We start from the raw sequence: 111,880 nt of genomic DNA, 5'->3' as shown, positions 1-111,880 counted from the left end.
CCTCTTCGTTGCCGCATGGATCCTGGCCACGACCGCGAACACGCTGTGGCTGCGTGTGCAGGGGCAGCCGCTGGCGCTGTGGGGCCAGCGGCTCGCCACGCAGACCGGGAGCTGGTACGGAATGCTGCTCGCTCATGCCGGCGTGGCGGTGTTCGTGATCGGCGTGACCATCGTCGGCGGCTTCCAGACCGAGCAGGATTTGCGCATGGAGGTGGGCAGCACGGCGCGCGTCGGCGGCTACGACTTCAAGCTCGTCGGCTTGCGCGAGTTGCCCGGCCCGAACTACCAGGCGGTACAGGCGACCTTCGAAGTGTCGAAGGACGGCCGGCTGGTCGACAAGCTGTACCCCGACAAGCGCCTCTACAGCGTGAGTCGCAGTCCGACGACCGAAGTGGCGATCGACCGCGGCGTCACGCGCGACCTCTATGTCTCGATGGGGGAGCCGCTCGACGACGGCCGTGCCTGGGTCGTGCGGCTGTACGTCAAGCCCTTCGTCAACTGGATCTGGGGCGGTTGCGTGCTGATGGCCTTGGGCGGGTTGCTCGCGGTGGCGGACCGTCGCTATCGCGTGACGAGCAGGCAGCATCAGAACGAAGGTGCGTCCGCCGGCGGCGCTCGCTCAGCCAGCGCATGACCATTGGATTTTTCGTCACCGGACTCTTGGCCGGCTCGACGCGCTCGCTGGCTGGCTCATTCGTCAGCTTGGTCGCGGTGTTCGCGGCGGCATCGATACACGCCCAGGAAGCCCGCCCCTTGGCCGCCGACCCGGCGCTCGAGGCGCGCGTGCAGGCCGTCGCCGCCAACCTGCGCTGCTTGGTCTGCCAAAACGAAACCATCGCCGCGTCCAACGCCGGCCTGGCCAAAGACCTGCGCAACCAGGTGCGCGAGCAGTTGCGCGCCGGCCGCAGCGAGCGCGAGATCCTCGACTTCATGGTGCAGCGCTACGGCGACTTTGTGCTCTACACCCCGCCGGTCAAGCCGACGACCTGGCTGCTGTGGGCCGGGCCGTTCGTGATGCTGGCGGTGATGGCGTTCGTGCTGGCACGCGTGCTGCGGCAACGCCGCGCGCTGACCCTGCCCGCGCCGCTGACCGAGGCCGAGCACGAGCGCGCACGCAAGCTTCTGGGCGAGGATGGGGAGCCGCCGCGATGACCGGTCAACTCGCGGCGTTTGTCGTCGTTGCGGCGCTGCTCGTCGTCATGGCACTCGGGGTGCTGCTACGGTCGCTGTTGCGCGGCGGCAGTGCTGCGCCACTGGCCGACGACTCTGTGCAGAGCAATCTGCACATCCTTCGCGCGCAGTTGCGCGAGCTCGACGACGAACTGGCCGCCGGCAGCCTCGACACACCGCAGCATGCCGCGGCGCGCACCGAGCTCGAGCGGCGCGTGCTCGACGAGACCGCCGTGCCTTCGACTGCGCCGCGCGCCACGCGTGGCCGCAAGAGCGCGATTGCGCTGGCGCTCGCGTTGCCGCTCGCGGCCACGGTGCTGTATGCGCATCTGGGCAGCCGCGACGCACTGAACCCCGCCGTTGTTGCCGGCAGCGCCGCGCCGACGCCAGCGATGCCAGCCTTGCCGGTCGACATGGAGGCCGCGCTGCAAACCCTGGCTGAGCGCTTGAAGGCCGAGCCGGACAACGTCGAGGGCTGGGCGCTGCTTGGTAGATCGCTGCTGCAGCTCGATCGGGCCGAGCCCGCGCGCGACGCATTCGCGCAAGCGCTGCGGCACCGCGACAACGATGCCGGTCTGCTCGTCGACTATGCCGACGCGCTCGCGCGCGTGCAGGGCCGCAACCTCGCCGGTGAGCCGGAGACGCTGCTGCAGCGCGCGCTCGCGATCGATCCCGACCACGGCAAGGCATTGGCCTTGGCTGGTGCGGCGGCGATGGCGCGGAAGGACCATGACGCCGCGCTCGCGCACTGGACGCGACTGCGTGCGCGCCTGCCGCCGGACACGCCGATGGTTCAAGACCTCGATACAGCGATCGACCGTGCTCGTGCGGCCAAGGGCTTGCCACCGCTGGCAGAACAGTCCGCGTCAAGAGCGCCGGCGGCACCGGCCGCGGCCGCCGCCGACCGCGGCGCGCTGCGCGTCACCGTCACCGTCGCGCCTGAACTCGCCGCCAAAGTGCATAGCGGCGACACGCTGTTCGTTTTCGCGCGTGCCGCAGAAGGCCCACGGGTGCCGCTGGCCGTGTCGCGTCAGACGCTGTCGTCAGCGCCGAAAGCGCCGATCCAGGTGCAGCTCGACGATTCACTGGCGATGACGCCGCAGGCGAAGCTGTCGACGGCGAGCCGCGTCGTCGTCGCCGCGCGCATTTCACGTTCGGGCACTGCCGCACCCGATTCCGGTGACCTTGAAGCGCGAGACGTGCCGGCGCCGCCGCACGGCGAGCTCGCTGTCGTGATCGATCGCGTGCGCCCTTGAGGTCGAGGCGGCGGCGCTGCTACGGCGGCGCAGCGAGAGCGATGGGCCCGTCAGACAGGGTCCGTCCATGTTGGGGCACTTGACTCTGTAGTTGGTGCAGGCTCAAGAATGTCGGTTCACCGAACTTCTGTTGTTCATCATGGATCGCCGCCATTTCGTCAAGATCGCCGCCGCTTCGCTTGCCACCTCGCCGTTGCTCGCCGCTGCGCAGGAGAGATTCACGGAGGGCAAGCACTTCGTGACGATCTCGCCGCGTCAGCCTACCCGCGATCCTAAGCAGGTCGAGGTGCTTGAGTTCTTCGCCTACGGTTGCTCGCACTGCAACGCATTCGAACCGGCGATCGACGCCTGGCAGAAGAAGCTGCCCTCCGACGTGCTGTTCCGTCGCATACCGGTTGCCTTCCGCGAAGTCCCGTTCGTGATGCACCAGAAGGTGTATTTCGCGATCGAAACGCTCGGTCTGGTCGAGCAGCTGCACCGCAAGGTTTTCGCGGCCCTTCACGCTGAGCGCCAGCGCCTGGAGAAAGCCGAGGAGATCGCCGACTTCGCGGCAAGGAACGGCGTTGACCGGACCCGCTTCCTGGACGCGCTCAACTCCTTCGCGGTTGCCACCAAAGCGAAGCAAGCCACCGCGCTGGCCACTGGGTACAAGATCGAAGGCACACCTTCGATCGGTGTCGACGGCAGCTGGCTGACCACTGGCTCGATGGCGGGGACGAACGAACGCTCGTTGGTGGTGACGGAGTACCTGGTGGGTTTAGCTCGAAGGGGCGCCTGAGCGACCCGCAACCGCCGCGCGGCGTTGGCAACCAGCAGCCGCTGTGCTGGCCATCGGCTAGCCTAGACACATGACGCGGACGGCATCCACACGACGATGGCCCGCAGCCTTGGCCGCTGCTTGCCAGCTGTTCGCGCAGATGGCTCGCGCGGCCTATGCCTGTCCGGTAGAAGCGGCCGCCCTCGCCAGCGCTCCCATGCCGTGCGAGGAAGGAGTGATGACGCCGGGCGCCGGCATGGATCCCGACCAGCCAGCGCTCTGTGCCGAGTACTGCCAACGCGAAGCGGCGCAGCCGGCACCGGACCTGACGCCGTCTTCTGCCGCTGTCGCTCCGGCCTTGGCACTGTTGTTCGTGCTGGTGCCCGTCGGCCGTGTACCTTCTGTTGCGCCGTGACCGCCTATAGGCCAACCTCGATCGGTAAGATGAGAAGCACCGCCCGAGCCCCGGGGCGCCACGAAAGGGACGACAAATGGATCGGATGAGCGTCAATCGAAACGTGTTTTTGACGAGACGTTCGGTTCTGTCGCTGGCCCTGGCCTCGCCGCTAGTCACACAGGCGCAGGATTCGCCTATCGGAATGCAAGTGTGGAAGGGTGCCCGATGCGATTGCTGCCAGGATTGGTTGGACCACATGGAGAAGAACGGCTTCGTCGTCGTGCGGGTACATAACGAAGGCAACAAAGAGGCACGTCGGCGGCTGAAGATGCCGGAATCGGTGGGCGCATGCCACACGGCGGTCGTGCGTGGCTTCGTGATCGAAGGCCACGTTCCGGCCGCTGACGTGCACCGGGTCATCAAGCTGCGCACCGACGCCGTGGGGCTGGCGGTGCCCGGCATGCCGGTGGGTTCGCCTGGCATGGACGGCCCGAAGTACGGCAAACAGAGGGAGGCCTACGACGTGCTCCTGGTTGGCGCAGATGGCACGACCACGGTCTTCTCGCGCTACGCTTCGAGCGAATCGGATCGGAAGTAGAGGGCGCGCGGCATGAGATAGCGCTGCGCCCATGGCGCCTATCTCGCGGAACGAGTGGCTCGGGGCCATGGCATCGCGGACGGCGGCGCCTACCGAGGTCTCGATCCGGACGGACCCTTGTTCCTGAGTGCAACGGGCGAGGGCTTCCGCATCACGCAGTACGGCGCCGAGGGTCGGCGGCGCTGCCTCTGCCGCCCGATCCTCGAGACCTACCGCAAGCTGTTCCGCTACGCGGAGCTGGAGTGGGCGACGCCACTGTCGATCCGCCGCACGGTGGTGGCGCGCCTGTACGACCGCGGCGCCGACGAGGAGCAGGTCGGCCTGGTGCTGGGCATCAGCGAACGCAGCGCGGTGCGCGAGCAGTTTCCGCGTGCCCGACCCACCATGGCGAGCCTGGTGCAGGAACTGGTCTGAGCGTTGCGTAGCGCTGCTTATCGGCGATTCGACGGGTTGCGGCCGACGTACACGACGAAGGGCGTGCCAGCGAAGCCTGCCGGTGCGATCTGGTTCACATCGACGGACCTGCGGTCGAGCCCGTCGAAGGTCCACGAAAACTGCTTGGCGCCGCTGCGGAAGGTCACGCTCTCGCCATAGGCGACGTTGAGCCGGTCGGTGGACGCCAGGTCGACGAAACGCACCGGCACACCCTGCGCCGCCGGCTGCCCGTAGATCGACTGGCCGTTCATGAACGTGTTGCCGTTGGCGGCGAAGCCCGCGAGGGGAAGCACGCTCAAGGCAACGAGGGCAGCGGCGCGGAGTCGGAGGGTCGATTGCATGTTCAGTCCTTTCGATGTGGGAGGGGTGCCGCCGGCGCGCGATCGCGCGCTGGGCTGGCATCGAAAGGGACTGTAGAAACCGCTTTCCAACAGCCGCTGAACGGGAACATGACAGCTTCGTCATGTTCGCCGCGGCAGGGGCTCAGTGCGTACCGCGGATGTGGCGATGTGGTGACGCGGAGGTCGACTGGGCGGCCGCGGTGTCGAGCTCGTTGAGGATGCCGCACTGCTCGATCGCATGCGGCGTGCCGCACCTTGCGCGCAGAGCCTTTAGCTCCTTTTGCAGCGTCCGCAGTTCGTGGATGCGGTGGGTGACGTGCCCGATGTGCTCGTCGAGCAGTGCGTTGACCTCGCCGCAATCCTGCGAGGGCGCATCGCGCAGCCGCAGCAGCGTCCGGATCTCGTCCAGCGTCATGTCCAGGTTGCGGTAATGGCGGATGAACGCCAGCCGCTCGGCATGGGCAGCCGTGTACACGCGGTAGTTGTTGTCGGCGCGCTGCGCCGCGGGGATCAGGCCCTCGCGCTCGTAGAAGCGGATGGTCTCGACCGCCGTGCCGGTCGATTCGGCCAGGTCGCCGATGCGCATCGTCTTTTCCGTGGTGGATCGAGGATCTTGACTCTACACCGACTTCAGGGTTTTCAATGGCGGCCATGAGTCAAGGAACGCACCCGTGAGCACCACACATACCCACGCCAAATCCGCTGCCGCCAGCGAGCCCGCCGACGCCTGCGGCGCCTGCCACGGGCCCGCCTGCGCCGCGCCAGTGCCGCCGGGCGCCGCCGCACCCGCCGGTTGGGCCCGGTTCCGCGTGCCGACGATGGACTGTGCCAGCGAGGAGTCGGAGATCCGACGCGCGGTCGAGCACATCGCCGACATCCGCGCGATGAGCTTTCAGCTCGGTCAGCGCACGCTGGCCATCGACGCGCCGCTTGCTTCCGTCGAACAGGCCGTGGCCGCCATCCGCATGGCCGGATTCGATCCGCAGCCGGTGTCGGAGAAGGGCGCTGGCTCGACCAGCGAAGCGGGAACCGAATCGGAGGACCATGAGCACGGCGCCGGATCGGAAGGGGCGTGGCGGCTCGGTGGTGCCCTGCTGCTGGCCTTGGGCGCGGAGGTGCTCGGCTTCTTCGCCCCGGACACGCAGGTCTGGAAGGCCGCGGGGCTCGCCGTGGCGGCCGCGGCGATCTGGCTGGCCGGGTTCGACGTCTACAAGAAGGGCCTGACCGCGCTGCGCCGTGGGCGGTTGAACATCAATGCCCTGATGACCGTGGCTGTGACAGGCGCGTTCGCCATCGGCCAGTGGCCGGAGGCCGCCATGGTGATGGCGCTGTACGCCATTGCGGAGGCGATCGAGGCGCGTGCTGTCGATCGCGCCCGCAACGCGATCAAGGGCTTGCTGGCCATGGCGCCCGAGGAAGCCTCGGTGCGGCAGGCCGACGGCAGCTGGGCGACCGTGCCGGTCGCATCCGTGGCGCTGGGTGCCGTCGCGCGGGTGCGGCCCGGCGAGCGCGTGCCGATGGACGGCGTGGTATCCGCCGGCAGTTCCAGCATCAACCAGGCGCCGGTGACCGGCGAGAGCATCCCGGTGGACAAAGCGGTCGGCGATCCAGTGTTCGCCGGCACGATCAACGAGACCGGCACCTTCGAGTTCGAGGTCAACGCGCTGGCGTCGAACTCGACGCTCGCGCGCATCATCCACGCCGTGGAAGAGGCGCAGGGCACGCGCGCGCCCACGCAGGGCTTCGTCGACCGCTTCGCCGCCGTCTACACGCCGGCGGTCTTCGTCATCGCGCTGGCCGTGGCGCTGCTCGGCCCCTGGCTGCTCGGCTGGACCTGGATGCAGGCGGTCTACAAGGCGCTGGTGCTGCTGGTCATCGCCTGCCCCTGCGCGCTGGTGATCTCGACCCCCGTGACGATCGTCAGCGGCCTGGCCGCCGCTGCGCGGCGCGGCATTCTGATCAAGGGCGGGATCTATCTGGAAGAGGCGCGCAAGCTCAAGGCCATCGCGCTGGACAAGACCGGCACGATCACCGAGGGCAAGCCCAAGCTGGTGGCTTGGGAGGTGCTCGGTCCGGGGACCGATGCTGCCGCCGCCGAGCACATCGCCGCGGCGCTGGCAGGGCACTCCGACCATCCGGTGTCCCGTGCCATCGCTGCGGGCCTGCGGCCCAACAGCGTCGAAGCGAAGGACTTCAAGGCCATCGCCGGTCGCGGTGTCCAGGCCGACATCGACGGAACGGTCTACGTGCTCGGCAACCACCGGTTGATCGAGGAGCGTGGCCAATGCTCCCCGGCGCTGGAGACCACCTTGCGCACGCACGAGGAAGCGGGTCGCACCGTCAGCCTGCTGGCCTCCGACGCAGGCCCCGTCGCCTTGTTCGCTGTTGCCGACACGATCAAGCCGTCGTCGCGCGATGCGGTGGCATCGCTCAAGGCACTCGGCATCACGCCGGTGATGCTGACCGGCGACAATCAGGCCACGGCCACCGCCATTGCGCACGAGGCCGGGATCGACGTAGCGCGCGGGAACCTGCTGCCCGAGGACAAGCTCGAAGCGATCAAGGCGCTGCAGGCAGAACATGGCCTGACCGCGATGACCGGTGACGGCATCAACGACGCGCCGGCGCTGGCGCAGGCCGACATTGGCGTGGCGATGGGCGCCGCCGGCACCGACACCGCGATGGAAGCGGCCGACGTGGTGGTGATGAACGACGATCTGCGCCGCATCGCCGAGACCGTGCGGCTGTCGCGGTCGACGCATGCCGTGCTGTGGCAGAACATCACGCTGGCGCTGGGCATCAAGGCGGTGTTCCTGGTGCTCGCGGTATTCGGCAACGCGTCGATGTGGATGGCGGTGTTTGCCGACATGGGCGCGAGCCTGCTGGTCGTGCTGAACGGCCTGCGGCTGTTGAAGAAAGGGGAGGGCAAGTGACGACAACGACAGGATCACCGCACATCGAGGCCTTCGAGGCCGCAATGGCCGAGGCTGCCCGGCACCGGTCCGCCGGCGACGCCAAGAGCGCGTTCGCGGCCCTCGAGCGCGCGCATGTGCTCGGGCAACTCGACTTCGTGCCGCATGTGCGGGTGCACTGGCAGATGCTTCGGATCGGCTGGGCGGCAGGCGACCGGCGCGAAGTGACCGGCCAGTTGATGCGCATCGCGTTGGTGCCGGTGGGCCATCTGGTCGGCCGCCTGCCGGTCGGCAACACCGGCGGTTCGAACGTCAGTGCGTTCAAGCCGATGGCAATCCCGCCCGATCTCGAGCGGCTGATCGAGGACCGCGACCGATGACTCCCGCATCCGTCGGCCTTGTCGAACCACGCGCGGCGGCCGCCGCGTCGCGGGGCCGCTGGTGGCTGCTGATGGGCGTCGCCGCCTTGCTCCTCGTGCTGGATCAGGGCATCAAGTGGGTGGTCGCCGCGAATCTGCCTCTGGGCGAAGGCATCACCGTCACCGCCTGGTTCAATCTTGTCCATGTCCTCAACCCCGGCGCGTCGTTCTCGTTCCTCGCCGACGCGGGCGGCTGGCAGCGCCACGCGCTCACCGCGGTCGGCCTGGCCGTCAGCGTGGCGCTCGCCGTGCTGCTGTGGCGCGGCGTTCGCAGCCGACTCGAAACGGCCGCCTACGTCGGCCTGATCGGCGGCGCGCTCGGCAATGTCGTCGACCGGCTGCGCATCGGCGCGGTGGTCGACTACCTCGACCTGCATTGGCGCGGCATGCACTGGCCCGCCTTCAATCTGGCCGACATCTTCATCGTCGGCAGCGCGGTGCTGCTCGTGCTGGCCTCGTTCCGGCCAAGGGCCGATTCGCGCGAAGCCGGCCGAGGAGGTGCGACGTGAGTCCGCAAGCGCCAGCAACGGATCCCGGGGCGAGAATGTCGAGATGAGCTTTCTTCTTCCGAAGCGTGTGTTGTCCCGCTGCCTCGCCGCGCTGCTGGCTGCGGGTGCGGCGTCGGCGGTACATGCGCAGGTGACCGTCGATGGCGCGTGGGCGCGCGCCACCGTGCCGAACCAGTCGGCCACCGGCGCCTTCATGCGGCTGACATCCCAGAAGGACGTCGTGCTGACGGGCGCCAGTTCGCCGGTCGCCGACATCGTCGAAGTGCACGAGATGTGGCTGGACAAGGACATCATGCGGATGCGGCCCGCCGATCGCGTGCCCTTGAAGGCCGGCCAGACCGTCGAGCTGAAGTCGGGCGGCCTGCACGTCATGATGATGGACTTGAAGAAGCAGCTCAAGGCGGGCGAGCGCGTGCCCCTGACGCTCTCGTTCACGGCGGCCGACGGCAGCGTGTCGAAGGTCGAGGTGAACGCGACGGCTGGCTTCGCGCCACCGACACGATGAGCGAAGAACAGCCGGTTGCCCGGCATGGCAACAGCCGGAACGCCGCGTTCTGGACGCCGCTGTTCCTGGCCTGGCTGCTGGCGCTGCTGGCCACGGCCGGCGCGTTGTTCCTGGGCGAGGTGATGGGCAAGACGCCGTGCGTACTGTGCTGGTACCAGCGCATCGCGATGTTCCCGCTGGTGCTAGTGCTCGGCATGGGCCTGTTCGCGTCGGATGCGCGCTGCGTTCGCTACGCACTGCCGCTGGCCGGCGTGGGATGGGGGATCGCCGCCTACCACCTGCTGGTCTTCTGGAGCGTGGTGTCCGAAGGGCTGGTGCCGTGCGGCAAGGGATCGTCCTGCGCCGACGCCGACGTCCAGGTGGCCGGCGTGGTGCCGATTCCTTTGCTGTCGCTGGCGGCGTTCACGGGAATCCTGGTTACGTTGTGGGTGGCAAGAGCGAGGGCAAGAACATGAGCAGGAAATGGATCGTGCTGGGCACTGTCGCGGCGGTGGTTCTGGCTTTCGTGGCGGGCGTCGTGGTCTTCACGAACCGCTCGAACCAGGAAGTGAAGCAGGCGGCGCAGACCCACAGCGATGCGCTGGTCAGGCCGCACTCGCCCGTCTTCGGCAATCCGGCGGCCAAGGTGACGATCGTCGAGTTCTTCGACCCGTCCTGCGAGACCTGCCGGGCCTTCTATCCAATCGTCAAGCGCATGGTCAACGCGAGCTTCGGCCAGGTCAGGCTGGTGGTGCGTTATGCACCGCTGCACCACGGGTCGGACACGGCAGTCAAGATCCTCGAGGCGGCGCGGCAGCAGGGCAAGTACTGGGAGGCGCTCGAGCGTGCCCTGGCCGCGCAGCCGCAGTGGGCCGCGCATGATCGCCCGCAGCCGCAGATGATCTGGGACCTCATCGGTGACATCGGGCTCGACATGGCAAAGGCCAGGGCGGATGCCGACGGCCCGGCCGTGGCCCAGGTGTTGCGGCAGGACGTTGCCGACATGCAAGCGCTGAAGGTCGACCGGACCCCCGGCTTCTTCGTCAACGGCATGCCGCTGCGTGAGTTCAGCGAGGCGCAGTTGAAGGCGCTCGTCGAGCAGGAGCTCAAGAAGGCTAGTACGCCCTGAACAATGGCGTGATTCGCAGAGTCATGCTCAGCTGTTCGAACTCGGCCGTAGCGACGTGGCTGTTCGGGCCTTGATGCTTCTTGGGGGCACGTTCCCGAGCGGGCGTCAGTGGCGGTGCTGCGAGCTGCGCCAACCGATACTGGCGTCCATCGCCTCGGCCTTGCGAACCGTCGTGTCCTGCGCCATGTCGCCGAAGTCCGCGGCATCGATGCGCAGGTAGTCCGCCCCGCGAACGCCGGGTTGCGGCCACTCGGCGGGGGCCCGCGAGGCGGACTGCTTGAGGACGAGTCGCACACGGCTGCCGTCGGCCTCCCGGCGCTCGGCGAGCGCGGGCAGCTGCAGATCCGGCATCCAATGCACGCGCAGCGTGGCTGCGCCTACCTTGCCTACCAAAACCGGCGCGGCGCACAAGTCGCTCCCGCGAGTGGCCATCGGCTTGAGAAGCGCCAGTTCACGAGCATCGATGAAGGTGGCGATCGGCTGCCAATCGGTGGCCACGCCGAGCGTGGCCAGTTCCCCGGTGCTGTACTCCACGACACGCTGCTCGTCGTGGAAGGTCCGCTCGAAGCGAACGCGGTCCTGCGCGTCGCGATGCCAGGCTTCCTCGATGTCGCCCTTGATCACGGCGACACGTTGCGCATCGCGGAAGAAGTACCAGGTATGCGTTCGTGTCGCCTTCGCGGAGCCCTTCGCAGGCAGCACCTGCACCTCGTAGCGCGCGGCGATCACCGGCTGCGGGTCACGCCACAGGATCGTTCGCGGCGTGGCCGCGGCAACACCCGTCGGAGCGCGCTGTACTTCGTGGGCGGCAACAGCGAATGGCTGAAACGAACCCAGCAGCGCCATGAACGCCGCCGCAGCACAGCCCATCATCGTCGTGCTGTTCATCTTTTCAAGCGGGAAGACTGGTCGCTGAGATTGCGGCCGGTCGGGCGGTACGAGCCCGGTCGGCCGAGGTTCGCGCATCGATCAATCTCGGTCCCGACCACGGTGATGCCCACCGTTGCGTAGCGCTTCCATCATCACGTGGAAGATCCAGTTCTGTTCCATCGATCCGCCCACGAGGTGCGCCTTGGGGCCGCGGGCATAGATCGGCACGTCCTCGCCAGCATGCGTCTCGGAGCCCGTCGGCACGGCGGCTTCCTGCAAGAAGTTGAGGTCGGTCGTGTCGACGCTTGTCAGGTTCGGGCGGGCGCCGCTCCGGTAGCCGGGGCCGTTGATGTAGCCCAGCGTCGTGTACGGCAGGCCGTTCGCATCGGAGGCGTTGGCCAGCGGGGCACCATCGCGCTCAGGAACCTCGCGCACCAATCCGAGGATGTTGTTGCCCCGGCTCGGGTAGCCGGCGATCGTGAAGGTGTGGCTGTGATCGGCCGTCACGATGATGAGCGTGTCGTCGAGCTGGCCCGTCGCCTTCAGAATCTCGAGCGTGCGTCGGATCGTCTTGGAGAACTCGACGGTTTCGAGCAGCGCCCGCTTCGCGTTGCCGCCGTGGTGCGCATGGTCGATGCGGCCCGCTTCGACATGCAGGAAGAACCCGTGATGATCCTTGGTGAGCATGCGCAGCGCCTTGTCGGTCATCTCGGTCAACGACGGTTCGCCGGCCGGGTCGCGCGCGCGGTCGGCTTCGAACTGCACATGCGACGGCTCGAACAGGCCCAGCAAATAGCTGCCGTAGGCGGGCTCGAAGGCGTCGAACTGCGCCTTGTTCCATGCGTAGGCTGCTGCGCCCATCGTGCCGCGCGTGCCGACCCACTCGGCGGCGAGGTTGCGGCCATCGGCGCGACGCCCCTTCTGCGTCGGATACTCGGGGTCAGTCACCGTGTTCGGGAGAAAGTAGGTGCGGCCGCCGCCGAGGGCGACCTTGAGGCTGGAGCGGACGGTAGGCGACAGCTCGATCAGCTGGCGCGCGATGTCCTTGACCGCAGAGGCGGATCCACGGCACGTTGCGCCCGTGTTGACGTCGGTCAGCGGCAGGTTCGCGTCGGCCTCCCAATCGCGCACGGCGGTGTGCGCGTACAGCGCCGCGGGCGTGGCGTGTGTGATGCGTGCCGTCGAGACGATGCCCGTCGACTTGCCCATCGCGGCCGCGTATTCCAACACCGTCTTGACGCTGTTGGCATCGATCACCGAGGCGTTGCATTCGCCGCGCGCCGTGCTGTGGTTGACCGACAGCATGCCCTCGCGGGTCTTGTAGCCGGTCGACATCGCGGTCATCGTCGGCGCGGAGTCGGATGTCTGCTGATCCCAGGAGTAGGTCTTCGACAGCGCGAGGTACGGGAAGTCGCGGAAGTTCTCGAACGACAGGCGGTTCTCCTCGCCCGGTTTGCCGGCGAGCTGGCCCTCCAGGATGCGCGCCGCCGTGACGGTACTGACGCCCATACCGTCGCCGACGAACAGGATCACGTTCTTGGCCGGCCGGTTGAACTCACGCACCGACTTGCTGTCGTGGATGAACTGCTGGCCGGCCTTGAACCAGTCGTTGACCGACTCGGGGCCTTGCACGACCGGAGGCTGCTGGGCGGTGGCGACGCCAGCAATCAATGCCGCCGCGGTCGCGGCGGATCGACGAAGTATCTGAAGGTGCATGTCCACTCCTGGCTGTAAGTTTGACGTCTGGAAACCGCGCAACGGCAGAGATGCCGCGAGAGCGACTCCCATCCAGGATGGTTGCAACGCGGTATGTCCGCGTCATGACAGTCACAGGCCAAACCCTTTTGCCGGTCAGCTCACCCGGCCATGACGGCGCGGGCGTTCGTCTGCGGGCGCCGAGGCGCAGTCGCTCCTCCGCGAAAGCCCCGCGCAGTCATCGACCGGGAGGTTCAGAAGGCGTACCTGATGCCCGCCTGGATCAGCCGCGGCACCCCCACCTGAATGCCGCGCGTCCGGTCGACGATGTATGTCTTGTCGCCCAGGTTCTTGATGGCCATGAACAGCGCGGTCCTCTGCGGCTCGAGGTAGTAGTTCAGCGCGGCGTTCCAGACCGTGAAGCCCGCGAGCCGGCCGGTCTGGCCGTTGCCGGTGGTGGACGCGGCCTGCGTGTTGGCGAAATCGCCGAACTGCTCGCTGACGTACACCGCCTCGAACTGGGTGTCGAAGCCGCCGGCCGCATATCCGACGGCCGCGGTCAGCGTGCGCTTGGGCGCGTACGGCTGCCGGTTGCCCGCGGCGCTGCCGGCGACGACGGCGTCGTTGACGACCTGGCGGAAAGGCGTGCGCTGCTCCGCCGTCGGCAAATAGGTGAGGGCACCGCGCAGATAGACGCCGCTCGTGCGTCCGAGGCGCCCGGAAAGCTCCGCGCCCTGGAAAAGCGCCTCGCCCTGGGCGAGCGGCGTGCTGCCACCGGCGATCGAACCCACGGCGATCAGGCGCTTGAAGTCGTTGCGGAACACCGTCGCTTGGACGCTGGTCCCGGCGGCCGGCTCGGCGCGCAGCCCGACTTCCCAGTTGGTGGACAGCTCCGCACCCACCTCGGTGCTGGTGCCGGTGCCGGTGATCACGTCCTCGGTGCGCGGCGGAGCGAAGCCGCGGTGCACGCCGGCGAAGACGGTCATGGTCTTCGTTGGGTTGTAGGTCGCACCCAGGCTCGGGATCCATTGCGCGATCGAGTCGGTTCCCGTGCGGCCGGTGAGGTTCTCGATGCGCCTGTTCTTGATGCGCTCGTAACGCACGCCCGGTGTCACGGTCCAGCGCTCGAGATCGAAACGGTTCTGGGCGAAGAACGAATAGGCGTCGGTCTCGCGGCGGCTGTTCTCCACCTCGATTCCGCTGCGAGCCGTCGGCGACGCGCCGTTCACCTGCCTGCGCTTCTGCGTCTCGTAGTGCGCCTTGACCCCGGCCTGAAACTCGCTGTCGATGCCGAACGCCGCGTGCGCCAGCCGCAGCCGCGGCTCGATCCCCCAGGTGTCGTAGTTGCGAAGCCTTCCCTGGACTGAATTGCAGTTATCGACATCGACCCGTTGTCCCGCGAGCCGCGCGTTGGTGAAGCTGGCACCGCACTGCGCATCGGTCGTGGTACTCGACTGGCGCCACCAGTTGCGGTCGAAATAGGAGAAGTACAGGTTCGTCAGGACCACCGCGCTCTCGCCGATGTCGATCTCGTGCGTAGCCGAGGCGCCGTAACGCCGGACCTGGAAATCGTCGTTCTTGAACGGGTTGTAGCGCGGGCCCAGATTGGCGAATTCGGCATCGGTGAGGCCGCTGTAGGTGACGGTGGAGTCCTCCGAGTAAGCGTTCGCGCGCAGCGTGAGCGCCTGGCTGTTGCCCAGGGCGAGCACCCACTTGAAGTTGATATCGTTGATCTCCGAGTTGATGTTGTCGCGCGCGCCGTCGCCCTGCTTGCGCGTGAAATCGAGCAGCATCCCGCGTCCGCCGAGGCGGACCTTGCCGTTGAAGAAGTCTCGATTGCCGAGCGTGCCGGAGACGAAGCCGCCGAACTCCTGAGGTGGAGTGGGGGTGATGTAGTTGATGACGCCGCCGATCGTCTGCGGGCCGAACAGGATCTGTCCCGCACCCTTGAGCACCTCGATCCGCTCGAACCGATCGATCGGCGGGTGGTAATAGCTCGCGTTGTCGCCATAGGGTGCGTAGGCGAGCGGAATGCCGTCTTCCAGCAGCGTGACCTTGGTGGAGCGGGTCGGATTGAGGCCGCGTATGCCGATGTTCGGACGCAGACCGAAACCCTCTTCGTCACGCACGTTGATGCCGGGCACCTTGCGCAGAGCTTCGTTGACCGTGAACACACGGCTGCTTTCGAGCGTGCGCGAGTCGATCACCTCGGCGCTGCCGGGAACGGTGGTCAGCCTTTCGGCGTTGCCGATCACCTCGACCCTCGGCATGACCACCTCAGGAGCGCTGGGCTGCGCCTGTGTGAGCGGGGTGAGAAAAGCGAATGCCGCTGAAGTCAGCGGCCGGAGTCTTGCAGCGTACATAAGATTCCTTCTCGTGGTTGATCTGCCATGGCTGGCTGAACCCGAGAAGGTTGGCTGGCTGCATTTTGAAGGGTATCACGAAGCCATAGATGGAAGCGTTCCGCCACGGTGGGCACCACCGTGGCCGGGACCGAGACTGATCGACGCACGACGGGCAGCCGATCGCCACCTTCATCGATGCTCGTGAACTGGCGCTTCTCAAGCCGATGGCCACTCGCGGGAGCGACTTGTGCGCCGCGCCGGTTTTGGTAGGCAAGGTAGGCGCAGCCACGCTGCGCGTGCATTGGATGCCGGATCTGCAGCTGCCCGCGCTCGCCGAGCGCCGGGAGGCCGACGGCAGCCGTGTGCGACTCGTCCTCAAGCAGTCCGCCTCGCGGGCCCCCGCCGAGTGGCCGCAACCCGGCGTTCGCGGGGCGGACTACCTGCGCATCGATGCCGCGGACTTCGGCGACATGGCGCAGGACACGACGGTTCGCAAGGCCGAGGCGATGGACGCCAGTATCGGGTGGCGCAGCTCGCAACACCGCCACTAACGATACGCTATACGGGCGCGTACCGCCGCCGCTAGGATCGGCGGCGTCGGGCCATGGTCACCAAGACCAAAACCAAGACCAAGTTCGATCGCAGTTTCGCGTGCCCGTGGTGGTGCTGCTCGCGCGGGTTGTGGTCGACGAGCGGCTCGCCGCTGCCGTCCGCGGTGTGCCTGTCGCGCAGCACCAGCCGCGTGATCAAGCAGAACCTGTGGGTTAGCCTCGGCGTCGTGGCGATGCTGATCCCGGCCACGATCCTCGGGCTCGGTATCGGCACCGCGGTGCTGTTTCACGAGGGCTCGACCCTCGTCGTGATGATCAACGCGCTGCGCCTGCTGGCCTACCGCGCGCCGACAACGGCCTCAGCGGCCTCAGCCGCCTCAGCGGCGCGGGTCGGATGAGGCCATCTTGAACTCCTTCCACTCGTCATCGAGCGACGCAATCGCGAGTTGGTAGAGGATGGTGTTTTGCGCGAAAGCGGACCGCTCGCGGTCCATGTCGACGCTGTTGCCGTCCAGGTTGCTTTGCGCCGGAACGACGTAGCGGGCGAATTCGAGCGTGCTTCGGGTCAGCGGCTGCATCGTGGGTGCTGCGCTTTCGCTCGTCGGCGCCGTTGCGAGGGACCATTCCTGTGCGCGCATCTCGCGGCGCAGGCTGTCGGCAAAGCTAACGTCCATCGCCCGATAGCCGGGCGTGTCCGCGTTGGCGATGTTGGATGCGAGCAGCGCCTGCCGTCGGCCGCGGAAGATCAGCGCCTTGGCCTTGAACTCGTCGTCCTGCCCGGCGATGTCCGAGGAAAGGCGAAGGGGCTCCATCGGTGCGGCGTGAATGCTGCGGTAGTCTGTCTGGCGAGAAGCACGTGCGAGGCGCGAAACAGCGGGTGATAGGTACGCTTGTTCGACACTTCCGGGAACCGCGACGGCCGCCCGACGCTCCAAGCCGCATCGAGCCACCAACAAGAAGGATTGCCCATGCAATGCCCCGTCTGCAAGGACCAGCAACTGCTGATGAACACGCGCCAGGACATCGAGATCGACTACTGCCCCAAGTGCCGTGGCGTGTGGCTCGACCGCGGCGAACTCGACAAGATCATCGAGCGCAGCCAGCGCGAGGCCGACACGACGCCATCGGCGACGAACGCGGCGGCTGATGCGATGGGCGACGGCTGGCGCGGCGACCACGGGCGTGGCCGTGGCGGGCACCACGGTGGCTCCGGGCATGGCGGGAGCCGTCACGGCAGCTTTCTGAAGCGGCTGTTCGACTGAACGCGGCGGCTGGCGCGTGCCGCTTGGCCGGGTGGACTGCCTGCCTACCGGATGCGGATGGCCCGCGCAGTGAGCAGCCGGCCCGACACACCCGGCGTGTGAAGGGCCGCTCTACAGGAGCGCCACCACCCACACCGCTGCCGCTGCGACGATGCTCAGCATCACCGCCGCGCTGCCCATGTCCTTGGCGCGCTTGATCAGCGGGTGCGCATCGCGGCACGCCGCGTCGGCCAGCGCCTCCAGCGCCGAGTTCAGCAATTCAACGACGAAGACCGCCACGATCGACACCGTCATCGCCAACGCCGCCCAGCGTCCGGGCGCGATCCACCAGGCCAGCACGATGAGCGGAACGCCGATGGCCAACTTTTGGCGGAACGCAGCCTCGTGCCGCAACGCGGCCCGCAGGCCATCGCGCGAGTAGACCAAGGCACGCCAGAGGCGCACGAAGCCGGGCCGGCTCTTGAAGGGGGCCGGGCTGAGGTCCGCGTCGGTTTCGATGGATCGCACATAGCGGCGATGATCCTCCAAGCCGCGCCCTGCGCGGCGAGCGGCCGGCGCGCCGCGGTGGCGTCGCGCGCCGGCAGTTCCGTACACTGACCCGATGCGTGGGGTACTCGGCATCGTGCTCGTGGTCGTGTTGGCGGTCCAGTTCGTCTGGGGCGCGGCGGCCAGCGTTTGCCGGCACGAGCAGGGCACCGGCGCGGCGCACTTCGGGCACCACGAGCACCGGCACGCGGCCCAGTCCGAGACCGCCTCGCCGGTCGACCACGGCGCCGGCTCTGCGCCGACGGACGACGTCGACTGCGGCGCCTGCCATCTGAGTTGCGCGCGGCCGGTCAGCGATGCCCGGCCAGTGCCGGTCGGGCCGTTCGCGCCACCGCGCTTCGCGCAGGCACGTCCGCCCGACACGGCCGCGCCGCCCTCCGCCATCGAACGCCCGCAGTGGCGCCTTCGGGCCTGACCCGGCGAGGTGCTGCTGCCACTCACACGTCCGTCTCGACACCCCCGACTCCTCGCCGACATCTCCCATCCTGCCGTTCGAGACGGCCTGGAGAGTTCGATGGCGAAGTACGAGTCCTTTCTCCTGGTGCTGCTGATGGCCGGCCCGGCCGCAGCTCAGGTTCCACCCGACCCGGCGGTCGAACCGGCGCACGAGGCACCCGCGCCTGGCGCGCCGCGCCCCGCTGACGCGCTGCCCACGTTCGCCGAGCTCGAGGCCGCGCAGGCGCGCATCGGCGAAGTGCGCGTGGTGACGCGGGACATCTTCGACACCGACGACCTCGCCGAGAACCGCCTGCTCTTCCGCTGGGCCAACGCGTTGCATGTGAAGACCCGGCCCGAGGTCATCGAACGCGCCTTGCTGTTCAAGGGCGGCGAGCCGGTTTCCGCGCGGCTGATCGAGGAAACCGAACGCCTGCTGCGCAGCACGACCTACCTCTACGACGTGTGCATCCGTCCGCTCGCGGTGCGCGACGGCGTGGTCGACATCGAGGTCGCCACGCGCGACACCTGGACGCTCGATCCGAGCCTCAAGGCCGGCCGCTCGGGGGGCACGAACACGAGCAGCATCAGCCTGAAGGAAGACAACCTGCTCGGCACCGGCGTGGCGCTCGGGGTGAGCCGCGTCAACGGCGTCGACCGCTCGGGCACGCAGGTCGATCTCGGCGTGGACCGCGCCTTCGGCAGCTGGACCTCGGTGAGCCTGAGCCGGGCGCGCAACGGCGACGGCCGGCGCGACGCGCTGGCGGTGGCGCGGCCGTTCTACGCCCTCGACGCGCGCTGGGCGGCCGGCGCCAGCTTCTCGCGCGACGACCGCATCGACCCCGTGTACGACGCGGGCCGGCCGGTGGCCGAATACCGCCGCCGCGAGAACCGCGGCGAGGTCTTCGGCGGCTGGTCCGCCGGGCTCGTGGACGGCTGGGTGCAGCGCTGGTCGCTCGGCGCCAGCCTGCAGGACGACGGCTATGCGCCAGAGCCAGGGCGCGTGCCGCCTGCGCGCCTGCCGGCCGACGAGAAGCTCGTCGCCCCGTTCGTGCGCTACGAACTGATCGAAGACCGGTTCGAGAAGCTCGACAACCGCAACCTGATCGGGCGCCCCGAGTTCTTCGCGCTCGGGCTGGCGGCCAAGGTGCAGTTGGGCCGGGCCATGCCGGCCCTCGGCTCGAGCCGCTCTGCGTGGGTCTATACGGGAACCGTCGGCCGCGGCTTCGAGCTGGCGGCGGGGCAACTGCTGACGCTGACCGCCTCGGCGCAGGGCCACCAGGAGGACGGGCGCGCGCACCGCCAGCAGTTGGGTGTGCAGGCCCGCTACTACCTGCCGCAGTCGGCGCGCTGGCTGTTCTACGCCGGGGCTTCGGCCGATGCGCTGCGCAACGCCGAGCCCACCGAGTCGCTGCCGCTCGGCGGCGACAATGGCTTGCGCGGTTACCCGCTGCGCTGGCAGAGCGGTACGCGGCGCGCGTTGTTCACGCTGGAGGAGCGCTTCTACACCGACCTGTTCCCGCTGCGGCTGTTCCGTGTCGGCGGTGCGGCGTTCTTCGACATCGGGCGGGCCTGGGGCGGCAGCGGCGCCGGCAGTGCCGATCCGCCGTGGCAGCGCAACGTCGGCTTCGGACTGCGTTTTTTCAGCGTGCGCACCGCGTTCACCAATGTGCTGCACGTAGACCTTGCCTTTCCGCTCGATACCGATGCTGGCGTCAAGCGAGTGCAGTTGATCGTCAAGACCCGGGCCAGCTTCTGACCCGCACACGGGAGTCTTTGTCATGCAGCGTTTTCTTGCCTACCTCGCGCTCGCCGTCGCCGTCATCGTGCCGGCCGTGGTGCTGCGCCTGACCGGCTGGCGCCCGGGCCCGGTGATCGACACGGCGGTGTTCGGCGTCGCGGTGCTCGCCGCCGGCTTCATGCTGTCCTGGGGCGCGGAGGCGGCCGAGAAGCGCATCGCCCAGGGCCTCATCCTCGCCCTCGTCGCGCTGGTGACGGTGCTGCCCGAGTACGCGGTCGACATGTACTACGCTTACCAGGCCGGCAAGGCGCCGGACTCCAACTACGTCCACTACGCCGCCGCCAACATGACCGGCGCCAACCGGCTGCTGGTGGGCGTGGCCTGGCCGCTGATGGCGCTGCTTTACTGGGCGCGCACGCGCAACCGCGGCATCCAGCTCGCCGAGGCCAACCTGGTCGAGATCGGCTTCCTGCTGCTGGCCAGCCTGTACGCGTTCGTGATCGTGCTGACGAACCGGATCAGCCTGCTCGACAGCGTGGTGCTGGTGGCCGTCTTCGGCAGCTACCTCTGGGTCGCCGGGCGCATGCCCAAGGCGGACGAGAGCCTCGCCGCCGACGACGAGCCGGGCCCCGCCGCGGCGCTGGCGACGCTGCCGCCGCGCCGGCTGTGGGCCTGGGCCGGCGGGCTCGCGGCGGTGGCGGCGGTGGTGATCCTCGCCTCGGCCGAGCCGTTCGCCGAGTCGCTGGTGGCCTCGGGCCGCGTGCTCGGCATCGACGAGTTCCTGCTCATCCAGTGGCTCGCACCGCTGGCGAGCGAAGCGCCCGCGGTCGTCATCGCGGTGCTGTTCGTGCTCTCGGGCCGCTCGGAGGGCGGCCTGACGACGATGATCAGCGACAAGATCAACCAGTGGACGCTGCTGGTGGGGATGCTGCCGCTGGCGATGAGCATCGGTGCCGGCGGCATCACCGCGCTGCCGCTGGACGCGCGCCAGCACGAGGAGTTCTTCCTCACCGCGGCGCAGTCGCTGTTCGGCGTGGCGCTGCTGCTGAAGTTGCGCTTCGGCGTCGGCGGCGCGCTCGCGCTGGCGGCGCTGTTCGGGGTGCAGATCGCGCTGGCCTTCGTCTACCGCGACGACGCGCCGCGCGCCATCGCGTCGTTGACCTGGCTGGCCTGGGTCTACCTGGCGCTGGCGCTGGTGCTGTTCGCCCGCAACGGGCCGGCCGCCTGGCGCAGCGTGCAGAAGCTGCGCGGCGGCGCCGTTGCGCCGGCGCCGCATTGAGCCGACCTCCCCACACAACCTGCCGAGGTTCCACTTGCGCACACGCTGCCGTTCTTCGTCCCTGTGGCCGCTGCCGATGGTCGCGCTGGCTGCCGTCTTGCTGGCTGCTGCCGCGGCCCGGGCCCAGAGCCCGGGCGACCCGGATCAGGACATCATCAACCCGGACCGTCCCGGCACCGCCGACGGCAGCGGTGTCGTCGGCGCGGGCCGCTTCCAGATCGAGGCCGGCTTGCAGCAGGACAGGCGCAGCGACGGCAGCAGCCGTTCGCGCACCGACTACGTGCCGGCCTTGCTGCGCCTGGGCGTCGGCGGGAACCTGGAATTGCGCGTCGAGAGCAACACGTACACCTCGACCCGGGCGCGGGACAGCGCGCAGGGGCCGACGCGAAGCGAAGACATCCAGCCGGTCTCCGTCGGTTTCAAATATCGGTTCGCCGAGGCCACGGATTCGCAGCGGCCTTCGATGGCGGTGATCGTTCGACTCTTTCCGCGTTCGGGCACGGGTAACTACAAGACCCGCCGCGCGACGGGCGACTTGCGCATCGCCGCAGACTGGGATTTCGCGCCGCAATGGTCGCTCAACCCGAACCTCGGCGTGGGCGCCTACGAGGGCGACGGCGGGCGCCTCTACACCGCAGCGTTGTTCGCCGCGACGCTCAACTACAACCCGAGCAAGGTCGTGAACGTCTTCATCGACATCGGCGGCCAGTATCCCGAAACCAGAAACGGCCGCGGCTCGGCCGTCGTCGATGGCGGCATCGCCTACATCGTCGGACGTGACGTGCAACTCGACTTCAGCGTTGGGGCACGAGTCGCCGGCGTCACGCCAGCGCGGGTCTTCTGGGCCGCCGGCATCAGCAAGCGCTTCTGATCGCCCCTAACCGCACGGCGTGCACTGGCCGTGGCACGGTCGGGGCCGCCTCGGCCACGTCACCCCCGAGCCGGCGAAAGCGGCGAGTGCCGCGGGAACCTGCGCAACTCGGCGCCATCGAACCCATTGCCTGACGATCAAGGAGGTGCAGCGATGACGCGATGTTTGATCGACCTGCGCCGGCCCGCCCGCTGGTGGTTGCCTGCCTTGCTGGCTCTGTGTGGCCTCGGGGCGTCATCGATCGCCGCCGCGGGCGAGCGCGCCGTGTTCCGCTCGCAGATGCCGGACGGGCGCGTGGTCTATGCCGACGAGCCGGCCGCGGGCGCGGTGCGCTCGGCGCGGCTGCTCGTCGAGCCTCATCCCGGCGACCCGGCGCAGGCCCTCGCGGCACAGCGCGCGCTGGAGGGCACCCGTGCGCGGCTGCTGCAGCAAGGGCAGGCCCGCTCGCTGAAGCTTGCCGAACTCGACCGCGGTATCGCCGTCGCGCAGCGGGAGCTTTCGGTGGCGCAGTCCGCGCAAACCGACGGTCAGACTGTCGTCGAAGGCGACCGCCAGGGCCGGCGCTTCGCGCCGAGCTACTGGCAGCGCCAGCAGTTCCTGGCGCAGGCGGTCGCGCGCGCTCGGCTGCAGCTGGATGCCTTGCGGGCCGAACGGGCCGCGCTGCAGTAGGTCATCGCGGCTCTGCTAGGATTCTGCCCGTGCGCAAAGTCGTGTTCGTCTTCCTGCTGGTCCTGCTGCCCTTCCAGTTCGTCTGGGGTGCGGCGGCAGCCTATTGCCAGCATGAGCAAAGCGCGGCGGCCGGTCACTTCGGCCACCATTCGCACCGGCATCAAGCCAGTGGGACGGCCGAAGCCAGCGCTGCGGCGCCTGGAGATCAGGGCGGTCAAAGCGATCCGATCGCCGACGACCCCGATTGCGGCGTATGCCACCTGAGTTGCGTGCGGCCGATCTCGGCCGCCCAGGTCGTGCCTGCCGCCGCGCCGGCTCAACCCCCGGGCCTGCTGGAGCCGCCCGCTTCCACGGCGTCTCTGCCGTCCCGCATCGAACGCCCGCAGTGGCACCTCGCCGTCTGATTCGGCGAGGTTGGTTCAATCCATCCAAGGCTTTCCCCAAGCACTGACTCCTCGCCGAATTCTTCCGTCCCGTTGACGTTTTGACGTTCAGGAGAATTCGATGCGCAAGAAGACGCTGGCCATGGCCGGCGCGTTGTGGTGGCTCGCGGCCGTAGTGCCGGCAGCCGCGCAGACCGCCGTTCCAACGCCACCCCAGGCCGCGCCGCTGCCGCCCTTGACCCTGCCGGAGGCGCTGGCGCGGGCCGAGCAGGCCAACCCGGCACTTCGTGCCAAGAGCGCACAGTTGGCGGCGGCCGAAGGTCTGCGGACCGACGCCTCGGCCCTGCTGTACAACAACCCCCAGCTGGCGGTCGATCAGCGCCGCCGTTCGGTGCCGCAGGCCGGGGCGACCGAGCGCCAACGCGAGTGGGGCGCGGGCGTCTCGCAGACCTTCGAGATCGCCGGCCAGCGCGGCTACCGGCGCGAATCCGCGGAGGCAGCTCTCTCGGCCTTGAGGCTCGAGATCGCCGACACGCGGCGCCAGGTGCGCGCCGAGGTCGCCGAGCGCTTCACGCGCGTGCTGGCGCTGCAGCGGCGGGTCGAGACCGAGACGCAGGCGCTGCGCCTGTTCGAGGACACCGCCGCGGTGGTGCAGCGCCGCCGCCAGGCGGGCGAGGACACGCGGCTCGACGCCAACGTCGCGCAAGTCGAGGCCGAGCGCGCACGCAACCAGCTGGCGCTCGCGCAGGAGCAGTTGATCGACGCCCGTGCCGCGCTTGCCGCCGTGCTGCAACTGCCGCCGGACGGGCTGCCGCAGGCCATCGGCACACTGGCGCTGCAAGCGGTGCCGTACACGCTGGACGCTCTGCTCGCCGCGGTTCAGGCGCAGCCGCGCCTGGGCGCGCTGGCCGCGCGCGAGGCCAGTGCCGACGCCAGGCTGCGGCTGGAACGGGCCAGCGTCTACCCCGACGTGACGGTGGGCATGAACGTCGGCCGCGAAGGCCCGGGCGTGGCCCGCGAGCGGCTGACGGCGCTGACCGTGTCGGTGCCGCTGCCGCTGTTCCGCCGCAATGCCGCGGGCATCGGCCAGGCGAGCACCGAGCTGACGCAGGTGCAGGTCGAGCGCCAGGCGGCCACGCGCGACGCGCGTGCCAACGTGCAGGCGCTGTGGTCGCGCCTGGCCAGCCTCGAAACGCGGGTGCGGCGCCTGCAGGAGTCCGTGCTGCCCTCGCTCGAGGACAACCAGCAGCTGTCGCTCAGGTCACGGCAGGCCGGCCAGATCGGGCTGCTCGAGCTGATCGTCGTCAACCGCCAAGGCCTGGATGCCCGGCGCGACCTCATCGAGGCGCTGGCCGAGTTTCAAAGCACCCGCATCGCGCTCGAACTGGCGGCCGGCTGGCCGCAGGAAGGACAACCATGAACCATCACTCCATCGCCCCGGCCCGCGGCCGGCGGCGCCCGTCCGGGGTCGCTCTTGCGCTGACCCTGCTGGCCCTGCCGCTGGCTCTGTCCCTGGCCGCCTGCGGCGGCGCGCAATCGGGCGCCGCCCCGAGCGCCGCCGCAGCGGCGAGCGAACCCAAGGGCAAGGAAGAAGGCGGCCTGAAGCTCAGCGCCGACGAAGCCCAGCGTGCCGGCATCAAGCTCGAGACGCTGGCCGAGAAGGCCTACGCCGACACCGTGACCGTGACGGCGACGATCCGGCCCAACCAGGACCGCATCGCCCAGGTGGCGCCGCGCGTCGAAGGGCGCATCGTCTCGGTGGCCGCCACGCTCGGGCAGGAGGTGCGCGCGGGCCAGGTGCTGGCCGTGCTCGACAGCTTCGCGCTCGGCGAGGCGCACTCCGCCTTGCAGCGCGCGCAGGCCGCGCAGCGGGTCGCGCAGGCCGACTACCAGCGTGCCGAGTCGCTGAGCGCCGAGGAGATCATTCCGCAGCGCGAGTTGCAGCGCGCCCGGGCCGCGCTCGAGACGGCAGGCGCTGAGCTGCGCGCTGCCGCGGACCGGCTGCGGCTGCTCGGCGGTACGGCAGCGGCCGGCCGGCATGCCGAGTCGACCTTTCCGGTCGTGGCGCCACTGGCCGGCACGGTGGTCATGAGAAAGGCCAACATCGGCGAACTCGGCTCGCCGGCGCAGCCGCTGTTCCAGGTGGCCGACCTGTCCACGCTGTGGATCGAGGCCAACCTTACCGAGGACAAGCTGGCGCGCGTGCGCAAGGGCGCCGCGGCGACGGTGACGGTCGGCGCCTATCCGAACGAGCGCTTCGCCGGCCGCGTGACCTACGTGGCGAGCATGCTCGACAAGGACAGCCGCACGACGCCGGCGCGTATCGAGGTGCCGAACAAGGACGGCCGGCTCAAGCCCGAGATGTTCGCCAGCGCCACCATCGAGACCGGCCAGGCGCGCGCGCCCGCACTGTCGGTGCCGAGTGGCGCCGTGATGCTGCTGCAGGGCCAGCCCACGGTGTTTCTGGCCGAGAACGGCGGCTACCAGCCGCGGCCGGTGGAGACCGGCGAGAAGAGCGGCGGCCGCACTGTCGTCACCTCCGGCCTGAAGGCGGGTGACCAGGTGGTGGCCGAAGGCGCCTATGCGCTCAAGGCCCGGCTGCTGAAGTCGCAGATCGGCGAAGGCCATTGAGAGGAACACCCCATCATGCTCAATGCCATTGTCGATGCCTCGCTGCGCTACAAGGTGCTGGTCCTGGTCGCTTTCGCGATCGTGATCGGCCTGGGTGTGCAGGCCTTCCGCCAGGTGCCCGTGGACGCCTTCCCCGACGTGACGCCGATCCAGGTCAACGTCTATACCGAGTCGCCGGGCCTCGCCGCCGAGGACGTCGAGAAGCTGCTCACCGCGCCGATCGAAGGCGCGCTGGCGGGCCTGGCCGGCGTGCAGGAGGTGCGCTCGGTTTCTCTCTTCGGCCTGTCCTACGTCGGCGTGTACTTCAACGACGACGTCGACATCTACTTCGCGCGCCGGCTCGTCGGCGAGAAGCTGCAGGACGTGAAGGGCCGGCTGCCGCAGGGTTACGGCGAGCCGGTGCTCGGCCCCAACAGTTCCGGCCTCGGCCAGGTGTTCTGGTACACGGTGGAGTCGGCCGACGAGAAGCTTGGCACCATGGACCTGCGCACGCTGCATGACTGGACCGTGCGCCTGATCCTGCGCACCGCACCGGGGGTCGACGACGTCATTTCCTGGGGCGGCGACGAGAAGCAGTTCCAGGTGCAGATCGATCCCAACGCGCTGGTCAAGTACGGCCTGTCGTTCAAGCAGGTGATGGAGACGCTGGCGGCCAACAACAAGCAGGTCGGCGGCCAGTCGATCAACCTCGGCCGCGAGCAGTACCTGGTGCGCGGCCTCGGGCTGGTGGGCAGCGTCGCCGACATCGAAGGCATCGTGGTGGCCGAGCGCGGCGGCGCGCCGATCCGCATCCGCGACGTGGCGCGGGTGGTCGAGGCGCCGGCGCCGCGCTTCGGCGCGGTCACGCGCGATGGCAAGGAAGCCGTGCTCGGCATGGCGCTGTCGCGGGTGGGCGAGAACGCGCAGAACGTGGTCGATGCCGTCAAGGCCAAGATCGCGGTCGCGCAGGCGGCGCTGCCCAAGGGCGTGACGCTCAAGCCGATCTACGACCGCACCGAGATCGTCCAGAAGGCGCTCGCGACCGCGGAGCGCTCGCTGGTCGAAGGCGCGCTTCTGGTGGCGGTGATCCTGTTCCTCTTCCTCGGCGAGTTCCGCTCGGCGATCGTCGTCATCGTGACGCTGCCGCTGTCGATGCTGATCGCCTTCATCCTGATGCAGCGCTTCGGCCTGTCGGCCAACCTGATGTCGCTGGCGGGCCTGGCCATCGGCACCGGCATGATGGTCGACGGCGCGGTGGTGATGGTCGAGAACGCGTTCCGGCTGCTGGCGCACGCGCGCGAGTCGGGCAAGCCGGTCAACCGCACCCACGTCATCCTCGAAGCGGCGCGCGAGGTGGTGAACCCGATCGCCTTCGCGATCATCATCATCATCGTCGTCTTCCTGCCGCTGTTCTCGCTCACCGGCCTGGAGGGCAAGCTGTTCAAGCCGATGGCGCTGACCATCACCTTCGCGATGGCCGGCTCGCTGGTGCTGTCGCTGACGCTGGTGCCGGTGCTGGCGGCGCTGATCCTGAAGCCCAAGGAGGAGAAGGACACCTTCCTCATCCGCTGGGCCAAGCGCGCCTACGTGCCGCTGCTGGACTGGGCGCTGGAGCGCAAGAAGCTGGTGCTCGGCAGCGCGGTCGCGCTGCTGGTCGGCACGCTGGCGCTGTTTCCGCTGCTGGGCAAGGAGTTCATGCCACAACTGCAGGAGGGCGCGATCATGTTCCGCGTCACCGGCATCCCATCGACCTCGCTCGACGAGTCGCTGCAGGTGTCGCAGGTGCTCGACGCCGAGCTGCGCGGCAAGTTTCCGCAGGTGCGCTCGGTGCTCGCCACCATCGGCCGTGCCGAGAAGGGTGAGACCTCCGACGTCAACTACATGGAGGTGTTGGTCGACATGAAGCCGCAGAGCGAGTGGCCGGCCAAGATCAGCTACTCGGCGCTCGCCTCGGAGATGCAGGAGGTGCTCGAGAACAGCATCCCGACCTCGGTGTTCGGCGCCACGCAGCCGATCCAGATGCGCGTCGAGGAGTTGATCTCCGGCGTGCGCGCAACGCTGGCGGTGAAGATCTACGGCGAAGACCTGGCGACGCTGGACCGCCTGACGGCGCAGATCAAGGAAGTGCTGGAGAAGGTGCCCGGCGTGGCCGACCTGTCGGCCGAGGCGAACAAGGGCAAGCCGCAGCTGGTGGTGAAGGTCAACCGCGAGGCCGCGTCACGCTTCGGCATCAATGCCGACGAGATCCTCGAGGTGGTGCAGGCCGGTATCGGCGGTGCGGCGGTGTCGACGCTGATCGACGGCACCAAGCGCTTCGACATCGCGGTGCGACTGAAGGACGACTTCCGCACTAGCCCCGAGGCGATCGGTGCGATCCCGATCCGCACCCGCGAAGGCGCGCTGGTGCCGTTCTCGCAGGTGGCCGACATCGAACTCGACGAGGGCTACTCGTTCGTGCGCCGCGAGTCGCTGCAGCGTTATGCGGTGCTGCAGATGGACGTGAAGGGCCGCGACGTGGACAGCTTCGTGCAGGAGGCCGGCGCGCGCATCAAGGAGGCGGTGCCGCTGCCGACTGGCTACTGGTTCGAGTGGGGCGGCGCGTTCGAGAACCAGCAGCGCGCGTTGGCGCGGCTGGCGGTGATCGTGCCGCTGACGATCGGGCTCATCTTCCTGCTGCTGTACACCGCCTTCAACTCGCTGCGGCACGCCACGATCATCATCGCCAACGTGCCCTTCGCGGTGATCGGCGGCATCGTCGGGCTGTTCGTCACCGGGCAGTACGTGTCGGTGCCGTCGGCGATCGGCTTCATCGCGGTGTTCGGCGTTGCGATGCTCAACGGCATCGTGCTGGTCTCGTTCCTCAACGACCAGCGCCGGCAGGGCCTGTCGATCCGCGACGCGGTGCGCCAGGGCGCGGCGCTGCGGCTGCGGCCGGTACTGATGACGGCGTCGGTCGCGATCCTTGGCCTGATCCCGATGCTGATCTCCACCGGCGTCGGCGCCGAGACGCAGCGCCCGCTCGCCACTGTGGTGGTCGGCGGCCTGTTCACCTCGACCGCGCTGACGCTGCTGCTGCTGCCGCTGATCTACGAATGGGCCGAGGCGCGCGCCGAGCGCCGCCTGCAGGCCGCACCCGTCCTCGAAGGAGCCACGACATGAAGGAAATCAAGGCTTACGTGCATGCCAACCGCATTGCCGGCGTGATCGCGGCGCTGAAGGCGTCAGACGCCTGGAATGCGCCCGGCGGTGCCGAGCACAACCTGACCGCGTATGTGGTGAAAGGCTCGCTGCTGCCGCTCGACGACGCCGAGCGCCACTACTCGCTGGACCTGGGCGACGAAGTCGTCGAGGAATACAAGCTCGAGCTGCATTGCAGCGAAGAGCATGTCGACGAGCTGGTCGCGATCATCCGCCGCGAGGCGCGCACCGGCCGGCCCGGTGCGGGCTGGATCTACGTCAATCCCGTCGATCAGGCGGTGCAGGCGGACTGAGCAGGCGCGACGCGCAAGTTGCGCGTCGCGTCGATCGGTGTCGCCTGGACCGGAGTTGCGGATGTTTCGCCACCCGATGCACGGGCCGCTGGCCCTGCCGCTGCTGCTGATCGGGCTGGGCATCGTCGTGGCGATGCTGGGCTTCTGGTGGTGGTTGAGCCACAAGCCGCCGAAAAAGCCCGAGCGGCCGCCGCCGACGTATGCGCAGCGGCTCGAACAGCGCTACCGGGGACAGCGCCAGAAGAAGAAGGAGACCGCGGATGCCAAAGACCCGAGCGATCGAGTTCGCTGAGCGAGGTGCGCCGCCGCGATCGCGGCGGTGGGTGCTGTCCGCGACGGCGCTGGCGTGGGCCGTCGCGTTGTGGATCGTGGCCGTCGACAACCTGGCCTTCTGGCGCACGCTGTGGTCCGTGCGCGACGACTCCTCGCTGCGCGGCGCGCTCGCGCTCGGTGCCCTGGCCCTGCTGCTGTGGACGCTGTTCGCGCTGTTGATCCGGCTGCTGTGCTGGCCGCGCGTGGGCAAGCCCGTCGTCGCGCTGCTGCTGGTGCTGGCGGCGGTGACGGCGAGCTTCATCGACCGCTACGGCATCGTCGTCGACCGGGGCATGCTGCGCAATGTGCTGCAGACCGACTGGCGAGAAGCGGGCGACCTGATGACGGCATCGTTCCTGGCGGACGTGACGCTGCGCGGCCTGCTGCCGGCGGCGCTGGTTCTTGCGCTGCGCGTCGAGTTCGGCCGCTGGCGCCGCGGCGCGGCGACGCTCGGGGCCCACGTTCTGCTGCTCGTCGCCTTCGGTGCCGGCGCTATCGCCGCGTTCTACGCCGACTACGCCGCCGCCGCCCGCAACCACCGCGAGCTGCGCCATCTGCTGACGCCGACCAACGTGTTCAACGGCCTGCATGGCCTGTGGCGCGAACAGCGCGCCGCGCCGACGACGCTCGAGCGGGTCGGCATCGACGCGCGGCGCGATCCGGCCCCGGCGGCCGCCCGTCCGCTGCAGGTGGTGCTGGTGGTCGGCGAGACGGCACGCGCCGCCAACTTCTCGCTCGGCGGCTACGCGCGGCCGACCAACCAGGCGCTCGACGGCAAGCCGGTCGTGTACTTCAACAACGTCAGTGCCTGCGGCACCGACACCGCGACCTCGCTGCCCTGCATGTTCTCCGACCTCGGGCGCGAACGCTTCTCGGCCGCCGCCGCAGCGCGCCGGGAGAACGTGCTCGACGTCGTGAAGCGCGCCGGCGTCGCGGTGCGCTGGATCGACAACAACTCCGGCTGCAAGGGCGTGTGCGCGCGCATCGAAACGCTGGACCTGTCGTCGGCGGCCGACCCGGCCCTGTGCGAGGGTGGCGAATGTCTCGACGGCGTGCTGCTGCGCGGGCTGGACGACGCGCTGGAACGGCCCGCCGCGGGCGACGGCCTCGTCGTGCTGCACATGAAGGGCAGCCACGGGCCGGCGTACTACCGGCGCTATCCGCCGCAGCTGCGCCGCTGGCAACCCACCTGCGACACGCGCGAGATCCAGCGCTGCAGCAGCGAGGCGCTGCGCAACACCTACGACAACGGCATCGGCTACACGAGCGAGGTGCTGGCGGGCATGATCGACCGGCTCGAAGCCCGGTCGGAAAACCAGGACAGCGTGCTGCTGTACGTCTCGGACCATGGCGAATCGCTCGGCGAGGGCAACGTCTACCTGCACGGGCTGCCGTGGCTGCTGGCGCCGGCCGAGCAGAAGCAGGTACCGATGATCGCCTGGCTGTCCGATGGCGCGGCGCGGCGCCTGGGCGTCGGCGCTGCGGATCTGCGGCATGTGGCCGGCCGCGCGTGGTCGCACGACGACCTGGTACCGACGCTGCTTGGCCTGTTCGCGGTGCGCAGTTCACTCTACGCGCCAGCCGGCGACATCTTCGCGAATGCCCGTCCGGCCGCCGGGCCGAGCGCCGCCGCGAGATAGCGGCGGGGGAGCATGACGGCAAGGGCTTCGCTGCCTTTGCGCGCCAGCACACGGGCCCGAACGCGGCGTCAGTGGTGGCCGCGCCCGTGGCCGCGCCCATGTCCGCCGTGCCCCCCATGCCAGCCGTGGCCGCCGTGGTACCCGCCGTGCAGCAAGAACCGATAGCCAGGTTCGCCGTAGTAGTGCAGGCCTCCTGCATAGCCCAGGTACGGATACCCCAGGTACGCGACGCCGTAGTACCCCGACACCGGGTAGCGACCCCGCTGGATGCGCGCGGCGAGCGCCGCGTCGCCATCGGCGCGCCCTTGCAAGTAGCGAACCACACCGTCGCTCACGCCGGCCTCGCGCAAGGACACGGCGTCCTGCGGCGAAAGCACGAAGGCGACGCCCCGCTGCGCCAGTTGCGCGACCATCGCATCGTCGTCCGGCTGCTGCTTCGACAGCGCGACCAGCTCGTCCAGCCGCACCGGCGGCGGCGTGGGCTGAGCCGGCGGTGCCGAAGCGCAAGCGGTGGCGAGCAACAGCGCGGACATCGACGCACAAACCCGGATCATGCTCATGATTGCCCTCTCGACTTTGTCGTTGCTCCGACATGGGATTGGAGTCGATTTCCTTGGAAGAGTTCTTCATGCCGCCTCCTGGCGCCGGGTTCGACGGCACAGCGGGTCAGATGTCGGCGACAGCCCGTGGCGCCGCGCTTCAGCCGACGGCGATCACCGGTCGCAACGGCAGCGCATGTCGGAGGGATTCCGCGGCGCCGGCGCGTTGAAACCGATAGCTGCTGCCCTCGGGCCCGGCCGGTTCACCGCGACGCGGTGGTCGCCAGCACAAAACCGCCAGCGTGCAAAGGACTCGGGCGCGGCGTCGACGCCGGATGCGCGATGGCTGCTGATCCTGACGATCCATACACCGATGATCAGAGCGGCCATGGGTGCTCCCGCGAAGCGGCGGGCTTACTGGCTGCGCGCCGCCGCCTGGACGACGATGACGCCTCGCGCGGACCGTTCAGTGCTCGTCAGGGGCTTGATGGCGCTGTCGCAGCGCTTGACATTGACGCGCACCAGATCGCCGGCCGCGAGCGACATGCCGCTCGGCACCGGCACGATCCGCGACCAGCGCGAGTGATGCCGGTAGTATTCGACCAAGGCGTACGGTTGCTGCGCAGAAGCAGCCGGCTCGCTGGCGCGGCAATCCGTGGCCCAATGCTGCCGCGAGGGCAGGGCACCGGCACTTTCAACCTTCGACACGGTTCCGCTGCGCCAGCCGGCTTCGTACTCGCGCCGACCCTCGGAGACGTCCGCCAGTACGGCGCAGCCGCCGAGCATGTAGCCTGTCGTCAGCAATGCGGAACCGCCCACGACGAGGAGCAGGGCGCGGCGGCTTGGGAGTTTCATGGCGTTGTCCCTCTGGTTCAGTCGCTCTCGGTCGTCGGCTCATTGCGGCGCGGAGGCGGTCCATGGCGTGTCTGCGATCAGCCTCGTCGTGCGCGCGCGCAACTTCGCCCCAGCGGGATCGGCGTCCGACCAGTGGTAGGGGCGGTCCAGAGGTATCGACGACCCCGCGAGTTCGACGATGCGCAGCTCCCCGGCCTCGCCCCCGACCGCGAAGCCGTGGACCCGCTCGTTCCACTCGAAAGCGAGCTGGTGCGTGCCGGGCGCCAGGCGCAGCCGGATGAGCGAGCGCGGCAGCGTTCCGATCTGCGAGCCTCCATCGACGCTGACGGTGAGCGGCCGAACCGCGTCCACCCAGGCGGAGCGCACCACGTACACCGTGAGCACGCCGGGCGTCGCCTCGAAACGCTTGGCGTCGGCTTCCGCCGCCGCCGAGGGCACCGGCTCGGGTGTGCACACCGTGCGCCTCGTGCGCAGCGTCGACAGGCAGTAGCTGCGGCTGTCGGCGGGGCGCGGTTCGGGTGCGCTGGCGCAGCCGGCCAGAGCGACGGACGAGGCAGCGGCTCCGAGCAAGACTTGTCTGCGAGAGAGCATCAGGTTCTCCGTGATCGATTCAGTGGGGATGTTCTAGCACACCCGGGGGTCGGCGTGGAGGCGAGCCTCGACGAAGTTGCAGCCGTCCGCGGCGTGCCGGCATGCTGGCCGCTCGACTTGCAGGGTCGTGTGACGGACGCGGAAGCGCTCGGCCAGAACTGACTGCAAGCGGCCGATCAGTGCGGCGGTTTCAATGCCTTCGGCGTGAACCACATGCGCGGTCAGGCTGTTCTTGCCGCTGGTCAGCGGCCAGACATGCAGGTCGTGGATGTCCTCGACGCCATCGACCGAGCGCATCGTGCGGGCGACTTCGTCGATATCGATTCCTTCCGGCGTGCCTTCCAGAAGGATGTTGAGGCTCTCTTTCAGCAGCAGCCAGGTACGCGGCAGCACCCACAGCCCGATCGCCACTGCGGTCGCGGCATCGACCCAGGCCCAGCCGGTGACCTGGATCACGAGCGCCGCGACGATCACGCCCAGCGAGCCGAGCATGTCCGACCACACTTCGAGGTAGGCACCCTTCATGTTGAGGCTTTCGGTGCTGCCGGCACGCAGCAGCCGCATGCTGATCAGGTTGATCACCAGCCCCAGCGCCGCCACCACCAGCATCGGCAGCGACTGCACCTCGCTCGGCGACCTGAATCGCTGCCAGGCTTCGAAGAGGATGTAGAACGCGACGCCGAACAGCAGCAGCGCATTGAAGGCGGCGGCGAGAATCTCGAAGCGGTGATAGCCGTAGCTCCGCTTGGCGTCCGCCGGTCTGCGGCCGACCCGGATCGCAGCCAGAGCGATCGCGAGCGCGGCTGCGTCGGTGAACATGTGCGCGGCGTCGGCAATCAGTGCCAGGCTGTTGAAGACCACCCCCGCGACGATCTCGGCGACGAGGAACGTGGTGGTCAGCGCCAGCGCCGCCCACAACGCACGTTCGTTGCCCGTCGAGGGCAGAGCGTGGTTGTGGGCGGCGCTCATGCTCGGAGGTGGCCTACTTCAGCGTGAACCGCGCCGCGACGGCCGGCTTGCCGTTCAGTGCCACATCGGCGAGCACCTTGGTGCCGGCGCCGACCTTGAAGCTGCCCTTGGCTTCGAGCTTGTCGCCGGCCAGGGCCAGCGGCGCTTCGGTCTTGTCGTTGCCGTTGAACACCGTGACCTTGCCGGTGGCACTGCTCAGCTTCATCGCCTTGCCGTGGTCGCTGACGTGGATGACGATCAGCTCGGGCTTGGCGACGAGTTCCATGTCACCGGCCTTGGTTTCGACGACGACGCCGCCATGCTTGGGCTTGTGGTCTTCGGCGGCGAAGGCGGGCCCAGCAGCGGCGGCGGCGAACAGGAGGGTCGTGAAGAGGTGCTTCATGGTGCTTCCTTGGTGGGTTGAATGAGCAGTGGGCGTCAGTGAATGGGCGTCGCGCTGACCACGTCGATGACGGTGATCCAGCCCGCGACGGACTGGCCGGTCCGGGCTGCGGTCATGAGCGCGGCCGAGAGGGTTTCGACCTCGCTGTCCTCGCACAGCAGTTCCAGCTTGTATTCGTTGACGACTTCGTCGCCGAGGGCCATCGAGTAGCGTTTCTCGTCGCTGTCTTGGGGCAGCAGCGAGCCCTTGACGACATAGACGGCCAGGTTATGGCGGCGGCCACCATGCTCGCCACCCCATGCGGGGCTGCTCTTGAGTGCTGCGATCACGTCAGCGATGCGGCTGCCGTGCACATAGGCCTTGATCTCCTTCATGGCGCTTCCTCGTTCGGTTGTTGTGCGGCGACGGGTCGATCCTGCTCTGCGTTCTCGGCTGCATCACGCACGCGTTGCTTTGCGTCCGCGCGTGACTCCGACCATTCGTAGATCAGCGGCAGCAGCAGCAGCGTCAGCAGCGTCGAGGTGATCAGGCCGCCGATCACCACGGTGGCCAGCGGGCGCTGGGTCTCGGCGCCGACGCCGGAGGACAGGAGCATCGGCACGAGGCCGAGGATCGCCACCGACGCCGTCATCAGCACCGGCCGCAGGCGCAGCGCGGCGCCCTGGCGCACGGCGTCGCGGATCGACAGGCCGTGCTTGCGCTGGTCGTTGAGGAACGAGACCAGCACGATGCCGTTGAGCATGGCCACACCGAACACCGCGATGAAGCCGATCGCCGACGGCACCGACAGATACTGCCCGGTGATGAACAGCCCGACGATGCCGCCGATGATCGCGAACGGCACGTTGGCGATGATCAGCGTGGCATGGCGCACCGAGTTGAACGCGGTGTACAGCAGGATGAAGATCAGGCCGATGGTCAGCGGCACGATCACACCCAGGCGCTCCATCGCGCGCTGCTGGTTCTCGAAGGCACCACCCCATTCCACCCAGTAGCCGGTGGGCATCTTCACCTTCGCCTGGATCGCGGCATTGGCGTCCTTGACGAAGCTGTCCACGTCGCGGCCCTGCACGTCCATCTGCAGCACGGCGTAGCGCTGCAGCGCTTCGCGCCGCACGAAGGTGTAGCCCTCGGCGAGCTCGATCTTCGCGACCTGGGCAAACGGCACGATCGCGCCTTCGGAGGTGCGGATCGGGATCGCCGCGATGGCCGACGGGCTGTTGCGGAACTCCTCGGGCAGCCGCACCGCGATCTCGAAGCGGCGCGTACCTTCGATCAGCGTCGAGACCGATTCGCCGCCGATGCCGGCCTGCACGATGGCGAGGATGTCGTCGGCGTTCAGGCCGTAGCGGGCCGCCGCCTGGCGGTCCACCTTGATGACCATCTGCGGCTTGCCCTTGTTGGCCTCGGCCGACAGGTCCGCCACGCCGGGCACGGCGCCGACCACGCCCTTGAGCTGCGCGGACAGTTCCTCGAGCTTGTCCAGGTCCTCGCCGTAGACCTTCAGCGCCAGCGTCGCTCGAACGCCGGAGATCAGTTCCTCCACGCGCATCTGGATCGGCTGGGTGGCGCCGAACACCGCGGTCTGTACCTCGCCTTCGAGGAACTCCTGCATCTCCCGTCCGAGCGCGGCATACGACTGTTTCGTCGGCCACTCGTCCTTGGGCTTCATGTCGAGCAGGACTTCCATGTAGTTCACGTCGGCGGTCTCGCCTTTCTCGGCGCGGCCGATGGTGGCCAGCACCGAGTTCACCTGCGGGTACTTCTTGCGCAGGGCGGCATCCATCACGTTCGCCACGCGGATCGATTCGTCCAGCGAGGTCGAAGGGATGCCAACGACGCGGAACATGATCGCGTCCTCCTGCAGCGTCGGCATGAACTCCTTGCCGAGCAGCGGGAAGAGGGCAAGCGCGCCGACCAGCAGCGCGACCGCCGCGCCGATCACCGTTTTCTTGCGGTCGAGCGCCCAGTCCAGCATCGGCAGGTACAGCCTCTTCGCGCCGCGTACAAGCCAGGTGTCCTTCTCCTCCTTGGGCTTGAGGATCAGCGCCGCCAGCACCGGCACCAGGGTCAGCGACAGCAGCAGCGAGCCGGCCATCGCGAAGGTGATGGTCAGGGCCATCGGCTTGAACAGCTTGCCTTCCAGCCCCGTCAGCGAGAACAGCGGCAGGAACACGACGATGATGATCATGATCGCGAAGGCGATCGGGTTCGCCACCTCGCGCGCCGCTTCGAGCACCACGTGCGTGCGGTTGATCGGCCGGCCCGACTCGCGTGCGTGCGACAGCAGGCGGAAGGCGTTTTCGACCATCACCACCGCGCCGTCGACCATCATCCCGATGCCGATGGCCAGACCGGCGAGAGACATCAGGTTGGCCGACATGCCCACGCGCTGCATGCAGATGAAGGCGAACAGCATCGCCAGCGGCAGCGTGACGATCACGACGATCGCGGAGCGGAACTCGCCGAGAAAGAGGAACAGGATCACCGCGACCAGGATCGAGCCTTCGATCAGCGCGTTGGTCGAGGTCGCCAGCGCCTTGTCGACGATCTCGGTGCGGTCGTAGACCGCCTTCAGCTCGATGCCCTTGGGCAGCGCGGCCTGCGCGATGGCCAGCTTGTCCTTGACCGCCTTGACCACCGTCGCGGCGTTTTCGTTGATGCGCGCCAGCGCGATGCCAAGCACCGTCTCCTGACCGTTGCGCGTGACGGCGCCGAAGCGCACGGCCGGCGCCTCCTTCACGTCGGCGATGTCGCGCACGTAGATCGGCGCGCCGTTGCGCTCGGCCACGACGATGGTGCCGATGTCGGCCGCGTTGCTGACCAGGCCCAGACCGCGCACCAGGTACTGCTCGACGCCGATGTTGAGGAACTGGCCGCCGACCTGCTTGTTGTTGGCGGCCAGCCGCTCCATCACCTCCTTGAAGGACAGCCCGTACTTGACCAGGCGCCGAGGGTCGATCTGCACCTGGTACTGCTTCTCCAGTCCGCCCCAGGTCGTCACGTCGTCGACGCCCGCCGCCGTGCGAAGGATCAGCCGCACGGTCCAGTCCTGCAGCGTGCGCAGGTCCATCGCGCTGAGCTTCTTGTCGGCGTCCTCGATCGTGTACCAGAACACCTGGCCCAGGCCCGAGCTGTTGGGGCCGAGTTCCGGCTCGCCATAGCCCGCGGGCAAACGGCCCTTCACCTCCTGCAGCTTCTCGCCCACCAGCCGGCGCGCGAAGTAGATGTCGACGTTGTCCTTGAAGTACACGCCGACGTAGGACAGGCCGAACAGCGACACCGAGCGGACGACTTCCACGTCCGCCAGGCCTGCCATCGCGGCTTCGATCGGAACGGTGAGCAGCTTTTCGATGTCCTCGGCGGCGACGCCGGGGGACTCGGTATAGATGTTCACCTGGGCCGGCGTCACGTCGGGGAAGGCGTCCACCGGCACCTGCCGGTAGGCCATGGCCCCGAGACCGATCAGCACGGCGAAGGCCACCAGCACCAGCACTTTGTAGCGCAGGCTGGCATCAACGATTGCATTGAGCATGGTCCGTGGTCCTTCTCAATGCCCGTGGCCGAGCTGGGATTTCAGCTTGCGTGCCTTGAGCGCGTAGGCCCCGGAGGTGACGACCTGGTCGCCTGCCTTGATGCCTGACTTGAGCAACGTGCGGCCACCTACACGCTCGCCCGGCTCGACCTGGCGCGCCTCGTACGCCCCCTGCTCATAGACGAAAACGGTGGGCTGGCCCTCCAGCAGCACGATGGCCGCATCCGGCAAGCTGATGACATCGCGCTTGTCGCCACCGGCCTCGATGGTCGCGGTGGCGAACATCTCGGGCTTCAGGCGGCCATCCGCATTGGCGACCTCGATGCGAGCCGCGATCGTGCGGGTGTCCTTGTCGAGCATCGCGCCGATGTGGCCGACACGCCCGCTGAAGGTCTCGCCGGGGTAGGCCGGCACCGTCACCTTGGCGTTGGCCCCCAGCCGGACCTTGGCCAGCGCGGCCTCGGGCAGGTCGGCCTGGATCCACACGCGGCTCAGGTCGGCGATGGCGAACATCGCCTCGCTCGGGCTGCCCAGTTCGCCCAGCGTCACCTTCTTCTCGATCACGGTGCCGGCAAACGGCGCCGTGACGGCGAAGCCGGCGACGCCGCTGCCGCTGGCCGCTTGCGCGCCGCCGAGCAGACGCAGCCGGTCTGCGGCGTTGCGCACGGCGGCGGCCGCCTTGTCGCGGTCGGCCTGGGCGCGCAGGAAGTCCTTGCGCGGGATGATCTCCTCGGCATTCAGCGACTCGGCGCGCTTGAAATCGGCCTCGGCGATGCGCAGCTCGGCCTGGGACTGAACCCAGGTGGCGTGCGCCTCGGCGACATCGACGCTGTCGAGCGTGGCCAGCGTCTGCCCGGCGCGCACGCGGTCACCGAGCTTCGCTGGGGCCGAGGTGATGCGGCCTTCGATGCGCGGCGCGACGCGGGCCAGACGGTCCTGGTCGGGCCGGATCGTCGCGGTCACCTGGATGGTCTCGCCGAGCGCTTCGGCCTTGATCGCCTCGACCTTCACACCCGCGCGTTCCGCCTCCTCGGCGGTGAGGGTCAGTTCCTCGGCGCCTTCCTTGTGCTCGTCCTTCTTTTCGCCGGCATGCTCGGCATGTTTGTCGCCTTCGGCGGCATGTTCGTCCTTGGCTCCGCCCTTGCCGCAGGCGGCGAGCGAGAGAGCGACGGCCAGCGCCAGGGCGACGTTCGTCGCCAGCCCAGCCAGGCGCTTCGGACGCCCCGCGTCGTCTTGCAGCGTGATCATCGTGCACTTCCTTCCTGCGACCAGCCGGCCGCGTTTTCGAGTTCGATTCGGGTGGTGTGGAATTCGGCCAGCGCGTCGTTCAGATCGCGTTCGGCGTCGAGCGCCTGGCGATTGACGAGCAGCTGGTCGAGCAGGCCGATCTGGCCGGCCTGCCGCGACTTCGCGGCGAGCTGCTGGTTGTCAGCCGAGGCGGCGACGATCGCGCGCTGCAGGCGCGCCACACGCTCGCGCTGGCTGTCCAGGCGGCTCCAGAGGCGGCGCACCTGGGCTTGGCCGTCGCGCGTCGCGGCGGCACGCTCGATCTCTGCCTGCGTCGCATCGCTCATGGCTTGGCCGATGGCCGCGTCGTTGCGCTTGAACAGCGGCAGCGGCACGGAAAGCGTCAGCGTCGTGACGCGCTCGCGGCCGTCGGCCGGACCCTCGCGGCCGACGTTCAGCCCGACCGTCACGTCCGGGTAGCGGCTGGCCCGTTCGACGCCGACCCGGGCCCGGGCGGCGTCTTCGCGTGCCGCCAGCGCGCGCTGCCTGGGCAAGGCCTGCGCCGATGCCAGCAGTTGATCGAGGCCGTAGGGCAGGGGCGCGCCATTCGGCACGCCGAGGTCACCGATCACCTCCGGCACGGCGGACGGCGGCAACTGCAGGGCGGTGGCAAGTTCGGCCTTTGCGTCCTGCAGATGCTCCTGCGACACCGCCAGCGCGTTGCGGGCGCGTTCGGCCTCGATCAGGGCGACGTTGGCATCCAGACGCGTGTCCTCGCCGGCGCTGCGCCGCTTGGCGACCGCCTGCGCGGTGCCGTCGAACAGCTCGACCGAACGTTGTTCGAGCCGCACCCGCCGCTGCGCGGCAAGCACCGCGTGGAATCGCAGGGACGCTTCGGCGCGTGCCTGGCGCCGTGCATCCTCGATCTCAGCGCGCAAGGCCTCCAGCGATGCGGACGCGGCCTCGCGGCGGCGCGCCTGTTGGCCCCCGATCTCGATCGGCTGCGCGATGCCCAGGCCCCACTCGCGGGCATTGCCATCGGGAGTCGCGGCGCTGCGTCGCGTGCGCTCGACGCTGAGTTCGGGATTGTTGAAGAGCAGTGACGCGGCTTCGCGGCGGCTGCCTTCGGCGGCCGCCAACTGAGCCTCGCGCGCACGTACGGCAGGACTGGCGGTTTCGGCCAGCCGCAGCGCCTCGGCAAGTGTCAGCGGGCCCGAGCCCGCGGTCTGCGCACTCGCGGGAACGGTCGAGGCAGCCAGCACGAAGGCCAGCGCCAGGAGTGGGAATCGCATCGAATCATCCTTCTGGTCTCACGACAGAAGCGATTCGCCGGCGATGTGGAGGTGTCGTCAGTCAGTCCGCGAGCGAGACCATCACCACGTCGCCGCCGGATCGCGCGGCGGGGGTGGAGTGGGCTCGATCCGGGCGCAGGGGGCTGGCCGGAATGTGGGAGTCGTAACGAGGTTCCGGCTGCCTCATGGCGTCGCCGTGGGGCAGAGCGTCGACAGCGGAGGTTGCAGCAGGCATGAAGGCGGAACAGCCCAGATGGCAGGTTTCGCAGTCCGTGTGATATGCGCCCGCAGTGTCGTCAGCATCTTGGGCGGCCGATGCGATCTCGCCATCGGCCTGATGCTTGTGTTCATGGTGGCCGAAGTGCTTCTTGGTCGAGGCACCGGTTTCGTGCGCGCAATACGGTGCCGCCGCGCCCCAGACCATCTGGAACGGCACGACGAACAACAGAAATGCGAACACCCAACGACGCATGATTCAGATTCTAGACTGGCAGTGTCGGGCCCGGCCCCAGGTACTGGCCGGGCAAACCGCGACATTTTTCGATTCAGCATGAACTGCTGCTTCGAGCTTGGTTGAGCCGAGCGCTCCGAAGCCGGTCAGGCGGAGGAGCGGCCGTGGTTCACAGGCGCTTGGCGAACGCCATCGGGATGCCGGACAACGCGCGATCGGGCGCTGCTGTCGGGTCGGACCGCGTCGAAATGCCGTGACGTGTTGCCGTCGCCATCGGCACCCCCGACAGCGTCGTCGGCTGCGTCAGGGTGTTGAAAGGCGTGCGGGCGTCGAGCCGTTTGGCGACGTTCATCGAGACGCCGGTGAACGGCGCGTCCGACGCCGCAGGCGCTGCGTGCGCGTAGGTACCCAGCGTCAGGGGCAGGGCAAGGGTCAGAATGAGGGCAGTGGATTGCATGGTGATCGGTCCGGCAGGACGGGGCGCCGACACGCGACGGTGCCGAACCCGCGTCGGGTTTGGAGACCGGCCGCAATCTACGGAGCCGCAATCAACAGAAGTCTGTCGGGAACATGACAGGCCTGTCATGTTTCGTCGGAACACCGCCGAGGCTTCGTGACTGGCTATCTTGCGCGTTCTGCAGCGCCGCGTTTCGGTCGTCCGGCCGCTCATGCTTCCGGCCTGTGCAGTGGTCTCGTCGGTCGACCTGTGGATCCCGCCATGCGCTCATGCGGCGCTGGAAAACTCATCGGCGCTCGCGTGCAAGTCGGAACGATGGTCCCAGCCGTTGCGGTCAAACCACGGGGTGCGCCGGCTTAAGTGCGAGTTAAGTCCGATGCCGAAAGCATCCCGTGTGCCGCTCCCGGTCGCAAACCGCTCGCACGCCTGCGGCGTGCCGGTCCATGGACAACACTCACCTGTTCGAACTGCTCAACGCCGGGCCTGGTCTGGCGCCGACCCAACTTCTGCTCGCCGTGCTGCTGGCAAAGTGGCTGATCGTGGCCGTGCCCGTGGTCATGGCTTGGGCGTGGGTGTGCGGTTCGCTCTCGGCGCGCGCCGAACTGCTGGAGATCCTGCTCGCCGTGCTGCTCGCACTGGCTGTGGCACAGATCGTTGCCTTGGTGTGGCCGCAACCCAGGCCCTTCACGTTGCACCTCGGCACGCAGTACCTGGCGCATGCCGACGATCCGGGTCTGCCCAGCGACCATGTGACCGTCTTCTGGAGTCTGGCGCTGTCCGCGTTGTTGACGCGGCGCTTTGCACCGTGGGGATTCCCGTTGCTCGCCGTCGGTCTGACCGTTGGGTGGAGCCGGGTCTACCTGGGCGTTCACTTCCCCTACGACATTTTCGCGGCGCTGCCGGTGGCGCTGGCTGGCGCGTTGGCGGCGCACGGGTTGCGGCGCCGGGCTGCGGCCGGGTTCACGCGGCTGCTGGACTACGATGACCGGTGGCGGTCGGCCGTCGGTGGCTGGTTTCGGCGTCTGCGCCGCCCTTGAAGTGTCTGAGACATGCGCATTCTCCTGATTGAAGATGACTCGATGATCGGCAAGGCCGTCCGGCAGGGCTTGAGTTCGGCCGGATTCGCCGTCGACTGGGTGACCGACGGACGCGCCGCCGAACTGGCCCTGGGCAATGGCGTGTACGACCTGGCGATCCTCGACCTGGGACTGCCCAAGAAGGACGGCATGGCCATCCTGGCCAGCCTGCGCGCGCTGGGCAACTCGATGCCGGTGCTGATCGCTTCGGCACGCGACACGGTCAAGGACCGCATCGGCGGGCTCGACGCAGGCGCTGACGACTACCTGCTCAAGCCTTTCGATCTGGACGAACTGGTGGCCCGGGTCCGCGCGCTGCTGCGCCGCCATGCGGGCAGTGGTTCTCCGGTGCTGAGCCACGGCCCCCTGATGCTTGACCCGCTGCGCAAGACCGTGACGCGCGATGGAGCGCCGGTCGATCTGTCCGCCCGGGAGTTCGCGGTGCTGGAGGCGCTGCTCCAGCGGCCGGGCGCGGTGCTGTCGCGCGAGAAGCTCGAGGAGTCGGTGTACGGCTGGGGCCAGGAGGTGGGAAGCAACGCGATCGAGGTCCACCTTCATCACCTCCGCAAGAAGCTCGGCGGCGGCCTGATCAAGAACGTTCGCGGCGTCGGCTATCGCATTGCCGACGTCTGATCGGCAAACAGGGGCGAAACCGTTGCGATCCATCCGCCGTACGCTGCTGATCTGGATACTCGGTGCCTTGTCGCTGGGTGCTCTGCTGGTGGCGCTCGTGACCTATCTGGTCACGCTCGAGGAGATGAACGAGGTCTTCGACGGCGACCTGCGCAACGTGGCCGAGGCGGTGGCCAGCTACCACCATGCCGGTCATCACGAAGAAGGTGACGCGCCGCTCGAACTGCCGGTGCGGACCGACGAGCCCGAAGACACCGAGATCGTCACGCTGACGTGGACGGCGCGAGGCGAGCGTGTGTACTCGTCCGACCCGCGCGTGAACCTGCCCTTCACCACCACCGAGGGCCTGTCGCGCCCCGTCGTGGCTGGCGAGGAGTGGATCGTGTATTCGAGCGTGCGCCCCGCCGGCGTGGCGCAGGCCGCGCAGCGGGTGGCGTCGCGCAAGGAGATGGCCGGTGAGTCGGCGGGCAAGGTGTTTCCGCCGCTGATCGGGCTGGTTCTGCTGATCGGGGTTCTGCTCGTATTCGCACTGCGCCGGGGCCTGGAGCCACTGGATGCGGCGGCGGGCGACATCGCACGCCGCAGCGCTGGGTCGCTGGACGCCATTTCCACCGACGACGCGCCGGCCGAGATCGTGCCGCTCGTGAACTCGATCAACGGGCTGATGCAGCGACTTGGCGTCGCCTTCACCGCGCAGCGCCGGTTCTTCGCCGACGCCGCCCACGAGTTGCGAACGCCGATCACCGCCTTGCGTCTGCAGTTGCAGTTGCTCGAGCGGACAACGGACGATGGAGAGCGGCAGCGCGCGCTGACCGAACTCCACAGCGGCGTCGATCGCTCGCAGCGCCTGGTTCAGCAGTTGCTCCAGGTTGCGCGCACCGAGCCGGACGGCGAGGCGACCAAGCTGGCGCCGCTTGACCTTGCGGCCCTGGTGCGCGCGCAGGTCGCCGCGCTAAGCGTCAAGGCGGAGCAGGCTGGCCTCGACCTCGGTGCGGACACGCCGCAACCCGTACCGGCCGTGGGCGACGAACCGCAGCTGGGCGTGCTGCTCGAGAACCTGATCGAGAACGCCCTGCGGTACACGCCCGCGGGCGGTGTCGTCGACGTCTCGGCGTGCACCGAAGACGGCCGGCCGCTGATACGCGTGGTCGACGACGGCCCCGGCATCCCGGAGGCGGAGAGGGAACGGGTGTTCGAACGCTTCCATCGCGGCGAATCGGCACAGAGCCTGTCGCGCGAGGGCAGCGGCCTTGGCTTGGCGATCGTCAAGGCGATCGCGGAGCGCCATTGCGCGACGGTCGAGCTGCGCACTCCGGTCTCGGGGCGGGGCCTCGAGGTGCGCATCCGCTTCCCTCGGCCTTGAGGCGATCGTTCGTCAGAAGCTGAACTTGGTCTTGACCAGCAGCTGGGTTCGCTTGATGTCGGGTGTGGCGTTGAGCGGGAACGCGAGGTCGATGTGCAGCACGTTGCCGAAGGCGGCGCGCGAGTTCGCGATCCGCAGTCCGAATCCGACGTCGCTCAGCCAACCGGGGTTGAGTGCATTCGTGTCCGTACCGCCCCAGGCCCGGCCGACATCGACGAAAGCCGCGCCGCCCAGCCGAAACAGCCGCCAGACGAAGAGATCCGTGAAGTAGCGCTCCTCGAGCGTGAAGAGGGCGCGGCGTGTGCCGCTTTGGTACCGCAGCGGGTAGCCCCGAAGACCCTCCTCGCCGCCGAGCAGCAGGCTTTCCGTGGGCGCCGGTCGGGTCAGCAGGTCGCCCGCAGCGCTTGCGTAGAACACCCATCGCCCGTGGTGCGGCACGAACCAGCGCGCTTGCAGCCCCAGACGTTGGCGTTGCACCTGCGACTCGGCGTAGCGCCCGACGATATCGGCAGAGCCCAAGAGGATTTGCCCCGACGCGGGCTCGAAGCCACGGCTCACCGAAGCGGCATAGAGCAGGGCGTCGCGTGTGGAACCCAGACCGGTCGAAGCCCAGCCGAGGCGGACGCTGGCCTTGAGGCCGAGCGCGAAGAACTCCGGCCGCCCGATCTGGTTGCGATTGACCTCGCGGTCGAACCGGTCCTCGATCAGCTCGTAGCCGACAAACGGCGCAACCAGCTTCTCGTCGGTCGGAAGGCTCGAGGGCGCTGCGAGCCCGGGCTCGGACGCGTAGCGGTCCTGCCGGAGCTCGACGCCCGCGGTCCAGCGCCGGACCCAGCCGTCGACCAGCCCGGCCGACCAGCCGCCGAACGCCTCGGCGCGGCGGGAGTCGTGCCGGTACTGGCTCGCGAGCACCCCCGCGGCGTAGACCGAGTCAAGGCGGTCGTCGCGCGATGCGATGGCGCCGGCTGCCCAGGTCGAGTCGAGCGCATAGAACGGCCGCACGACCGACACCGCGTTGCTGCGACCGTCGCTGTTGACGGCATGGCTGAGGTTGACCGCGGTCCGGCTGCCGAAGACGCTGCCGTTCGAGAACGTGAACTGGGTCCCGGACCGATCGACGTTGCGCGATCGGCCGAGGCTCACGATGGTGCCGGTGCCCAGCAGGTTGTACTCCTTGATCCCCACCCGCGTCGAGTTGGCACCGCCAGCCCTGCCAAAGCTGCCGCCGGGGTCGAGCGTCCAGGTGTCGCGGGTCGAGACCTCGATGTCGGCGATGTTGTCTCGCACGGCGAGCACCGTGAATTTCACGTCGTAGAGGTAGCGCGTGCTGCGCAGCGCCCGCTCGGTTTCGTCGAACGCGCGCACGCTGACGCGATCGCCACTCTTGAAGAGCAAGGCATCCCGCACCACGGAGGTTCGGGTCCGGATGTGCAGCGCGTTGGCCACGCGGAACGGCAGCTTGTCCTCGGCGGGGTCGTCCGTATCGAAGATGTCGTGCGTGACGACGCGAATCTCGCCAATCACCGTGCCGGCGTCTTCCAGTTCCGCCAGCGTGGGCAGCGCGACGGCAACCGTTTGTGGATCGGCCGATGCGGCGAGGGCCGGCAGCGGCGACAGCGCCGCCGCGCAGGCGCAAGCCGCGCACACCAGTGGGTGCCGGGCGGTCCAAGGCCGGGTTTCAGGCATGCGGCTCCGCGGCCGAGGGGTGTGGTCTCGGCGCGAGACCACTGCCGAGCTCGTACTGGATCTCGACCACCGGAGCGATGGCCGACGATGAACGCCAGTTGCCGAGCGAACGACTCGCCGCGCGCGGGATGCCCAAAGCCTTCTTCAACGCCGCGCCGAACCCGCCATCGGGGACACTGGCGGATGGCTCGGCGACCAGCAGGGGCGGCGTCGGGACCGTGGCGATCTGCAGGGGGCGATCCGTTGGGCGTGTGCTCGACCCGGGAGCGCGAGCCTGCGGCAAGGCCAGGTCTTGCACGGCGCTGCGATCGATGAGCAATGCGCGATGCGCAGTACGCATCGCAGCGAGTCGGTTGCCCGAAACGCTGGAGGGGCGCAGCCACCGTCCGAATCGCGACGCGACCGATTGCGTCGGCTGCGCGTGCGGCTCCGTGGAGTGCACGACGTCGAAACCTTGCCGCCATCTGACAAGCAAGCCCGCGATGAGCTCAGATGCCCTCACGTCGTCACCTTGCAGGACAACCACCAAGTCGCCGTGCGCGAGCCGCAGCCCGGCGGCAATGGCGGCATCGCGCCCGAAGCGTCGTTTGAGACGCACGATACGTATGCCGTCCTCCCGGGCCCACGCGGCCATGGCAGTAGCGTCGGCCATCGAGCAACCGTCATCCACCAGGATCAGTTCCCAAAGCCGAACCAGGGCGCTGACGTCATCGAGCAGCGGAAGTACGTGGTGCCTCAATGCTTCCGCAGAGCCCTGCCAGGGCAGGACGCAGGAGATGGTGGGTTCGAAGTCGCGCATCGAGCCACCGGCCGACTGGTCTCGAATCCCACGTCGAGACTCTGGCATCTGGTCCATTGCGAGTACTGGCATTCAAGGTGTCAGCGAAGCTTCGGCTGGGGCGCCTTAACTGCGACTTAAGCGTCGTCCCGCCGATGGGACCGCGGGCGGCCAAGCGCTCGCTTTGCGGTCGTGCGGGTTAAGTGATGGTTAAGTCGCACGCTCACACAGTGCCGCTCACTCATGGCGGCAGATCGACGGCCCGAATCGGGCAATTCAATCCCTGCGTCTCGCTTACAACGCGGCGCTTGGCGCCCATGGGTATGGGCCACTCCAGCGTTCATCACCTTGGTGCTGGTCGGTCTGCTGGTGTCATGGCATGGCGGCGGCATCGCAGGTACTGCGAGCTGGCCTGAACAGCAGGCTGTCTTCATCGCGTGGAACGCGAACTTCGCGGCGCTGCCGCCATCGTTGTGGTCCGCCATCACCTTGTTGGGCGACTCGACGGTTCTCATGCCCATGCTGGCCTTGTTCGTGCTCGGCAGGCCCCGCATCTGGGCTGCTGTTCTGGCCTCGGTGCCGGCGGGCGCGCTGCTGTCGACTTCGGTCAAGCACTGGGCCGGCGTGCCACGACCCGCGGCCGTGCTCGATCAGACATGGTTCAACCTGATCGGTCCGGCCCTGCACCACAACAGCTTTCCGTCAGGGCACACCATCAGCGCGTTCGCCGCCGCCGCTGCCGTGCTCGCGACCTTCGTGGGGAGACCGCAGCGCGGTCGCGACTGGGTTCTGATCGCTTGCGGCGTGCTGACGGCCACGGTGATTGCGTTGTCGCGCGTGGCGGTGGGAGCGCACTGGCCGCTCGACCTCGCTGCCGGAGCGGCCATCGGCTGGCTTGCCGGACTGAGCGGCGCGGCGCTGGCGCGTCACCCTGGCTGGTGGCATTGGCTGTTCTTCGGCGCCGGGCGCCCAGCCGCGGGTGCAGGGCTGATCCTGTGGGGCGTCTTGCTCTGGCTGCGCCCGCACCAGACGCTGATCTGCGCTGCGGTTCTCGGCGTCGCCGGGCTCAGCGCCGTCGTGGCGGGATTCTCACTTCTAACGGCAGGCAGATCTCGAAGCACGTTGCCGGCGTCGGCTACCGCCGACTCGTCGGTGCGTGAAGCCTCCGTCGCGAGCGGGCGTCCTTCGGGTTCCTGAGCCTCGGTGCGCGCTCTGAGGTCAGCGTCCGTCAGCCGCGCTGGCGCCCGCGGCGTAGATGTCCAATTGCGGCCGGTAGATGCTGCTGCGCATCTCGAACGCGCCCATGACGCTGTGGAACACCTGGCCCTGGGAATGCGCGGTAGTGCGGGTCAGCGTCGACGCCTCCACGCGGTGCTTGCGCTGGAAACCTTCGGACATCCAGACGATGAACGGCACCTCCTTCTGCACGTCGGGTGCCAGCGCCATCGGCGTGCCGTGCAGGTACAGGCCATGCTCGCCGAGCGATTCTCCGTGATCGGAGATGTACAGCAGCGTCGCCGGCATGCCGTCCATGCTCTTCAGCAAGTCGATGGCACGGCCGACCACGTGGTCGGTGTAAAGGATGGTGTTGTCGTAGGCGTTGAGCAGCGACTCCGGTGTGCACCGGTCCAGTTCCACCGAATCGCACACGGGCTTGAAGTGCTCGAACGAAGGCGGGACCTTGGTGTTGTAGGCCGGCCCATGGCTGCCGCTTTGGTGCAGCACCACGAACACCTTGCGGGCCGGCGAGCTGCGGATGCGCTGCGCCAGGCCGCTGAGCAGCAGGTCGTCATGCGAACACATCGTGCCGGTGCAGGTGCGCTCCAAGTCTCGTGCGCGCTCGTACGTCCCGACTTTCAGCGGAGGTTCACCCCAGTTGTTGCTGCGCCAGATCACGTCGACGCCGTGTCGCTGCAGGTAGCTCGGCAGCAGCTCGGTGGAACCGGCCAGCCGCAGGCCGGGATCGTCGTGCGACAGGATGCACAGCAGGGCCTCGGTGGTGTAGGTCGCGCATGCCTCGGTGTTGGTCAGTGCCACGGCGCCGGAGGCCGACAGCACCGGGTTTGTCGCGCGCGCGTAGCCGTACAGTGAGAAGTTGCGCCGCCGCGCCGACTCGCCGATGACGAGGATGACGACTGTTCTTTCGTCACCGACGAAATGGGCGTCGGGCAGCGGCTCGGCTTGCCGTGATGCGGCCCACTGCGAGCTCTGGTAGCGCGCGAGGTTGACGGTGTACGACCAGGGCAGGATCAGGCCGCCGATGGACTTGGCGTGTTTGTCGATCCACAGCCAGGTGCTCGAGGCGGCATAGATCCAGCCCACGCCGAACACGAGCACGAGTCCCGCGAATCCGGCCAGCCGCGGGCGGCGCGTCGGTCGCAGCCGCACCCAGGACAACAGCAGGCACGGCCCCACGCCGAGCACGAGCACGTAGAGCAGCAGCTTCGGATGCCACAGCGTCGTCACCTCCACCACGTCGGTGTTCAGCACGTTGCCCATCATGGTCTTGTCGAGCAGCACGCCGTAGGCCTGGATGAAGTACAGCACGCCGGCATTGAGCAGGGCGCTGAGCATGCACAGCGGCTTGACGAGGCGCCGGGACACGAGGGCCACGAAGGCCAGCGCCAGCGCCGTGACGAAGGCCACCAGGACAAAGAGCGTGGCCAGCGTCAGCAGGCCGCCGTAGCTCAGCGCATCCAGCCTCGCACTGGCGAAGGTGAACAACGGTGCGTGGTACAGCGCCGCGTTCAGCAGCGCGGCCGCGCCGATCAGCACGGGGACGCCGACCTGCGGACCCGGTTGAAGTGCTGCGCGCAGCCGCACTCGCCACGGCGTGGTGGCCGCTAGCTTGTCGGGAGGCTCGTCGACGCTCATGGTGTTCGGTGCTGGTCGGTGTTGCCGCCAAATCGCTCATGTTCGCCGCTTTGCGGGGGCTTGGCCATGTGTGGCCGGGGATGCCGACCGGATCGCGAGGCACTTAAGGCTCTGCTAAGTTGGGCGGCCATAGCCTTGATGCCCCCAGTCTCCCGCGCGCCGCGAGCGCCTGTTCTGTTCATGCCTGCACCCCTTGCACGACGCCGTATCGCCGTGGTCCTGAGCATCGTCCTCTCGGGCGCGGCGACCACGGGATGGTCTTCCGCGGCGCCCACGCCCGCCGCCGCAAAGGAAATCGACGCGCTCATCAGCCACGTTTCGGGACTGGAGCATGTGAGCGTCCGCGGCGGGCCGCTGACGGTTGCAGGCCCGACGGCGGCGCGCTTCCTGCGGCACGAATTGGCGGAGAAGTCTGCGCTGATCGATTCGGCGGAGGATTTCATCCGTCTTTGTGCCACACGGTCGGAACAGACCGGTCGCACCTATGAAGTGGCATACCCGGGCGGCATGGTGCTGCCGGCCGCCACGGTGTTGCGCCAAGCCTTGAGTGCCCAGCGCGCCAGAGCGCCCGCAGCTTTGGCATCGACCCTAAGCGGGGGCTAAGTGATAGCACCGACATTGAGTCCTGTCGACAGGCAATCCCGCCTCGACGAGCTTGAAACAAAGGAATCATCATGAAGAGCAAGATCACCATCCCCGCCCTGCTGGTGGCCGCGGGCATCGCCACGGCCGGTGGCTTGGCATTCGCCAAGACGTCCGGTGGCGAGAACGACGCCGTCGCCGATCTGGCGAAGGCCAAGATCACGCTGGTGCAGGCGGTGAGCGCGGCTGAAGCGCAAGCCGGGGGCAAGGCCACCAAGGCCGAACTCGAAGGCGAACGCGGCACCGTCGTGTTCGATGTCGAGGTCGTCACGGCCGACAACAAGGTCTTCGACGTCAAGGTCGATGCCGCGGACGGAAAGGTGCTGTCCAGCAAGCTCGACCAAGCCGATCGCGGCGAGAAGGACGACGACTGACGCTGAGGACGGAGAGGCGGCGGCGGGCCGGGTGCGGCGGTCGCTGGCAGCCATCACTTACCCTCCAAGCCTCTCCAGAATCTGGCTCATGGGCCACAACGAAATGCCGCGCGCCTGCAGCATGCGCAGGAACAGCTGCCCGGTCAGGACACTGTATTCGACTGCTCGCGCGGCAGCCAGAGGATCGTGCAGCTGCGAGCCCAAGGCAGGGTGGCACATCAGAAGGTCGCCGTCACGGCCTGCGCTCAGCCAGTTGGTGAGCAACTGCGCGTACTTCGCCGCCCCGCAGCGAAAGTTGTGCACGCCCAGCAAGCGGCGGTTCCGGCCGAACCCGTTCTTGTCGGCAAGCTTGCGTGCCGACGCTCCACCCAAAGCCGAGATCAACCACGGCTTGGCCCCTGGGCCGACGCGTTGCGTACACCGCAGCCACGGGAGCCGCGCGCCGTAGCGCTGCTTCAGTTCAGTGACGAGCGCCTCGCGCACGCCCGGCAGTTGGTGAACGTGCTGGTGGCCATCCACGAAAGCGGGTCCATGCCCGAGTGCGGCCTCGAAGGCATCGAGCTGCGCGCAGATCTCCAAGCGCAGCAGGCGCCTGTCCAGTTGGCGCGTATAGGCCTCAATGACGATCTGCGACAAGGGCCGCGAGGAGCGGCGCAGCAGCGGGCGTTCAGTGAGATCTAGGTGCAAACCGACATCGAGACCCTCCGCGTCGATCCTGCGCAGGACGGCCCCGCCTGCCACGAACGCCGGTGCACCGACCAAGGCCCCGACCGCATGCACCCGGCCGAGTTCTGTGAGCCGCTGCGCAGCGTCATTGACACCGGTGTGCAGGCCGAAGTCGTCGACCACGAGGCACAGCATGGCGCCCAGCCTGGGCTCCGCGTGCATCCATTGCCCATTGGATCGATGAGCCGCTCGTTCGACATTGAGAGTCGGCGCAGGCCCGTGTGGTTCGTGCTTGTCGGCTGCTTTGCCGCTGGGGTGCACTGGCTGGTCGTCGTCCTGCTGGTGGAGCGCTTTCTTGGGTCGCCACTGATGGCCAACGTCGCGGGTTGGGGCGTCGCCGTCGTCGTTTCGTTCGTGGGGCACCACTGGCTGACCTACCGAGGTCACGGCGTACCGGTTGGCGTGTCCGCCCAACGGTTTTTTGCCGTGTCGGCCGCCGGCTTTGCTGTCAACGAACTCAGCTATGCGCTGTTGCTGCATCACAGTGGGTTGCGCTACGAGTGGCTCCTCGGCTTCGTGCTCGTGGGGGTCGCCTTGTTCACTTACTGGGCCGGTCGCCACTGGGTGTTCCTTCGCAGAGTCCGCTCTTGACGTGGGGGTCGGCGCGGTCCACGCGCCACAAGGTCGTGCCACGGACCTGCGCTACGACAGCGGCTGATGTCAGGAAGTCGAATCGAGACGTGGCGGAGGCATGCCCCACGACCCACGCCGAGCCAACGCCCGCGAGTCCGGCGCACCAGACCGCCGGCTCCACCAGGCGCGCTGCCGCAAGCGACGGTGCGAACGTCCCGGCATCCGCGAGCTCTTTGCGCCAGTTGTCTTGGTGCTGCACGTCCGACCTTGACCAGTCATCGACGACCGTTACAGGCTCGCGCAGGTGCGCGTACTGCGGGAGGTCGAACCAGTAACCTCCGATCATCACCACGGGTTCGCCGGGAGCCGCTTTCTGGCGCAGCACATTGGCGATTTCGCGTGTCGAGCGTGTCGGGTGAAGTGTAAAGGTGGCCACGGCCGCCACACTGATGGCCGCCCCCACGCAGCAGGCCCAGAGCCAGGCGCGCTGCCAGGGGGTACCGACCCGCACATCTGTCGTCTGCACGCCGTCGGCGATCAGGAGCGCCAGCGGCAGCAGCGCGGGCAGCACGTAGCCGAGCAGCTTGCTCCTGGGAAGCGAAAAGAACCCGACAACGACGACGAGCCACCACATCGCGAGGTGCCGCACATCGTCGTGCTCCGGGGCCGACTGGCGCCCGCGTCCAAGCTGCGCTCCCAGCCAGCGGAGCCAGGGCAGGCTGAACACCAGCAGCACCGCCGGGTAGTACCACCACGGCTGTACGTTGTTGAAGCCACCCGTTGCATAGCGCTTGAAGTGCTGGACGACGAAGAAGTAGTCCACAAACTGCGGGAAACGCGCCTGCATGGCCAGGAACCACGGCGCGGCGATCAAGAGCAACATGAGCGCTCCGATGCCTGAACAGAGCGCACGCGCGGTGCGCCAACGGCGACCGCCCACGAGCCACCCTGCGATCACCAGCGCGGGGAGAACGGCGCCGATCAACCCCTTTGCGAGGATCGCCAGCCCGGCGAGGGCGTAGCCAAGCCATACCGCGCGCCGATGGGACAACCCAGCCTCGAACTCCAGCGCCGCATGCGCCAGCATGGCGATTGCCGCCGTGATCAAGCCGGCCACCAGCATGTCCGTGTTGGCGAATTGGCCACCCAGGTAAAACAGCGGCATCGACAGCACTGACACCAGCGCAAGCCACGCGGCTCGCTCGCCCCACCAGCGGCGGGTGAACACGAAGCCCGCCATCGCTGCAAGCCACGACCCGATCAGCGGCGCCAAGCGAGCCGACCATTCGCCGGGGCCGAACACGCCCATTGAGACGGCTGTGATCCAGTAGAACAGCGGCGGCTTGTGGAAGTACGGCAGCCCGTTCAGGGTCGGCGTCAGCCAGTCGCCGCTGCGCAACATCTCCCACGCCACGCCCACATAGCGGCCTTCGTCGGGCAGCAGCAGAGGTCGAGTCCATGCCAATGCCGTCAGCCAGGCCCCCACGGCCAGTGTCACCGCCGCGGTTGATCGCCGCTTTGCCGATGGGAGCAGCGTCATCGTTCGCCGACGCCGACGCCGATGCTGATGCCTTGACCCATTTCGCGCCTGACCACGTAGAGCGGCCTCTGCTTGACCTCTTCGAAGATGCGACCGACGTACTCGCCGACGACGCCGAGGCTGACGAGTTGGATGCCCGAAAAAAGCATCAGCGCGACCACAATCGTCGTCCAGCCGTCGATGTGGTGCCCGTTGAGGAAGTAGCTCACCGTCAGATAGGTGCCGTAGGCAAACGAGACCACTGCCAGCATGAAGCCGACCAGACTCACGGCGCGCAGCGGCCAGGTAGTGAACGAGGTCAGGCCATCGAGCGACAAGCGCAGCAGACGTGCAAAGCTGAAGTGGCTGCGGCCATTCAAGCGGGGTGCCGGCGAGTAGGGAACCGCTACGGCGCGAAAGCCTACCCAGGCGTACAGGCCCTTGAGGAATCGGTTGCGCTCGGGCAGCGCCAGCAGCGCGTTGACCACGCTGCGGTCCATCAGGCGGAAGTCCCCGGCGCCCGCCGGCACGTCGAAGCGGTCGGAGCGGTTGAGTAGGGAGTAGAAGAGGTGCGTACCCGTGCGTTTGACCAGACTTTCGTCGTGGCGGTGCAGGCGCTGTGCATAGGCCACGTCGGCGCCTTCGCGCCACTTCTCAAGCATCGCGGCGATCAACGACGGCTCGTGCTGGCCGTCGGCGTCCATGGTCACCACCACGTCGCCAGCCGCCGCCTTCACGCCCGCAGTCAGCGCCGCCTCCTTGCCGAAGTTGCGCGACAGCTGGATCACGCGGATGCCATCGACTTGGGCCCATTCGAACAGTGCGGCCGACGTGTCGTCGTTGCTGCCGTCGTCGACGACGATCACCTCCCACTGGTGCGAGAGCTTGCTGACCTCGCCGATCAACCTCGGCATCAATAGAGCCAGATTGGGCCCTTCGTTCCGGCAAGGCAGCACGCAGGACAGAGTGGGTTCGGCGCTGGAGTCGCGAGCCTTCGATTCGAAGGGCCTTTGTGCGGTGGTCGAGGCAAAGGCTAAGCCGGTGACGATCGGCGTTGGCGCGGTCGCGATGCGCGGAACGAAGGTCTGATCCATCTGGCAGTGGTGCCCTTTCTCCAGAGTGTTGGAAAACGGGCCTTAACGGCGACTTACGGGCCTGCACGTGCTCGTGGCGACGGCACCTTCGGGTGGGACCACGAGCCACCGCCAGCCGGGCAGGGCTGAACCGACGGGTGTCGCAGCCTGCGGCGCACCTGCGTCGATCAGTTGGACCCATCCGCAAGCCCGGAGCAGCGATTCGTCGATCCAAGGGCTGCGGTCCAGCCGACCGTCGATCAGCACCAGCGGAGACTCGGGCCACTCCAATGCGAGTGCGCCAGCGATGGCCGCGGGGCCACTCACGACGCGAATCGGACCGCCCAGTTGATTCCTGGCTGCGTCACCGATTGCCAGGGCGGCACGGCGCGCGTCGAAGTGTCGCCAGTGCGAATCCCGCATCGCCTGCGGGCCCAGCGGCGAGGTGAGGTGGCTCGACACGAGCAACAGTCCCTGCACGGCGACGAATGCCGTCAGCAGTGGGGCCCTGGAGGCCGGCAACCTCCATCGCCGCGGCGCCAGTTCGAGGACTGCGGGCACGGCGAAAAGCAGGAACGGCGTGCCCCAGTGCTTCTGCAAGTCCGCGCCGGCGAACAGGCCGACGATAGGCATGAACAACAGCGGCACAGCTCCCCACGAGAGCAAGAGCGCCCGCGCCGCAGATCCTTGCGTGCCTTGGCGCATCGGGAACTCGCCTGCGGCCGGGGCGCGGCGTGCGAGCCACGCGGCCAGACCAAGCAGAAGCCAGGCCGGCAGCGCTCGGTTGAGCAATTGATCGAGCAACCAGTTCAGGGTGTCGACGATGCGCGCGAGCGGCCCGAGGTTTGCACCGAGCGACGACTCGACGGCGTAGTGCAGCGGTGCGAATCCATGTGTGCGAAGCCACGCCAAATGGGGCGCGAAGAGCAAACCCGCGACCAGCGCGGCAAGGACGATTCCGCGTCGATGGGTGCGATGCTGCCATGCACGTTGGTGTGTGGCGAAGACCAAGATGCTCGCCGCCGTCACGGCGACCTGGTACTTCGCCAGCGCACCCAGGCCGACGGCCAGCCCGAGCGCGACCCACCAGCGTAGGCGCTGCGTCGCAAATGCCTGCCAGGTCAACGCTGCGCATGCCGCATTCGCCAGCAGAAGTACCACGTTGTGGTTGTAGTAGTAGAGCCGGCCGTTGTAGTAGGAAATGCACGCGGCAGCGAGCAGGGCGACCAAGGCATAGGATTCGCCGCGCAGGCGAACCAGCAGGCGCCAGAAGATCCAGAACGCGGCCAAGGTGGTGGCAGCTCCAGCGAGGTAGACGGTCCAGGCCGACCAGCCGAAGACTCGCAGCGCCGGCCACAGGAGCCACGTTGGCAGGGGCGGATGCTTGTAGTAGCCCCACTCCAGCGAGCGCGACCAAGTGAGTTGCTCCAGGTCGTCGGTCGGAGGCACGAGGCTCGCGTAGTTGAGGTGAGCGAGCCAGACGAAGGCGAACGCGAGCATGCCCAATGCAACCGCGGTCGCACGCGACGTCCGCACGGACGGCGAAACGCTCAAGCCAAGCCGCCGATCGAGTGCCGCATCATCGGCGGCCTCGACCACCAGCTTCAGTCCACCTTCTGGCAACCCGGGCCTCCCGATGCATTCGTGCGAGAGGCTTGGTTGCCGCCGCCGGGAGGTAGCTTCGCTGCCGACGGCTTAATCGTTGCTTAATGCCGCCGCGCTCGAAGACATCAGTGCAACTCGATCCTCGTTGCCGTCACGACGCCATTGGTGAGGTCCCCCTTGACTTCCACGAACCCGCCGACTGCGAGCGCGGCCGGCGTGATGCCGATGAAGGCGGTGTTGGCGTTGTAACGCACGATCAGCGCCGCCGCCGCGGATTCGCGGTTGTCGAGGTCGAACACCGAGATGTCGAACTCGCCGCTGCGCAGCCCGGTAATGCTGCCCTCGGCGTCGATCGAGCCCGAGGTCACCGGCAGATCCTGGTGGCCGGATTGGTCGCCGCCGTCCGTGGCGGGGTACGCAGCGGCGCATGCTCCGCCGACGCTGACTTCCACCGGTTGCAGGGCGCCCACGGCACTGACAGAGCCCTTGATCTCGATGGGCAGCCCGGCCGCGAGGCAGCTGACGGCCCCGCTGTCGAAGCGCCCGCCGGCGAGGTCGATGCTCACGTTGCTTCCGGCGGCGATGCCGGTGAGGTGCTCCTGATGGATGACCCTCACCACAACGGCGGTGCCGGCGACCGAGACGATGTGCCCCTGCAGTTCGGCATAGACCTGTGCGTCTCCTCGATTGCCCTCCTTGGAGGCACCTTCAATTTCCACCACGTTCGCTGTCCATGCGGTGGCGCCCTGAGTCAGGTATGCCTCGATGCGCACGCCGACCGCGAGCGCTGCGACCTTGCCGCGAGTGAAAGTCGCGCCCGCGGTGTCGAAGCTCAGCATCCCGAGCGCGGCGCTGTCCTCGCTGTGGTCGATCGACGCGGTGACGACGGTGCCGTTGACGGCTTTGATTCTTCCTTCGACCTTGATGGTGTTCGGGGCGGCGGCGCTTCGATCCTCGATGACCTGCGCCGTGAACTGGAGGCCGTCCGCTCCCTGCCCGGCCACGGCAACCTTGACTTCCACGCTGTCTCCGAACGCTGGTCTCCAGCTGTTCGAACGACTGGATACGAAGGTGGTGTTGGCGTCGATCGCGACGGTGCGCCGTCCCATCGACTTCGTGTCGATGACGAGGCTGGTCGCGCCGGCCTGCGCCACCGTGCCTTTGACCTCGGCGTCGCGGCGGTTCCAGCCACCGTAGTCGCTGGCGTTGGCCAGACGGGTGGCCGGTACCAGCGTGTTGCCCTGGAGCGTGAAGCGGGGGAGGTCGAAGTCGAGCGCCAGCGCTCCGGAGGAGGCATTCCAGCTGTCGAGCTGGAACTCCAGCCGGCCATTCGGCGCGACGAGGCTCACGTCCATCAGCGTGCCGTCAGTCTTCTGAAGGCGGGCTTGCGGGTCGACGTAGACGCGCAAAGCCGTCGCAGTGGTGGGAATGACAGTGGTAGCGACCAGCGTGCCAGCACGGCGCAGAGTGGGCACGTTGATCAGTCTGGCGGGCGCGTACGCCACGAGTTCCGTCTCCGCACCCGGGCTGACGACGGTCACGCGGGTGATGCTGAGCCACACCGCATCGTAGGCCGCGGAGAAGTCGTCGGTGAAGTAGACGGCCGTGGTCGGTTTGGAAGCGGCGGCGGGCGTGGCGCTGCTGCCGCCGCCGCAGGCGGCAACCAGGGACGAGACGGCGAGGATGGCGATCGCGACGCGGCCGATCGAATGAATGCTTCGCATGATGTTCTCCTTCGGATGAGTCGGGTGCGCGCGGCGGCAGGCGCTGCGACGCGCTCCGGCAGGTTCGTGGTCGCCGGCTTAGGTCGGCCTTAACGTGCGCAAGGAGCCGGTAACGATCCGTATGTGCGCCGTCAGGTCGTCGACACCGAAGGCGGACCCGTTCAGGGCTGTGGCGCCGGCGCGTGCGTTGTACGCGTTATCGCCAGCGCACTCATCGCCAGCAGCGACCATATGGCGCCGGACGCGAAAGCCACCGCACTGCCGTACCGGGTCCACAGCCATCCCGCCAGTGCTGCCCCCACCAGCTGGAAGAGCCCGGTGACGAAGTGGAACAAGCCGAAGGCCGTGGCCCGCAGTTCCGGAGGCGCCTGCTCTGCGACGGCGGCCGCCAAGCCGCCCTGCGACAAGCCCATGTGCAGCCCGTACAGCACCACGCCGAGCCAGAGCCCTGCGCTGCCGGGCAACCACGCGAGTGCGGCTTGGGCGGCGGCCAGCACCAGCAGCGAAGCGGCCAACAAGGTGCGCCGGCCGAGCCGTGGCGCATAGGCGCCGGCCGGGTACGACACCAGGGAGTAGGTGACGCTCATGACGATCAGCACGAGCGGGATCCAGACCAGCGCCAACCCGTCCTGTTGAGCCCGCAAAACCAGGAAGGCCTCCGACAGACGCGCCAGCGCGAACAGGGCGGCCAGCACAAGCAGGTGGCGGAACGAGGCCGGCAGCTCGCGCACCCCCGCCCACAGGCTCGTCCAGTCTGGCCGCGACGGTCGAGCGGATGCGGGTTCGATCACCGTCGCTGCGGGCTCGTCGACACCGAAGGCCAGCAAGGCGACAGCGATCATTGCCGGCACCACCGCCACCCACAACACGGCGCGCATGTCGCCAGCCCACAGCCACAGGAACACCATGGCCAGCAGCGGGCCGAGGAAAGCGCCGACGGTGTCCAGGCCCTGGCGCAAGCCATAGGCGGCGTCGCGAAGGGCGACGGGCGTCACGTCAGCGACGATGGCGTCGCGCGGCGCGCCGCGGATGCCCTTGCCGATGCGGTCGACGAAACGCGCCGTGACCACGCCGATGGCGGACTCGGCCAGCGGGAACACCGGCTTGGTCAGCGCTGCGAGTCCGTAGCCGAGCAGGGCGAGCGGCTTGCGCCGAGCGACGCGGTCGGAGACGAAACCCGACACCACCTTGAGCATCGAGGCCGTGGCTTCGGCGATGCCCTCGATGAGCCCCACGGCCAGCACCGACAGGCCGAGCACCCCGGTAAGGTAGACCGGCAGGATGGCATGCACGAGTTCGGACGACATGTCCATGAAGAGGCTGACCCCGCCAAGGACCCACACTGCGCGCGGAATGCGCCGCCAGGCGGGCCTCAGGTCGAGCCCGAGCCGACTGTCAGCCACCGGCCGCACCATCGAGCACGCGCAGCAGTTGCGCAACGTCCACGGGTTTCGTCAGATAGGCCTCGAAGCCCAGCCGCAAGGCGGCATCGATCTGGGCCGGCAGCGCGTCCGCGGACAGGGCCACCAACCTGATGCCTCGCGTTCGCGGGTCCGCGAGCAGCGCCGTGGCCAGTTCCAGGCCGGTGGTGTCGCCGAGATGCATGTCGACCAGCATCAGATCGGGCACATCAGCACGCGCCAGGGCGAGGGCCTGCGAGCCGGAGCTGGCCACGCGGAGCGCGAAGGCCGGTCGGGCCTGCAGGGCGCCACGAACGATCTCGACGTTGACCTGGTTGTCTTCGGCATAGAGCACGCGCAAGTGGCCCAGCGACGCCGGCAAGGTCGTCGGGTGCGTATCGTCGATGCCTGCGGCGGTCGGCTCTGCCCCGTCGAGCGTCAGGGTCACGGTGGTGCCGATGTCGCTGCGGCTTTGCACGCCGAGGTCTCCGCCCATCAACTGCGCCAGATGGCGTGCGAGCACGAGGCCGATGCCGGTGCCCTCGACGCCGGAGCGCTCCGCGCCAAGGCGGTTGAAGGGCTCGAACAGATGAGCTTGCTGGGCGTCGCTCATGCCGACGCCGTTGTCGACGACGCGGATCTCGCAATGGGATTCCTGCGGCTTCCACTCGACGCTGGCCTTGCCGCCAGGGCGGTTGTACTTGATGGCATTGGACAGCAGGTTCAGAAGAACCTGGCGCAGCCGGACGCGGTCAGCCCGAACCAGCGCGCGCGGCGAACCGTCCGCGCCGTGGCCCTGCAGAACAACATCAACGCCCTTGGCGTCCGCCTGCGCGCGCAACATGGTGCTGCACTCTGCGGCGACTTCGGCAACGTCCACCACCTCGGGTGAGACCTGCAGCTGGCCGGCTTCGATGCGGGAGAGGTCGAGCACGTCGCCGATCAACGCGAGCAGATGAGCGCCGGCCTGCTCGATCATCTGGACGCGATGCGCAGCCTCGGCAGGCAGAGGATGCTGGCGGTCCAGCCGGAGCAGCTGGGCAAACCCCAGCACGGCGTTCAGCGGCGTGCGCAACTCGTGGCTCATGCGCGAGAGGAACTGTGTCTTGGCGGCATTCGCCCTCAGCGCCACGTCGGCGGCCCTGACCGCGGCCTCGGCCTGCTTGCGCGCGCTGATGTCCTTGGTGACCGCGACAAGATAGTCCGGACGATCGTCGGCGTCGCGCACCAGCGTCACGGCCTGCAGCACCCAGATCACGGATCCGTCGCCGCGCAGCATGCGTTTTTCGATCGAGTAGCGGGGTTCCTCGCCGCGCAGCAGTCGCCGGATGCGGGCGGTTTCGGGAGGGAGGTCTTCGGGGCGGGTGACCTGCTGCCAGTGCAGGGCCAGCAGCTCGTCCCGGGTCCGGCCGAGAGTCTCCGCCAGCGCTCCGTTGACCTCGGCGAAGCGGCCGTCGAGCGCGATGCGGGCCATGCCGACCGGTGCGAGCTCGAAGGTGTCGCGCAACTGCCGTGCCGTCCGGTCGCGTTCGGACCGGGCGCTGATGCGCTCGCCGATGTCGATGAAGGTGACGACGTGGCCCGACGATCGGTCGTCGTGCTCGAGGGCGTGGCAGCTGCAGTCGACGGCGAGAACGGTGCCGTCCGCGCGGCGCATCGAAAGCTCCCGGCTGCCGAGTTGCTCGGCGGTCCGAAGCCACACGAGCTCGCGGTCCGGCGACCCGGCGGCGAAGAAGCTGGTCACCCCGCGGCCCACCAGCGCAGCGGGGCTGCGATGGCAGAGCATGCGCGCTGCCGAACGGTTGGCGAAGCTGCAGCGACCTTGGTCATCGAACCCGAGCACACCTTCGGCCATCGCATCCAGCAGGCGTCGCGTCGCGGCGGCCTGTTCGCGCAGCCGGGTCTCGGCCTCGACGCGCGTGGACTCGTCGCGAACGAAGGCGGCGAAGCAGCCGAGGTCGGCGAGCCAGGCCGTGGTCATCTGCACCGGCAGGCTGCTGCCGTCGACACGCGATTGCAAGGAGAAGCTGCGGTTCACCCCCAGGCGACGTGCCTCCTCCAACTGCTCGTCGATCGTGGTCGCGGCGTCGCGATGCGAGAGCTCGGACAGGCTCCTTCCGGACAACCTTTCCCCGGCACGGCCGAGCATCGCACGGTAGCCCTCGTTGGTACGAACCACCCGCTTGTGCATGTCCATCACCACGAACCCGTCGCTGGCGATATCCATCGCCCGCTCGGCAAGGTGAGCCCGCCGCTGCCAGCCCCTGAGCACCGGTACCAGCACGGCAGCGCACAGCAGGCTCAGCGCGGCATCGTCGACCAGGATCTCGGTCCACTCACCGAGGCCGTGATGCCACCATCGCTCGGTGACCGTCAGCACGATCAGATCGGCGGCGAAGATCACCAGGACGACCGACAGGACGAGCCCGAGCAACGACCATGGAGTCGCCGGCGCCCACGGTGGCACCCGGCGGGGTGGGATGCTGGCGGGGGAACGTTGCATGGGGTCGCGGCAATCTCGTCGAGCGGCAGCCCGGAGGATGCTCGTGCGGGCGCATCGCGGGCCAGTGCCGGATGGCACCCATTCCGATGACCCTCGTCATCGGGCGTGGCTCGCAGGGCCACGGCCGCTTCCCATGGATGACGACCGGATTCTGTAGAGCCGTTGCTTAATCGAGACTTAATGGTTCATCGACTCGTGTGGCAGGTCGGCGCCACCCTCGGGTCCCGGCGCCCGTGTCGCGCGCAAGCGTCCACGCCGCCATCGAGCGATGCCGTAGGCCATGCTGCCGAGCAGCAGGATCGCCAGCACGGCCAGCGCTTCGTAGTGCGCCACCACGCCGATGACCCGCGCGATGGCGTTGCCGAATGCATAGCCCAGCCCCGCGAACGCGGTCGCCCAGACAACTGCCCCGAGCGCGTTGAACAGCAGGAAGTCGGGCCAGGGGATCCGCGCGAGGCCGAGAGCGATCGGGCCGGCCGTGCGCAGCCCGTACATGAAGCGCACACCGAACACCACCCGACGGCGACGGCGATGGATCAGCGGCGAGATGCGTTGCACGCCATCGCGCAGGCGCGGCGCTTTGCTCAGCACCCAGTCGCCGCGCCATCGGCCGAGGGCGAACAGGGTCTGGTCCCACGCAAAGTTGATCACCGCGGCCAGCAGGGTCACCGCCCACCATGGCGCGTAACCCTGGTGGGAGGCGAAGCCGGCCAGTACCACCGTGGTCTCGCCTTCGACCAGGCTGCCCAGCACGATGGCGGAGTAGATGTGGGTGTGGAGCAGGGCCGAGATGTCCATGGTGGGCAGCGCACAAATCATGGCATGGGCCGGCCTCGCCGCGAAGTGCCTCGGGTCTTCTGGCCGGCGGTGACCTTCGTCATCCACGCATCGCGACGTCAGGGGCTCGTCCGCGCGGGCGTCCCATTAAGCCCCGCCTAAGTGCCTCTCCATAGATTGCCTCGAAGGACGAGGCGGCAGGGTGCCGCCCCGCCGAGACGACCGGAAAGGGTACGCCATGAGCACCATCTACCTGCACCTGCCCCGCGTGCACACGCAGCGGGTGATCGACATCACGCCCCTGCCATGGTGGCGCCGTACGGCTCGGGCCGCCCTGGCGTTGCTGATCTTCGTCGTGGCCGTGCCGCTGCTGTGGCTGCTGGGCGGGCTCTTCGCGCTGGCACTGCTGGGCGGCACTGCCGCTATGCTGGTGGTTGGAATGGTGCACGCAGGACGGATGGGCCGTGCGGCACGCCGTTCCGCTGGCGCCTCGGAGCCACCCCACCCTGCATCATGAGACTGCTTCTCGTCGAAGACGACACGATGATCGGCGAAGCCGTCCTGGACCTGCTGCGCGCCGAACACTACGCGGTGGACTGGGTCAAGGACGGCGAGATGGCCGACACGGCGCTGCGCACCCAGACCTATGACCTCGTGCTGCTCGACCTTGGACTGCCGCGCCGCGACGGCCTGGCCGTGCTGAGGGATCTGCGCACACGCAAGGAGCGCATCCCGGTGTTGATCGCCACCGCGCGCGACTCCATCCAGCAGCGCATCGAAGGTCTGGATGCCGGCGCCGACGACTATGTGCTCAAGCCTTACGACCTCGACGAACTGCTCGCCCGCATCCGAGCGCTGATGCGGCGCGCCGCAGGGCGTGCGGAACCGGTCTACGAGCACAAGGGCGTGAGCATCAACCCCGCCACGCGCGAAGTGGCGGTGCGTGGCGAGCCCGTGGTGCTGTCGGCACGCGAGTGGGCGGTGCTCGAGCCGCTGCTGGCACGGCCGGGACTGGTGCTGTCGCGTACCCAGCTTGAGGAGAAGCTCTATGGCTGGAAGGACGAAATCAGCAGCAACGCGGTCGAGGTCTACATCCACGGCCTGCGTCGCAAGCTGGGCACGGAAATGATCCAGAACGTGCGCGGCGTGGGCTACATGGTCCCCAAGGTCTGAGCGGCAGCACGCGCGGATGTCCGGATGAGCCTTCAACCGCCGCACTCCCTGCGCGCTCGCCTGCTGTGGCTGCTGCTGGCGGTGATCGTGGTCACCGCGCTGGTACAGGCCATCGTCGCCTACCGGACGGCGCGGGCCGAGGCCGACGAGATCTTCGACTACCACATGCAGCAGACGGCGTTGTCGCTGCGCTCGGGTCTGCCGCGGCAGGCGGCAGCGGGGCACGACGACGATGAGGCCCACGACGAAAGCTATGACTTCGTGGTTCAGGTCTGGACGCAGGACGGCCTGCGGGTGTTCCAGTCGGCGCGTGCGGCCATCCCCCGGCGGGAGACGATGGGCTTCTCCGACGTGCCGGCCCGCGGCACGACTTATCGCGTATTCACCATGCGGTCCGGCGCACAGGTGATCCAGGTCGCGCAGGACATGGCGGCACGCCGCGAAATGGCGGGAACGCTGGCGTTGCGCACAGCCGCGCCGATCGCGGTCATGGCGCCTTTGTCGATGCTGCTCGTGTGGTGGGTGATCAGCAGTTCGCTGGCGCCCGTGCAGCGCGTTCGTCGCCAGGTTTCGGAGCGGCAGGCCGACGACCTCAACGAGGTCAGCGAGGCGGGCTTGCCGGATGAAGTGCGGCCGCTGGTGCACGAACTGAACCTGCTGTTCGCCCGCGTCCGCCAGGCCTTCGATGCGCAGAAGAGCTTCGTCGCCGATGCGGCTCACGAGCTTCGATCGCCGTTGGCAGCGCTGAAGCTGCAGGTGCAAGGCCTGCAGCGGGCATCCGACGACGGCACGCGCGAGCTGGCGGTGGCCCGGCTGCACGCGGGCATTGACCGCGCCACGCGGCTGGTCGAGCAACTGCTGGTGCTGGCGCGACACGAGGCCAGCGCGGCCGGTGGGCAACGGCCGCATCCGGTGGCGCTGTCCGAGCTGGTCAAGCAGGCCGTGGCTGACATCGCTGGAGCCGCGCAGTCGCGGCGTATCGACATCGGCGTGTCGCGTGCTGACGAGGGCGCGTTCCCGGGTCACCCGGACGCGGCGCGCATCCTGGTGCGCAACCTGCTGGACAACGCGGTCAAGTACACCCCCGAGGGCGGTACGGTCGATGTCGAGGTGCAGCGAAGCGGTGATGCCTGGCTGCTCGAGGTGCAGGACAGTGGCCCCGGCATCGACGAGGTGGACCGCGAGCGCGTGCTCGATCGCTTCTACCGCGTGGCCGGATCGCAGGCCACCGGCAGCGGGCTGGGATTGGCCATCGTCAAGAGCATCGCCGACCTTCATGGCGCCGTGCTGACGCTCGACCGCTCGGCGCGTCTCGGCGGCTTGTGCGTCTCGGTGCGGTTCCCGGTCGGGTCCTGATACGGTGGCGTGGAGCGGCGCTTCCCTGCCGTGGCTGGCCTGGTGGCCCTCGATCTCGGGGCTCGAGCATGCAGCGTTCGTTGCGGGTGGCCTTCTGCTCTATGTGCTCGTGACTCGCGCCGGGCATCAGCGGCGGCATCCTGCGGCCGCCATCGGGTGGGTCGTCGGAATCGCGGCCTTCCCGTATGCCGGCGTCCCCTTGTTCCTGATCTTCGGCACGCGCAAGTTCGTGCGACCGGCGGCATCGATCGGGCCGCCGGTGCGGCCCGACCCCGTTGCCGGGGTGCCCGAGTGGGCGGGCTCGCTGTTGGCGGCACTGGGCGTGGCGGAGGCTTCGGTCAACGAGCGCGTCCGATTTCTGCCGCAGGGACGCGATTCCTTGGACGCGCTGCTGGCGCTGTGCAGTACGGCCCGCGCTCGACTGGACGTCTGCACCTTCATCCTCGGCGGTGACGAGGTCGGACGCGCCGTCGTGCAGGCATTGACGGCGGCAGCGGGACGCGGCGTGGCCTGCCGCTTGATCGTCGATGCCGTGGGCAGCCTGCGCACGCCACGGGCGCAGCTGGCCGCATTGCGGGCTGCGGGCGTGGAGGTGCGGGTGTTCATGCCCCTGCTGCACAACCCGCTGCGCGGCCGGACGAATCTGCGCAACCATCGCAAGCTCGCCGTGGCTGACGGACGGCAGCTCTAGGCCGGTGGCCAGAACCTGGCCGATGAGTATTTCCTGGACTCTCCGGACGCGCAGGCATGGATTGATCTGGGCTTCGTGGTCGAAGGGCCGGTGGCGGCGGTGGCGCAGACGCAGTTCGACCGCGACTGGCAGCGCTCAGGTGGTCGCGCGGTCGAGGCGCCTCGGTGCCCGGACGGACTGATGAGCGTGGCCGCCGGCGGCCCGCTCGTGCAGTGGATTCCCACCGGCCCGGACGGGCCCGACGACACCGTGCACGCGCTCCTGCTGGCTGCGGCGTATCGGGCTCAGGAGCGCATCATTGCCACCACGCCGTACTTCGTCCCCGACGAAGCCCTGCTCGATGCGTTGAGCATCGCCTGCCGGCGCGGAGTGAGGCTGACCCTGCTGCTTCCACGGCGTTCGAACCATCGATTGGCCGACATCGCGCGCGAGCGAGCGCTGAGGTGCCTGGTGCGCGCTGGCGCCGAGGTGCGCCTGCTGCCGCGCATGCTGCATGCAAAGGTCGTGATCGTGGACCGCACGCTGGCCCTCTGCGGTTCTGTCAACCTTGATGGGCGCGGCCTGTTCCTGAACTACGAAGCCATGGCGTCGTTTTACAGCCCCGCTGAAGTCGACTGGCTCGTGGCGTGGGCGACGCGGCTGGCGCCGACGGGTGACGTGCACCCAGGCACACCCCCGTCGGTGGCGCGTGATCTTCTCGAGGGGACCGTCAGAGCGCTTGCCTTCCAGCTCTGAAGGGGTGACGGCTTCGCGTGGACCAGCGCCTACACCAGCGCCACGATCCACACCAGTGCCGCGCCGGCGATGCTGAGCATCACCGCCGCGCTGCCGATGTCCTTGGCGCGCTTGATCAAGGGGTGCGTCTCGAGGGACACGGCGTCGGCGAGCGCCTCGACGGCCGAGTTGAGCAACTCGACGACAAGAACGGCCACGATCGACAGCGTCATCGCGAGGGCCTCCCAGCGGCCCGGCGCGATCCACCACGCAAGCGCCATGAGTGGCACACCAACGGCCAGTTCCTGGCGGAACGCCGCCTCGTGCCGAAACGCGGCGATCATGCCGTCGCGCGAGTAGCGCGCGGCTTGCCAGATGCGTGCGAACCCGGGGCGACTCTTGAACGCGGTCGTCGGAGTCGGGTCGGGGGTTCCGGTCGGGTTGCTCACGGCGGAGGCGTTGCGCGCGGACGAAAAATGTGGAACGCGAGGGCGGAGACAACCCAGCAGATCCAGGCCGTCCACAGGGGGTGGCTCGGGTAGTGCGCGCCGCGCGCGACTTGGACCGCACCCAGCACAACGCCGGCCGCCAGCGTGACCGCCAGCCAGCGCCTTGCGGCCGACGGAGCGGTCTCGCGCAGCACGAACCAAGCGGCCAGGAACGCGAACGCAGTGGACACATGGCCCGACGGGAAGCACCCGCCGGGTCCGCCGTCGGTCACCCCGCGGACCCAGTGCGGCACGTACTGAACGACGCCGCCCCCGAACTCGGCCAGGGACCACGGGCAACTCGTCGCGCTGAGACGCTTGATCAGCGGGATCAGGGCCGCGCAGGCCACGGTGGTGCCCAGCATCCACAGTCTTTGAGCCTTCGACAGCGAGTGCAGCGGCCCCCAGGGACGCCACATGCCGATCACGAGGGCGGCGAGCAGCGTCCAGGCGAGGTAGCGAATGCCGCCATGCAGCACTCCCGCGGTCAGCCAGTGATCGCGCCAGGGGAAGCCGCTGGGACGGCCGAGCCAGCGCACGACCGTGATGTCCATGCCCGTGGCGTCCCACGCCACCAGGGCGGCCAGGCCAGCCGCCGCGACGGCAGCGTCGATGATCGCCAGGCGTCGCCCGGGGGCGGCCTGGGAGTCGGCGGCGATGGCAGTCAACGACGGCATGTCCTGGTGATGTCGAGCGAAGGCTCGTACTCGCGCGCCTGCACCTGCAGCAAGCCGAGGGTGGTGTGGAACAGGTTGTCGTGCGCTTGCGCCCGCGACGCCTCCCGCTTCAGACAGTCCGTGTCCAGACCGAAACTGGCCGTGTAGCCCCGGGAAAGCCACCAGATCATCGGCACTTTCGTCTGCTCGTCGGGAGCGATGGCGTAGGGCACGCCGTGCAGGTAGAGCCCCTTCTCGCCGAGCGACTCACCGTGGTCGGAGACGTAGACGAGTGCGGTGTCGTAGCGGCTGGACTGCGACTGCAGGAAGTCGATCGTCTTGGCGAGCACATGGTCGGTGTAGAGCAGGGCGTTGTCGTAGGCGTTGACGATCTGTTCGCGCGAGCACTGGCGCAGTTCGCCGGTGTCGCAGGTGGGGGTGTAGCGGCGGAACGCCTCGGGATAGCGCTTGTAGTACGAAGGACCGTGGTTGCCGAGCATGTGCAGGACGACCACCAGATTGCCCTTGGCGTCTCGGGCGATGGTGTCCAGCCCCTGCAACAGCACCTCGTCGAGGCAGCGGCCACCGTCGCACCACTCTGGCAACTCGGCGTTGTCCAGTTGCTGTGCCGCGAGCCCGTCGCAGACCCCCTTGCAGCCCGACTGGTTGTCGCGCCACAGCACCTGGAAACCTGCGCGGTTGAGAAGGTGCAGCAACGATTCCCCGGTGCGGATACGGCGTTCGTCGTAGTCGCGCCGGCCGACCGGCGCGAACATGCAGGGCAGCGAGGTTTCGGTGTTGGTGCCGCAGGCAGTGACGTCGCGGAAGTTGATCACGTCGCGCGTCGCCAGCTGTGGCGTGGTCTGACGCGCGTAGCCGTTCAGGCCCCAGTTGGCCGCGCGCGCAGTTTCGCCGACCGCCAGTACGAGCAGTGCCGGCTTGCTGCGCGTGGCCCACGACGCATCGAGACGGGCATCGACGCCGACCGGCGTTCTGGCGACCTGCGCCTCGCGCGTGCTGTCGACCGCCACGCGTGCCGCGGAGTAGATGAAGTTGGCCGGCGTGATGAGGTAGCGGACCTCCTTCTGATTGCGCATCTGCGCCGAGAAGTCCTGGAACACCAGCAGCAGCGCCCCCACGAGCAATGCGGCCGACCCAGCGGCCGTCGCGAGCCGCCAGGCCAACGCGCGGCCCCACGGTTGGCGTTGGAGCCGCACGCGCCACAGCACCAGAAGCGGCAAACCGGCGAACAGCAACAAGTGAGGGAGCATGCCCCAGCCGAACAGCTCGCCGGCTTCGGCGGGATGCGTCTTCAGCACGTTGCGCAGCATCGTCGGGTCGAGAAAGATCCCGAAGCGCTGCATGTAGTACGTGGCGAACGCCGTGGCGACGAGCAGCAACGCGAGCAGCGGCTTGGCAAGTGGCCGCACCGTCACCAGTGACAGCAGCAAGATGTGCACGGCGGCCAGCGCGACCAGCATCGCCAGCGCGAACAACCAGCTCGCGGGCGCCCACGGGTCGCGGCCCGCCAGCACTGCCGACAGGAACGGCGCGTTCGCCGCAAGCGCGAAGAAGAAGCCGGCGAGCACGGCCAGCCGCGTGCTTGTCACTTCAGGCCGGCCTGAGAGCCAGCGCTTCACCAAGCGTGCGATCGGCATCGCTGGGCGGGCCAAGCCGTGGCCTTGCGGGAGATGGGGGATGTTTCGGGAGTGCACGTGGGAGCGCTGGGGCGAGTCGATGCGATGGCGGCGGCCGAGCCACGCAGCGACTCTCGCCATGGCGGTTGGACGCGCCCAGTGCAGCGCGTCATTGCGAGGTCATGACTTCGTGGTGCCGTTCGTCATCCGGACGGCTGAGGGAAACGGGGAGCACGCCTCAGAACCGGTAGCCCAGGCCCAGGCTCAGTCCGGTGGTTGTGTAGTCCCTGACGCGACCCGACCGCCCGGACACCGCATCGATGACCTTCCAGTTGGCGATGTGACGATTGAGGTTCAGGCCGGCCTCGAAGTGCAGGCCGTTGCTCAGGCTGTACCTGGCTCCGAGGCCTACCGAGGGCACGTACTCGCGACCGGCGTCCGTGCCGACGTCGAAGCTCCCACCGCCCGCCGCTGGCCCGCTCGCACGTCCGACGCTCGGCGACGCGAATCCCAGCCCGGCGTTCCAGTTCCAGCTCCAGGGGCTGCCCGCCGTGGCGTAGCGGCGCTCATAGAAGACGCTGATCAGCGTGGCCTTCGCCTTCGCGTCGATGTCCTTCGGGACCAGGCTCTTGTCTTGTTCGATGCCAAGCACGCTTTGCGGGCGCTCGAAGTCGAATGACAGGCGATCGATGCTGAGGCCCACGCCGCTTTCGGCATCGAGCCGGTAGATCGCCTTGATGCCGTTGAACAGCAAGTCGTTGGCAGGCCTGCCGGACCCGATCAGTACGCCGCTGCGCAGGCCGAACTCCCAGCGCGGGTCGGGCTTGAGCTGCGCCGAGGCCAGCGCGGGCGCCAGCATCGCGCCGGCCACGGCAAAGGGAAGACAACGCATAGGGCGCTCCTGTCGTCATGCGGGCCGGACGACCTCGCCTGCGCCGCGTGACCACGGCGACAAGCCCGCAGGGTGCGGGCGATGGACTTAAGGGCGACTTAAAAGTGGGCCGACGCGCAACGGCCTGCCACGCTCGGCGACTTGCGGTGCAGACCTTCGTGGGACCGCGTGCGCTAGCGACGCAACGCGCAGCGCTTGACGGGTGACTCGCATAAGGATCCGTTAAGCCAATCAGGCCGACGATGGCTGCGCGCGACCAGGAGCGCGCGGCCCTGCGAAAGGACTCGATGGAGCGCTACGACCCGTACTACGCGCAGGACACGGACGGCGTGCACTTCGCGGTCGACGTGGATGGCCGTCTCGTGCAGGCCTACATCAGTCGGCCGGTGCTGGCTCAGACCTGCGGCGTCGACGAGCCCGGCCTACCCTGTGTGGCCGCATACCAAACCCACCGTGACGCGATCGATGAAGCGGTGCGTCGTCGCGTGCGAACGCGAGGGCCGGAAACCGTGCTGGTCCTTGCTGAAGAGCTGGGAATCCGGGATGCCGCGCCGTCCTCGGTGGCCCGGCTCCTGCAGAAGCCCGTTGCGCGTTGACACTCGCTCGAATCCGGCCGGTGCGGGGTTGCCACGACATCATGCTGCGAACGATCTGGCGCTTGGGCGGAGCAATGATGGTCGCCGCGGCGGCACAGGCGGCGGAGCCTCCCGTACCCGGAGCACCGAACGCGTGGCGACTGGCCGCCCCGGTCGCGGTGGCTCCAGAATGGACAGTCGAGCCGGGGCGTGACGAATGGCAGGATGACGGTCGAGCGCGCCAACGCGTTGAACGAGGACCGGGCCGCGCACGCTCGGCCGGGCATGACGCGCAGCCGAGTGTCTTTCAGGCTTTCGTGCAGCAGGCCACGGGGCGCCTCTTGCCCGTCTTCGGACAGGCATTCTTCGAGCGAGCGCCTGCGCATGCCCCGCCAACCGACACGATCCCATTGTCGGCCGACTACGCCTTGGCGGCCGGAGATGAAATCCTCCTGCGCGTGTGGGGGTCGATCGACGCCGATCTGCGGGTGCGTGTCGACAGGGACGGCATGGTGCACCTGCCGCGGGTCGGCAGCTTCAACGTCGCGGGCGTGCGGGCCGCCGAACTGGAACGGCACCTCCAGGGGCAGATCGGCAGGCTGTACCGAGGATTCAGGCTGAGCGCGACACTGGGGCGCTTGCATGCCGTCAAGGTATCGGTGGTCGGCCCGGCCCGTCACCCCGGCATCTACACACTGCCCAGCCAGGCGACCTTGTTGACCGCTGTCGCCGCGGCCGGCGGGCCCGGCACTGGCGGCTCGATGCGGCACGTGCTGCTTCGCCGCGCTGGACGGGTGGTCGCGGACTGGGACCTCTACGGCTTCTTCGTCGGCGGCGAGCGAAGCGAGGACATTCAGCTGGTGGACGGCGATGCCGTCGTGTTGCAGCCGCTCGGCCGGACTGTTGCGTTGTTGGGAGCCGTCGACACGCCGGCCATCTACGAGCTGCGCGACGAGGACGACACGATGCGAAGCCTGCTTCGCTACGCGGGTGGAGCGTCGGTCGTCGCCGATCCCGCGTTCGCGCAGGTCGAGCGGATCGAACCTCGCAAGCCAGGTGCGCAGCGCAGCACGCAGCTGACACGCCTCGACGGTCCGGCCCTCGATCAGCGCCTCGCGGACGGTGATGTGCTGACGCTCAAGCCGATCTCGCAGGCGTTTGCGAATGCGGTGACCCTCAAGGGGCACGTGGCGCAGCCCATGCGCTACCCGCACAGGCCAGGGATGCGTGTCCGCGATCTGATCCCCGACACGGAGTCCCTGGTGACGGAGTCCTTCCACCGACTGCGGAATGGCCTCGTTCAGGTCCGGGCGCCCGAGGCACCAGCGGAGGCGAACGCGAACGCGCGAAGTGCGCTCCGAGCGTCGCCCGATACCGTGAAGGCGGCATCCCCCACCGGGTTGCCTGCCGGGGGCGCCGGCCGCCCCGATCGCGTCGAGGAAGGGACGGCGCAACGCATACCCGAGCCGCTGTTCGATGACCTCAACTGGGACTACGCCACCATCGAGCGGCTGGACGAGCGCACGCTGTCGACGCGTGTCATCGCGTTCGATCTGGGGGCCGTCGTGTTGCGCGGCGATGCGGCGAACAACCTCGAACTGCTGCCGGGAGACGTCGTCACGGTGTACGGGCAGAAGGACATCCGCGGACCGAAGGATGCCCGGACGCGGCTCGTGACGGTGGAAGGCGAGGTGGGCGCCGCCGGCGTGTACCAGCTGCGACCGGGTGAAGGCCTTCGCGCGCTTCTCGAACGTGCCGGCGGGCTGACGCCGGAGGCCTATCTGTATGGCATCGAGCTTGCGCGGGAGTCGGTCCGTCAGCGGCAACGGGCGAACCTTGCCGACGCGATCGCACGCCTGGAGTCCTTGTCGGCGACGCAATCGGCACGCGATGCCGCCAACCGCCGCGACGACGGCCCGCCCGGTGCGGTGTCCGCCGCCAGTGGGGCCGCGACGCAGGCCCAACTTGCGCGGCTGCAGAGGTTGAGGCCGAACGGGCGCATCGCGCTCGAGACGATGGCGAATGCGAAGGCGCTCGCGGCGGTCCCCGACATTGCGCTCGATGCGGGCGATCGGATCGTGGTGCCTGCGCGTCCAGGGTTTGTCACCGTGATCGGAGCGGTCGCCAACGAAAACGCCCTGCTGTGGCGGGAGGGCCGAACGGTCGGCGACTACTTGACCCTGGCCGGCCTCGAGGATGCGGCCGACGTGTCGAAGTTGATCGTGCTGCACGCCGACGGCACCGCGGCGGCAGCGGCTCGGTCATCGTGGATAGGCGGCTGGGGCGGGGTGTCGGACAGCGTCCTGCAGCCCGGCGATTCGGTGATCGTGCCGAGCCAGCTGGACTACGAAACCTGGGGGCGCGTCCTCGCGCGCAACCTGAAGGACTGGTCGCAGATCTTTTCGCAGTTTGGGCTGGGCGCCGCTGCGATCAAGAGTCTGCGCAAGTAGCCGGACGGGTTGCTCAGTCGTCGCCGCGATCGCGCTTGCCCTTGTGCTTGCCGCGACGTTCGTGCCGGTCGTCGTCATGATCGTCATCACCGCGGTGGCGATGATCGCGGACCCACGACTCGCGGACGAAGTACACCGGCTGGCCGCAAGCCGCGTAGGCGTTGCAGTAGTGTCCCCACCTCGCTTGGTGGGCCGGCGGCACGTAGAGGTAGATCGGCTGCTGATACACCGCGACCGGCGTCGGCACGATGACCACCGGTTGCGGGTAGACCACGGCCGGGGGCGGCATGTTGCCGAGCTCGATGCGGCCGTACACGCCGGGTTGGTTGATGCCGATCGAGACGCCGATGCTGGGACCGGCGTGGGCGGCGCCGGCGGCCGCAAGTGCGGCAACGAGGAACAAGCGATGCATGCAGAACTCCGAAGTACCGCTCAGCCTAGCGCGGCTTGGTCTCGAGGGGACGGGCGGATTCCCGCCCGGCCTGACTCTTACCTGAACTTACAGATACTGAGAGCGCACCGCAGCCTGCACTCGAGTCGCGCGGTCGTGCGCGTCAGTTCGCCTGCCGCAAGGCCCGAACCGCCTCGTCCAGACGCTTGCCGGCACTCGGCGAGGGCGAATGTGTCGCGCCTTGCAGGGCCTGGTCGAGCGCCTGGATCCGGCCCGCCGGCACGCTGGGGGCCAGTTCCGGAAGCATGGCTTGCCACAGCGATCCGAAGTCCCCGCGCGCACCCTGGTACCCGATCGAATCGTGCCACACCAGCGCGCGACGCATGCGCCGAGCGAGGAACAACAAGGTCTCGATCTGCGGCGTCAACTTGTCGGAGCGTTCCGCGAAGGGCTGAGCGAGTTCGCCGGCGCGCGTCACGATGCGTTCGGCGACGCCGATCAGCCATCTGTGGTCCTTGACCGACAGGGCGAGGCCGGCCTCCACCAGATCGCCGCTGAGCCCGTTTCTCGCCTCGAAGTAGCGGTGCAACGCACCGCCGGCTTCGGTGAAGGGCCCGCCCAACGATGCGGCAGCGGTCGCGGCGGTCCTGGCTCGCGCCAGCGCCGCGCGTGCTTGTACCCATCGTGCCGATGCGGCAGCATCGAAGAGAACCAGCGCGGCGGCATCCAGATCGCGTACGGACGAAGGAAGAGCGCCCGCGGCGCGGGCACGGAGAGGAGCAAGCGTGCCTGCCATGATGCCGACCGGGCCAAGCGACGCGGCGGCAATCAGCCGACGTCGCTGCGACAACAACTCCGCCGTCGCGGCCTCGGCGCGCGCGCAATGGCCGGTCAAGTCTTGACGATAGGCGCTCATTGCATGAACCAGCCGTGGCTCACCACCATGGACTGCCCGGTCAATGCATTCGTCGGAAAGGCGGCGAACAGCAATGCGAGCTGCGCCACGTCGTCCACCGTCGTGAACTCGCCGTCGACCGTGTCCTTGAGCATCACCTTCCTGATGACTTCGTCCTCGGAGATCCCGAGGGCCTTGGCCTGCCCGGGAATCTGCTTGTCCACCAGCGGCGTACGCACGAAGCCCGGGCAGATCAGGTTGGCCCGCACGCCATGGGACGCACCTTCCTTGGCGATCACCTTGGCCAGCCCTTCGAGGCCGTGTTTCGCGGTGACGTAGGGCGCCTTGAGCACCGAGGCCTCCTTGGAATGCACCGATCCCATGAAGATGATCGAGCCGCCGCGCTGGCTGGGCACCATCTGGCGCATCGCGGCCCGCGCGGTCAGAAAGGCGCCGTCGAGGTGCACCGCGAGCAGCTTTTTCCAGTCGGCGAAGCTGAACTCCACCAGCGGCGCGACGATCTGGATGCCGGCATTGCTGATCAGGACGTCCAGGCCGCCGAACTGGGCCACGGTGCGCGCCACGGCGGCATCGACACCCGCCTCGTCGGTCACGTCCACGCCGATGCCGATCGCCCGGGCGCCCTGGGCGCGAAGCGCAGCGGCGGCGGCCTCGGCACCCTGGCGGTTGAGGTCGACCACGGCGACGCTCGCGCCGGCCTGCGCATAGACCTCGGCGATGCGCTTGCCGATGCCGCTGGCGGCGCCGGTGACGAAGGCCACCTTGTTGTCGAGTCTCATCATGTCGCGCTCCTTTGATCGGGGGTTCAGCGGCGGAGGTAGTCGTGCACCACGCGGCCGAGGCCGAGCGTGAGGTCGGTGTTCAGGTGCAGTCCGCCCAGCACCTGGCGCACCGGCAGCGCGGCCACGGGGGCGAGTGCGTGCTCGAAGAGCTGCAATGCGGCCGGCCCTTCCCACGCACCTTTCAGCACGACATCCTCGAGGCGGTACTCGACCAATTCGCACACGCGCGGGCTGCAGTCCACGTCGGGCATGATCTTCAGCAGCCAGTTCGGCTGGGCCAGCGACTGCTGCACCGCAGCGTGGTCTGCGGCACGGTGCTTGTAGCCCATCGTTCCGACAGCGATGCGGCTCTGCCCGTAGTCGAGCGTGCCGAGCAGGGTGTCCTTGTCCACGCGCAGCTTCGGGCTGCCCAGCTTCTTGGGAAAGCCCCAGATCTCGCGGCCACCGGCGATCGGCGCGTCATCGTCGAGGTACATGCTGTGCACGTACACGCCGGCGCGGCCTTCGAAGGTCACCGGGATGACCTGGCCACTTTCGGTGTAGTCGCCGAAGCCGGTCGAGTCGGGCATGCGGATGAACTCGAAGCGCACCACGTCGCCAGCCGGAACCAGCGGCTCGGGCACCAGTGCGGCGAGCGCGGCGGGGTCGGTGCGGTAGCTGATGACAAGAAACTCGCGGTTGACGAAGCGGTAGGGGCCGCGCGGATAGGAAGGGCTGGTCAGCGGCATCGCCCAGGCGGTGCGGCGTACGTCGTCGGCATTCATCGGGCGGTCTCCAGGTCGGGGGCGGTGTAGTCGAAGACCCGGAAGCTGCCGGGTTCGACCTCGTGGCGGGCGCGAGCCAGCGAGCGCAGCGAGTGCGCCATGTCGGCGCGCCCGGCGTCCCAGTGCTCCAGCATCGAGGCGCCCGAGAACTCGTAGTCGCGCGCTTGCGTCTCGCTGTTCTTGTGGCGGTGGATGAGGTGAACCAGGGTGACGGTCGGGTCGGGCGCGTCGGCACCCAGCTTGCGCAGGAGCTGCGTCACCCGTGCGTCGGCGCGCCGTCCGGCAGGCAGCAACGCCGCGAGCTCGCGCAACGAACGCCTCATCTCGTGGCGCTCGCACAGCATGTCGGTCAGGGCGCGCGTGCGGCTCGAATAGCGGATGTCCTTGTCGCGGTCCGACGCCTCGGCCAGCGTGCGCGGCACGCGCCCGCGTGCACTGAACAAGTCGACCTGGAAGATCGTCGCGTCGCGGCCATCGAGGTTCTCGACGATGTGGCGCAGCGGCGTGTTGGACACGAGGCCGCCGTCCCAGTAGGCCCGGCCCTCGATCACCACCGCCGGAAAGCTTGGCGGCAAGGCGCCACTGGCCATGACGTGCTCAGGCCCGAGGCGCTGCCGCTGGCTGTCGAAGTACACGAAGTTGCCACTCTCGATGTCGACCGCGCCGACCGACAAGCGTGTAGGCCCGTCATTGATGCGGTCAAAGTCCACCAGCTCGAGCAGTGTTTCTCGAAGAGGGGCGGTGTCGTAAAGGCTGGGGGCGTCGGCGGCGCCGGGCCACCAGGGTTTGCCGACGCGGGGCTGAAAGAAGTGTGGCAGTCCGAACACCGCGCCCCAGGTGGCCGCCCAATCGTTGGCCAACGCGCGAAGCGGCCCGTCCGCGCCCGCCCAGGCCGGCGAAGGAACCTGCGCGGTGATGCGTTGCCAGAACTCGCGCAGGCGCGCCGCGCGGCGGCCCGGGGCATTGCCGGCAATCAACGCCGAGTTGATGGCGCCGATCGAGATGCCGGCCAACCAGTCGGGCTCGCGTCCCGCCGCAGACAAGGATTCGTAGGCGCCGCCTTGGTAGGCGCCCAAGGCGCCACCCCCTTGCAGCACGAGCGCGGTCAGGGTGTTCGAGGCAGGCATCCGGGTGCCCATGTCAATGGGCTTTCGCGCTGGCGCGATGCTTGAACGCCATCAGCGTGAACGCGATGAAGGCCAGCAACGCCGCCGAAGCACTGAACCGGCTCAGGGCCAGCCCGCCGGCCGAGATCGGCTTGTCGAGGTAGTCGCCCACCACCGCGCCGAGCGGCCGGGTCAGCACGAAGGCGGCCCAGAACAGCGCGGTGCGCGAGATGCGGGTCTTGAAGTACGCCAGCACCACCAGGGTCAGCAAGGCACTGAAGATCATGGCCCCACCGGCGTAGCCGAGGCCGGCCGTGTCGGCGGTCCAGTCCCCGAGCGCTGTGCCGAGCGTCTGGGAGAACATGATCGTCACCCAGTAGAAGACTTCGGCCGTCGGGCTGCTCACGCTCTGCACGGACACCGAGCCCAGCGTGCGCCGCCACGTCCAGAGCGAGGCCAGCAGGAGGCCGAGCAGGATGGCCGTTCCCCCGCTGTAGCCGATGCCCAGCGAACGGTCGAAGAAGTCCGCCATCGTCGTACCGACGGTGGTGGTGGCGATGATGGTGGTCCAGTACAACCAGGGATGGAACTGGCGCGCGCGCATCTGCGCGGTGACCGCGGCCAGGAAGATCACGGCAAAGATACCGGTGCTCGTGAGGTAGCCCAGGTTGAGGGACATGGACAACGCGTCGCCGGCGGTCTCGCCGAGCGTCGTGGCGGCGATCTTGATGATCCAGAAGAGGAGCGTGACCGCTGGAACCTTGGTCAAGGCGTCATCGGCGCGTTGGGCGGTGAAGGTTGGGTTCATGGCGAGGCGTGGTTGGTAGAAGGGATCGGGATCACGAAGCCGAGCACGTCAGCGCCTCGGACGGCCGAACGGAGGCTGCCCGCGCCAGTAGCGCATCACGAGCCATCCGCCCAGCAGCCCGCCCAGATGCGCGAAGTGGGCAACGCCGCTGGCGCTGCCGGTGACGCCGAGCGTCAGTTCGAGCAGGCCGTAGAGCGTGACGAACAGCCAGGCCGGCATGGGGATCGGCGGCAGCAGCGGCGTGATCGTCCGACGCGGGAACACCATCGCGAAGCCGATCAACAGGCCGAACAGTCCCCCTGAAGCGCCGACGGTCGGCGCGGCGTTGCCCAGTGCGGACGTCACCAGCAACTGGACCGCCGCGGCGGTCAGCACACTCACACCGTAAAACAGTGCCAAACGGCGCGGCCCCCACACGCGTTCGAGTTCGCCGCCGAACATCCACAGGCCGAACATGTTGAAGGCCAGGTGCGTCAGGCCGGCGTGGAGGAACGCGTAGCTGCCGAGTTGCCAGGGCATGAAGAGCCCGGATGCCGGTGGCCAGAGGGCGAACCACCTGGTGAGAACCTGGCCCATCACCTGCCCGAGCAGGAACACGACGACGTTGACGGCGATGAGGGCCTGGGTCAGCGGCGGCATGTGAGATCCGATCGGCGTCGTGTTCTTCGGGGGCGCGTCGTCAGGCCGCGTCGACGAGGATCTGACGCAGCGTGCGCTCGACCAAGGATGCCGCGATGTCCACTTCGGGGCCCAGGCCGAATCCCTCGAGGATCGTTGTCGGCGCGATGGTTCCCAGGCGCGTGCCGTCCGCATGCTCGAACACCGCCACGCGGCAGGGCAGGGCGAGGCTGATTGACGCGTCGCGCGTCAGCATCTCCGAAGCGACGGTGGCGTTGCACACCTCGAGCACGGCCACCCGCTTGTCGATGGAGTGCCCCTTGGCTGCGAGTGTGTCGCTCAGTGCGTGCATGTGCAGCACGCTGAAGCCGTGGGCGGCCACGCTGCGCTGAAGGTCGGCGACGGCGACATCGAATGGCTTGCGGGAGTCGAGCAGGATGTTCATGGCGGCGGGGGAGTGAACCGATGGGCACAGTGTTGCTTCCCACCCGTCCGCCTGCCAGAGCCGCTGGTCACCGGCGAGTCATCGATTCGGAATGACGATCGTCATCGGAAGGTCGACCCGGTTCCGCAGCGGTGCGAAACACCCGGTCCCAGACGCCAGTGGTGACGCCGAAGTTGCTGCTCGCGCCGGGCCGATGGTGAAGGGCATGCCGGCGCTTCGCACCGGCCAACCAGCTGCCGGGCGACGCACGGAGGTGATGCACGGCGTCGTGCAACAGGGAGTACGCGAGGTAGCCCAGCATCAGCCCGACCGCGGCACCGCCAGCCGCTGAGCGTGGCATCTCCTGCGCAAGCGCCAGCCATGTCGCCGCGAACAGCGGCGCGCTGAGCCACGCGGGCGTGCCGATCAGTTCGGAGGGGTGCGCGTGATGCGCCTCGTGCAGGCGCCGAAACGGTTGCACTCGATGGAGCAGCCAGCGGTGCAACCCGTACTCGAGCAAGGTCCAGCCGGCGATGCCTGCAAGCGCGCTTGCAAGCCACGCCTCGATCTGCCAGGGGGACGCGTGCCACAGGGACACCAGACCCACCGCGGACGCGAGCAGCGGGAGGACGGCATAGTCCGCCCGGTAGCTCCATCGGTTCAATCGCACTTCGTGCCTCCTTGTCGGGCCGCCGACAGTGTTCGGCCGGCCGGGCGACGAAGCGAAGTGCCGGTCGTCACGACGACGGCATCTGACGCCGGAGTTTCAACCCAAGCTGCCGGCGAACACGTTCACGGCCAGGGCCAGCACGATCAGGTTGAAAGTGAACGAGAGCAGGCCGTGCAGCAAGGTCAGCCGGCGCATGCGCCGACTTGTCACCGCCACGTCCGAGACCTGCGATGTCATGCCCACCACTGCCGAGAAGTACAGGAAGTCCAGATAGTCGGGCTCCGGACCGCCGGGGAACACGAGCCCGCGCGCGGGCTCTCCATGCGACGGGGCGGGCCGATAGAAGACGCGCGCGTAGTGCAGCGCGAACATGGCCTGCATCAGCAGCCACGACGCCGCCAGCGAAGCCATCGCGAGTGCGAGATGTGCCCAGCGCGCCCAGCCGGCCAGGGCCCTGGCGGTCTCAACGGCCAGTGCCACCGCCACGATGCTCGCGCAGCAGGCCGCAGCCACCAGGACGAACAACGCCACCGCGCCCGGGTCGATGAGCTGCGCCCGCCGCCGCGTCGCATGGGCGTCGAGGTGGGCCGCGAGATGCCAGGTGGAGCCCAGCAGCACTGCGCAATAGGCCAGCCAGGCTGCGAGAAACAAGACCTCGCCGGTGGTGGTCCAGCGAGTCGCGGCGAAACCGGCAAGCAGCGCCGCGCCGACCGCAAAGCCTTGCCGTTGCAGCGCGGTGATGCGGGCCGACCAGTGCAGGCCGTGCAGCGGGTGGGTTGCCACGCGCTCAGTGTGATGCCGCGTCACTGGCCGTCACAGGCGGTCGAGCGTTCGCCACGAAAGCGACCAGACCGCCTGTCGCTGTCACGGACCTGGTCAAGGGGTGTCCTCGGTACGCTCACGGCGCCTCGCGTCGCCGCCAGGACGTTCGAAGAACATGCGCTGAAGCATGCGATGTCCCGTCAGCTGGTGCAGCACCGCCAGGCCGGCGTGGCCCACGACGTAGGCCCACATCAGGTTGGCGACGATCTTGTGCAACTCGAGAACGATGCCGCCCGGGATGGCCAGGGTGTACAGCCACGCACCGCTGGCCCCCATGAACAACGCGGCCAGCAGCCCCAGCCCATGAACGGCGCTGGCGAGCGGGGTCTCGGCTTCGCCACCGGGCAGGCGCAAGTGCTTCAGTTCAGTCCAGTGACGACCCAGGTCGGTTCTGACGGCCTTGAGCCTGCTGCCGGACAACCATGGAAACAGGGCGCCGAACGATGTTTCGCGGCGCCGCAACAAGCTCCAGAGCCAGAATGCCACCACCAGGCCAAGCGTGGCGAGGCCGCCGACCTCGTGCAGCTCGTACATCGCATTGCCCGGCTGAGCAACGCGCGGACGTTCGATGAAGTTCGAGCCGAGCAGTTGCCACAGCACGGCCAGCAGCAGCGCGCCGTGCAGGGCGCGCGTGGCGAAGGTGCGTCGTATCGGTTCGGGGGTCGGCATCGGGGCTCCTGGACGGGCGGGTCTTGTTGCGATACCCCACATGCTAGGAATCGCGACCCCGTCCGTCAGGGCCCGTTCGTCACCGGCGAAGTCACGAAGCGCCGGGCGAACGATGACGAACGTCACCCCGCGCCGGCAGGCAGGCCGCCGGATCAGCCGCGGCGGCCGACTGCCCGCACTGCCAACTCGGTGCGGCTGCGGGCATGCAACTTCTCCATGATGCGGCTGACGTAGTTCTTCACCGTGCCCTCGGCCAGGAAGACGGTGGCGCCGATCTGCTTGTTGCTCTTGCCTTCGGAAATCAGCTGGAGGATGCGCTCTTCCTTGTCGGTGAGTGGCTCCTCGAGACTCGACGCGCTGGCGCGCACGGGGGCTGCCGGTGGGGCGCTCGCCGGCGACGGCGTCGGCACCTCCTCGGCGCGAACCTGGGCCGGCAGTGCGCCGAAGCGGCGGAACTGCTCCATCACCTTGCGCGCGATCGACGGCGACAGCCGTGACTCGCCGCGATGCACGGCGCGAATGGTGTCCAGCACCTCTTCCTCGACCGCGTCCTTCAGCAGGTAGGCGCGGGCGCCGGCGCGGATCGCCTCGAAGACAAGATCGTCCTGGTCGAAGGTGGTCAACACCACCACACCGACGGATGGCAGCTTGGCCGTGATCTCGCGCGTGGCGACCACGCCGCTGGCGCGCGGCATCTGCAGGTCCATCACGATCACATCGGGCACGAGAGCCAGCGCCTGCTCGATCGCGTCGATACCGTCAACGGCCTGGCCGACCACTTCGATATCGCTCTCGACGCCCAGGGTCATCGCCAGGGCACGCCGGATCAGTGGCTGGTCGTCAACAATGAGCAGCCGCAGCCGTTCGGCCGCCGGGGCGGATTCGCTCATCTTGCATCTCCCGCGCCGGGTGTGTCGGAAGGCTTGCGCGTGCCGAGCCTTACATGCAATTCTCCGACCAGCGACGACGGCAGGCGCGCGGTGAAAAAGCGCAAGGCCGCCGCCACGGCCAAGGCCGCCTGGTCCGGCGACAGGCCGGCCCCCCGGGCCACCGCAAGGATCAGTTCTTCCATCATGGCAACATCTCGTTGGCGCCGGACTCGGTCGCGCCGTCACGGAGAAAAATGGCGTACATGTCATGCAATGTATTCGACGGGTCGGTTTCGGCCCAGTGACGACCGGCACCATGTCGTCACTTCCTTTCACGGTCGTAGCCTGTCGATGAGGCGGGGCGTCCGTGGGGCTGATCTCAAGTTTGAATCCGCGCCGCCATCTGTCGGCGGCGATCGGCTGGTCGATGCTGGCCGTGGTGGCGTTGGCCTCGCTGGTGGCCGGCAATCTGGCCGCTTCGGAGGCTGAGCGTGCTGCGCGCGAGAGCACCGAGCGGCTGATGGCGCAGTTCGCCACTCAGGTCGATCACGGTCTGGGCATGAATCTGCGCAATCGGCTGTCGATCGTCCAGGCTACCGCTGCGCAGATCGCGGCGTCCGGGCACAAAGGCTCGGATGCGCTGCGGCTCCATCTGGATGCGGTGCAGGCGCAGTTCCCGGAGTTCGCGTGGCTGGGCGTGGCCGACGTTCACGGCAGGGTCATGACGGCCACCGGCGGCATCTTGCAGGGCGAGAGCGTGGCGCAACGGCCGTGGTTCGCGGCGGCGCAGGCGGGCCCGCACCTGGGCGACGTGCACAAGGCTGTACTGCTGGAGAAGCACCTGCCGCGTGCGTCCGATGGTCAGCCCTTGCGCTTCGTCGATGTTGCCGCGCCGATTCGCCTGGACAGCGGTGGCTTGGTGGGCGTGGTGGGCGGCCACCTGGCCTGGGGATGGATCGACCGCTTGCAGGCCGAACTGCTGGGCTCGCTCGACAGCAAGCGGCGCCTGGAACTGGTGCTGTCCGACGGCGACGGGGTGGTCATGGTCGGGCCGCAGAACTGGGTCGGGCGCACGCTCCAGGCTGGCGACGACCTGACCGAGGGCGGAACCTATATCGTCGGGCGCCATCTGGACAAGGACCCCGACGACGCCAGCCTGGGCTGGAAAGTCACGGTTCGCCAAGCGGCCGATCCGGCGCTGGCGCATGTGCGCGGTCTGCACCACACGGTCTTCGCGACCGTTCTGCTGGCCGGCGTCGTGGCTGCGCTCGTGGCCTTGGCCGTCACCCATTGGCTGACCCGGCGCCTCGCATCGCTGGCGGCCGAGGCCGCGGCCGTGCGCCAGGGCCGGCAGACGGGCATCTCGGTGCCGGTCGGCGAGGATGAAGTAAGCCGCATCGGCGCCACCATGTCGGAGTTGGTCGGGCACCTGCAGCGCGAAAAGGCCGCGCTGAAGGAACTCAACGCCGAGCTCGACGCCCGGGTGGTCGAGCGGACCGCCCGCATCGAGCGCCTGGCCGACGAGTCGCGCCATGCCGCCGTCACGCGCGAACGACTGCGTTTGGCTCGCGATCTGCACGACACGCTGGCGCATTCGCTGATGGCCTTGTTGACCCAGTTGCGGCTGGTGCGCAAGCTCAAGGACAAGATGTCGGAGGACGAGTTCGGTGCCGAGTTGGCCCGCGCCGAGGAGGTGGCCGCCACCGGCCTGGCGGAAGCTCGTGCCGCGATCACACAGATCCGGCATGGCACCGTGCGCGAGAACGGGCTGGCCGCGGCCTTGCGTGACTTGCTCGCGCGATTTGGCGAGCGCACGGGGGCAGAAGCAACGTTGCGGGCGCAGGGTTGGGCCGCCGACCTGGCGGACGAACGCGCCGAGACGCTGTACCGCATCGTCGAGGAAGCGTTGCGCAACGTCGAGCGGCACGCGCAGGCGCGCAGCGTCTACGTCGAGATAGAGGACGCGCTGGCCGGAAGCGACGATCCTGATGATGTAGCTGTGCCGCGCGCGACGCTTTCGGTGCGCGACGACGGCGTGGGCTTCGACACGGCCGTGCCTTGCCCGGGTCATTACGGCATGCTGGGCATGCGTGAACAAGCGGATCTGATCGGTGCCGAATTGACCGTGCGCAGTGCGCCGGGTCAAGGCACCGAGGTGCGGGCGGAGATCGCGGCGTGAGCAAAGGGATTCCCTCGGTTCGGCACCTGTCTCGACTTGGCGATCCTGGCCGGCTGATGCGCACGCCGGCGCGGAGCGGCTCGCGGCCGGCCTGATGAACATCCGCTGGCCGATGCTGGTTTGCGCGCGTCTCGTCGTCACGGCCTCGATGCCGTTCGCGGCGCTGAATGCCACGGCCGAACCGCGGCTCGACGCCTTCTCAGCGGCTTTCGAGGGGCGCAAGGCGATCGCGCTTATCGACGCACGGGCCGAAGCCGTCGCGACCTTGCGTCGCTCGTCGTCGTATGCGATCTACACGCTGAAGGCCACGATCCGCTGGACGGTGATCTCACGCAGCTTCGAGCTTTGCAGCGTCGTGCGCTTCGACGGCGACCGACTCGTTCCCATCGCGTACGGGTACGTGGACCAAGGGGATCCCCGTCGTGACGTCCGCACCGACTTTGACTGGTCATCCGGCAAGGCAGTCACGCAGCTCGGCAACGGCGAAGTGAGCAAGATCGAGATTGCGTGGCCGGCGTGGGATCCGGTGTCGTTCCAGCTCGGCGTGATGGCTGCGGCGCGGTCGAGAAGGGCGGGCGAGATCGAAACCCATACCGTGATCGAGCGCGGCGTGCGCAAGACCTATCGCGTCGTCTACGAAGACCCGGCGACTGCGGTGGTGGCCGGCTCGTCGCGTCCCGTTGTCGCCATACGCGGCGAGAAGGAGGGCGGTGGCGGCATTCGGCTGCTGCTCGACCCGACGCATCATTACAGGCCCGTGCGCATCGGCATCGACGACGTGGACCTCGACCGCGTCGCGGACCGCGCGACGCCGGCCGCGCTTGCGGCGGACGAAGTCCCGTCGTGCCCGCCTCCTCGCCGGCCCTGATGGTCCTGACCTGCAGATGACGGCCGGCACTGCCATCGTGACCACCGGTCTCCTAGAGTGCAGAACTTTGAGGAAGAACATGCGGTCGAGGGTGTCGGCATGAGCAGTCAAGAGCGGGTGAGCCTGTCGACAGTTGCCGTGACGCTGGCGGGCGTGGCCCTGTTGTGGGTTCCGGTGCTGTTGCTGCATCTGACACCTGCTCTGTTCGCCGCACTGATCACTTACGGCGGCACGCGTGCGATCACGGCGCTGTTGACGCAGCGGTGGCCGCAACTGCGGCATGCGCAGGCGTGCTCGCTTGGTCTGCTGGTCGGCGGCGTCGCGCTGGTGGGCTCGATTGCGATCGAGCGTGCCGCTGAAGCTGCCGCGGAAGGCGGAGGCTACGCTGGCCTGATGCAGCAGATGGCCGCGGCGCTCGAACAGTTGCGGGCCATGCTGCCGGCCGCGCTGGCACCGCACCTGCCGGTATCGCTCGACGCCTTGCGCGAGGCGGCCGCGAACTGGCTGCGTGGCCACGCAGCCCAGGTTCAGCTCTGGGGCGGACACACCGTGCGCGGTATCGGCTACGCCCTGGCGGGCGTGGTGATCGGCGCGCTGCTGGCGATTCAGCTTCGGCCGCCGGCGGAGACTTCGGGTGGCGCGCCGCCCGTCGCCGGCAGCCTGCGCCGTGGCTTCGACAGCCTGGTGGCCGGGTTCACCGCAGTCGTGTTCGCGCAGTTGCGCATCGCGGCGCTGAACACCGCCCTTACCGCGTTGTATCTGCTGGTGGTGCTGCCACTGCTCGGCTCGCCGCTGCCGCTGGCCGGGACGCTGGTGGCCGCGACCTTCGTCGCCAGCCTCGTCCCCGTGCTCGGCAACCTGGTGTCCAACACGATGATCGTCGTGGTGAGCCTGACGCAGTCGGTCGCGATCGCCGGACTGTCGCTGGTCTGGCTCGTTGTCATTCACAAGCTCGAGTACTTCCTCAACGCCCACATCGTCGGCACCCGCATCCGCGCGCGGGCCTGGGAACTGTTGGTTGCGATGCTGGTGCTGGAGGCGCTCTTCGGGCTGGCGGGGCTCGTGAGCGCACCGGTGATCTATGCCCAGGCCAAGGCGGTGTTGATCGAGCATGGCTGGCTGTAGCGCGCTCGCTGTGCATCCCATACCAGGCGCAGGTCGAGCACGCGGCTTTCCACGACGGCAGGACCGATATGCCGAACCAGCTGCTGCTTTCGGACCGGCTTGCGTCAGGACCTGGGGGCGCCGAGCGGCAGCAGCACGAAGTCGCCGTGTGCTACCTCGATCTCGATGGGCTCAAGACGGTCAATGACACGCATGGTCATGAGGCCGGCGATTCGGTTCTCCAGGCAGGGGCGGCTCGGCTGCTGCACGGTGTGCGGGTCGGCGACACTGTGACGTACCTGGGCGGTGATGAGTGTGTCGTCGTACTGACGCCTGTCTTGTGAGAGCCGACCAGGCCATGTTCGAAGCCAAGAACGCCGGTCGTTGTGGCATCCGTCTCTGGGCGAACGCTGCGTCTGCGGAGAGTTTGTACCCACCGCTATCGTCCATGCTGTTTGAGGACTCGCAGCTTCAGACTGCTGTGGCAGCGAGCGCGAGGAGCCGGACATGGTCGATCGGCAGGCGAGCATCCTCGATGCGGGCTGGACCTTTCACCTGCAGCAGACTGTCGGTGGAGTCACGCAGCGCGGGTGGGACGAGCACCGCCTTGTCTGGGCCAAGCAGGCTGGCGACAACTGGTCCATTGGCCCGCTCGCCTCGACGCAACACGATGGCGATTTCGCCGTTCGTCAGAGTGACGAGGCTGCCTGGCGGGTAGGCACCGAGGGCTCGAATGATGGCGAGCCCAATGGCGTCTGCCGTACCACGGCCGCCGAGATAGGCATCGCGAAGCGCCAGCGTAGGCGCCATGCCTTTGCGTGCGTTGCGAGGGCTCAGTTTGGCGGTCAACACATCGACGCGTCGCAACAACGCGCCCAGGCGTTGGCCGGGGGCCATGTCCTCGAGCTTGGACTCGACCGGCGGATCGACGTGATGGAGCTCCACCGCCTGCAGCCATAGCGAATCGGTGACTCCAAGGGTGGTCAGCAACTCCACGCTCTGCGCAGGGTGCCGCTCGATGGCCAGTCGCTGATCCAGCGTCAGCGTGCGCTCGCGATAGACCAGCTCATCCTGCAAAGCAGTGATGCTCACGTTCATCGTGAGAGCGGCGCAAGCCAGGCTGCGGATGTCGGCTTCATCCCATCCGAGCTGCTGGGCGCACGCCGCAGCGGTGGCCGCGCAGACGAGCGCATGGTGGCTGCTGTAACGCTCCACTTTGCGTACTGCGGCGTAGTACAGCAGGTACAGGACAGCGTCAGGCTCTCCAAGCTGAAGCTCACCGAGCTTTTGCGCGAGGGCACGGACGCGCTCAGACCACAGCGCATCGTCGGCCGGGGCGGTCAACAACAGGGTGGCGATGCCATGAAGCCGGGACAGCGCGCCGATCAGTTCGGCAGCGCGCTGCTTGCTACCAAGTTCGGCTTCACTGTCCATCGCGTGATCAGTTGGTCGGTTCATTGCGCAATCTGCATGGCTCGTGCAGCCTCACGTTCCATCGTCAACACGCGAGCCACTCTCGGAGGCGATCGCGGAGCAGCTGGAAGTCGACCGGCTTGGTCAGGTAGTCGTCGACGCCCCGCGACAACGCCTTGCGGACTTGCTCGGGTTGGGCGTCTGCGCTCAAAGCAACGATCGTCATGCGGGCCGTCCGGCCTGACGCCGTCAGGCGATCCAGAACCTCGAGACCGTCCATGTCGGGCAGGTTCATGTCCAGCAGCACCAGGGCGGGGTCGAGCTCTCGCGCCATTCGCAGGCCGTCGGCGCCGTTGCTGGCCACCCGCAGACGAACCTCGGGCAGCTCCGCAAAGAACTGCTCCATGATCAAGGCGTTCACCGGCTCGTCCTCGATGTACAGCACCGTGCCCGCGAGGTGGTGCAGCCTCGTCGACATAGCCTGCCCTTGTCCTGAATCGAACAGCAGGTCGAAGCCGGTGTCCCCCGTTGTCTCCGGGCGTCGTGTGTCGCGCTTCAGGTGGACGGTGAATGTCGCTCCGGCGCCTTCTGTCGAGGCCGCAGTGATCCGTCCGCCCATGGCGTGGCAGAGCTGCTGGCTGATCGCAAGACCCAGACCCGTCCCCGCGCGTTGACGCGCCTCGTCGCCAATGCGCGTGAAGGGCTGGAACAGCACGCCAAGCTTGTTGGCAGGGATGCCAGCCCCGTCGTCTCGAACCTCGAGGTGGACATGGTCGGCGTCGGCGCTGGCCCGCACGACGATCGAGCAACCGTTGCCGGCGTACTTGATGGCGTTGCCGATCAGATTGAACAGCACCTGCTTGACGGCCCGTGCGTCCGCCTGGGCGGCCGGCAGATCCTCGGAAGCATCGGCGCTCAGGCGCAGGCCATGACCCACGGCATGCGGTTGCAGCATCTGGATGCAACGTTCGAGCAGTGTGCCCACGTTCACCGGGCGAAGCTTCAAGGATCCATGCCCGGCCTCCAGGCTCGACAGGTCAAGGATGTCATTGATGAGGGACAGCAGGTGCTCGCCGGCGCGCTGGATCTGCTCGATCCCCGACAAGGCGTGGGATCCTCGCAGGGCGGGGTCCCGTGCGATGAGCTGCGCAAATCCCAGGATCGCGTTCAGCGGCGTCCGCAGCTCATGGCTGACTCGCGACATCAGGTCGGCCCGCAGCTGCGTGGCGCGCTCGGCGGCGTCTCGCTCTTCCCGCAGCGCGCTGACACGCCGCGCTGCGGCGGTCTGCTCCGTGACGTCGGTGATGAGGCCGTGCCAGAGAATGCTGCCGTCCTTCAGGCGCTCGGGGCTCGACTGGCCGGACAGGATGCGCTCGCCACGGTGGGGCAGGATCACGCGATAGGTCTCGCGCCAGAGACTGAGATCGGTGGCCGATCGCTCGATGGACTGCATGACCCGCGCGGCATCGTCGGGGTGCAGGCGCGACACCACGCTGGCGGCGTCGGTCGCCGCTGTGGCGGGCGTGACCTCGTAGATCTCACGGATGCCGTCGCTCGCGTACGGAAAGCTGAACCGCCCGTCCGGATGTCGCTGGAACTGATAGATCATGCCCGGGACCTGGAGCGCCAGCTTGCGCAGCGCCGCGTCGGCCTCTTCTCGGGCGAGCTCGGCAGTCTTGCGGGCCGTCACGTCCTCCTCGATGCCACAGACGCGCACCGCCCGACCGGCGGTGTCACGCGTTGTGACCCGTCCCTGACTGCGTATCCAGATCCAGTGCCCGCCCCGGTCGTGGATCCGATACTCGCAATCCAGGATATCCAGTTCACCCTTCAGCACGGCAACGAATCTTGATCGAGCGGCGGCCCGATCATCGGGATGCACCAGCGAGCGGGCTTCCTCGATCGTGGCCGTGCTGTCCATCGCCGGCCCGCCGCGCAGCAGGCTCATGTTGGCACTCCGGTACACCTGGTTGGCGGGGATGTCCCAGTCGAAGACCACCTGATGGGAGCTGACCAAGGCGCGAGACAGCCGCTCCTCGCTCATCCGCAGGGCCTCCTCTTTCAGAACGCTCTCCGTGATGTCGCTCAGCGTGCCGGCATAGCCCTTGACCTCTCCGTCGATGACGACCGGTGCGGCGCGCGACGAGCACCACTTGCGGCTCCCGTCGGCCATTCGCAGGCGGATGCGCATGGCGAACTGGCCTTCCCCTTTCAGCAGCTTGCGCCACTGCTCGCGCATCGTTTCCATGTCGGCGATGTCGACGGCCTGAATCCAATTGAGTCCGAGGGCCTGTTCGCCGACGAGGCCGGTGATCTGCTCGTAGGTTCGGTTCACGTAGAGCTGGTTGCCTTGGCGGTCCGAACGAAACACACCCAGCGGCGAAGCATCTGTCAGGGCTTTCAGTTCAGCCTGTTGCAGCGACAGCTGCTGCGCTTTGGCATCGGCATCCGCCCGTGCGGATCGAGCTTGGGCATTGCTGCGCCGCAACTGTTGCAGAAGCACATGCAGGCCGCCGAATGCCCCGACGAGGAAGACCGTCGCCAGGCTCGCCGTGAGCAGGTGTGCGCGGCGGCGCTCGGTGTGCGCAACAAGCACCTCGTCCTCCGCCAGCCCGGCCAGTGCGACGAACGGGTAGCCTGTCAGCACCTTGTACGCCAGGACCCGCTGGACGTCGTCAAGCTTGCTACCGGCCCGATAGATTCCTTCGGTCGACTTGGCGACCTGCGGGGCCAGGAAGTTCTGACCCGCCCGGTCGCCGAACCAGACTTGGTCGCCGGAGCGGCGGCCGCGCACGATCCAGTCGAGGCCCACGAAGCTGACCAGGCCGCGTCGGCCGAACTGGGCCTCGGTGTAGAAGTCGGTGAAGTAGGCGGGGTCGACGCCAACCACCACCACGCCGAAGAACTCCCCGCCGGGGGCCACGAGCCGGCGCGTCATCTGGACAACCCACTTCTTGCTCAGCCGACCCAGGACCGGCTGGCTGATGAAGAGGTTCGCCGAGGCCGCGTCGAGGTGGACTCTGAAGTGTCCCCGGTCGGCGATGTTGATCTTGGGGCCTTCGATCGACGAGGCCACCACGTCGCCGGTCGCATTCGCGATGGAGACCGCCACCACCCCGGGCTGATCGATCAGCGACCGGCGTACCAGCGCCGGCAGATCGGCAGCCGCCGAGCCATAGCGTGCGATGTCGTAGGCGACGAAACGGGTGACTTGGTCGATCTGCTGGAGCGCTCTGGCGGAGTGAGCCTCGAAGGCACGGGCGAGGCCCTGCGCGCGTCGCTCGGCATCCATCAGGGTACGGTCGCGCTCGGCGCTCAGGTTGGTCAATACCGCAGACCACATCCCCGCAGTGATCAACAGGCACAGCGCCGGCAGGGCGAGACTTGCCCAGCCGATCCTCCAGACGGCCGAGCCCCTCGATTGATCGTTCGCGCCCACCGACATCTGCTCTTCTTCTTAACGACCACCACCGCGGCAGGCGAAGGGGCCACTCCTGCCAGCTCGGGCAGGTCGCCGGGCGGGGCGACTGCAGCGCCCTGACTCGTATGACCTAGCGTGCTACTTCCATCGCCAACGGTCCATTAGGGTTTTGTTCGAGTCTTGCTCAAGCGAATCGCTGTCTCTCTCGACACGCAAGACTCTGTGCCTGCCGTTCCGCGGTGAGCGCATCGTTCGGAGGCCGAATCGTTCGCGGGGGAGCGGCTTGGTGCAGCGCATTGTCACCTGCCGTGCGAGACCCTCGCTGACCCGGCAAGTCGGACCGACCCCTACCGGATGCCGACAACGAGTCTTCGCGTACCTAGCCCGTAGCCGTCCGCGAAAGCGGGTCAACTCCGGCATGTGTCCTGTGAGGCCAGTTGCTAAAGCGCCACGAGAAGCATGCGGACAGTATCCCAGTCGAACCTCGATACCGGCCTCGAGCGAGCGCGGCCAGGTGGGCGCTCCCGGTCAAGAGTTGCCCCGAGGTCGTGACCTGCCGATGACGGCTGGCACTGCCATCGTGACTTCTGACTTCCTAGAGTGCATGGCATGGGCAGCGTGCCGCGATGGTCGCGGCAGGCCCGCCCACACAGCCGAATGCAAAGGAGCTTTCGATGACCCGCAACCTCAACCCTCGGCGCGCGACCCTGGGTGCACTCGCCGCCGTCCTGCTGCTCGGCGCGGCCACGCTGCCGGCCCGCGCGCAAGACGAACTGATCCTGCTCGAAACCGCGCGCGCCACCACCTACGTCAATGGCGGCGTGAGCAAGGAAGAAGAAGCCCACATGCGCAAGATCGCCAAGGACTGGCCGCTGCGCATGATCTTCTCGGAGCGCAAGGACAACGAGTTCGTGGCCGACGTGAACCTCTTCGTCACGGACCACCGCGGCGCCCCGGTGCTGACCTTGAACAACACCGGTCCGATGACCTACGCGATGCTGCCCGCCGGCAAGTACCGCATCACCGCGACCTTCCACGGCATCACCGAGTCGCGCGAGGTCACGCTCGACGGCAAGCAGGGCAAGGACGTGTACTTCCACTGGAAGGGCAAGCCGAAGCTCGATCCGTGGGATGGCAAGCCGGTCGGCGGCAAGCAGGTTCCAGGTTGAAGCAGGCTGAGCGTCGATCATGAACCGATCCCGGCACCCTTCGCAGGCGAAGCCATCGGCGAGCCGCCCGCGCGTGCCCGCTCATGTTGGGCGCCTGGGTCACGGGCTGCTGCTCGTGGCCTTGGGCGTGCTCGTCTGGCTTGCCACCGCCCCAGCGGCGCATGCCCAGGTGCTGTACGAGTGGCGTGAACCCGGCGGCACCACCGTGTACTCGCAGATGCCACCGCGGCCTTCCGATGGTGTGCTGCTGCGCAGCCTGAAGCTGGCCGAACTGCCTCCCGCGGAGCAGGCCCCGGCGGCGCGTGTCGCCACCGCCAGCGGACCGCCCGGCGACAGCCGCGCGGCCTGGCAACGGGCCGATGCTCGTGTGGCCACCGCGCTGGCTCGTGTGCAGGCCGCCGAGCGCGCTGCACGCGAGGGGCAGTCGCCGCGCCCGGGGGAACGTCGTCACCTGGTCAACGGCCACAGCCGTCTCAGCCGTGCGTACTTCGACCGTGTCTCGGCACTGGACGCTCGGGCCGCGCAGGCGCGCGTCGCCTTGCAGTCAGCCTATGCGGAACGAGATGCGCTGACGGGTTCACGCTGAAGCGCGGCCGCTCGGCAGATTCTTCGCATGGGAGGCTCAACCTGGCGAGCAGCGCTGCGGCCGATGCGCCGAGCGCTGATGCGGCTCGACACGCCGTGGCGGCATCTCGTCGTCGCCACAGCGGTTGGAGCGCTGGGTGCGCTGGCGGTGGCGGCGTTCAGACAGGCCCTGTTTACGCTGGAGACGCTGCTTGTCGGCGCCAGCGGCGGCCACCTCGTGTCCGCCGCGCAGAAGCTGCCGGCCGACATGCGCATGCTCGCACCGGCGCTGGGGGGACTGGCGGCGGGCCTGCTGCTCTGGTTCGCCGAGCGCGGTCGCACGGCGCCTGCAGCCGGTGCGCCTTTGCGCCATGGCGGCGACTACATCGAGGCCGTGGCCATCGGCAACGGAAGGCTGGACATCCGCGGTGGCCTCCTCAAGGTGGCGGCGTCGATGCTGGTCGTGAGCACAGGAGGCGCGGTCGGCCGCGAAGGCGCGATGGTGCTGCTGGCGGCCATGCTGGCTTCGCTGCTCGGTCGCATCATCGGTCGCGGCGCGGATCTGCGGCTGGTGGTGAGCTGCGGTGCGGCGGCCGGGCTTGCGGCGGCCTATCACGCGCCGCTCGCCGGCGCACTGTTCGTGGCCGAAATCCTGCTCGGCTCGCTGGCGCTGGCCCAACTCGGCCCGGTGGTGGTGGCCGCAGTGATGGCGTTCGGCGTCTCGGTGACGCTGGGCGAGCGCTCGGTGCTGTTCCCGTTGGCCACCGTGGCACTGCCCGGCCTCGGGCAGGTTGGACTGATGTTGATGTTCAGCATCCTCGGCGGCGTACTCGGCGCATGTCTGTTGCGCTGGCTGCGAGCCGCTCGAACACTGTTCGTCCGGTCGCGGCTTCCGCTGCCTGCTGCCTTCGCGTTGGGCGGGCTGGCGGTTGGCGTGCTGTCGTTGTGGCGGCCTGAGGTCTGGGGCAACGGCTACAGCAGCATCCATCAGCAGCTCACGACCCCGGCGGCCTGGTCAGTGGTGGCGCTCGTGCTGGCGCTGAAGCTGCTTGCGATCGGTGCCACCACTGGATCGGGAGCGCCCGGAGGGGTGTTCACGCCGACGCTGTTCGCCGGCGCCGCGGTAGGAGCGTTGGCTGCTTCGGCCCTGGCTGCCGCGGGCGTGACCGCGGCTTCCGGGCCGCTGTATGCGGTGGTCGGGATGGCCGCGCTGCTGGCCGCGACCACCCACGCGCCCGTGATGTCGGCATTGATGGTGTTCGAGATGACCGGTCAGTACGCCTTGCTGCCTCTGTTGCTGCCGGCGTGCGTCATTGCCGCGCTGGTGTCGCGACGGTTCGCGGCGATGTCGGTGTATGGCCTGGGCGGGCCCGCCGACAAGGCGCATGACCAACGAGTGACGACCCGCACTGCCTGAACGGCTGCGCGCTGTCTAGAGTCGATCAAACCGAGGATCGGTGCAACGCGCGAAGGACCATGCCATGAACAGGATTGCCGAGTTCATCCACGAGGTGGACGAGCACAGGGTTCCAGACGAAAAGCGCCGCGAGCTCCTGCTGGCCGCCACTGGCGTGATGGGCGCTGCCGGTCTGATCGCTGCGGGCGTGCCTTTCGTTGCCAGCATGGCACCGTCGGACGCGGTGCGCGCGGCGGGCGGTCCAGTGGACGTGGATGTCGGCGCGCTCGCCCCGGGAGAACTGCGCACGGTCGAGTGGCGCGGCAAGCCGGTGTGGCTGATGCGGCGCACCGACGCGATGGTGCGCGCGCTGCAGGCCGCCGACAGCCAGCTGGCAGACCCGCTGTCCAAGCGCTCGATCCAGCCTGCCTCGTGCGTCAACGCCACGCGTTCAGAACGTCCGGATCTATTCGTCGCGGTCGGCGTATGCACCCACCTGGGCTGCTCGCCGCGCCTCGCGCTCGACGACCCGGCCCTGAACGCAGAGCTGCATGCTCCCGGCGGCTTCTTCTGTCCCTGCCACGGATCGCGTTTCGACCTGGCCGGGCGCGTGGTGAAGAACGTGCCGGCACCCACCAACCTCGACATTCCCGATTACCGGTTCACGTCGGCAACGGCATTGCGCATCGGTTGATAGGCCGCACCTCGGCGGCGCGGCAACGGCCCCTTGCGGGCCGCTTCTGTTTGTGGCCCGTGACGATCGGCATGGGCAAGCGATGACCGGGTGATGACGACGAGCACGGTCGCTGTGGCGGGCCGATTCCTACAGTGATTCCATCGACAGCGGGTGCTGCCGAACCCATCAACCGACAGCGGAGCGACACATGAGCAAGACCGACATCGCGGTCGCGATCTACGATTCTCACACTCAGGCCGAAGACGCCATCCACGCGCTCGCGCGCGCCGGCTTCGACGTGAAGACCATCTCGATTCTCGGCAAGGACTATCACACCGAGGAGCATGTGGTCGGCTACTTCAACGCCGGCGACCGAGCACGGTTCTTGGGCAAGCTGGGTGCCTTCTGGGGCGGCATGGCAGGCATTCTGTTCGGCTCGGCACTGATGTTCGTGCCGGTGGTCGGGCACATCGTCGTGCTCGGCCCGATCGCCGCGACGATCGCTGCCGGCCTGCAAGCTGCCGTGCTCGGCGGCGGCTTCAGCGCCCTGGTCGGTGCGCTGACCGCGATCGGCGTGCCGAAGGACTCGGTGCTGCGTTACGAGACGGCGCTGAAGGCCAGCAAGTTCCTCGTCTTCGTGCACGGCGGCGGGGACGCCATTCGCCGCGCGCACGACCTGCTCGGCGCCGCCGGCAGTATCGACGTGCAGACCCACGCCGGTCAGGGGTGATCGCGTCGACGCCGAGCCGGCCCTGAAACCTCGAACCTCAACCCCGAACGAAAGACTCGCACCATGAACACCCGTCACTCTCTCCTTGCAGCGGCCGCGTTGGCCCTGCTGACACCCGTGCCGTTCGCGGCGATGGCACAAGCCACGAAACCGGCGGCAGTTCCCGCGGCAGCAGCAGCCCCGGCCAAGGCACCGATCGTGGCCGGGGCGCCGGCCGAGTGGATCCAGTTCGATGACCTCAGCGTCACGCCGGTGATCGACGACGTGAGCCGCCATCTGGCGGCGGCCCGGGCGGCGCTGGCCAAGAAGGACACCGCCAAGGCTGCCGACGCGATGCATGCCGCGGCACGCGCGCTCGAGGCGCAGGGCGACCGGGCCGCCAAGCTCGACCGTCAGCGCGCCGCGGCGGACCTCAAGTCCGCCAAGGAGGTGCACGGCAAGATGACCGCATTGACCAAGCAGCTCGATGCGACGGCGGCCCAGATCCAGGCCGGCAAGGTCAGCAGCACCTCTGCGCTCGACAAGACCTTCGGCAGGGCGCAACGTGCCGACCTCGAGCGGCGCTGGCTGGTTACCGACGTGACGACCTGGTACCCGGTGGCCGAGGAGCCGCAACGGCACTTCGGCGCCGCCATCGAAGCCTATGCGAAGAAGGACTACAAGGCCGCCGCGACGGAAGTGCGCAAAGCGGCATCCTACGTGCGGCTGGAGGCCGCCCGCGCGGCCGGCGACGTGAAGCAGGGTCTCGACACCGCCAATGCCGACCTGGAGAAGACCGCGGCCGCGCTCGACAAGGGCGCCGTCAGGGTTCAGAGGGACATGGAGAAGACCTTCGCCGGCGCCAACCATGCGCTCGCCCTGGCCCACCGCGCACGGGCTGCCGAGTCGTGGGCACGCAAGAGCTACGACCAGGTGGGCTACGAGCTGAAGGCCGCCGCGCACGGGCTCGAGAGCGGAGCGGGCTGGGTGAGCAACGAGGCCAAGGCCGCGACCTCCGCGGCGACGGCGGACGCCCGCGCCATCGGCGACAAGCTCGCCAGCGGCGGCGTCTGGGCCAAGGAAGAGATCGCGAAGGGGTTCGAGTCGCTGGGCAGCGGCCTGAACAAGCTCGGCCAGTCCATCGGCTCCAGGAACAAGGCCTCGCCGTTCGACGTCGGCGCCTGAGCGCCTATCCGATGCGGCGGGTTCGCCCGCCGCGTAAGTCCTCCTTAAGCCGCCCACGCTTACGGTCGCCGGCCGCAAACATGCATCGAGGGAATCGAAGATGGAAAACACGCTCAGTGCGCCGATGACGCGCACGATGCTGAACAAGGTACCGCTGGTGACCTTGTACTTCTGGGTCATCAAGATCATGGCCACCACGGTCGGCGAGACCGCCGCCGACTTCCTGAACACCAACCTCAATCTCGGGTTGACCAACACGTCGTTGGTGATGGGTGCGCTGCTGATTGCCGCGCTCGTGGTGCAGTTCCGCAAGGACCGCTACGTGCCGTGGATCTACTGGGTCGCCGTGGTCCTCATCAGCGTGGTCGGCACCTTGATCACGGACAACCTGACCGATCACTTCGGGATCCCCCTGCAGACCACGACGACGATCTTCGCGAGCATGCTCGCGGCGACCTTCGCGGTCTGGTATGCGGTGGAGAGGACGCTGTCCATCCACACCATCTTCACCACCCGGCGCGAGTGGTTCTACTGGGCGGCGATCCTGTTCACCTTCGCGCTCGGCACGGCTGCCGGCGACCTGCTGGCCGAACAGCTCCAACTCGGCTACCTGCATTCTGCGATGGTGTTCGGTGCCGGCATCGCGATCACCTTCGCCGCCTACCGGCTGCTGAACCTGAATGCGGTGGCCGCTTTCTGGATCGCCTACATCTTGACCCGGCCCTTCGGCGCTTCATTCGGCGATCTGCTGTCGCAGCCGCATGCGAATGGCGGTCTGGGGCTCGGCACCGTTGGCACGAGTGCCATCTTTCTCGGTGTCATCCTGCTGCTGATCATGGTGATGACAAAGGCACAGCGACCTGTGATGGCCGAAGCGACGAACGACACGAGCAAACCGCAATGATCGGTGAGCCAGCAGCTTGCAGCGCCATCAGTCCGAACGGAGCACTCTGATGAGGCATGCCGAGCGCCATCGAAGCGGTGTGGTCGGCTGGCTGCGCGCCGCCGTGCTGGGCGCCAACGACGGCATCGTGTCGACGGCCAGCCTGCTGGTCGGCATCGCGGCCTCCGGGGCCGATCGCCAGGGCCTGGTGGTGGCGGGTGTCGCTGCATTGGTGGCCGGCGCCGCAGCGATGGCAGCGGGCGAGTACGTCTCCGTGGCCTCGCAGGCCGACACGGAGCGGGCCGATCTCGAACGTGAGCGTGGGGAACTGGCTGCAGACCCCGCGGCCGAGCAGGGGGAACTGGCGGCCATCTACGTTGGGCGAGGCTTGGCTCCCGACCTGGCCGTGCAAGTCGCGCGTCAGCTGATGGCGCACGACGGGCTGGCCGCCCATGCCCGCGATGAACTGGGGCTCTCCGACCAGCTGGCCGCACGGCCGATGCAGGCTGCACTGGCCTCGGCAGCAAGCTTTGCCGCAGGTGCGGGTTGGCCCTTGCTGGTGCTGGTGCTGGCCCCGCGCGCGAGCCCGACGGCTTGGCTGATTGGCGGGAGCCTAGTGGGACTGGCGGTTCTTGGCGTGCTGGCCGCCCACATCGGCCGAGCGGCACGTGTCCGATCCGCCATGCGGATCCTGGGATGGGGCGCTGCGGCCATGGCGCTGACCGCCGCTGCGGGCGCGCTCTTCCCGGCGTAGTTGGCGCGGCTGGCGCATGACGAAGCCGTCACGTCCTCGTAGTCCGCGCGCGCAGTCCGGCGGAGAGACCGCTGCGACGCAGTGGAACTCCGGGCCGCAGCTGCTGATCTGAGGCCGCGTCAATCTGAGGAGGATCGAACTCGGCGTCGATGGCTGATTTCGAGCTTGATCGGCCCGGACTCCGCCGCCTCTTTGCCCGCAAGTTCATGATCGTTGAACGATAGCGCCGACTTGAGCCTCGCCCGCTGGGAAGTGGCCCATCGCGGGCCACCGCGCATGATCTCGAGTGCATCTGAGGTGATGTTCGCAAAAAACAGAGACGGTTCGACGTGATGCTTCTTGATCACACGATTCATGCGCTTGATCCTCTTTTCCCACACATCCGAGTCCGCAGCGTCAGCAGGCGGCCCTGCATCCTGGTAGATCGATGCAGCCCAATGCAAACTTCTCCGGGCTGCGGCCGAAAGAATAGGCACGGCCCGTGCAGCGCGCAGACCAGGCTTGACGAAGTACGGGTTCCGCTCGACGACAAGTCCCCACGATCTCTGTCCCATGGCCGGATCGACCAATGTCGCCTCACGCTTGGTCAAGCCGAAGTGGCGGGCCAGCAGAAGCCTCGAAGCGATCAGCGGGTCTCGGCTGCGGATCTCACTGAGAACTTCGCATGCCTCGGCATCCCGCCCGTCCGGGCGAACGACGAGCGTTTCCAGCAGTCCAGTTGCTTCCGAATCACCGGACTCTGCCGCTAGATGTAGCCAGCTCACGGCTTTCTCAGTCCGGACCATATCCACGGCTTCGCCCAGCAGCAGCGCTCCTAGGATGCGTTGTGCCGATCGGTGTCCGCGGCGCGCGGCCTTCTCAAGAAACACGCGGGCCAGAGGAGGATTGGCGACCGACGATTTGGACGCTGCATGGAGGCAGTACAAGTGCAGCCAAGCCTCATCGAGGCCACCGTCGGCAGAACGCAGCAGCAGTGCGCTGCCCCAACGGAGGTTGGGCTGAAGCGTCAGCTGCCTGGGTGCGAGGCGACCCGAAGGAATGCTGCACATCGCGCGCCCGAGATAGTAGTGCGCCCTTGGGTCGCCGCGATCGCTGGCGCACCGCAGACAAGTCTCGATCCATGATGTCGGGATAGACCCTAGCGATAGCTGCCCTGCGCTGGCCAGGTCCAGGATCGATAGCGTGATCTCCGCGAGATCGTGCGTGGGTAGTGGTGCGAGGGCAGCAATGCTGCCCACGCATCTGACCGCATCGCTCGGCTCGCCCGAGTCCAGCGCCTTCCTCGCCGCGATGGCGTTCAACCGAGCGATGTCCGAGCCGTTTGCGCCGCAGTGCAGGGCCAGAAGACTGGAGGCAATCGTCACGCTTGCTTCGCTCTGCAGAGCGGAAAGCGACTCACGCGCTACGACGTTGCCGCTGTCGGCGCATACGCTCAGCCATGCGCGTGCGTCTTCACTATCGCCATGGCGCACCAGCAACCAGGCAGCCACCCTGATCTGGGCTTGGTGGTTGCCAGACACCGCGACTTGACGCAGTGTCGCCTCGTGACCCGTGAGCAAGAGTTCCTCCAGAGTCAGGCCCTCGACCAGGATCAAGGCAGCTTCAGGCGAACTGCGAGTTGCCGGACTGGTGAGATAGGAAAGCGCAGTACGTTGATGGCGAGGGAATCCGTCGGTCCCGTGCAGGTATCGACGCCCTAGCTCACGACAAGCGACTGGGTCACCTTGGCGAGCCGCCGCGATCATTTGAACGTACTGTCTCTTCACGGCTTTAGACGTCTCGTCGCGATCAGCGGCAAACCGGCCCGCGTAAGCTGCGTCACGCGATGCCTTCAATGCAGACCCCCGCCAGGACAGTAGCTACAGCCGTTCAACCGAAAGATTGCGGTTTGATGACGGTTCAGCAATGTTCGCCTCGGCCATGTCGCTGTAGGGAGACGCTGCCGATCCGAAAGGTCGCACCTCGCGCCGAGATAAACCTCATCGATACGAGGTCTGCGTCTCGTTGTGTGGATGAAGCAACGAAATCGACGTGATCTCCTTTGTCGCAGCTTGTGGAGTTCGTCGTTTCTGATCGGCAAGCAACGTTGCTCGTCTTCGGTCTCTAGGCTGCCGAGCTGGTGGCTGAAGGATCGACGTGCAGCGCGCATCTGCGCGACCGCTGGTTGATCAATCCCATGGCCGTCGCATGTCAACATTCTTTGCGGAGCATTCAATGAAGAAACCGGTACTCGCTTATGTCGTCCTGGGCGTCGCCGCCAGCTCGGCCAATGCCCAGTCGGTGACGCTGTACGGCGTTGTAGACGGCAGCATCAACTACCAAACCCCAGGTGACAGGGTCAACGGTGGCGAGTCGTCTTGGCGACTCGCAGGTGACGGCTCGCATCAGACGGCGGCAGGTAGTCGCTGGGGCTTTCGCGTTGCGGAGGATCTGGGCGGAGGACTGACCGCGACCGCTGTTCTGGAGAGCGGATTCAACTCGGACACCGGGACGTCGGGCCAAGGTGGTCGCCTGTTCGGCCGCCAGTCGTACGTTGGCATCCGGTCGACGTCTCTCGGCGAGGTTCGGCTCGGTCGCCAGCAAACGATGAGCTACGAGATGATGTCCATCATCGATCCAGGCAGCAATGCTTCAGCCACTACGATCAGGGAATCGGTCGTGATCCAGCGTGCCGGATTCGGTGTTGCCGGCGCGCCGGGCGCAGCGTTGGACTCGTACCAGATGTTCGGCACATATGGTGATCGACGCGACAACGCGCTTCACTATTACACCCCAAACGTCGGCGGCTTCGAGGCGGCCCTGTATGCAGCTGCAGGCGAAGGCGTGATTCCTCGGACGAACGGCGGGAAGCTGACGTTTGCGAACAAGCAGTTGCAGGCAGGCGTGTCGTACGAGCAAGCCGAGAAAGTGAACGGCATTGGCGCGGCGGGAAAAAGCTTGACCGTCGGGGCGAGCTATGACTTCGGCGTCATCAAGCTGCACGCCGGATACAACCAAGTGAAGGACTTTGGCTTCGTCAACGCTGGCAACAATGGCTTCTCGCTCAGCGCGCTGATTCGGGACAGCGAGGCCTACACGATCGGTACAACGATCCCGCTCGGTATGATGAAGTTCATGATCAACTACACGGCCGGTACGTTCGCCCTGACCAGCGGCGGCGACCGTGATCTGAACAAGGTGGCTGCCGTAGCGCAGTATCAACTCTCGAAGCGCACCCTGACCTACGCCAGCTACGAACGCAAGGGCGGAGACTTGGCGAACTTTGCGACTGATAAAAGCAATCTCACTGTCTTCGGGGTACGTCACGCCTTCTGAGCGGTTGGGTTCGCGCTGAGTGCGAGCAGTCGTTTCGCTATCGGTCCTGCCAGCAACAGCCGATTGGTCGAGACGGCTGCTCTTGGCGGTGCGAGCTCGAGCGTCACCGTTCGGCGCAGTCGATGCCGGCGTCGAGGGTCTGGGTGGCATTCGGCTGGCCCTCGATTCCAGGATAGCCGTACCGAGGCGACCCGATGCGACGCACTGATGCCGAATGTTCTCGCACCTGCGGATCATCGGCGCAACTCTGAGTCCACGACCGGAGGGCTGAGCCAGTGCGGCGCCTGCACGGTCCCCCGGCCCACCGTCGGGCCGTACCCCCGGGCCGGGGCCCCAAGGCAGCGGGGTGTCGGCGATGGGTACGTGGTCAGTCGATTTCGACAGCACGTAGCCGCAGCGCGTTGGCGATGACGCTGACCGAGGACAGCGCCATCGCCGCGGCCGCCACGATGGGCGAGAGCAGCAGGCCGAAGAAGGGGTAGAGCACGCCCGCGGCCAGCGGGATGCCGGCGACGTTGTAGGCGAAGGAGAGGAAGAGGTTCTGGCGGATGTTGCGCATCGTCGCCTGCGACAGCCTGCGCGCGCGGACGATGCCCATCAGGTCGCCCTTCAGCAGCGTGATCCCAGCACTCTCCATCGCCACGTCGGTGCCGGTGCCCATCGCAATGCCCACGTCGGCGGCGGCGAGTGCGGGCGCGTCGTTGACGCCGTCACCGGCCATGGCCGGCACCCGGCCTTCGCGCTTGAGCTGCTGCACCACGCGGGCCTTGTCTTCCGGGAACACCTCGGCTACGACCTCGTCGATGCCCAGCTCGCGGCCCACCGCCTCGGCGGTGGTCCGGCCGTCGCCGGTCAGCATCACGATGCGGATACCGGCCGCCTTCAGGGCCTGCAGGGCCTGCGGCGTGGTCGGCTTGATCGGATCGGCGATCACGACGAAGCCGGCGAGGCGGCTATCCACCCCGACGAAGATGACCGTGGCAGCCTTCAGTCGCTGGCGCTCGGCCGCGTCGGCCAGCGGACCGACCTCGATGCCCTGCTCGGTGAGGAAGCGAGCGCTCCCGGAGACGATCCGGGCGCCGTCGACCGTGCCGACCACGCCCTTGCCGACCGGCGAATCAAAGTCGCTGACCGGCGACAGCGGCAGCTTGCGCGCCAGCGCGTCGTTCACGACCGCCATCGCGAGCGGATGCTCGCTGGCGCGTTCCACGCTGGCGAGTTGCTGCAGCACCTCGTCGGCCGTGTGGCCCGGGGCCGGCTCGACGTGCACGACCTTCGGGCGGCCTTCGGTCAGCGTGCCGGTCTTGTCGACCACCAGCGTGTTGACCTTCTCCATGCGTTCCAGCGCCTCGGCATCGCGGATCAGCACGCCATGCTGGGCGCCGCGGCCGACTCCGACCATGATCGACATCGGCGTGGCCAGGCCCAGCGCACAGGGGCAGGCGATGATCAGCACGGCCACCGCCGTGATCAGCGCGTAGCTGAAGGCGGGCGACGGTCCCCAGACGAGCCAGGCCGCGAAGGTGAGCAGCGCCACGAGGATCACAACCGGCACGAACCAGCCGGCCACCTGGTCGGCCATCCGCTGGATCGGTGCCCGGCTGCGCTGCGCCGCGGCGACCATGTGAACGATCTGCGACAGCAGCGTGTCGGCGCCGACCTTCTCGGCGCGCATCACAAAGCCGCCGGTCTGGTTCAGCGTGCCTGCCGTGACCTTGGCGCCGGGCGCCTTGGCCACGGGCATGGGTTCGCCGGTGACCATCGATTCGTCGACCGTGCCCTTGCCTTCGGTGATTTCGCCGTCCACCGGCACCTTCTCTCCGGGGCGCACGCGCAGCCGATCACCCACCACGATGGTGTCGATCGCCACGCTGTCGTCCTTCCCGTCCGTGCTGACCCGGATCGCCGTCTTGGGCGCGAGGTCGAGGAGTGCCTTGATGGCGCCCGAGGTCTTCTCTCGCGCGCGCAGCTCCAGCACCTGCCCGAGCAGCACCAGCACCGTGATCACGGCGGCGGCCTCGAAGTAGATCGGCACCGCGCCATCGGCCAGCCGCAGGTCGGCCGGAAAGAGCTGAGGAGCGACTGTCCCGACGATGCTATAGAGCCAGGCCGCACCGGTGCCGAGCGCGATCAGCGAGAACATGTTCAGGCTGCGGTGCTTGACCGACGCCGCGGCCCGCACGAAGAAAGGCCAGCCGGCCCACAGAACCACCGGCGTGCCGAGCAGCAACTGGATCCAGTTCGACAGCTGCTGTCCGAGCACGTGGTTCAGGTTGGTGAGGTGGCCGCCCATCTCGAGCGCGAAGACCGGCAGCGTGAGAACGGTGCCGATCCAGAAGCGCTTCGTCATGTCGCGCAGTTCGGCGCTGTCGCCGGCGACGGCGGTGACCAGCACCGGTTCGAGCGCCATGCCGCAGATGGGGCAGTGACCCGGGCCCATCTGGCGCACCTGCGGGTGCATCGGGCAGGTGTACTCGACCTCGTCGGGGTTGCTCGGGAGCGCCGTTGGGGTTGCGTTGGTGCGCGCGTGACCGTGCTGGTGGTGCTGGTGATCAGAGTGCTGCTGACCGCCATCGGTCCGTGTCGGATTCAGCGGCGCGTGTTCATGGTGCGCACTGTCTCCAAGTGGGCGATCGGTCTTCGCCTCGGCCGCAGCCTGGTGGTGGTTGTGATCGTTGGGAGTTTCCGGGCTGCCTTGCATCGCGTGCTCCTTGTGAGGGAAGACAGTCTGGACCATCCCACCGTTGGAAAGTCAAGCGGCGCGTCGACGCCGCGCCGGGTCGCGGCGCAGCGAGGTCAACGGGATGGTCGTTCCTCGGTTGGCGCGCCGCCGTGGCGGCCATGATGGCCGCGGTGGGACAAGTGCATCAAGGGACAGGCCAGCAGCATCAGGAAGGGCATGGCCTGGAGCAGGTGATCAAAGTGCCAGGTCAGCAGCACGTAGGCGCCGGACACGGGGGCTGCCAGCAGGATCAGGCCGAAGGGGTTGCGCCAGATCGGCGGCTGGCGTGGCGCGGGATGTTCCATGACGAGGGCTCCCGGTCTAGCGCGCGGTGGGCGACTTCATGGCCTCGCGGGCAATCATCATTTCCATCATGTCGATGCGGCGCTTCATGGTCTCGCGGTCTATCGCCATCGGTCGCTTGCCGCTCATGCCCTCGCGCATCCGACCCATCATCGCCATGCCGTCCTGCATGGACTTGCTGTGATCCTTCATCAGCGCTGCGCGCTCGTCCGATGTCTTCGCGGCGGCCATCTTCTGGTGCATCTCGTGCATCGCCACCATCTGCTGCTCGTAGGCGGTGGGTGCCGCCGCTGCGGGCGACGCCGGCGGATGGTGACCCTGGTGCTCGTCCTTCGCGTCGCTGCCGACGACCGCCGCGCAGCCCGTCAGTGCCAGCAGCGCGATCGATCCGACGATGAGCTTCATGATTTTTCCCCGAAGGTGACGAAGCCTTCGTGGCGTCCATGCGGCCAGCTTGCGCTTGTGCGGCGGCGCCGGGCTGACGGAGGTCAATCCCGGCGCGCCGTGGTGCTTCAGCAGCAGCCGCAGGCGCCGCGCCGTGCAGCCTTGACGTCGGGCGCTTGCGGCGTCGGTGCGTCGGATACCGCCACGGGCGTGTAGCCCGCCGCGGCGATGGACTGCCTCAGCTGGTCGGCGGTGGCGGTGGCCGCGTCCACCCGCACCTGGCGGGTCGTCAGGTCGACTGCGACCTCGGCACGGGGGTCGCTCGCCTGGATCGCCTAGGTGATGGTGCGGGCACAGTGGCCGCAGGTCATGTCGTCGACTCGGAACCGGATCGTGTTGCTCAGGGTGCTCTCCTGCACGTTGATAACCCGGTTACTTTCGTGCTTGTCACCGTGGGAGGGTCAAGCCGCTTGGGGGCCTCGTCCAATTCGCTGCGCAGTCCTTGACCGTGCCACGATAGGAAGGTCTGAACTGACTAATCGTTCGAGAGATCGAGGTGCGCGTCATGATGAACATCGGCGAGGCGGCGGAGGCCTCCGGGGTCTCCGCAAAGATGATCCGGCACTACGAAGGTCGTGGCCTTCTGCCGGCCGCGCGGCGCACCGAGTCGGGCTACCGCCAGTACGAGCCCGGCGAGGTGCACACGCTTCGTTTCATCCGGCACGCGCGCGACCTGGGTTTTTCGCTGACCGAGATCGCCGAACTGGTCGGTCTTTGGCAGGACCGGCGGCGGCCGAGCCAGCAGGTCAAGGCCCTGGCCGAGGCGCATGTCCGTCAACTGGAGCAGAAGGCCTCGGAGTTGCTGGCGATGAAGGCCGCCCTCGAACACCTGGTTCATGACTGCCACGGCGACGACCGTCCGGACTGCCCGATCCTCGTGGGCCTGGCCGACCCAGGTGTCGCGCGGCCTGTGGCGGGTCGTGCCGCGTCGCGGCCCGCGGTACGGTGGGGCTAGACCGGCAGCCGAAGGCCGACAGCGTTGCCGTTGGCCTCGGACCGGACGAAGACGCTGCCCCGGTGCATGACGGCGATGGCCCGGACGATGGCCAGGCCGAGCCCGACGCTCTCGCCGCTGTGCTGGCGCGATCCGTCGGCGCGGAAGAAGCGGTCGAACATGCGTGTCCTGACGGCCTCGGGGATGGGCTCGCCGGGGTTGTAGACCTCGACGATGGCCTGACCGTCCTCCTGGCCCAGGCGCAACTCGATCGTGCCGCCGCGGGACGTGTGCTTGATGGCGTTGGACAGCAGGTTCGACAGTGCGCGCCGCACCAGGCCGGCGTCACCGCGCGAGCGCGCGTCGCCGACCAGCTCGGCGGTGATCGACGCGTCGGCGAGGGCCGCCTCGAAATAGTCCAGGGCCTTGCGGGCCTCGGTGCGCAGGTCGAGGTCGTGCCACACGGCCGCGGACTCACCGCGGTCGGCGCGGGCCAGGAACAGCATGTCGTTGACCATGCCCTTCATCTCTTCGAGCTGGTCGAGCTGCTGGGCCAGCGTCTGTTCGAGCTCTTCGGGGGGGCGGGCACTGGACAGCGTGACCTGCGCGGCATTGATCAGGCTCGCGAGCGGCGTGCGCAGTTCGTGGGCCACGTCGGCGTTGAAGGCCTCCATGCGGCGGTAGGCCTGCTCGACGCGGTCCAGCGCCGCGTTGAACGCCCGCACCAGTCCATGCACTTCTGGATCGACGGCGTCGTCGCGCAGCCGCACCGAAAGGGACGCCGGGGCGATGGCGGTGGCTTCCGCCGAGAGCCGGACCAGCGGCTGCAGGCCTCGCCGGGTCGTCCAGGCCGCGAGACCGATGCTCGCCAGCACGCCGATGGTGCAGGCAGCCACCAGCACGACGAGGTAAGCGGCCAGCAGGCGCAGGCGCGGACGGATGTCGATGGCGACAAGCATCGACGCGACGGGCAGGGCCCCGGCGTTGTCGACGGCAACCTCTAGGCCCTCCATCGGCGGGCCATCCGCATGCGCCAGGCGCAGCACGCCTTCCATACGCTGTGCGACCGTCGGCAGGGCCGGGTCGCCGACCGTCACGCGGCGCTGCGCGTCCAGCAGCCAGACGCGGAGTTCGCCGTGGCCGATCAGCACGTCGTCGATGTGATGGCGCAGGTCGTTCACGCTGCCGTCACGCGTTTCATCGATGAAGTGGCGGACGATCCGGACCTTGCCGGCCAGGCCGTCGCGGTCGGCCTGTTCGAGCTGGTGGGCCAGGGCCCAGTAGAGGATCCCGCCGACCACGGCGAAGACCGCCACGGCGCTCAGCCCAAGCGTCAGCACGAGCCGCTGGCGGATCGACAGAACCGTCATGGCGGTGGCGCTTCGCCGGGATCGCGCCATTCCATCACATAGCCCATGCCGCGCACGGTGTGGATCAGCTTGGTGCCATAGGGTTCGTCGACCTTCGCCCGCAAGCGACGGATCGCGACATCGACGACGTTGGTGTTGCTGTCGAAGTTCATGTCCCAGACCTGCTCGGCCAGCGTCGTGCGCGACATCGCTTCGCCTCGCCGGCGCATCAGCAGCGTCAGCAGGGTGAACTCCTGCGCAGTCAGCTCGATGCGTTCGCCGGCGCGGTGGACGCGTCGGGCCGACAGGTCGACCTCCAGATCAGCCAGGCGCAGCAGCAGCTGGTCCTCGATCGGCTGGGGCGTGCCGCGCCGCATCACCGCGTCGATGCGCGCCAGCAGCTCGGAGAAGGCAAAGGGCTTGGCCAGGTAATCGTCGGCGCCGGCGCGTAGCCCGCGCACGCGGTCCTCGACCTGATCACGGGCGGTCAGCATCAGCACCGGCGTGTTCTTGCGGGCCCGCAGGTCCTTGAGGACGGCGAAACCGTCCACGCCGGGCAGCATCACGTCGAGCAGCACCAGGTCGTAGTCGCCCTCCAGGGCGAGGTGGCGCCCGTCGATGCCGTCGCGGGCGACGTCGACGACATGGCCGTGCTCTCTCAGGCCCTTGTGCAGGTAGGCGGCGAGCCGCGGCTCGTCCTCGATGATCAGCAGTCGCATGGCGGGGAGGGGCATTTGTCGATAGATGGAGTGTCCGTCAGTGGACGCGCGACCTGCCTCGACGCCATGCGCCCATGACGAAGCTGTAATGATTCGGACCAGTTCCCGACCGAGGTGTCAACGCAACCATTGTTTCGTTCCCGGAACTCCGGCACAGCGTCGAGGGTCCGCAGCGCACTGGCTCGGCCCCTGGGCTCTCCGGTGCTCTCGACTTGAGCTAAGCTCTCGGCCATGTGGTTTTCAGTCCGCGCTGTGTTTATCTGGCTGGTGATGCTGGCGATCCCTCTGCAAGGGGTCGCCGCCTCGGCGATGCTGCATTGCGGCCCGGGACATGAACGCCAGATGCTGCAGGTGAGCGCGACCGATCACCACGACGGTCACTACGGTGCGGACTCTGAGTCCCATCGCCCGGGTGGTATTCACCAGCCCGACAGCACATCCGCGGCTCCGGATGCTGGTCCGGCTGACGATGGGCAGCTGTCGGTGCAGGCCGACCGGGCTCAGCTCGGCAAGTTCAAGTGCAGCGCCTGTGCGCAGTGTTGCGCTTCGGTCGCGCTACTCGACCGGATGGCCGACCCGATTCGGCTGGAGCCGATGTCGATGGCCCCGGTGATGATGGCGGGCGATTACCCCAAGGTTGCCCAGACCGGCCCCGAGCGGCCACCCCGACCCTTCCTCGCCTAGCGACGCGGCTTGCGCGCGCAACCTTGCGCGCCCCGTCCCGTCGCGATGAACCGTTCCCGGCTGCCCTGGCAGCCGGACCGATCACGAGTTCCTGCGAGGCCACCATGCTCCCTGATCCCATCCGCCGGATGCTGCCGGCGCTGTCGCTGACCGTCGCGGCGGCAGCGCAAGCCGGTCACGAGGCTCCCGCGGCGGGCCGCGCCAGCCCACTCGACGCGACTGCCGACGTGCCTGCCGTCACCTACGACTCGGCGTTCGCGCGCTACCGCCCGCACGCCGACCAGGCGCTGCGTCCGTGGAAGGACGCCAACGACAACGTCGGCCGCATCGGCGGCTGGCGCTCGTATGCGCGTGAAGCCGCCCAGGAGGAGCCCGCGCCAAAGGCTCCTGATGGCCACCACAAGCACTGAGGACGACCATGCACACAGATCTCATGGCAGACACCCGGCACCCGGGTCTCGGTCGCCTTCGACTGCCCGCCGCCGCCGCGATGTCGGTGCTGGTGCTGGCCGGCTGCGCCAGCTTCAGCCCCGACGGCGGCTTCGGTCCGGTGCAGCAGACCGCCAGCGAGCGGCTCGGCAAGGAGGTCCGCTGGGCCCGAAGCGCCGATGACCAGGACCGCATCGATGCCCGCGTGGGCGAGCTGCTGGCCAAGCCGCTGACGGTCGACGACGCGGTGCAGGTCGCGCTGCTCAACAACAAGGGGCTGCAGGCCCGGTTCTTCGAGCTGGGCATCGGCGAGGCCGAGCTGGTGCAGGCCAGCCGCCTACCGAACCCGGGCTTCAGCTTCGGGCGCCTGAAGCGCGGCGACGAGGTCGAGCTCGAGCGCGGCTACCACCTCAATCTCGCGCGCCTGCTGGCGATGCCGCTGATCCGCCAGGTTGAGGAGCGGCGCTACGCGCAGACCCGCGGCGCGGTCTCGGTGCAGCTGCTGTCGCTCGCCGCCGAAGCCCGCAAGGCCTACTTCACTGCGGTCGCGGCCGAGGAGACGGTGCGCTACATGCGCCAGGTGCAGCAGGCCGCCGAGGCCAGTGCCGAGCTGGCGCGTCGCATGGCAGAGGTCGGCAACTTCAACAAGCTGCAGCGCATGCGCGAGCAGGGCTTCTACGCCGACGCGACGCAGAACCTGGCGCGTGCCGAACGCGCCGCGCTGGCGTCGCGGGAGAAGCTCACGCGACTGATGGGACTGTGGGGCGCGCAGACACGCTTCCAGCTGCCTGAACGGCTCCCCGATCTGCCCGAGGCACCGAAGGACCAGCCCGACATCGAGCGCGTGGCCCTGGCCCAGCGGCTGGACGTACAGGGGGCGAAGCTCGCAGCCGAGCAAACGGCCAGGAATCTCGGCCTGACGAAGACGACGCGCTTCGTCAACGTGCTGGAGCTGGGCTGGGTCCGCAACAGCTCCAACGAGGTCCCAACGCAAACGGGTTGGGACTTGTCGCTCGAACTGCCGCTGTTCGACTGGGGTGGCGCGCGCGTCGCGCGCGCCGAGGCGGTCTATATGCAGGCGCTGAACCGCGCCGCAGAGACCGCGGTCAATGCCCGCTCGGAAGTGCGCGAGGCCTACGGCGCCTACCGCAGCAGCTGGGACATCGCGCGCCACAACCGCGACGAGATCGTCCCGCTGCGCCAGCGCATCGCCGAGGAGAACGTGCTGCGCTACAACGGCATGCTGATCGGTGTGTTCGAGCTGCTCGCGGATGCGCGCTCGCAGATCGCCAGCGTCAACGCCTACATCGAGTCGCTGCGCGACTTCTGGCTGGCCCAGGCCGACCTCGAGATGGCCCTGATCGGCCAACCCCAGCTGTCGGGCGCGGCCATGGCAGCCGGCGCGGGTATGTCAGCCGGCGATGCCGGCGGCGGCCACTGAACATCAAAAAGGACACACCCATGGTTTCCCGACGCAATTTCCTCGGCGGTGCCGGCGCGGTCACCGCGGCGGTCAGCGCCGCTGCGGTCAGCAAGGTCGCGATGGCCGCGCTGCCCGAGCCGGTGATGCAGACCAAGCCCGACACGATGCCGCCGCTGGTGCCAAACACCGGCCGCCCCTACAACCCGGTCGTCACGCTCAACGGCTGGACGCTGCCCTGGCGCATGAACAACGGCGTCAAGGAATTCCACCTCGTCGCCGAGCCCGTGGTGCGCGAGATGACGGCCGGCTTCAAGGCCCACCTGTGGGGCTACAACGGCCAGAGCCCGGGGCCGACGATCGAGGTGGTGGAAGGCGACCGCGTGCGCATCTTCGTCACCAACAAGCTGGGCGAACTGACCAGCATCCACTGGCACGGCCAGCGCCTGCCCAATGGCATGGACGGCGTGACCGGGCTGAACCAGCCCGGCATCCCGCCCGGCAAGACCTACGTCTACGAGTTCGTCGCGCGCCGGCCCGGCACCTTCATGTACCACCCGCACGCCGACGAGATGGTGCAGATGGCGATGGGGATGATGGGCTTCTGGATCACGCACCCGAAACAGAAGCACCCGCTGATCGACGAGGTGGACCGCGACTTCTGCTTCCTTCTCAACGCCTACGACATCGATCCCGGCAGCTACACGCCCAAGATCATGACGATGCTGGACTTCAACCTGTGGACCTTCAACAGCCGCATCTTTCCTGGTATCGACCCGCTGGTGGTGCGGCACATGGACAAGGTGCGCATCCGCGTGGGCAACCTGACGATGACCAACCACCCGATCCACCTGCACGGGCACGAGTTCCTCATCACCGGCACCGATGGCGGGCCGACACCGAAGAGCACGCGCCAGTACGAAGTGACGGCCGACATCGCGGTGGGGCAGATGCGGCAATTCGACTTCCTGGCCGACGAAGAAGGCGACTGGGCCTTCCATTGCCACAAGAGCCACCACACGATGAACGCGATGGGCC

General features: G+C 68.2%; 115 protein-coding genes and 1 pseudogene (1 of these 116 cut by a window edge). 60 read left to right on the top strand and 56 right to left on the bottom strand.

What is annotated here, in order from left to right; genetic code table 11:
• The 7 genes from QZV97_RS01615 to QZV97_RS01585 all read left to right on the top strand — a co-directional run.
• Window positions 1-634, top strand: the 3' end of a protein-coding gene (locus QZV97_RS01615; protein ID WP_295637264.1) for a heme lyase CcmF/NrfE family subunit. 1,361 nt of this gene lie to the left of the window's left edge; only the last 634 of its 1,995 coding nucleotides appear in the window; its start codon lies beyond the left edge, outside the window; the stop codon is at window positions 632-634.
• A complete protein-coding gene (locus tag QZV97_RS01610; RefSeq protein ID WP_295637262.1) occupies window positions 631-1,152 on the top strand; it encodes a cytochrome c-type biogenesis protein in 522 nt (173 codons plus the stop codon). Before QZV97_RS01615 ends, QZV97_RS01610 begins: the two co-directional genes overlap by 4 nt.
• Entirely contained in the window at window positions 1,149-2,426 is a 1,278-nt protein-coding gene (gene ccmI / locus QZV97_RS01605) for a c-type cytochrome biogenesis protein CcmI (RefSeq protein WP_295637258.1), read from the top strand. The genes QZV97_RS01610 and ccmI overlap by 4 nt, the downstream gene beginning before the upstream one ends.
• A gap of 94 nt (window positions 2,427-2,520) precedes the next feature.
• Window positions 2,521-3,204 (top strand): thiol:disulfide interchange protein DsbA/DsbL, encoded by a 684-nt coding sequence (locus QZV97_RS01600; RefSeq protein WP_295637624.1) that lies wholly within the window; start codon window positions 2,521-2,523, stop codon window positions 3,202-3,204.
• Between the two features lie 217 nt (window positions 3,205-3,421).
• Complete coding sequence (locus QZV97_RS01595) at window positions 3,422-3,598, top strand: hypothetical protein (RefSeq protein WP_295637253.1); 177 nt, start codon at window positions 3,422-3,424, stop codon at window positions 3,596-3,598.
• Between the two features lie 238 nt (window positions 3,599-3,836).
• Entirely contained in the window at window positions 3,837-4,178 is a 342-nt protein-coding gene (locus tag QZV97_RS01590) for a DUF411 domain-containing protein (protein ID WP_295637251.1), read from the top strand.
• A 117-nt stretch (window positions 4,179-4,295) separates the two neighbouring features.
• Window positions 4,296-4,592: a hypothetical protein gene (locus QZV97_RS01585; RefSeq protein ID WP_295637249.1), complete on the top strand. Its 297-nt coding sequence runs from the start codon at window positions 4,296-4,298 to the stop codon at window positions 4,590-4,592.
• Between the two features lie 17 nt (window positions 4,593-4,609).
• Here QZV97_RS01585 and QZV97_RS01580 read toward each other — a convergent pair whose 3' ends face one another.
• Window positions 4,610-4,954: a CzcE family metal-binding protein gene (locus tag QZV97_RS01580; RefSeq protein WP_295637247.1), complete on the bottom strand. Its 345-nt coding sequence runs from the start codon at window positions 4,952-4,954 to the stop codon at window positions 4,610-4,612.
• Between the two features lie 142 nt (window positions 4,955-5,096).
• Complete coding sequence (gene cadR, locus QZV97_RS01575) at window positions 5,097-5,540, bottom strand: Cd(II)/Pb(II)-responsive transcriptional regulator (RefSeq protein WP_295637244.1); 444 nt, start codon at window positions 5,538-5,540, stop codon at window positions 5,097-5,099.
• A 232-nt stretch (window positions 5,541-5,772) separates the two neighbouring features.
• On the opposite strand from cadR, the gene QZV97_RS01570 reads away from it, so the two are divergent.
• From QZV97_RS01570 to QZV97_RS01545, 6 genes are all read left to right on the top strand, one after another.
• Window positions 5,773-7,887, top strand: a complete 2,115-nt coding sequence (locus QZV97_RS01570) for a heavy metal translocating P-type ATPase (protein WP_295637621.1) — start codon at window positions 5,773-5,775, stop codon at window positions 7,885-7,887.
• Window positions 7,800-8,246 (top strand): DUF3703 domain-containing protein, encoded by a 447-nt coding sequence (locus tag QZV97_RS01565; RefSeq protein WP_366558872.1) that lies wholly within the window; start codon window positions 7,800-7,802, stop codon window positions 8,244-8,246. The genes QZV97_RS01570 and QZV97_RS01565 overlap by 88 nt, the downstream gene beginning before the upstream one ends.
• 71 nt (window positions 8,247-8,317) lie before the next feature.
• A complete protein-coding gene (gene lspA / locus QZV97_RS01560; protein ID WP_295637240.1) occupies window positions 8,318-8,794 on the top strand; it encodes a signal peptidase II in 477 nt (158 codons plus the stop codon).
• Window positions 8,795-8,837: 43 nt separating this feature from the next.
• Window positions 8,838-9,299: a copper chaperone PCu(A)C gene (locus QZV97_RS01555; RefSeq protein ID WP_295637238.1), complete on the top strand. Its 462-nt coding sequence runs from the start codon at window positions 8,838-8,840 to the stop codon at window positions 9,297-9,299.
• On the top strand, window positions 9,296-9,754 hold the full coding sequence (locus QZV97_RS01550) for a disulfide bond formation protein B (RefSeq protein ID WP_295637235.1): 459 nt from the start codon (window positions 9,296-9,298) through the stop codon (window positions 9,752-9,754). Before QZV97_RS01555 ends, QZV97_RS01550 begins: the two co-directional genes overlap by 4 nt.
• Window positions 9,751-10,407, top strand: a complete 657-nt coding sequence (locus QZV97_RS01545; RefSeq protein ID WP_295637232.1) for a thioredoxin domain-containing protein — start codon at window positions 9,751-9,753, stop codon at window positions 10,405-10,407. The genes QZV97_RS01550 and QZV97_RS01545 overlap by 4 nt, the downstream gene beginning before the upstream one ends.
• A 105-nt stretch (window positions 10,408-10,512) precedes the next feature.
• Here the strand turns inward: QZV97_RS01545 and QZV97_RS01540 are convergent, their stop codons facing one another.
• From QZV97_RS01540 to QZV97_RS01530, 3 genes are all read right to left on the bottom strand, one after another.
• Entirely contained in the window at window positions 10,513-11,295 is a 783-nt protein-coding gene (locus tag QZV97_RS01540; protein WP_295637228.1) for a hypothetical protein, read from the bottom strand.
• A gap of 81 nt (window positions 11,296-11,376) precedes the next feature.
• A complete protein-coding gene (locus QZV97_RS01535) occupies window positions 11,377-12,993 on the bottom strand; it encodes an alkaline phosphatase (RefSeq protein ID WP_295637618.1) in 1,617 nt (538 codons plus the stop codon).
• A 233-nt stretch (window positions 12,994-13,226) separates the two neighbouring features.
• The gene (locus QZV97_RS01530; RefSeq protein WP_295637226.1) at window positions 13,227-15,242 is read right to left on the bottom strand and encodes a TonB-dependent receptor; all 2,016 of its coding nucleotides are present in this window, start codon (window positions 15,240-15,242) and stop codon (window positions 13,227-13,229) included.
• A 380-nt stretch (window positions 15,243-15,622) separates the two neighbouring features.
• On the opposite strand from QZV97_RS01530, the gene QZV97_RS01525 reads away from it, so the two are divergent.
• Together QZV97_RS01525 and QZV97_RS01520 are read left to right on the top strand one after the other, a co-directional pair.
• Window positions 15,623-15,868, top strand: a complete 246-nt coding sequence (locus tag QZV97_RS01525) for a hypothetical protein (protein ID WP_295637224.1) — start codon at window positions 15,623-15,625, stop codon at window positions 15,866-15,868.
• Between the two features lie 152 nt (window positions 15,869-16,020).
• Window positions 16,021-16,266, top strand: a pseudogene (locus tag QZV97_RS01520) (heavy metal translocating P-type ATPase); the annotation flags it as partial.
• Here the strand turns inward: QZV97_RS01520 and flgB are convergent.
• Complete coding sequence (gene flgB / locus QZV97_RS01515; protein ID WP_295637222.1) at window positions 16,246-16,680, bottom strand: flagellar basal body rod protein FlgB; 435 nt, start codon at window positions 16,678-16,680, stop codon at window positions 16,246-16,248. The pseudogene QZV97_RS01520 and the gene flgB sit on opposite strands and share 21 nt — an antisense overlap.
• Before the next feature lie 156 nt (window positions 16,681-16,836).
• Here flgB and QZV97_RS01510 point away from each other — a divergent pair, with 156 nt between their 5' ends.
• Window positions 16,837-17,130: a zf-TFIIB domain-containing protein gene (locus QZV97_RS01510; protein WP_295637219.1), complete on the top strand. Its 294-nt coding sequence runs from the start codon at window positions 16,837-16,839 to the stop codon at window positions 17,128-17,130.
• Window positions 17,131-17,241: 111 nt separating this feature from the next.
• On the opposite strand, the gene QZV97_RS01505 is transcribed toward QZV97_RS01510, so the two are convergent.
• Entirely contained in the window at window positions 17,242-17,658 is a 417-nt protein-coding gene (locus QZV97_RS01505; RefSeq protein ID WP_295637216.1) for a diacylglycerol kinase, read from the bottom strand.
• 73 nt (window positions 17,659-17,731) lie between these two features.
• Between QZV97_RS01505 and QZV97_RS01500 the strand changes: the two genes are divergently transcribed.
• The 12 genes from QZV97_RS01500 to QZV97_RS01445 all read left to right on the top strand — a co-directional run bounded on the left by QZV97_RS01500 (window position 17,732) and on the right by QZV97_RS01445 (window position 31,107).
• A complete protein-coding gene (locus QZV97_RS01500; RefSeq protein ID WP_295637213.1) occupies window positions 17,732-18,091 on the top strand; it encodes a hypothetical protein in 360 nt (119 codons plus the stop codon).
• Between the two features lie 99 nt (window positions 18,092-18,190).
• Complete coding sequence (locus QZV97_RS01495; protein ID WP_295637210.1) at window positions 18,191-19,870, top strand: hypothetical protein; 1,680 nt, start codon at window positions 18,191-18,193, stop codon at window positions 19,868-19,870.
• A gap of 22 nt (window positions 19,871-19,892) precedes the next feature.
• Window positions 19,893-21,131 carry a sodium:proton exchanger gene (locus tag QZV97_RS01490; RefSeq protein ID WP_295637208.1) on the top strand — a complete coding sequence of 413 codons (1,239 nt, stop codon included), beginning with the start codon at window positions 19,893-19,895 and terminating at the stop codon, window positions 21,129-21,131.
• 76 nt (window positions 21,132-21,207) lie between these two features.
• Window positions 21,208-22,002: a transporter gene (locus tag QZV97_RS01485; protein WP_295637205.1), complete on the top strand. Its 795-nt coding sequence runs from the start codon at window positions 21,208-21,210 to the stop codon at window positions 22,000-22,002.
• 165 nt (window positions 22,003-22,167) lie between these two features.
• A complete protein-coding gene (locus QZV97_RS01480) occupies window positions 22,168-22,671 on the top strand; it encodes a hypothetical protein (protein ID WP_295637203.1) in 504 nt (167 codons plus the stop codon).
• Window positions 22,672-22,700: 29 nt separating this feature from the next.
• The gene (gene czcI, locus QZV97_RS01475; RefSeq protein ID WP_295637200.1) at window positions 22,701-23,075 is read left to right on the top strand and encodes a cation efflux protein, CzcI family; all 375 of its coding nucleotides are present in this window, start codon (window positions 22,701-22,703) and stop codon (window positions 23,073-23,075) included.
• Between the two features lie 100 nt (window positions 23,076-23,175).
• Window positions 23,176-24,474 (top strand): TolC family protein, encoded by a 1,299-nt coding sequence (locus QZV97_RS01470; protein WP_295637197.1) that lies wholly within the window; start codon window positions 23,176-23,178, stop codon window positions 24,472-24,474.
• Window positions 24,471-25,685 carry an efflux RND transporter periplasmic adaptor subunit gene (locus QZV97_RS01465; RefSeq protein WP_295637194.1) on the top strand — a complete coding sequence of 405 codons (1,215 nt, stop codon included), beginning with the start codon at window positions 24,471-24,473 and terminating at the stop codon, window positions 25,683-25,685. Before QZV97_RS01470 ends, QZV97_RS01465 begins: the two co-directional genes overlap by 4 nt.
• A gap of 15 nt (window positions 25,686-25,700) precedes the next feature.
• On the top strand, window positions 25,701-28,823 hold the full coding sequence (locus QZV97_RS01460; RefSeq protein ID WP_295637191.1) for a CusA/CzcA family heavy metal efflux RND transporter: 3,123 nt from the start codon (window positions 25,701-25,703) through the stop codon (window positions 28,821-28,823).
• Window positions 28,820-29,155 (top strand): P-II family nitrogen regulator, encoded by a 336-nt coding sequence (locus QZV97_RS01455; protein ID WP_295637187.1) that lies wholly within the window; start codon window positions 28,820-28,822, stop codon window positions 29,153-29,155. The genes QZV97_RS01460 and QZV97_RS01455 overlap by 4 nt, the downstream gene beginning before the upstream one ends.
• A 61-nt stretch (window positions 29,156-29,216) precedes the next feature.
• Entirely contained in the window at window positions 29,217-29,447 is a 231-nt protein-coding gene (locus QZV97_RS01450; RefSeq protein ID WP_295637185.1) for a hypothetical protein, read from the top strand.
• Window positions 29,416-31,107, top strand: coding sequence for a phosphoethanolamine--lipid A transferase (locus QZV97_RS01445; protein WP_295637182.1), 1,692 nt, complete (start codon window positions 29,416-29,418; stop codon window positions 31,105-31,107). The genes QZV97_RS01450 and QZV97_RS01445 overlap by 32 nt, the downstream gene beginning before the upstream one ends.
• 68 nt (window positions 31,108-31,175) lie before the next feature.
• Here the strand turns inward: QZV97_RS01445 and QZV97_RS01440 are convergent, their stop codons facing one another.
• From QZV97_RS01440 to QZV97_RS01385, 12 genes are all read right to left on the bottom strand, one after another.
• Entirely contained in the window at window positions 31,176-31,667 is a 492-nt protein-coding gene (locus QZV97_RS01440) for a hypothetical protein (RefSeq protein ID WP_295637178.1), read from the bottom strand.
• 153 nt (window positions 31,668-31,820) lie between these two features.
• Window positions 31,821-32,036 carry a hypothetical protein gene (locus tag QZV97_RS01435; protein ID WP_295637176.1) on the bottom strand — a complete coding sequence of 72 codons (216 nt, stop codon included), beginning with the start codon at window positions 32,034-32,036 and terminating at the stop codon, window positions 31,821-31,823.
• Window positions 32,037-32,060: 24 nt separating this feature from the next.
• Window positions 32,061-32,501, bottom strand: coding sequence for a hypothetical protein (locus QZV97_RS01430; RefSeq protein ID WP_295637175.1), 441 nt, complete (start codon window positions 32,499-32,501; stop codon window positions 32,061-32,063).
• Window positions 32,502-32,540: 39 nt separating this feature from the next.
• Entirely contained in the window at window positions 32,541-32,957 is a 417-nt protein-coding gene (locus tag QZV97_RS01425) for a hypothetical protein (RefSeq protein ID WP_295637172.1), read from the bottom strand.
• A 168-nt stretch (window positions 32,958-33,125) separates the two neighbouring features.
• Window positions 33,126-34,061, bottom strand: coding sequence for a cation diffusion facilitator family transporter (locus QZV97_RS01420; RefSeq protein ID WP_295637168.1), 936 nt, complete (start codon window positions 34,059-34,061; stop codon window positions 33,126-33,128).
• A gap of 13 nt (window positions 34,062-34,074) precedes the next feature.
• The gene (locus QZV97_RS01415) at window positions 34,075-34,443 is read right to left on the bottom strand and encodes a hypothetical protein (protein ID WP_295637165.1); all 369 of its coding nucleotides are present in this window, start codon (window positions 34,441-34,443) and stop codon (window positions 34,075-34,077) included.
• Window positions 34,444-34,478: 35 nt separating this feature from the next.
• Window positions 34,479-34,817 (bottom strand): P-II family nitrogen regulator, encoded by a 339-nt coding sequence (locus tag QZV97_RS01410; protein WP_295637162.1) that lies wholly within the window; start codon window positions 34,815-34,817, stop codon window positions 34,479-34,481.
• Entirely contained in the window at window positions 34,814-37,978 is a 3,165-nt protein-coding gene (locus QZV97_RS01405) for a CusA/CzcA family heavy metal efflux RND transporter (protein WP_295637159.1), read from the bottom strand. The genes QZV97_RS01410 and QZV97_RS01405 overlap by 4 nt, the downstream gene beginning before the upstream one ends.
• A gap of 15 nt (window positions 37,979-37,993) precedes the next feature.
• A complete protein-coding gene (locus QZV97_RS01400) occupies window positions 37,994-39,226 on the bottom strand; it encodes an efflux RND transporter periplasmic adaptor subunit (RefSeq protein WP_295637157.1) in 1,233 nt (410 codons plus the stop codon).
• The gene (locus QZV97_RS01395) at window positions 39,223-40,467 is read right to left on the bottom strand and encodes a TolC family protein (protein WP_295637154.1); all 1,245 of its coding nucleotides are present in this window, start codon (window positions 40,465-40,467) and stop codon (window positions 39,223-39,225) included. The genes QZV97_RS01400 and QZV97_RS01395 overlap by 4 nt, the downstream gene beginning before the upstream one ends.
• A 91-nt stretch (window positions 40,468-40,558) precedes the next feature.
• On the bottom strand, window positions 40,559-40,969 hold the full coding sequence (locus QZV97_RS01390) for a hypothetical protein (protein WP_295637151.1): 411 nt from the start codon (window positions 40,967-40,969) through the stop codon (window positions 40,559-40,561).
• Window positions 40,970-41,117: 148 nt separating this feature from the next.
• A complete protein-coding gene (locus QZV97_RS01385) occupies window positions 41,118-41,405 on the bottom strand; it encodes a hypothetical protein (RefSeq protein ID WP_295637148.1) in 288 nt (95 codons plus the stop codon).
• A gap of 443 nt (window positions 41,406-41,848) precedes the next feature.
• Here QZV97_RS01385 and QZV97_RS01380 point away from each other — a divergent pair, with 443 nt between their 5' ends.
• The 3 genes from QZV97_RS01380 to QZV97_RS01370 are packed head-to-tail and all read left to right on the top strand — an operon-like array spanning window position 41,849 to window position 44,477.
• The gene (locus tag QZV97_RS01380; protein ID WP_295637145.1) at window positions 41,849-42,442 is read left to right on the top strand and encodes a phosphatase PAP2 family protein; all 594 of its coding nucleotides are present in this window, start codon (window positions 41,849-41,851) and stop codon (window positions 42,440-42,442) included.
• Between the two features lie 12 nt (window positions 42,443-42,454).
• Window positions 42,455-43,114, top strand: coding sequence for a response regulator transcription factor (locus QZV97_RS01375; RefSeq protein WP_295637142.1), 660 nt, complete (start codon window positions 42,455-42,457; stop codon window positions 43,112-43,114).
• 22 nt (window positions 43,115-43,136) lie between these two features.
• Window positions 43,137-44,477, top strand: a complete 1,341-nt coding sequence (locus tag QZV97_RS01370) for an ATP-binding protein (RefSeq protein ID WP_295637138.1) — start codon at window positions 43,137-43,139, stop codon at window positions 44,475-44,477.
• A 12-nt stretch (window positions 44,478-44,489) separates the two neighbouring features.
• On the opposite strand, the gene QZV97_RS01365 is transcribed toward QZV97_RS01370, so the two are convergent.
• The gene (locus QZV97_RS01365) at window positions 44,490-46,163 is read right to left on the bottom strand and encodes a BamA/TamA family outer membrane protein (RefSeq protein WP_295637136.1); all 1,674 of its coding nucleotides are present in this window, start codon (window positions 46,161-46,163) and stop codon (window positions 44,490-44,492) included.
• Complete coding sequence (locus QZV97_RS01360) at window positions 46,156-46,962, bottom strand: glycosyltransferase (RefSeq protein WP_295637132.1); 807 nt, start codon at window positions 46,960-46,962, stop codon at window positions 46,156-46,158. Before QZV97_RS01360 ends, QZV97_RS01365 begins: the two co-directional genes overlap by 8 nt.
• Window positions 46,963-47,292: 330 nt before the next feature.
• Here QZV97_RS01360 and QZV97_RS01355 point away from each other — a divergent pair, with 330 nt between their 5' ends.
• Window positions 47,293-48,138 (top strand): phosphatase PAP2 family protein, encoded by an 846-nt coding sequence (locus tag QZV97_RS01355; RefSeq protein ID WP_295637129.1) that lies wholly within the window; start codon window positions 47,293-47,295, stop codon window positions 48,136-48,138.
• A 21-nt stretch (window positions 48,139-48,159) separates the two neighbouring features.
• Here the strand turns inward: QZV97_RS01355 and eptA are convergent, their stop codons facing one another.
• Window positions 48,160-49,815 (bottom strand): phosphoethanolamine--lipid A transferase EptA, encoded by a 1,656-nt coding sequence (gene eptA / locus QZV97_RS01350; protein ID WP_295637126.1) that lies wholly within the window; start codon window positions 49,813-49,815, stop codon window positions 48,160-48,162.
• Window positions 49,816-50,028: 213 nt separating this feature from the next.
• Here eptA and QZV97_RS01345 point away from each other — a divergent pair, with 213 nt between their 5' ends.
• Window positions 50,029-50,418 (top strand): DUF5329 family protein, encoded by a 390-nt coding sequence (locus QZV97_RS01345; protein ID WP_295637123.1) that lies wholly within the window; start codon window positions 50,029-50,031, stop codon window positions 50,416-50,418.
• 71 nt (window positions 50,419-50,489) lie between these two features.
• Window positions 50,490-50,831, top strand: a complete 342-nt coding sequence (locus QZV97_RS01340) for a PepSY domain-containing protein (protein ID WP_295637120.1) — start codon at window positions 50,490-50,492, stop codon at window positions 50,829-50,831.
• A gap of 57 nt (window positions 50,832-50,888) precedes the next feature.
• Here the strand turns inward: QZV97_RS01340 and QZV97_RS01335 are convergent, their stop codons facing one another.
• Window positions 50,889-51,692, bottom strand: coding sequence for a ChbG/HpnK family deacetylase (locus QZV97_RS01335; RefSeq protein WP_295637116.1), 804 nt, complete (start codon window positions 51,690-51,692; stop codon window positions 50,889-50,891).
• Between the two features lie 45 nt (window positions 51,693-51,737).
• On the opposite strand from QZV97_RS01335, the gene QZV97_RS01330 reads away from it, so the two are divergent.
• Entirely contained in the window at window positions 51,738-52,148 is a 411-nt protein-coding gene (locus QZV97_RS01330; RefSeq protein ID WP_295637113.1) for a GtrA family protein, read from the top strand.
• Here the strand turns inward: QZV97_RS01330 and QZV97_RS01325 are convergent.
• From QZV97_RS01325 to QZV97_RS01295, 7 genes are all read right to left on the bottom strand, one after another.
• Window positions 52,096-53,670: a glycosyltransferase family 39 protein gene (locus QZV97_RS01325; protein WP_295637110.1), complete on the bottom strand. Its 1,575-nt coding sequence runs from the start codon at window positions 53,668-53,670 to the stop codon at window positions 52,096-52,098. The two genes, QZV97_RS01330 and QZV97_RS01325, sit on opposite strands and share 53 nt — an antisense overlap.
• Window positions 53,667-54,743, bottom strand: a complete 1,077-nt coding sequence (locus QZV97_RS01320; RefSeq protein ID WP_295637107.1) for a glycosyltransferase family 2 protein — start codon at window positions 54,741-54,743, stop codon at window positions 53,667-53,669. Before QZV97_RS01320 ends, QZV97_RS01325 begins: the two co-directional genes overlap by 4 nt.
• A 42-nt stretch (window positions 54,744-54,785) precedes the next feature.
• Entirely contained in the window at window positions 54,786-56,321 is a 1,536-nt protein-coding gene (locus tag QZV97_RS01315; RefSeq protein WP_295637104.1) for a glycosyltransferase family 39 protein, read from the bottom strand.
• Window positions 56,322-56,452: 131 nt separating this feature from the next.
• Window positions 56,453-58,051, bottom strand: coding sequence for a DUF5666 domain-containing protein (locus QZV97_RS01310; protein WP_295637101.1), 1,599 nt, complete (start codon window positions 58,049-58,051; stop codon window positions 56,453-56,455).
• A 161-nt stretch (window positions 58,052-58,212) separates the two neighbouring features.
• A complete protein-coding gene (locus QZV97_RS01305; RefSeq protein ID WP_366558870.1) occupies window positions 58,213-59,466 on the bottom strand; it encodes an MFS transporter in 1,254 nt (417 codons plus the stop codon).
• The gene (locus tag QZV97_RS01300) at window positions 59,447-61,885 is read right to left on the bottom strand and encodes a PAS domain S-box protein (RefSeq protein ID WP_295637095.1); all 2,439 of its coding nucleotides are present in this window, start codon (window positions 61,883-61,885) and stop codon (window positions 59,447-59,449) included. The genes QZV97_RS01305 and QZV97_RS01300 overlap by 20 nt, the downstream gene beginning before the upstream one ends.
• Before the next feature lie 246 nt (window positions 61,886-62,131).
• Window positions 62,132-62,752, bottom strand: a complete 621-nt coding sequence (locus QZV97_RS01295; protein ID WP_295637092.1) for a DedA family protein — start codon at window positions 62,750-62,752, stop codon at window positions 62,132-62,134.
• A 217-nt stretch (window positions 62,753-62,969) separates the two neighbouring features.
• Here QZV97_RS01295 and QZV97_RS01290 point away from each other — a divergent pair, with 217 nt between their 5' ends.
• From QZV97_RS01290 to QZV97_RS01270, 5 genes are all read left to right on the top strand, one after another.
• A complete protein-coding gene (locus QZV97_RS01290; protein ID WP_295637089.1) occupies window positions 62,970-63,248 on the top strand; it encodes a hypothetical protein in 279 nt (92 codons plus the stop codon).
• Window positions 63,245-63,904, top strand: coding sequence for a response regulator (locus QZV97_RS01285; protein WP_295637085.1), 660 nt, complete (start codon window positions 63,245-63,247; stop codon window positions 63,902-63,904). The genes QZV97_RS01290 and QZV97_RS01285 overlap by 4 nt, the downstream gene beginning before the upstream one ends.
• Before the next feature lie 24 nt (window positions 63,905-63,928).
• The gene (locus tag QZV97_RS01280) at window positions 63,929-65,260 is read left to right on the top strand and encodes an ATP-binding protein (RefSeq protein WP_295637082.1); all 1,332 of its coding nucleotides are present in this window, start codon (window positions 63,929-63,931) and stop codon (window positions 65,258-65,260) included.
• Window positions 65,261-65,264: 4 nt separating this feature from the next.
• Window positions 65,265-65,951, top strand: a complete 687-nt coding sequence (locus tag QZV97_RS01275; RefSeq protein ID WP_295637077.1) for a phospholipase D-like domain-containing protein — start codon at window positions 65,265-65,267, stop codon at window positions 65,949-65,951.
• 180 nt (window positions 65,952-66,131) lie between these two features.
• The gene (locus QZV97_RS01270; protein WP_295637074.1) at window positions 66,132-66,686 is read left to right on the top strand and encodes a phospholipase D-like domain-containing protein; all 555 of its coding nucleotides are present in this window, start codon (window positions 66,132-66,134) and stop codon (window positions 66,684-66,686) included.
• Window positions 66,687-66,715: 29 nt separating this feature from the next.
• On the opposite strand, the gene QZV97_RS01265 is transcribed toward QZV97_RS01270, so the two are convergent.
• The 4 genes from QZV97_RS01265 to QZV97_RS01250 all read right to left on the bottom strand — a co-directional run bounded on the left by QZV97_RS01265 (window position 66,716) and on the right by QZV97_RS01250 (window position 70,338).
• Window positions 66,716-67,114, bottom strand: a complete 399-nt coding sequence (locus QZV97_RS01265) for a diacylglycerol kinase (RefSeq protein ID WP_295637071.1) — start codon at window positions 67,112-67,114, stop codon at window positions 66,716-66,718.
• The gene (locus tag QZV97_RS01260; protein WP_295637068.1) at window positions 67,111-67,830 is read right to left on the bottom strand and encodes a phosphatase PAP2 family protein; all 720 of its coding nucleotides are present in this window, start codon (window positions 67,828-67,830) and stop codon (window positions 67,111-67,113) included. The genes QZV97_RS01265 and QZV97_RS01260 overlap by 4 nt, the downstream gene beginning before the upstream one ends.
• Window positions 67,818-69,449, bottom strand: coding sequence for a phosphoethanolamine--lipid A transferase (locus QZV97_RS01255; RefSeq protein WP_295637065.1), 1,632 nt, complete (start codon window positions 69,447-69,449; stop codon window positions 67,818-67,820). The genes QZV97_RS01260 and QZV97_RS01255 overlap by 13 nt, the downstream gene beginning before the upstream one ends.
• A gap of 235 nt (window positions 69,450-69,684) precedes the next feature.
• A complete protein-coding gene (locus QZV97_RS01250) occupies window positions 69,685-70,338 on the bottom strand; it encodes a hypothetical protein (protein ID WP_295637062.1) in 654 nt (217 codons plus the stop codon).
• Window positions 70,339-70,580: 242 nt separating this feature from the next.
• Between QZV97_RS01250 and QZV97_RS01245 the strand changes: the two genes are divergently transcribed.
• A complete protein-coding gene (locus QZV97_RS01245; protein ID WP_295637059.1) occupies window positions 70,581-70,934 on the top strand; it encodes a DUF1488 family protein in 354 nt (117 codons plus the stop codon).
• Window positions 70,935-70,975: 41 nt separating this feature from the next.
• Entirely contained in the window at window positions 70,976-73,363 is a 2,388-nt protein-coding gene (locus QZV97_RS01240) for an SLBB domain-containing protein (protein WP_295637056.1), read from the top strand.
• Window positions 73,364-73,376: 13 nt separating this feature from the next.
• On the opposite strand, the gene QZV97_RS01235 is transcribed toward QZV97_RS01240, so the two are convergent.
• From QZV97_RS01235 to QZV97_RS01175, 13 genes are all read right to left on the bottom strand, one after another.
• A complete protein-coding gene (locus QZV97_RS01235) occupies window positions 73,377-73,775 on the bottom strand; it encodes a hypothetical protein (RefSeq protein WP_295637053.1) in 399 nt (132 codons plus the stop codon).
• 142 nt (window positions 73,776-73,917) lie between these two features.
• On the bottom strand, window positions 73,918-74,670 hold the full coding sequence (locus QZV97_RS01230) for a hypothetical protein (protein WP_295637050.1): 753 nt from the start codon (window positions 74,668-74,670) through the stop codon (window positions 73,918-73,920).
• The gene (locus QZV97_RS01225; protein ID WP_295637615.1) at window positions 74,667-75,449 is read right to left on the bottom strand and encodes a 3-hydroxybutyrate dehydrogenase; all 783 of its coding nucleotides are present in this window, start codon (window positions 75,447-75,449) and stop codon (window positions 74,667-74,669) included. Before QZV97_RS01225 ends, QZV97_RS01230 begins: the two co-directional genes overlap by 4 nt.
• 26 nt (window positions 75,450-75,475) lie before the next feature.
• Window positions 75,476-76,216 (bottom strand): acetoacetate decarboxylase, encoded by a 741-nt coding sequence (locus QZV97_RS01220; RefSeq protein WP_295637047.1) that lies wholly within the window; start codon window positions 76,214-76,216, stop codon window positions 75,476-75,478.
• Entirely contained in the window at window positions 76,213-77,355 is a 1,143-nt protein-coding gene (locus QZV97_RS01215; RefSeq protein WP_295637044.1) for a patatin-like phospholipase family protein, read from the bottom strand. Before QZV97_RS01215 ends, QZV97_RS01220 begins: the two co-directional genes overlap by 4 nt.
• Window position 77,356: 1 nt before the next feature.
• Window positions 77,357-78,130: a hypothetical protein gene (locus QZV97_RS01210; RefSeq protein WP_295637042.1), complete on the bottom strand. Its 774-nt coding sequence runs from the start codon at window positions 78,128-78,130 to the stop codon at window positions 77,357-77,359.
• 48 nt (window positions 78,131-78,178) lie between these two features.
• Window positions 78,179-78,769, bottom strand: coding sequence for a rhomboid family intramembrane serine protease (locus QZV97_RS01205; RefSeq protein ID WP_295637039.1), 591 nt, complete (start codon window positions 78,767-78,769; stop codon window positions 78,179-78,181).
• A gap of 40 nt (window positions 78,770-78,809) precedes the next feature.
• Entirely contained in the window at window positions 78,810-79,193 is a 384-nt protein-coding gene (locus QZV97_RS01200) for a DUF302 domain-containing protein (RefSeq protein ID WP_295637037.1), read from the bottom strand.
• A gap of 67 nt (window positions 79,194-79,260) precedes the next feature.
• Window positions 79,261-79,842 (bottom strand): sterol desaturase family protein, encoded by a 582-nt coding sequence (locus QZV97_RS01195; RefSeq protein WP_295637035.1) that lies wholly within the window; start codon window positions 79,840-79,842, stop codon window positions 79,261-79,263.
• Between the two features lie 96 nt (window positions 79,843-79,938).
• On the bottom strand, window positions 79,939-80,649 hold the full coding sequence (locus QZV97_RS01190; protein ID WP_295637032.1) for a DUF1345 domain-containing protein: 711 nt from the start codon (window positions 80,647-80,649) through the stop codon (window positions 79,939-79,941).
• A gap of 69 nt (window positions 80,650-80,718) precedes the next feature.
• Window positions 80,719-81,333, bottom strand: a complete 615-nt coding sequence (locus tag QZV97_RS01185) for a cytochrome b/b6 domain-containing protein (RefSeq protein ID WP_295637029.1) — start codon at window positions 81,331-81,333, stop codon at window positions 80,719-80,721.
• Window positions 81,334-81,485: 152 nt separating this feature from the next.
• Window positions 81,486-82,223, bottom strand: a complete 738-nt coding sequence (locus tag QZV97_RS01180) for a response regulator transcription factor (protein WP_295637026.1) — start codon at window positions 82,221-82,223, stop codon at window positions 81,486-81,488.
• Window positions 82,220-82,408 (bottom strand): hypothetical protein, encoded by a 189-nt coding sequence (locus QZV97_RS01175; RefSeq protein WP_295637023.1) that lies wholly within the window; start codon window positions 82,406-82,408, stop codon window positions 82,220-82,222. The genes QZV97_RS01180 and QZV97_RS01175 overlap by 4 nt, the downstream gene beginning before the upstream one ends.
• 161 nt (window positions 82,409-82,569) lie before the next feature.
• On the opposite strand from QZV97_RS01175, the gene QZV97_RS01170 reads away from it, so the two are divergent.
• The 4 genes from QZV97_RS01170 to QZV97_RS01155 all read left to right on the top strand — a co-directional run bounded on the left by QZV97_RS01170 (window position 82,570) and on the right by QZV97_RS01155 (window position 86,697).
• On the top strand, window positions 82,570-84,381 hold the full coding sequence (locus QZV97_RS01170) for a histidine kinase (RefSeq protein WP_295637020.1): 1,812 nt from the start codon (window positions 82,570-82,572) through the stop codon (window positions 84,379-84,381).
• 94 nt (window positions 84,382-84,475) lie between these two features.
• On the top strand, window positions 84,476-85,249 hold the full coding sequence (locus QZV97_RS01165; protein WP_295637017.1) for a hypothetical protein: 774 nt from the start codon (window positions 84,476-84,478) through the stop codon (window positions 85,247-85,249).
• Window positions 85,250-85,348: 99 nt separating this feature from the next.
• Window positions 85,349-86,374: a hypothetical protein gene (locus tag QZV97_RS01160; protein ID WP_295637015.1), complete on the top strand. Its 1,026-nt coding sequence runs from the start codon at window positions 85,349-85,351 to the stop codon at window positions 86,372-86,374.
• The gene (locus QZV97_RS01155) at window positions 86,365-86,697 is read left to right on the top strand and encodes a GGDEF domain-containing protein (RefSeq protein WP_366558876.1); all 333 of its coding nucleotides are present in this window, start codon (window positions 86,365-86,367) and stop codon (window positions 86,695-86,697) included. The genes QZV97_RS01160 and QZV97_RS01155 overlap by 10 nt, the downstream gene beginning before the upstream one ends.
• 127 nt (window positions 86,698-86,824) lie before the next feature.
• Here QZV97_RS01155 and QZV97_RS01150 read toward each other — a convergent pair whose 3' ends face one another.
• Window positions 86,825-87,787 (bottom strand): HD domain-containing phosphohydrolase, encoded by a 963-nt coding sequence (locus tag QZV97_RS01150; RefSeq protein WP_295637013.1) that lies wholly within the window; start codon window positions 87,785-87,787, stop codon window positions 86,825-86,827.
• Between the two features lie 64 nt (window positions 87,788-87,851).
• Window positions 87,852-91,211, bottom strand: coding sequence for a PAS domain-containing protein (locus tag QZV97_RS01145; protein WP_295637011.1), 3,360 nt, complete (start codon window positions 91,209-91,211; stop codon window positions 87,852-87,854).
• A 650-nt stretch (window positions 91,212-91,861) separates the two neighbouring features.
• On the opposite strand from QZV97_RS01145, the gene QZV97_RS01140 reads away from it, so the two are divergent.
• From QZV97_RS01140 to QZV97_RS01105, 8 genes are all read left to right on the top strand, one after another.
• Window positions 91,862-92,356, top strand: a complete 495-nt coding sequence (locus QZV97_RS01140) for a hypothetical protein (protein WP_295637008.1) — start codon at window positions 91,862-91,864, stop codon at window positions 92,354-92,356.
• A gap of 73 nt (window positions 92,357-92,429) precedes the next feature.
• Complete coding sequence (locus QZV97_RS01135) at window positions 92,430-92,942, top strand: DUF4124 domain-containing protein (RefSeq protein ID WP_295637006.1); 513 nt, start codon at window positions 92,430-92,432, stop codon at window positions 92,940-92,942.
• A gap of 78 nt (window positions 92,943-93,020) precedes the next feature.
• Window positions 93,021-94,337 (top strand): chloride channel protein, encoded by a 1,317-nt coding sequence (locus tag QZV97_RS01130; protein WP_295637003.1) that lies wholly within the window; start codon window positions 93,021-93,023, stop codon window positions 94,335-94,337.
• A gap of 64 nt (window positions 94,338-94,401) precedes the next feature.
• Entirely contained in the window at window positions 94,402-95,010 is a 609-nt protein-coding gene (gene petA, locus QZV97_RS01125; RefSeq protein ID WP_295637001.1) for a ubiquinol-cytochrome c reductase iron-sulfur subunit, read from the top strand.
• 190 nt (window positions 95,011-95,200) lie between these two features.
• The gene (locus QZV97_RS01120; RefSeq protein WP_295636999.1) at window positions 95,201-95,722 is read left to right on the top strand and encodes a general stress protein; all 522 of its coding nucleotides are present in this window, start codon (window positions 95,201-95,203) and stop codon (window positions 95,720-95,722) included.
• 63 nt (window positions 95,723-95,785) lie between these two features.
• Entirely contained in the window at window positions 95,786-96,886 is a 1,101-nt protein-coding gene (locus QZV97_RS01115; RefSeq protein WP_295636996.1) for a hypothetical protein, read from the top strand.
• Window positions 96,887-96,986: 100 nt separating this feature from the next.
• Window positions 96,987-97,790, top strand: a complete 804-nt coding sequence (locus tag QZV97_RS01110) for a hypothetical protein (protein WP_295636993.1) — start codon at window positions 96,987-96,989, stop codon at window positions 97,788-97,790.
• A gap of 49 nt (window positions 97,791-97,839) precedes the next feature.
• Window positions 97,840-98,523, top strand: coding sequence for a VIT1/CCC1 transporter family protein (locus QZV97_RS01105; protein ID WP_295636990.1), 684 nt, complete (start codon window positions 97,840-97,842; stop codon window positions 98,521-98,523).
• A 119-nt stretch (window positions 98,524-98,642) separates the two neighbouring features.
• Here the strand turns inward: QZV97_RS01105 and QZV97_RS01100 are convergent, their stop codons facing one another.
• A complete protein-coding gene (locus tag QZV97_RS01100; RefSeq protein ID WP_295636985.1) occupies window positions 98,643-100,118 on the bottom strand; it encodes a hypothetical protein in 1,476 nt (491 codons plus the stop codon).
• Window positions 100,119-100,710: 592 nt separating this feature from the next.
• Here QZV97_RS01100 and QZV97_RS01095 point away from each other — a divergent pair.
• The gene (locus tag QZV97_RS01095) at window positions 100,711-101,838 is read left to right on the top strand and encodes a porin (RefSeq protein ID WP_295636982.1); all 1,128 of its coding nucleotides are present in this window, start codon (window positions 100,711-100,713) and stop codon (window positions 101,836-101,838) included.
• 367 nt (window positions 101,839-102,205) lie between these two features.
• On the opposite strand, the gene QZV97_RS01090 is transcribed toward QZV97_RS01095, so the two are convergent.
• From QZV97_RS01090 to QZV97_RS01075, 4 genes are all read right to left on the bottom strand, one after another.
• On the bottom strand, window positions 102,206-104,539 hold the full coding sequence (locus QZV97_RS01090; protein ID WP_295636978.1) for a copper-translocating P-type ATPase: 2,334 nt from the start codon (window positions 104,537-104,539) through the stop codon (window positions 102,206-102,208).
• Between the two features lie 95 nt (window positions 104,540-104,634).
• A complete protein-coding gene (locus tag QZV97_RS01085; RefSeq protein WP_295636975.1) occupies window positions 104,635-104,865 on the bottom strand; it encodes a DUF2933 domain-containing protein in 231 nt (76 codons plus the stop codon).
• 16 nt (window positions 104,866-104,881) lie between these two features.
• Window positions 104,882-105,268, bottom strand: coding sequence for a hypothetical protein (locus QZV97_RS01080; protein WP_295636972.1), 387 nt, complete (start codon window positions 105,266-105,268; stop codon window positions 104,882-104,884).
• Window positions 105,269-105,375: 107 nt separating this feature from the next.
• On the bottom strand, window positions 105,376-105,519 hold the full coding sequence (locus QZV97_RS01075; RefSeq protein WP_295636969.1) for a hypothetical protein: 144 nt from the start codon (window positions 105,517-105,519) through the stop codon (window positions 105,376-105,378).
• A gap of 296 nt (window positions 105,520-105,815) precedes the next feature.
• Here QZV97_RS01075 and cueR point away from each other — a divergent pair, with 296 nt between their 5' ends.
• Entirely contained in the window at window positions 105,816-106,262 is a 447-nt protein-coding gene (gene cueR, locus QZV97_RS01070; RefSeq protein ID WP_295637608.1) for a Cu(I)-responsive transcriptional regulator, read from the top strand.
• On the opposite strand, the gene QZV97_RS01065 is transcribed toward cueR, so the two are convergent.
• Together QZV97_RS01065 and QZV97_RS01060 are read right to left on the bottom strand one after the other, a co-directional pair.
• On the bottom strand, window positions 106,259-107,611 hold the full coding sequence (locus tag QZV97_RS01065; RefSeq protein ID WP_295636966.1) for a heavy metal sensor histidine kinase: 1,353 nt from the start codon (window positions 107,609-107,611) through the stop codon (window positions 106,259-106,261). The two genes, cueR and QZV97_RS01065, sit on opposite strands and share 4 nt — an antisense overlap.
• Complete coding sequence (locus QZV97_RS01060; protein WP_295637605.1) at window positions 107,608-108,309, bottom strand: heavy metal response regulator transcription factor; 702 nt, start codon at window positions 108,307-108,309, stop codon at window positions 107,608-107,610. The genes QZV97_RS01065 and QZV97_RS01060 overlap by 4 nt, the downstream gene beginning before the upstream one ends.
• Before the next feature lie 231 nt (window positions 108,310-108,540).
• Between QZV97_RS01060 and QZV97_RS01055 the strand changes: the two genes are divergently transcribed.
• The 4 genes from QZV97_RS01055 to QZV97_RS01040 all read left to right on the top strand — a co-directional run.
• Window positions 108,541-108,993 carry a hypothetical protein gene (locus QZV97_RS01055; protein ID WP_295636963.1) on the top strand — a complete coding sequence of 151 codons (453 nt, stop codon included), beginning with the start codon at window positions 108,541-108,543 and terminating at the stop codon, window positions 108,991-108,993.
• A 104-nt stretch (window positions 108,994-109,097) separates the two neighbouring features.
• Entirely contained in the window at window positions 109,098-109,403 is a 306-nt protein-coding gene (locus QZV97_RS01050) for a hypothetical protein (RefSeq protein ID WP_295636959.1), read from the top strand.
• 23 nt (window positions 109,404-109,426) lie between these two features.
• Window positions 109,427-110,863, top strand: a complete 1,437-nt coding sequence (locus QZV97_RS01045; protein WP_295636956.1) for a TolC family protein — start codon at window positions 109,427-109,429, stop codon at window positions 110,861-110,863.
• A 20-nt stretch (window positions 110,864-110,883) separates the two neighbouring features.
• Window positions 110,884-111,880 (top strand): copper oxidase (locus tag QZV97_RS01040; RefSeq protein ID WP_295636952.1); only part of this gene is annotated, 997 nt, incomplete at its 3' end.

Source organism: uncultured Methylibium sp. (assembly GCF_902826655.1).
Taxonomy (GTDB): Bacteria; Pseudomonadota; Gammaproteobacteria; order Burkholderiales; family Burkholderiaceae_C; genus Methylibium.
This window is presented reverse-complemented; position numbering and strand designations above follow the sequence as displayed.

Coding starts and splice junctions, on each gene's coding strand:
- QZV97_RS01610 (WP_295637262.1), top strand. CDS start 631: ATGACCATTGGATTTTTCGTCACCGGACTCTTGGCCGGCTCGACGCGC.
- ccmI (WP_295637258.1), top strand. CDS start 1,149: ATGACCGGTCAACTCGCGGCGTTTGTCGTCGTTGCGGCGCTGCTCGTC.
- QZV97_RS01595 (WP_295637253.1), top strand. CDS start 3,422: ATGACGCCGGGCGCCGGCATGGATCCCGACCAGCCAGCGCTCTGTGCC.
- QZV97_RS01590 (WP_295637251.1), top strand. CDS start 3,837: ATGGAGAAGAACGGCTTCGTCGTCGTGCGGGTACATAACGAAGGCAAC.
- QZV97_RS01580 (WP_295637247.1), bottom strand. CDS start 4,954: ATGCAATCGACCCTCCGACTCCGCGCCGCTGCCCTCGTTGCCTTGAGC.
- cadR (WP_295637244.1), bottom strand. CDS start 5,540: ATGCGCATCGGCGACCTGGCCGAATCGACCGGCACGGCGGTCGAGACC.
- QZV97_RS01570 (WP_295637621.1), top strand. CDS start 5,773: ATGGACTGTGCCAGCGAGGAGTCGGAGATCCGACGCGCGGTCGAGCAC.
- lspA (WP_295637240.1), top strand. CDS start 8,318: ATGGGCGTCGCCGCCTTGCTCCTCGTGCTGGATCAGGGCATCAAGTGG.
- QZV97_RS01555 (WP_295637238.1), top strand. CDS start 8,838: ATGAGCTTTCTTCTTCCGAAGCGTGTGTTGTCCCGCTGCCTCGCCGCG.
- QZV97_RS01550 (WP_295637235.1), top strand. CDS start 9,296: ATGAGCGAAGAACAGCCGGTTGCCCGGCATGGCAACAGCCGGAACGCC.
- QZV97_RS01545 (WP_295637232.1), top strand. CDS start 9,751: ATGAGCAGGAAATGGATCGTGCTGGGCACTGTCGCGGCGGTGGTTCTG.
- QZV97_RS01540 (WP_295637228.1), bottom strand. CDS start 11,295: ATGAACAGCACGACGATGATGGGCTGTGCTGCGGCGGCGTTCATGGCG.
- QZV97_RS01535 (WP_295637618.1), bottom strand. CDS start 12,993: ATGCACCTTCAGATACTTCGTCGATCCGCCGCGACCGCGGCGGCATTG.
- QZV97_RS01530 (WP_295637226.1), bottom strand. CDS start 15,242: ATGCCGAGGGTCGAGGTGATCGGCAACGCCGAAAGGCTGACCACCGTT.
- QZV97_RS01525 (WP_295637224.1), top strand. CDS start 15,623: ATGCCGGATCTGCAGCTGCCCGCGCTCGCCGAGCGCCGGGAGGCCGAC.
- flgB (WP_295637222.1), bottom strand. CDS start 16,680: ATGGAGCCCCTTCGCCTTTCCTCGGACATCGCCGGGCAGGACGACGAG.
- QZV97_RS01510 (WP_295637219.1), top strand. CDS start 16,837: ATGCAATGCCCCGTCTGCAAGGACCAGCAACTGCTGATGAACACGCGC.
- QZV97_RS01500 (WP_295637213.1), top strand. CDS start 17,732: ATGCGTGGGGTACTCGGCATCGTGCTCGTGGTCGTGTTGGCGGTCCAG.
- QZV97_RS01495 (WP_295637210.1), top strand. CDS start 18,191: ATGGCGAAGTACGAGTCCTTTCTCCTGGTGCTGCTGATGGCCGGCCCG.
- QZV97_RS01490 (WP_295637208.1), top strand. CDS start 19,893: ATGCAGCGTTTTCTTGCCTACCTCGCGCTCGCCGTCGCCGTCATCGTG.
- QZV97_RS01485 (WP_295637205.1), top strand. CDS start 21,208: ATGGTCGCGCTGGCTGCCGTCTTGCTGGCTGCTGCCGCGGCCCGGGCC.
- QZV97_RS01470 (WP_295637197.1), top strand. CDS start 23,176: ATGCGCAAGAAGACGCTGGCCATGGCCGGCGCGTTGTGGTGGCTCGCG.
- QZV97_RS01465 (WP_295637194.1), top strand. CDS start 24,471: ATGAACCATCACTCCATCGCCCCGGCCCGCGGCCGGCGGCGCCCGTCC.
- QZV97_RS01460 (WP_295637191.1), top strand. CDS start 25,701: ATGCTCAATGCCATTGTCGATGCCTCGCTGCGCTACAAGGTGCTGGTC.
- QZV97_RS01455 (WP_295637187.1), top strand. CDS start 28,820: ATGAAGGAAATCAAGGCTTACGTGCATGCCAACCGCATTGCCGGCGTG.
- QZV97_RS01450 (WP_295637185.1), top strand. CDS start 29,217: ATGTTTCGCCACCCGATGCACGGGCCGCTGGCCCTGCCGCTGCTGCTG.
- QZV97_RS01445 (WP_295637182.1), top strand. CDS start 29,416: ATGCCAAAGACCCGAGCGATCGAGTTCGCTGAGCGAGGTGCGCCGCCG.
- QZV97_RS01440 (WP_295637178.1), bottom strand. CDS start 31,667: ATGAGCATGATCCGGGTTTGTGCGTCGATGTCCGCGCTGTTGCTCGCC.
- QZV97_RS01435 (WP_295637176.1), bottom strand. CDS start 32,036: ATGGCCGCTCTGATCATCGGTGTATGGATCGTCAGGATCAGCAGCCAT.
- QZV97_RS01430 (WP_295637175.1), bottom strand. CDS start 32,501: ATGAAACTCCCAAGCCGCCGCGCCCTGCTCCTCGTCGTGGGCGGTTCC.
- QZV97_RS01420 (WP_295637168.1), bottom strand. CDS start 34,061: ATGAGCGCCGCCCACAACCACGCTCTGCCCTCGACGGGCAACGAACGT.
- QZV97_RS01415 (WP_295637165.1), bottom strand. CDS start 34,443: ATGAAGCACCTCTTCACGACCCTCCTGTTCGCCGCCGCCGCTGCTGGG.
- QZV97_RS01410 (WP_295637162.1), bottom strand. CDS start 34,817: ATGAAGGAGATCAAGGCCTATGTGCACGGCAGCCGCATCGCTGACGTG.
- QZV97_RS01405 (WP_295637159.1), bottom strand. CDS start 37,978: ATGCTCAATGCAATCGTTGATGCCAGCCTGCGCTACAAAGTGCTGGTG.
- QZV97_RS01400 (WP_295637157.1), bottom strand. CDS start 39,226: ATGATCACGCTGCAAGACGACGCGGGGCGTCCGAAGCGCCTGGCTGGG.
- QZV97_RS01390 (WP_295637151.1), bottom strand. CDS start 40,969: ATGCGTCGTTGGGTGTTCGCATTTCTGTTGTTCGTCGTGCCGTTCCAG.
- QZV97_RS01385 (WP_295637148.1), bottom strand. CDS start 41,405: ATGCAATCCACTGCCCTCATTCTGACCCTTGCCCTGCCCCTGACGCTG.
- QZV97_RS01380 (WP_295637145.1), top strand. CDS start 41,849: ATGGACAACACTCACCTGTTCGAACTGCTCAACGCCGGGCCTGGTCTG.
- QZV97_RS01375 (WP_295637142.1), top strand. CDS start 42,455: ATGCGCATTCTCCTGATTGAAGATGACTCGATGATCGGCAAGGCCGTC.
- QZV97_RS01365 (WP_295637136.1), bottom strand. CDS start 46,163: ATGCCTGAAACCCGGCCTTGGACCGCCCGGCACCCACTGGTGTGCGCG.
- QZV97_RS01360 (WP_295637132.1), bottom strand. CDS start 46,962: ATGCGCGACTTCGAACCCACCATCTCCTGCGTCCTGCCCTGGCAGGGC.
- eptA (WP_295637126.1), bottom strand. CDS start 49,815: ATGAGCGTCGACGAGCCTCCCGACAAGCTAGCGGCCACCACGCCGTGG.
- QZV97_RS01340 (WP_295637120.1), top strand. CDS start 50,490: ATGAAGAGCAAGATCACCATCCCCGCCCTGCTGGTGGCCGCGGGCATC.
- QZV97_RS01335 (WP_295637116.1), bottom strand. CDS start 51,692: ATGCTGTGCCTCGTGGTCGACGACTTCGGCCTGCACACCGGTGTCAAT.
- QZV97_RS01330 (WP_295637113.1), top strand. CDS start 51,738: ATGAGCCGCTCGTTCGACATTGAGAGTCGGCGCAGGCCCGTGTGGTTC.
- QZV97_RS01325 (WP_295637110.1), bottom strand. CDS start 53,670: ATGACGCTGCTCCCATCGGCAAAGCGGCGATCAACCGCGGCGGTGACA.
- QZV97_RS01320 (WP_295637107.1), bottom strand. CDS start 54,743: ATGGATCAGACCTTCGTTCCGCGCATCGCGACCGCGCCAACGCCGATC.
- QZV97_RS01310 (WP_295637101.1), bottom strand. CDS start 58,051: ATGCGAAGCATTCATTCGATCGGCCGCGTCGCGATCGCCATCCTCGCC.
- QZV97_RS01305 (WP_366558870.1), bottom strand. CDS start 59,466: ATGGTGCGGCCGGTGGCTGACAGTCGGCTCGGGCTCGACCTGAGGCCC.
- QZV97_RS01295 (WP_295637092.1), bottom strand. CDS start 62,752: ATGGACATCTCGGCCCTGCTCCACACCCACATCTACTCCGCCATCGTG.
- QZV97_RS01290 (WP_295637089.1), top strand. CDS start 62,970: ATGAGCACCATCTACCTGCACCTGCCCCGCGTGCACACGCAGCGGGTG.
- QZV97_RS01285 (WP_295637085.1), top strand. CDS start 63,245: ATGAGACTGCTTCTCGTCGAAGACGACACGATGATCGGCGAAGCCGTC.
- QZV97_RS01280 (WP_295637082.1), top strand. CDS start 63,929: ATGAGCCTTCAACCGCCGCACTCCCTGCGCGCTCGCCTGCTGTGGCTG.
- QZV97_RS01270 (WP_295637074.1), top strand. CDS start 66,132: ATGAGCGTGGCCGCCGGCGGCCCGCTCGTGCAGTGGATTCCCACCGGC.
- QZV97_RS01260 (WP_295637068.1), bottom strand. CDS start 67,830: ATGCCGTCGTTGACTGCCATCGCCGCCGACTCCCAGGCCGCCCCCGGG.
- QZV97_RS01250 (WP_295637062.1), bottom strand. CDS start 70,338: ATGCGTTGTCTTCCCTTTGCCGTGGCCGGCGCGATGCTGGCGCCCGCG.
- QZV97_RS01245 (WP_295637059.1), top strand. CDS start 70,581: ATGGCTGCGCGCGACCAGGAGCGCGCGGCCCTGCGAAAGGACTCGATG.
- QZV97_RS01240 (WP_295637056.1), top strand. CDS start 70,976: ATGCTGCGAACGATCTGGCGCTTGGGCGGAGCAATGATGGTCGCCGCG.
- QZV97_RS01235 (WP_295637053.1), bottom strand. CDS start 73,775: ATGCATCGCTTGTTCCTCGTTGCCGCACTTGCGGCCGCCGGCGCCGCC.
- QZV97_RS01230 (WP_295637050.1), bottom strand. CDS start 74,670: ATGAGCGCCTATCGTCAAGACTTGACCGGCCATTGCGCGCGCGCCGAG.
- QZV97_RS01225 (WP_295637615.1), bottom strand. CDS start 75,449: ATGAGACTCGACAACAAGGTGGCCTTCGTCACCGGCGCCGCCAGCGGC.
- QZV97_RS01220 (WP_295637047.1), bottom strand. CDS start 76,216: ATGAATGCCGACGACGTACGCCGCACCGCCTGGGCGATGCCGCTGACC.
- QZV97_RS01215 (WP_295637044.1), bottom strand. CDS start 77,355: ATGGGCACCCGGATGCCTGCCTCGAACACCCTGACCGCGCTCGTGCTG.
- QZV97_RS01210 (WP_295637042.1), bottom strand. CDS start 78,130: ATGAACCCAACCTTCACCGCCCAACGCGCCGATGACGCCTTGACCAAG.
- QZV97_RS01205 (WP_295637039.1), bottom strand. CDS start 78,769: ATGCCGCCGCTGACCCAGGCCCTCATCGCCGTCAACGTCGTCGTGTTC.
- QZV97_RS01200 (WP_295637037.1), bottom strand. CDS start 79,193: ATGAACATCCTGCTCGACTCCCGCAAGCCATTCGATGTCGCCGTCGCC.
- QZV97_RS01185 (WP_295637029.1), bottom strand. CDS start 81,333: ATGCCGACCCCCGAACCGATACGACGCACCTTCGCCACGCGCGCCCTG.
- QZV97_RS01180 (WP_295637026.1), bottom strand. CDS start 82,223: ATGAGCGAATCCGCCCCGGCGGCCGAACGGCTGCGGCTGCTCATTGTT.
- QZV97_RS01175 (WP_295637023.1), bottom strand. CDS start 82,408: ATGATGGAAGAACTGATCCTTGCGGTGGCCCGGGGGGCCGGCCTGTCG.
- QZV97_RS01165 (WP_295637017.1), top strand. CDS start 84,476: ATGAACATCCGCTGGCCGATGCTGGTTTGCGCGCGTCTCGTCGTCACG.
- QZV97_RS01160 (WP_295637015.1), top strand. CDS start 85,349: ATGAGCAGTCAAGAGCGGGTGAGCCTGTCGACAGTTGCCGTGACGCTG.
- QZV97_RS01150 (WP_295637013.1), bottom strand. CDS start 87,787: ATGGACAGTGAAGCCGAACTTGGTAGCAAGCAGCGCGCTGCCGAACTG.
- QZV97_RS01145 (WP_295637011.1), bottom strand. CDS start 91,211: ATGTCGGTGGGCGCGAACGATCAATCGAGGGGCTCGGCCGTCTGGAGG.
- QZV97_RS01140 (WP_295637008.1), top strand. CDS start 91,862: ATGACCCGCAACCTCAACCCTCGGCGCGCGACCCTGGGTGCACTCGCC.
- QZV97_RS01130 (WP_295637003.1), top strand. CDS start 93,021: ATGCGGCTCGACACGCCGTGGCGGCATCTCGTCGTCGCCACAGCGGTT.
- petA (WP_295637001.1), top strand. CDS start 94,402: ATGAACAGGATTGCCGAGTTCATCCACGAGGTGGACGAGCACAGGGTT.
- QZV97_RS01120 (WP_295636999.1), top strand. CDS start 95,201: ATGAGCAAGACCGACATCGCGGTCGCGATCTACGATTCTCACACTCAG.
- QZV97_RS01115 (WP_295636996.1), top strand. CDS start 95,786: ATGAACACCCGTCACTCTCTCCTTGCAGCGGCCGCGTTGGCCCTGCTG.
- QZV97_RS01110 (WP_295636993.1), top strand. CDS start 96,987: ATGGAAAACACGCTCAGTGCGCCGATGACGCGCACGATGCTGAACAAG.
- QZV97_RS01105 (WP_295636990.1), top strand. CDS start 97,840: ATGAGGCATGCCGAGCGCCATCGAAGCGGTGTGGTCGGCTGGCTGCGC.
- QZV97_RS01095 (WP_295636982.1), top strand. CDS start 100,711: ATGTCAACATTCTTTGCGGAGCATTCAATGAAGAAACCGGTACTCGCT.
- QZV97_RS01090 (WP_295636978.1), bottom strand. CDS start 104,539: ATGCAAGGCAGCCCGGAAACTCCCAACGATCACAACCACCACCAGGCT.
- QZV97_RS01085 (WP_295636975.1), bottom strand. CDS start 104,865: ATGGAACATCCCGCGCCACGCCAGCCGCCGATCTGGCGCAACCCCTTC.
- QZV97_RS01080 (WP_295636972.1), bottom strand. CDS start 105,268: ATGAAGCTCATCGTCGGATCGATCGCGCTGCTGGCACTGACGGGCTGC.
- cueR (WP_295637608.1), top strand. CDS start 105,816: ATGAACATCGGCGAGGCGGCGGAGGCCTCCGGGGTCTCCGCAAAGATG.
- QZV97_RS01065 (WP_295636966.1), bottom strand. CDS start 107,611: ATGACGGTTCTGTCGATCCGCCAGCGGCTCGTGCTGACGCTTGGGCTG.
- QZV97_RS01060 (WP_295637605.1), bottom strand. CDS start 108,309: ATGCGACTGCTGATCATCGAGGACGAGCCGCGGCTCGCCGCCTACCTG.
- QZV97_RS01055 (WP_295636963.1), top strand. CDS start 108,541: ATGTGGTTTTCAGTCCGCGCTGTGTTTATCTGGCTGGTGATGCTGGCG.
- QZV97_RS01050 (WP_295636959.1), top strand. CDS start 109,098: ATGCTCCCTGATCCCATCCGCCGGATGCTGCCGGCGCTGTCGCTGACC.
- QZV97_RS01045 (WP_295636956.1), top strand. CDS start 109,427: ATGGCAGACACCCGGCACCCGGGTCTCGGTCGCCTTCGACTGCCCGCC.